This is a genomic window from Mycobacterium sp. 1274761.0, assembly GCF_001668615.1.
Taxonomy (GTDB): domain Bacteria; phylum Actinomycetota; class Actinomycetes; order Mycobacteriales; family Mycobacteriaceae; genus Mycobacterium.
Genome location: NZ_LZMC01000057.1, coordinates 113,913 through 208,996 on the forward strand (window position 1 = coordinate 113,913; position 95,084 = coordinate 208,996).

General features: G+C 66.7%; 95 protein-coding genes, 1 tRNA gene and 1 pseudogene (1 of these 97 only partly in view). 42 read left to right on the forward strand and 55 right to left on the reverse strand.

What is annotated here, in order from left to right:
* From A5651_RS11145 to A5651_RS11170, 7 genes are all read right to left on the reverse strand, one after another.
* A protein-coding gene (locus tag A5651_RS11145; protein ID WP_082943699.1) for an acyltransferase family protein crosses the window boundary here: on the reverse strand, nucleotides 1-565 show its start. 1,646 nt of this gene lie to the left of the window's left edge; the window shows 565 of its 2,211 coding nt (coding positions 1-565); its start codon is at nucleotides 563-565; its stop codon lies beyond the left edge, outside the window.
* Nucleotides 566-765: 200 nt separating this feature from the next.
* On the reverse strand, nucleotides 766-2,811 hold the full coding sequence (locus A5651_RS11150; RefSeq protein ID WP_231988652.1) for a glycosyltransferase: 2,046 nt from the start codon (nucleotides 2,809-2,811) through the stop codon (nucleotides 766-768).
* 226 nt (nucleotides 2,812-3,037) lie between these two features.
* Entirely contained in the window at nucleotides 3,038-3,304 is a 267-nt protein-coding gene (locus tag A5651_RS11155; protein WP_066979725.1) for a hypothetical protein, read from the reverse strand.
* A 358-nt stretch (nucleotides 3,305-3,662) separates the two neighbouring features.
* Nucleotides 3,663-5,384: a serine/threonine-protein kinase gene (locus A5651_RS11160; protein WP_369803936.1), complete on the reverse strand. Its 1,722-nt coding sequence runs from the start codon at nucleotides 5,382-5,384 to the stop codon at nucleotides 3,663-3,665.
* Nucleotides 5,385-5,677: 293 nt separating this feature from the next.
* On the reverse strand, nucleotides 5,678-5,908 hold the full coding sequence (locus tag A5651_RS24910; protein WP_082943701.1) for a hypothetical protein: 231 nt from the start codon (nucleotides 5,906-5,908) through the stop codon (nucleotides 5,678-5,680).
* 15 nt (nucleotides 5,909-5,923) lie between these two features.
* A tRNA-Thr gene (locus A5651_RS11165) sits at nucleotides 5,924-5,998 on the reverse strand.
* Between the two features lie 23 nt (nucleotides 5,999-6,021).
* Complete coding sequence (locus tag A5651_RS11170) at nucleotides 6,022-6,759, reverse strand: hypothetical protein (protein WP_066979731.1); 738 nt, start codon at nucleotides 6,757-6,759, stop codon at nucleotides 6,022-6,024.
* Nucleotides 6,760-6,885: 126 nt separating this feature from the next.
* Here A5651_RS11170 and A5651_RS11175 point away from each other — a divergent pair, with 126 nt between their 5' ends.
* Both A5651_RS11175 and A5651_RS11180 read left to right on the forward strand, forming a co-directional pair.
* On the forward strand, nucleotides 6,886-7,605 hold the full coding sequence (locus A5651_RS11175) for a response regulator transcription factor (protein WP_066979734.1): 720 nt from the start codon (nucleotides 6,886-6,888) through the stop codon (nucleotides 7,603-7,605).
* Between the two features lie 53 nt (nucleotides 7,606-7,658).
* Nucleotides 7,659-9,086 (forward strand): cell wall metabolism sensor histidine kinase WalK, encoded by a 1,428-nt coding sequence (locus tag A5651_RS11180; RefSeq protein WP_066979737.1) that lies wholly within the window; start codon nucleotides 7,659-7,661, stop codon nucleotides 9,084-9,086.
* Between the two features lie 4 nt (nucleotides 9,087-9,090).
* Here A5651_RS11180 and A5651_RS11185 read toward each other — a convergent pair whose 3' ends face one another.
* From A5651_RS11185 to A5651_RS11280, 20 genes are all read right to left on the reverse strand, one after another.
* Nucleotides 9,091-10,347, reverse strand: a complete 1,257-nt coding sequence (locus tag A5651_RS11185) for an ATP-grasp domain-containing protein (protein ID WP_066979991.1) — start codon at nucleotides 10,345-10,347, stop codon at nucleotides 9,091-9,093.
* Complete coding sequence (locus tag A5651_RS11190; protein WP_082943702.1) at nucleotides 10,347-11,639, reverse strand: MFS transporter; 1,293 nt, start codon at nucleotides 11,637-11,639, stop codon at nucleotides 10,347-10,349. The genes A5651_RS11185 and A5651_RS11190 overlap by 1 nt, the downstream gene beginning before the upstream one ends.
* A complete protein-coding gene (locus tag A5651_RS25975) occupies nucleotides 11,636-13,267 on the reverse strand; it encodes a branched-chain amino acid transaminase (RefSeq protein WP_231988653.1) in 1,632 nt (543 codons plus the stop codon). Before A5651_RS25975 ends, A5651_RS11190 begins: the two co-directional genes overlap by 4 nt.
* A 2-nt stretch (nucleotides 13,268-13,269) precedes the next feature.
* Nucleotides 13,270-14,499: a GNAT family N-acetyltransferase gene (locus A5651_RS11200; RefSeq protein WP_066979739.1), complete on the reverse strand. Its 1,230-nt coding sequence runs from the start codon at nucleotides 14,497-14,499 to the stop codon at nucleotides 13,270-13,272.
* Nucleotides 14,499-15,722, reverse strand: coding sequence for an acetyl-CoA carboxylase biotin carboxylase subunit family protein (locus A5651_RS11205; protein WP_066979742.1), 1,224 nt, complete (start codon nucleotides 15,720-15,722; stop codon nucleotides 14,499-14,501). Before A5651_RS11205 ends, A5651_RS11200 begins: the two co-directional genes overlap by 1 nt.
* Nucleotides 15,719-16,816 carry an Ldh family oxidoreductase gene (locus tag A5651_RS11210; RefSeq protein ID WP_082943703.1) on the reverse strand — a complete coding sequence of 366 codons (1,098 nt, stop codon included), beginning with the start codon at nucleotides 16,814-16,816 and terminating at the stop codon, nucleotides 15,719-15,721. The genes A5651_RS11205 and A5651_RS11210 overlap by 4 nt, the downstream gene beginning before the upstream one ends.
* Nucleotides 16,813-18,399 carry a GNAT family N-acetyltransferase gene (locus A5651_RS11215; protein ID WP_082943704.1) on the reverse strand — a complete coding sequence of 529 codons (1,587 nt, stop codon included), beginning with the start codon at nucleotides 18,397-18,399 and terminating at the stop codon, nucleotides 16,813-16,815. The genes A5651_RS11210 and A5651_RS11215 overlap by 4 nt, the downstream gene beginning before the upstream one ends.
* Nucleotides 18,396-19,730 carry a KamA family radical SAM protein gene (locus A5651_RS11220; protein ID WP_066979745.1) on the reverse strand — a complete coding sequence of 445 codons (1,335 nt, stop codon included), beginning with the start codon at nucleotides 19,728-19,730 and terminating at the stop codon, nucleotides 18,396-18,398. Before A5651_RS11220 ends, A5651_RS11215 begins: the two co-directional genes overlap by 4 nt.
* Nucleotides 19,727-20,728, reverse strand: coding sequence for a diiron oxygenase (locus A5651_RS11225; RefSeq protein WP_231988654.1), 1,002 nt, complete (start codon nucleotides 20,726-20,728; stop codon nucleotides 19,727-19,729). Before A5651_RS11225 ends, A5651_RS11220 begins: the two co-directional genes overlap by 4 nt.
* Before the next feature lie 2 nt (nucleotides 20,729-20,730).
* Nucleotides 20,731-21,513 carry a TauD/TfdA family dioxygenase gene (locus A5651_RS11230; protein ID WP_082943711.1) on the reverse strand — a complete coding sequence of 261 codons (783 nt, stop codon included), beginning with the start codon at nucleotides 21,511-21,513 and terminating at the stop codon, nucleotides 20,731-20,733.
* 111 nt (nucleotides 21,514-21,624) lie between these two features.
* Nucleotides 21,625-22,029: an HIT family protein gene (locus A5651_RS11235; protein WP_066980003.1), complete on the reverse strand. Its 405-nt coding sequence runs from the start codon at nucleotides 22,027-22,029 to the stop codon at nucleotides 21,625-21,627.
* A 10-nt stretch (nucleotides 22,030-22,039) separates the two neighbouring features.
* Nucleotides 22,040-22,897: an SDR family NAD(P)-dependent oxidoreductase gene (locus tag A5651_RS11240; protein WP_082943705.1), complete on the reverse strand. Its 858-nt coding sequence runs from the start codon at nucleotides 22,895-22,897 to the stop codon at nucleotides 22,040-22,042.
* Nucleotides 22,893-23,327, reverse strand: a complete 435-nt coding sequence (locus A5651_RS11245) for a nuclear transport factor 2 family protein (RefSeq protein WP_066979751.1) — start codon at nucleotides 23,325-23,327, stop codon at nucleotides 22,893-22,895. The genes A5651_RS11240 and A5651_RS11245 overlap by 5 nt, the downstream gene beginning before the upstream one ends.
* 8 nt (nucleotides 23,328-23,335) lie before the next feature.
* A complete protein-coding gene (locus A5651_RS11250) occupies nucleotides 23,336-24,466 on the reverse strand; it encodes an NDMA-dependent alcohol dehydrogenase (protein ID WP_066979752.1) in 1,131 nt (376 codons plus the stop codon).
* 91 nt (nucleotides 24,467-24,557) lie between these two features.
* Nucleotides 24,558-25,103: a nuclear transport factor 2 family protein gene (locus A5651_RS11255; protein WP_066979755.1), complete on the reverse strand. Its 546-nt coding sequence runs from the start codon at nucleotides 25,101-25,103 to the stop codon at nucleotides 24,558-24,560.
* A 13-nt stretch (nucleotides 25,104-25,116) separates the two neighbouring features.
* Nucleotides 25,117-25,320, reverse strand: a complete 204-nt coding sequence (locus tag A5651_RS11260) for a ferredoxin (protein WP_082943706.1) — start codon at nucleotides 25,318-25,320, stop codon at nucleotides 25,117-25,119.
* 5 nt (nucleotides 25,321-25,325) lie between these two features.
* Complete coding sequence (locus tag A5651_RS11265; RefSeq protein ID WP_066979758.1) at nucleotides 25,326-26,678, reverse strand: cytochrome P450; 1,353 nt, start codon at nucleotides 26,676-26,678, stop codon at nucleotides 25,326-25,328.
* A 22-nt stretch (nucleotides 26,679-26,700) separates the two neighbouring features.
* Nucleotides 26,701-27,525: an SDR family oxidoreductase gene (locus tag A5651_RS11270; protein ID WP_066979761.1), complete on the reverse strand. Its 825-nt coding sequence runs from the start codon at nucleotides 27,523-27,525 to the stop codon at nucleotides 26,701-26,703.
* A gap of 8 nt (nucleotides 27,526-27,533) precedes the next feature.
* Nucleotides 27,534-28,745 (reverse strand): cytochrome P450, encoded by a 1,212-nt coding sequence (locus tag A5651_RS11275; protein ID WP_066979764.1) that lies wholly within the window; start codon nucleotides 28,743-28,745, stop codon nucleotides 27,534-27,536.
* Complete coding sequence (locus tag A5651_RS11280) at nucleotides 28,742-29,338, reverse strand: TetR/AcrR family transcriptional regulator (protein ID WP_066979767.1); 597 nt, start codon at nucleotides 29,336-29,338, stop codon at nucleotides 28,742-28,744. The genes A5651_RS11275 and A5651_RS11280 overlap by 4 nt, the downstream gene beginning before the upstream one ends.
* A 185-nt stretch (nucleotides 29,339-29,523) precedes the next feature.
* On the opposite strand from A5651_RS11280, the gene A5651_RS11285 reads away from it, so the two are divergent.
* Genes A5651_RS11285 through A5651_RS11305 form a run of 5 tightly spaced genes read left to right on the forward strand, consistent with a single transcriptional unit; the run spans nucleotide 29,524 to nucleotide 34,318 of the window.
* Nucleotides 29,524-30,990 carry an aldehyde dehydrogenase gene (locus A5651_RS11285; RefSeq protein WP_066980009.1) on the forward strand — a complete coding sequence of 489 codons (1,467 nt, stop codon included), beginning with the start codon at nucleotides 29,524-29,526 and terminating at the stop codon, nucleotides 30,988-30,990.
* A 34-nt stretch (nucleotides 30,991-31,024) separates the two neighbouring features.
* Nucleotides 31,025-31,777 carry an SDR family oxidoreductase gene (locus tag A5651_RS11290; protein WP_066979770.1) on the forward strand — a complete coding sequence of 251 codons (753 nt, stop codon included), beginning with the start codon at nucleotides 31,025-31,027 and terminating at the stop codon, nucleotides 31,775-31,777.
* A gap of 12 nt (nucleotides 31,778-31,789) precedes the next feature.
* Nucleotides 31,790-32,656 (forward strand): NAD(P)-dependent oxidoreductase, encoded by an 867-nt coding sequence (locus A5651_RS11295; protein WP_066979773.1) that lies wholly within the window; start codon nucleotides 31,790-31,792, stop codon nucleotides 32,654-32,656.
* A gap of 2 nt (nucleotides 32,657-32,658) precedes the next feature.
* A complete protein-coding gene (locus A5651_RS11300) occupies nucleotides 32,659-33,102 on the forward strand; it encodes a carboxymuconolactone decarboxylase family protein (RefSeq protein WP_066979775.1) in 444 nt (147 codons plus the stop codon).
* A complete protein-coding gene (locus A5651_RS11305) occupies nucleotides 33,092-34,318 on the forward strand; it encodes a hypothetical protein (RefSeq protein WP_066979777.1) in 1,227 nt (408 codons plus the stop codon). Before A5651_RS11300 ends, A5651_RS11305 begins: the two co-directional genes overlap by 11 nt.
* Here the strand turns inward: A5651_RS11305 and A5651_RS11310 are convergent.
* Both A5651_RS11310 and A5651_RS11315 read right to left on the reverse strand, forming a co-directional pair.
* On the reverse strand, nucleotides 34,257-34,961 hold the full coding sequence (locus A5651_RS11310) for a TetR/AcrR family transcriptional regulator (protein WP_082943707.1): 705 nt from the start codon (nucleotides 34,959-34,961) through the stop codon (nucleotides 34,257-34,259). The genes A5651_RS11305 and A5651_RS11310 overlap by 62 nt on opposite strands.
* A 10-nt stretch (nucleotides 34,962-34,971) precedes the next feature.
* Complete coding sequence (locus tag A5651_RS11315) at nucleotides 34,972-36,210, reverse strand: cytochrome P450 (RefSeq protein WP_066979781.1); 1,239 nt, start codon at nucleotides 36,208-36,210, stop codon at nucleotides 34,972-34,974.
* Nucleotides 36,211-36,292: 82 nt separating this feature from the next.
* Between A5651_RS11315 and purD the strand changes: the two genes are divergently transcribed.
* Nucleotides 36,293-37,561 carry a phosphoribosylamine--glycine ligase gene (gene purD, locus A5651_RS11320; RefSeq protein WP_066979784.1) on the forward strand — a complete coding sequence of 423 codons (1,269 nt, stop codon included), beginning with the start codon at nucleotides 36,293-36,295 and terminating at the stop codon, nucleotides 37,559-37,561.
* Here the strand turns inward: purD and A5651_RS11325 are convergent.
* Nucleotides 37,558-38,457, reverse strand: coding sequence for an alpha/beta hydrolase family protein (locus A5651_RS11325; RefSeq protein ID WP_066979787.1), 900 nt, complete (start codon nucleotides 38,455-38,457; stop codon nucleotides 37,558-37,560). The genes purD and A5651_RS11325 overlap by 4 nt on opposite strands.
* Before the next feature lie 116 nt (nucleotides 38,458-38,573).
* Between A5651_RS11325 and A5651_RS11330 the strand changes: the two genes are divergently transcribed.
* Nucleotides 38,574-39,242: a TetR/AcrR family transcriptional regulator gene (locus A5651_RS11330; protein WP_066979790.1), complete on the forward strand. Its 669-nt coding sequence runs from the start codon at nucleotides 38,574-38,576 to the stop codon at nucleotides 39,240-39,242.
* A gap of 6 nt (nucleotides 39,243-39,248) precedes the next feature.
* A complete protein-coding gene (locus A5651_RS11335; RefSeq protein ID WP_066979793.1) occupies nucleotides 39,249-40,676 on the forward strand; it encodes an APC family permease in 1,428 nt (475 codons plus the stop codon).
* 2 nt (nucleotides 40,677-40,678) lie between these two features.
* Here A5651_RS11335 and A5651_RS11340 read toward each other — a convergent pair whose 3' ends face one another.
* Complete coding sequence (locus A5651_RS11340) at nucleotides 40,679-41,536, reverse strand: DUF429 domain-containing protein (protein WP_066979796.1); 858 nt, start codon at nucleotides 41,534-41,536, stop codon at nucleotides 40,679-40,681.
* A gap of 40 nt (nucleotides 41,537-41,576) precedes the next feature.
* Between A5651_RS11340 and purB the strand changes: the two genes are divergently transcribed.
* Genes purB through A5651_RS11355 form a run of 3 tightly spaced genes read left to right on the forward strand, consistent with a single transcriptional unit; the run spans nucleotide 41,577 to nucleotide 45,144 of the window.
* Complete coding sequence (gene purB, locus A5651_RS11345) at nucleotides 41,577-42,995, forward strand: adenylosuccinate lyase (RefSeq protein WP_066979799.1); 1,419 nt, start codon at nucleotides 41,577-41,579, stop codon at nucleotides 42,993-42,995.
* Nucleotides 42,992-44,224, forward strand: coding sequence for a cytochrome P450 (locus A5651_RS11350; RefSeq protein ID WP_066979802.1), 1,233 nt, complete (start codon nucleotides 42,992-42,994; stop codon nucleotides 44,222-44,224). Before purB ends, A5651_RS11350 begins: the two co-directional genes overlap by 4 nt.
* Before the next feature lie 23 nt (nucleotides 44,225-44,247).
* Nucleotides 44,248-45,144 (forward strand): tellurite resistance/C4-dicarboxylate transporter family protein, encoded by an 897-nt coding sequence (locus tag A5651_RS11355; RefSeq protein WP_231988655.1) that lies wholly within the window; start codon nucleotides 44,248-44,250, stop codon nucleotides 45,142-45,144.
* On the opposite strand, the pseudogene A5651_RS11360 reads toward A5651_RS11355, so the two are convergent.
* Together A5651_RS11360 and A5651_RS11365 are read right to left on the reverse strand one after the other, a co-directional pair.
* Nucleotides 45,122-45,978: pseudogene (locus tag A5651_RS11360) on the reverse strand (DUF559 domain-containing protein). The gene A5651_RS11355 and the pseudogene A5651_RS11360 sit on opposite strands and share 23 nt — an antisense overlap.
* Before the next feature lie 99 nt (nucleotides 45,979-46,077).
* A complete protein-coding gene (locus A5651_RS11365) occupies nucleotides 46,078-46,701 on the reverse strand; it encodes a hypothetical protein (RefSeq protein ID WP_066979808.1) in 624 nt (207 codons plus the stop codon).
* Nucleotides 46,702-46,741: 40 nt separating this feature from the next.
* Here A5651_RS11365 and A5651_RS11370 point away from each other — a divergent pair, with 40 nt between their 5' ends.
* Both A5651_RS11370 and A5651_RS11375 read left to right on the forward strand, forming a co-directional pair.
* Entirely contained in the window at nucleotides 46,742-47,635 is an 894-nt protein-coding gene (locus tag A5651_RS11370) for a phosphoribosylaminoimidazolesuccinocarboxamide synthase (protein ID WP_066979811.1), read from the forward strand.
* Nucleotides 47,632-49,776, forward strand: coding sequence for a S9 family peptidase (locus tag A5651_RS11375; protein WP_066979814.1), 2,145 nt, complete (start codon nucleotides 47,632-47,634; stop codon nucleotides 49,774-49,776). The genes A5651_RS11370 and A5651_RS11375 overlap by 4 nt, the downstream gene beginning before the upstream one ends.
* Here the strand turns inward: A5651_RS11375 and A5651_RS11380 are convergent.
* On the reverse strand, nucleotides 49,708-50,157 hold the full coding sequence (locus tag A5651_RS11380; protein WP_066980013.1) for a DoxX family protein: 450 nt from the start codon (nucleotides 50,155-50,157) through the stop codon (nucleotides 49,708-49,710). The two genes, A5651_RS11375 and A5651_RS11380, sit on opposite strands and share 69 nt — an antisense overlap.
* Before the next feature lie 92 nt (nucleotides 50,158-50,249).
* Here A5651_RS11380 and A5651_RS11385 point away from each other — a divergent pair, with 92 nt between their 5' ends.
* The 4 genes from A5651_RS11385 to A5651_RS11400 all read left to right on the forward strand — a co-directional run bounded on the left by A5651_RS11385 (nucleotide 50,250) and on the right by A5651_RS11400 (nucleotide 53,772).
* On the forward strand, nucleotides 50,250-50,819 hold the full coding sequence (locus A5651_RS11385) for a TetR/AcrR family transcriptional regulator (RefSeq protein WP_066979817.1): 570 nt from the start codon (nucleotides 50,250-50,252) through the stop codon (nucleotides 50,817-50,819).
* An 18-nt stretch (nucleotides 50,820-50,837) separates the two neighbouring features.
* The gene (locus A5651_RS11390; protein WP_066979820.1) at nucleotides 50,838-51,335 is read left to right on the forward strand and encodes a glutathione peroxidase; all 498 of its coding nucleotides are present in this window, start codon (nucleotides 50,838-50,840) and stop codon (nucleotides 51,333-51,335) included.
* A gap of 67 nt (nucleotides 51,336-51,402) precedes the next feature.
* On the forward strand, nucleotides 51,403-52,107 hold the full coding sequence (locus tag A5651_RS11395; protein ID WP_066979821.1) for a DUF2334 domain-containing protein: 705 nt from the start codon (nucleotides 51,403-51,405) through the stop codon (nucleotides 52,105-52,107).
* Between the two features lie 21 nt (nucleotides 52,108-52,128).
* Nucleotides 52,129-53,772, forward strand: a complete 1,644-nt coding sequence (locus A5651_RS11400; protein ID WP_066979824.1) for an FAD-binding dehydrogenase — start codon at nucleotides 52,129-52,131, stop codon at nucleotides 53,770-53,772.
* Between the two features lie 6 nt (nucleotides 53,773-53,778).
* Here A5651_RS11400 and A5651_RS11405 read toward each other — a convergent pair whose 3' ends face one another.
* Nucleotides 53,779-54,429, reverse strand: coding sequence for an MBL fold metallo-hydrolase (locus A5651_RS11405; RefSeq protein ID WP_066979826.1), 651 nt, complete (start codon nucleotides 54,427-54,429; stop codon nucleotides 53,779-53,781).
* A gap of 31 nt (nucleotides 54,430-54,460) precedes the next feature.
* On the opposite strand from A5651_RS11405, the gene A5651_RS11410 reads away from it, so the two are divergent.
* Genes A5651_RS11410 through purQ form a run of 3 tightly spaced genes read left to right on the forward strand, consistent with a single transcriptional unit; the run spans nucleotide 54,461 to nucleotide 56,087 of the window.
* Nucleotides 54,461-55,138 (forward strand): ATPase, encoded by a 678-nt coding sequence (locus tag A5651_RS11410; protein WP_066979830.1) that lies wholly within the window; start codon nucleotides 54,461-54,463, stop codon nucleotides 55,136-55,138.
* A gap of 35 nt (nucleotides 55,139-55,173) precedes the next feature.
* On the forward strand, nucleotides 55,174-55,413 hold the full coding sequence (gene purS, locus A5651_RS11415) for a phosphoribosylformylglycinamidine synthase subunit PurS (RefSeq protein WP_066979834.1): 240 nt from the start codon (nucleotides 55,174-55,176) through the stop codon (nucleotides 55,411-55,413).
* A complete protein-coding gene (purQ, locus tag A5651_RS11420) occupies nucleotides 55,410-56,087 on the forward strand; it encodes a phosphoribosylformylglycinamidine synthase subunit PurQ (protein ID WP_066979837.1) in 678 nt (225 codons plus the stop codon). Before purS ends, purQ begins: the two co-directional genes overlap by 4 nt.
* Before the next feature lie 4 nt (nucleotides 56,088-56,091).
* Here the strand turns inward: purQ and A5651_RS11425 are convergent, their stop codons facing one another.
* Nucleotides 56,092-56,889, reverse strand: coding sequence for a family 1 encapsulin nanocompartment shell protein (locus tag A5651_RS11425; RefSeq protein ID WP_066979840.1), 798 nt, complete (start codon nucleotides 56,887-56,889; stop codon nucleotides 56,092-56,094).
* Nucleotides 56,890-56,893: 4 nt separating this feature from the next.
* Nucleotides 56,894-57,922 carry a Dyp-type peroxidase gene (locus A5651_RS11430; RefSeq protein ID WP_066979843.1) on the reverse strand — a complete coding sequence of 343 codons (1,029 nt, stop codon included), beginning with the start codon at nucleotides 57,920-57,922 and terminating at the stop codon, nucleotides 56,894-56,896.
* 42 nt (nucleotides 57,923-57,964) lie between these two features.
* On the opposite strand from A5651_RS11430, the gene A5651_RS11435 reads away from it, so the two are divergent.
* From A5651_RS11435 to A5651_RS11455, 5 genes are read left to right on the forward strand one after another with little or no spacing between them, the layout of a single operon-like run.
* On the forward strand, nucleotides 57,965-59,233 hold the full coding sequence (locus A5651_RS11435) for a M18 family aminopeptidase (protein WP_066979846.1): 1,269 nt from the start codon (nucleotides 57,965-57,967) through the stop codon (nucleotides 59,231-59,233).
* A gap of 3 nt (nucleotides 59,234-59,236) precedes the next feature.
* On the forward strand, nucleotides 59,237-60,445 hold the full coding sequence (locus A5651_RS11440; RefSeq protein ID WP_066979850.1) for a sodium:proton antiporter: 1,209 nt from the start codon (nucleotides 59,237-59,239) through the stop codon (nucleotides 60,443-60,445).
* Complete coding sequence (gene purL / locus A5651_RS11445; protein ID WP_066979853.1) at nucleotides 60,442-62,748, forward strand: phosphoribosylformylglycinamidine synthase subunit PurL; 2,307 nt, start codon at nucleotides 60,442-60,444, stop codon at nucleotides 62,746-62,748. The genes A5651_RS11440 and purL overlap by 4 nt, the downstream gene beginning before the upstream one ends.
* A 17-nt stretch (nucleotides 62,749-62,765) precedes the next feature.
* Complete coding sequence (locus tag A5651_RS11450; protein ID WP_369803940.1) at nucleotides 62,766-64,511, forward strand: alpha/beta hydrolase; 1,746 nt, start codon at nucleotides 62,766-62,768, stop codon at nucleotides 64,509-64,511.
* Complete coding sequence (locus A5651_RS11455) at nucleotides 64,511-65,128, forward strand: CPBP family intramembrane glutamic endopeptidase (RefSeq protein ID WP_156662834.1); 618 nt, start codon at nucleotides 64,511-64,513, stop codon at nucleotides 65,126-65,128. Before A5651_RS11450 ends, A5651_RS11455 begins: the two co-directional genes overlap by 1 nt.
* A gap of 75 nt (nucleotides 65,129-65,203) precedes the next feature.
* Here A5651_RS11455 and A5651_RS11460 read toward each other — a convergent pair whose 3' ends face one another.
* Nucleotides 65,204-66,403: an MCE family protein gene (locus A5651_RS11460; protein WP_066979855.1), complete on the reverse strand. Its 1,200-nt coding sequence runs from the start codon at nucleotides 66,401-66,403 to the stop codon at nucleotides 65,204-65,206.
* 16 nt (nucleotides 66,404-66,419) lie between these two features.
* Here A5651_RS11460 and A5651_RS11465 point away from each other — a divergent pair, with 16 nt between their 5' ends.
* Nucleotides 66,420-66,812 carry a sterol carrier family protein gene (locus tag A5651_RS11465; RefSeq protein WP_066979859.1) on the forward strand — a complete coding sequence of 131 codons (393 nt, stop codon included), beginning with the start codon at nucleotides 66,420-66,422 and terminating at the stop codon, nucleotides 66,810-66,812.
* Between the two features lie 135 nt (nucleotides 66,813-66,947).
* Entirely contained in the window at nucleotides 66,948-68,477 is a 1,530-nt protein-coding gene (gene purF / locus A5651_RS11470; RefSeq protein WP_066979862.1) for an amidophosphoribosyltransferase, read from the forward strand.
* A 15-nt stretch (nucleotides 68,478-68,492) separates the two neighbouring features.
* Here purF and A5651_RS11475 read toward each other — a convergent pair whose 3' ends face one another.
* Complete coding sequence (locus tag A5651_RS11475; protein WP_066979866.1) at nucleotides 68,493-69,470, reverse strand: NAD(P)H-binding protein; 978 nt, start codon at nucleotides 69,468-69,470, stop codon at nucleotides 68,493-68,495.
* 25 nt (nucleotides 69,471-69,495) lie between these two features.
* Entirely contained in the window at nucleotides 69,496-69,930 is a 435-nt protein-coding gene (locus A5651_RS11480) for a cupin domain-containing protein (RefSeq protein ID WP_066979870.1), read from the reverse strand.
* A gap of 109 nt (nucleotides 69,931-70,039) precedes the next feature.
* Here A5651_RS11480 and purM point away from each other — a divergent pair, with 109 nt between their 5' ends.
* Nucleotides 70,040-71,113, forward strand: a complete 1,074-nt coding sequence (gene purM, locus A5651_RS11485) for a phosphoribosylformylglycinamidine cyclo-ligase (RefSeq protein WP_066979873.1) — start codon at nucleotides 70,040-70,042, stop codon at nucleotides 71,111-71,113.
* Between the two features lie 24 nt (nucleotides 71,114-71,137).
* Here purM and A5651_RS11490 read toward each other — a convergent pair whose 3' ends face one another.
* Both A5651_RS11490 and A5651_RS11495 read right to left on the reverse strand, forming a co-directional pair.
* Nucleotides 71,138-71,320 (reverse strand): DUF3073 domain-containing protein, encoded by a 183-nt coding sequence (locus A5651_RS11490; RefSeq protein ID WP_066979876.1) that lies wholly within the window; start codon nucleotides 71,318-71,320, stop codon nucleotides 71,138-71,140.
* 135 nt (nucleotides 71,321-71,455) lie between these two features.
* Nucleotides 71,456-72,529, reverse strand: coding sequence for a folate-binding protein YgfZ (locus tag A5651_RS11495; protein ID WP_066979879.1), 1,074 nt, complete (start codon nucleotides 72,527-72,529; stop codon nucleotides 71,456-71,458).
* Nucleotides 72,530-72,594: 65 nt separating this feature from the next.
* Between A5651_RS11495 and A5651_RS11500 the strand changes: the two genes are divergently transcribed.
* Complete coding sequence (locus A5651_RS11500) at nucleotides 72,595-73,482, forward strand: aminodeoxychorismate lyase (protein ID WP_066979882.1); 888 nt, start codon at nucleotides 72,595-72,597, stop codon at nucleotides 73,480-73,482.
* Nucleotides 73,483-73,856: 374 nt separating this feature from the next.
* On the opposite strand, the gene A5651_RS11505 is transcribed toward A5651_RS11500, so the two are convergent.
* From A5651_RS11505 to lmeA, 8 genes are all read right to left on the reverse strand, one after another.
* Nucleotides 73,857-74,120, reverse strand: coding sequence for a hypothetical protein (locus A5651_RS11505; RefSeq protein ID WP_066979885.1), 264 nt, complete (start codon nucleotides 74,118-74,120; stop codon nucleotides 73,857-73,859).
* Entirely contained in the window at nucleotides 74,120-74,749 is a 630-nt protein-coding gene (locus tag A5651_RS11510; RefSeq protein ID WP_066979886.1) for an FABP family protein, read from the reverse strand. The genes A5651_RS11505 and A5651_RS11510 overlap by 1 nt, the downstream gene beginning before the upstream one ends.
* A gap of 206 nt (nucleotides 74,750-74,955) precedes the next feature.
* Nucleotides 74,956-75,258, reverse strand: coding sequence for a DUF1416 domain-containing protein (locus A5651_RS11515; RefSeq protein WP_066979887.1), 303 nt, complete (start codon nucleotides 75,256-75,258; stop codon nucleotides 74,956-74,958).
* A gap of 1 nt (nucleotide 75,259) precedes the next feature.
* Entirely contained in the window at nucleotides 75,260-76,093 is an 834-nt protein-coding gene (locus tag A5651_RS11520) for a sulfurtransferase (protein ID WP_066979889.1), read from the reverse strand.
* Nucleotides 76,094-76,129: 36 nt separating this feature from the next.
* Nucleotides 76,130-76,615 carry a DUF4395 domain-containing protein gene (locus A5651_RS11525; protein WP_066979892.1) on the reverse strand — a complete coding sequence of 162 codons (486 nt, stop codon included), beginning with the start codon at nucleotides 76,613-76,615 and terminating at the stop codon, nucleotides 76,130-76,132.
* 90 nt (nucleotides 76,616-76,705) lie between these two features.
* Nucleotides 76,706-76,798, reverse strand: a complete 93-nt coding sequence (locus A5651_RS26415) for an Ms5788A family Cys-rich leader peptide (protein WP_369803937.1) — start codon at nucleotides 76,796-76,798, stop codon at nucleotides 76,706-76,708.
* A gap of 29 nt (nucleotides 76,799-76,827) precedes the next feature.
* On the reverse strand, nucleotides 76,828-77,256 hold the full coding sequence (locus tag A5651_RS11530; protein ID WP_066979895.1) for a thioredoxin family protein: 429 nt from the start codon (nucleotides 77,254-77,256) through the stop codon (nucleotides 76,828-76,830).
* Nucleotides 77,253-78,068 carry a mannan chain length control protein LmeA gene (gene lmeA, locus A5651_RS11535; RefSeq protein WP_066979898.1) on the reverse strand — a complete coding sequence of 272 codons (816 nt, stop codon included), beginning with the start codon at nucleotides 78,066-78,068 and terminating at the stop codon, nucleotides 77,253-77,255. Before lmeA ends, A5651_RS11530 begins: the two co-directional genes overlap by 4 nt.
* 135 nt (nucleotides 78,069-78,203) lie before the next feature.
* Here lmeA and A5651_RS11540 point away from each other — a divergent pair, with 135 nt between their 5' ends.
* From A5651_RS11540 to pstB, 6 genes are all read left to right on the forward strand, one after another.
* Nucleotides 78,204-79,019, forward strand: a complete 816-nt coding sequence (locus A5651_RS11540) for a response regulator transcription factor (protein WP_231988658.1) — start codon at nucleotides 78,204-78,206, stop codon at nucleotides 79,017-79,019.
* 11 nt (nucleotides 79,020-79,030) lie between these two features.
* Nucleotides 79,031-79,915, forward strand: coding sequence for a mycothiol synthase (gene mshD, locus A5651_RS11545; protein WP_082943712.1), 885 nt, complete (start codon nucleotides 79,031-79,033; stop codon nucleotides 79,913-79,915).
* Between the two features lie 132 nt (nucleotides 79,916-80,047).
* Entirely contained in the window at nucleotides 80,048-81,169 is a 1,122-nt protein-coding gene (pstS, locus tag A5651_RS11550; RefSeq protein ID WP_066979904.1) for a phosphate ABC transporter substrate-binding protein PstS, read from the forward strand.
* A gap of 77 nt (nucleotides 81,170-81,246) precedes the next feature.
* The gene (gene pstC / locus A5651_RS11555) at nucleotides 81,247-82,302 is read left to right on the forward strand and encodes a phosphate ABC transporter permease subunit PstC (protein ID WP_066979907.1); all 1,056 of its coding nucleotides are present in this window, start codon (nucleotides 81,247-81,249) and stop codon (nucleotides 82,300-82,302) included.
* A complete protein-coding gene (gene pstA / locus A5651_RS11560; RefSeq protein WP_066979910.1) occupies nucleotides 82,299-83,213 on the forward strand; it encodes a phosphate ABC transporter permease PstA in 915 nt (304 codons plus the stop codon). The genes pstC and pstA overlap by 4 nt, the downstream gene beginning before the upstream one ends.
* A gap of 13 nt (nucleotides 83,214-83,226) precedes the next feature.
* Nucleotides 83,227-84,003, forward strand: coding sequence for a phosphate ABC transporter ATP-binding protein PstB (gene pstB, locus A5651_RS11565; protein WP_066979913.1), 777 nt, complete (start codon nucleotides 83,227-83,229; stop codon nucleotides 84,001-84,003).
* A 7-nt stretch (nucleotides 84,004-84,010) separates the two neighbouring features.
* Here the strand turns inward: pstB and phoU are convergent, their stop codons facing one another.
* From phoU to A5651_RS11585, 4 genes are all read right to left on the reverse strand, one after another.
* Nucleotides 84,011-84,679, reverse strand: a complete 669-nt coding sequence (phoU, locus tag A5651_RS11570; protein WP_066979916.1) for a phosphate signaling complex protein PhoU — start codon at nucleotides 84,677-84,679, stop codon at nucleotides 84,011-84,013.
* A 77-nt stretch (nucleotides 84,680-84,756) separates the two neighbouring features.
* Nucleotides 84,757-86,859, reverse strand: coding sequence for an LCP family protein (locus A5651_RS11575; RefSeq protein WP_066979919.1), 2,103 nt, complete (start codon nucleotides 86,857-86,859; stop codon nucleotides 84,757-84,759).
* 178 nt (nucleotides 86,860-87,037) lie between these two features.
* The gene (gene dusB, locus A5651_RS11580; RefSeq protein WP_066979921.1) at nucleotides 87,038-88,171 is read right to left on the reverse strand and encodes a tRNA dihydrouridine synthase DusB; all 1,134 of its coding nucleotides are present in this window, start codon (nucleotides 88,169-88,171) and stop codon (nucleotides 87,038-87,040) included.
* A 17-nt stretch (nucleotides 88,172-88,188) separates the two neighbouring features.
* Complete coding sequence (locus A5651_RS11585) at nucleotides 88,189-89,187, reverse strand: acyl-ACP desaturase (protein WP_066979925.1); 999 nt, start codon at nucleotides 89,185-89,187, stop codon at nucleotides 88,189-88,191.
* Between the two features lie 296 nt (nucleotides 89,188-89,483).
* Here A5651_RS11585 and A5651_RS11590 point away from each other — a divergent pair, with 296 nt between their 5' ends.
* The gene (locus A5651_RS11590; protein ID WP_156662840.1) at nucleotides 89,484-89,954 is read left to right on the forward strand and encodes a hypothetical protein; all 471 of its coding nucleotides are present in this window, start codon (nucleotides 89,484-89,486) and stop codon (nucleotides 89,952-89,954) included.
* Nucleotides 89,955-89,972: 18 nt separating this feature from the next.
* Here the strand turns inward: A5651_RS11590 and A5651_RS11595 are convergent, their stop codons facing one another.
* Nucleotides 89,973-90,566: a TetR/AcrR family transcriptional regulator gene (locus tag A5651_RS11595; protein ID WP_066979931.1), complete on the reverse strand. Its 594-nt coding sequence runs from the start codon at nucleotides 90,564-90,566 to the stop codon at nucleotides 89,973-89,975.
* A gap of 69 nt (nucleotides 90,567-90,635) precedes the next feature.
* Here A5651_RS11595 and A5651_RS11600 point away from each other — a divergent pair, with 69 nt between their 5' ends.
* The 4 genes from A5651_RS11600 to A5651_RS11615 are packed head-to-tail and all read left to right on the forward strand — an operon-like array spanning nucleotide 90,636 to nucleotide 95,084.
* Complete coding sequence (locus A5651_RS11600) at nucleotides 90,636-91,643, forward strand: oxygenase MpaB family protein (protein ID WP_066979934.1); 1,008 nt, start codon at nucleotides 90,636-90,638, stop codon at nucleotides 91,641-91,643.
* A 54-nt stretch (nucleotides 91,644-91,697) separates the two neighbouring features.
* A complete protein-coding gene (locus A5651_RS11605; RefSeq protein ID WP_066979936.1) occupies nucleotides 91,698-92,564 on the forward strand; it encodes an SPFH domain-containing protein in 867 nt (288 codons plus the stop codon).
* Nucleotides 92,565-92,587: 23 nt separating this feature from the next.
* Entirely contained in the window at nucleotides 92,588-93,742 is a 1,155-nt protein-coding gene (locus A5651_RS11610) for a serine/threonine-protein kinase (protein ID WP_082943709.1), read from the forward strand.
* 43 nt (nucleotides 93,743-93,785) lie between these two features.
* On the forward strand, nucleotides 93,786-95,084 hold the full coding sequence (locus tag A5651_RS11615) for an HNH endonuclease signature motif containing protein (protein WP_066979939.1): 1,299 nt from the start codon (nucleotides 93,786-93,788) through the stop codon (nucleotides 95,082-95,084).

Here is a 95,084-nt window from a genome sequence, read left to right on the forward strand (position 1 = left end):
CGAGGTAGTCCTTGCCCGCGGCAATGAAGCGCCAGTTGGCGAAGTTCATCGTGGCCGCCAGCAGGTCGAGTGCCTGGCGGAACACTGACAGCAGCGGCATGAGGAACCACACGGCGATCGACGTCGCGACGATGGTCACCGCTGCCGGCGGGATGATGCGGCGCGCGCGACGCGCATAGAAGCCCCTGAACGACACTCGCCCGTTGCGCTCGAACTCGCGCAGCAGAAGGCCCGTGATCAGGAAGCCCGAAATGACGAAAAACACGTCGACGCCCACAAAACCGCCAGCCATGTGCGGCACACCGGCGTGAAACAGCACGACCAGCGCGACGGCAATGCCTCGCAGACCTTCGACGTCATTGAAGAAGTGGTTTTCCTTCTTCTTCGTCTCGGCCTTGGGCTTGGGTTCGGTTCTGCGCGCCGACGGCTGTGTCGGGGCAACGACGGTGGGTGGACGGCGGTCTACGTGGCGACGCGCGGGTATCTGCAGGCGCTCGGTCTGGGCCGTTGCGGTGCTCAGGGCAGGGCGATGCCTGACGGTCGGTTCTTCCCAGTACGTAGTCATGACGAAAATCGTCGCGCTTGCGCAGTACAGGCGTAATCGCCGACGAGCCAGAATCCGCTGCCGCGCGGGAAGGGTTTTCTATCCCGCTGGTAAGGGTCCTGCCAGTCGGCGCTGGGACGACGACGAAGTACCGATCGCATGGTTTCACCCGAACCCGGCCGTGCACGAAGGGTTCGGGTGAAAAGCAGGGATCGTCTGACTCAGGAGCTCCACGGAATCATCAGGTCGAACCACCCGGATGCGACGGCCGCGGCCAATGCCAGCGCCAGCGTGTAGCACACCGCCTCATAGGCAGAGATCCGATGCGGATTGCGGCGCTTCGGTCCGGGGCCGTCAGTTGCTGCTGGTGTGGCGGAGCGGTCGGTCCGCGATCCAAGAGCCTTGCCGAGGGATGGAAACAGGATCTTGACGAACTCGACGAGCAACGGCAGGGCGAGGTAGGTGTAAAGGCCGACGAACATCGCCATCAGCCAGTACTGGCGCACTCCGTATGCGTGAATGTCGTAGAGTACCACTGCCCAGAATGGCACCAGCGACAGCACGATCGCGGCGGCACCAACGCGGCTAATGCTGCGCGCCAATGGATTCGGGCGGTTCATCGCACCGGTGGGAACCCATCCCGCCGATCGACCCCGCAGTTTGTGAACGATCGCAATGAGGTGGGCGTAGCTATAGGCCATCTGCAGCCGCAGGACCTCGAACCGCCAGCGGCTCTTCGACACTGCCGGCAGCACCACCAGGTACACCCACAGTCCGACGAGGAAGGGAATGAATTGGGCGGGCTGGACTTGGGTCGGGAAGAACGCGGCCATGATCATGCCGGGCAGATAGAGAGCGACGACGTTGACAGCGGTGGTGATGTAGTAGAACAGCCCCGCCCAGAAGCAAAGTCGTTGCCGCAGAGTCATTTTCACCCGCGAGCCGTCGAGCTTGGCGTTGTGCAGCTTGACCAGCGATCCGTTGCACCACCGGTATTGCTGGTTGAGGAAGCCGGCCATGTCACCCGGGCACAGGCCGCGTGAGACGACGATGGGTACGTAGCGGGTCTGGAAGCCGGCCTGCATCAAGTGGAGCCCGGTGTGAATGTCTTCACTGTGTTCAATCTGGGCGAATCCACCGGTGGCTTCGAGGGCCTTGCGCCGGTACAGCGCGCAGGTGCCGACGCAGATCGCAGCGTTGAACCGGTCCCGCGACGGCAGAATCCAACGGTAGAACAACTCCTGGGTAGAGCCGGCCGTGCGCTGAATCCAGTTCAGATTCTCGCCGCTGTCGAAGTACTGCGGGCTCTGCACGATGCCGACGGACGGGTCGTCCATGTACGGCACCAGGTGCTTCAGGAAATCGGGCCGCGGGCAGAAGTCGGCGTCCAGGATCACGATGTGGTCACCCGACGTGCGCGAGAACGTGTACTGGAGGTTGCCGGCCTTCTTCAGATGCCCACGATTCGGGCGGACGACGTAGTGGAACCCGAATCGTGCCGCCAGGTCCCGGACTTCGGCGCGATCGCCGTCGTCGAGAACGTGAACCTCAACCCGGCCCGCCCACTCCATCGCCTTGACGTGTGTGTAGGTGTTGCGCAACACCGCAACCTCTTCCCCGTAGGTGGGAAGAAAGACATCGATGCTCGGGGCTGGGCCAGAAGGAACCCAGCTCTCCACGAGCGCACGGTGCGCCTTCGCCGACACGCGCCTGCTGTTGAAGCTGGTAAGCGACGAAAGTAGGGTGCCGATGACGTTGAGCCCCAACACGATCAGCATGGGCCATAAGACGGTGATCGAGGCGAGTGCGAAATGCAGCAGGCTCCATCCTGCGAGCACGTACGCGCCCATCAGCAAGAGCTGCACCCATCGCATCTGCGCTCCGAAGTAGGAGTAGACCTCGTTGTCGCCCGGTGGGGCGACCAGGCCTTCCGAGTCGACTTCGATGTCTTCTACGGGTTGGGAGGCGACCCGCGTCGTCAGCTCGCTGCGCACAAGCCGCTCTGTGACCGGTTGATGTGGCGCTAGGCGCTCGGTGACCGGCTCGGGCAACACCATGGTGCGACCGGGCCACAACTCGCCGGTGCCGCTGTGGTCGGGGCGCCTGTCGCCTCGACGAGGGTCGGGTCCATGAGAGTCGTAGCGCGGGTGTGGCCGGTGAGTACGGAACGAACGTGGCCTCGACGGCAGCGGCATGGCGCCGGCCGGGACCGTGTCGTGGGTCAGGCCGGGGCGAAGGCTCGTCGTCTCTTCGCAGTACGTAGTCATGGAAACATCGTCACGATCGGGGAAAACTTCCGTAATCGCCGTGAAGTCAGAGTCCTCTCGTGCGGGGGAAGAGTTTCCTATCCGTCTAGTAAGGAGTGCATGAAAGCGGCAGGCGACCTCAGGATTCAGATGTTGTGGGTGAAAACGCCGCCACTCGTGCGCAAAGCGATCACCCGGCCTCTCGCATCGAGGCCGGGTGATGATCCGCGAACATCCGCGGCGGGTGTCATCGATCGATGGTGCTCTTGAACAGGTTCGGGAAGTCGCGTGCGTAAGCGTCGATCGCGGTCGCCTTCGCGGTACCCCGCAGCCGTGCGGCATCGGCGGTCATCCTGCCGATCCGGTGATCCTGGGTAGCGATTGTTCGGCGTGCCGTGCCGAGTTGGCGGTCGCGATCGGCGAGCTTGAGTTCGGCGGCCTGCCGGCGCTGCTCCGACTCGCGTAATAGACGGCGCAATTCGTCGATTTGTGCGCCCGGTGTCTGCGGCATCATGACGTCGTCACTCCCTTGCTCTGTTGTGGTGCCATGCTTTCTGCAGCGGCTCGGCGAGCACGCTCAGGAACGTGTGGGTTCGCATCGAAGTCGGAGGACCGGTAGCGGCCGGGCTGCCACGCGCTTCCTCGGATGCTCCGCTGCCGGCGCCTGCGGCTCTGTTGCATCAGCTCAACGTTCATTTCGGCTACTCCTTTCCTCTTCGGTCGGTGGCTCAATGGTCGTGAATCAGCAGCGTCTCCGAAATCGCTGCGAAGCCACATTCCGGTCGTAGGAGAGGAGGTTTTCCTATCCGCGCGGTAAGCCGGCGGATTTGGCGTCCAAAAGGGACGTTGGGGTCGTCGGGTTCAAGCCAGAGCTAGTGCTGCGCTCGGTGGCGGATCACCCTCTCGAGCGCCTGAATGTCGGATTCAATCTGACGTGCCAGCCAGTAGGCGAGCACGAACGCGGCAATCCCCCCGATACAAAGCACCCTGATCGGCACGATGACTTCGGCGATCTCGGAGGCGGTCAGAAATGTCACGGCCACAATGCCCAGCAACGGCACCGAGGCCGCGATCGCCAAATAGCGTGAAAGTCGACGGCTGAGCGCTCGTAGCTGCTCGGCTTCCTGCGGATGGGTCTGCCCCTGCGCCACCAGTTCCGGATAAACACTGCGCACAATGTAGAAGGTCAGAAGAAAGAACGGATACGCGATCGCGATGGCACCGCATACCGTGATCGACCCGAAGAAGTGAACCGCCGAGCGACCCGGAAGTCCGCCCGCGACGAATTGCATGGTGAGCGGAAACGTCAGCCCGGCCAGCAGCCACAGGCCAAACACCACCAGCACCACACGATCCGGTGTGACGAGGCAGTCGTGGCGCGCCTGAGCCAACACTTCTGCCGGTGGTGCCGGACCGCGTCGCAGGCGCCGGGGAACCATGAGGACACGACGACACCAAATTCCCAGCACCGCAGCACCGACCGGAAAGAAGATCAAGTTGACCAAAGTGGTCACCAACATGAACCGACTCTGAGCCTGCTCGGAGAGCCGACTGACGATCAGCAGTTGATTGTGTTGGATGTTGTACGCGCTGGCCAGCAGATTGGGAATCATGATGGCCGCCAGAGCGACCGGCGCCACAAACGGCCGCAGCCGTAACCGCCAGCTTCCTACTGGGGGATCCACTAGATCGCGTGCCTGCGGATCAAGGCACAGCTGGAGTTGCTCGGCGAATTCGGCGCCGGAGGCCCAGCGCTGGTCAGGGTCGGCGTTTAGTGCCTTCAAGAGAACCCGCAGCAGGGCGGCAGGACAGTTTGCAGGTAGCGCGGCAAGTGCCGCCGCTGAGAGTCCTTGCGCGCGGGTGGTCAACATCAGCTCGAGCGCGGTGGCATCGCCCACCAGTCCGGCCGAGTCCGCCCGAGCAGCGTGCGCCGCGGAATCATCGAACGGTTTTACACCGGTCAGCAGTTCCCACAGCAGGACCGCCAGCGAGTAGATATCGCTGCGGGTATCGAGGTTTGCCATATCTTGCGTGTGGCCGGGCTGACAGGCTTTGAGCTGCTCAGGCGACATATAAGAAAGTGAGCCGCCGAAATACTGAAACGGGCTCGCGCCGGAAACGTTGCGGGCGAAGCTGATGTTGAAGTCCGCCAATTTAGGAGTGCCGTTCGGGGCGAGTAGTACGTTCGCCGGCTTGATGTCGCGGTGCAGGACGCCCCGTGAATTCGCGTAGTCCAATGCTTCAGCCAGTCGCTTCCCCTGCCAGGCAACGGTCTCAGGCCACGGAAGCGTCGCAAGCTCGGTGCGGGTGGACGATTCGGAGGGCCGAATCTCGCCGCGTGATTCCAATGCGTTGTCCACCGCGTCGAGCAACGCTTGGCCCGACTGAGGTGGCTCTCCGTGTTGGTGCACCGCTTGAACCAGGTCGAACAGCGTTCCGCCGGGCAGATACTGCATGTAGAGCAGCCGCCAGTTCCGATCGGAGAGAATCCGCTGATCGAAGACCCGGACGATGTAGTCGTGGTCAAGCTGGGCGAGGGTTTGTGGTTCGTGGCCGCGGTTCGCAGAGATCTTGACTGCGACCAGCCGTTGCATCGACCGTTGGCGGGCGAGAAAGACTCGGGCGAATGCGCCGCTGCCGAGTTCGACCAGCAGATCGAAGTCGTCGAGCCGTTGGCCGACCTCGATTTCGCCCAAGAGGGCGGACTGGCTGATTTTGGCAAACGCCGATTGGGGTGTTCCGGTTCCGTCCCATGTGAATCCCGCAGTGCCTGCCGGCGCGTGAGTCTGGGTGAACTCGACAGGGGAATCGGCAGTCGGATCGGTCATGAAAACCTCGTATGTGATTGCCCTGAGCTTAGCTGGTGCGGTCGGCGGCCATGCGTTTCTCAGTACGACTGCCCGTTCGCGTTTCGCTGCCGTCGGAAGTGGCCGCCACGCCCCCGGTTCCGGCTCTTGGACGTGGGCTGCTGCGAGTCGCAGTTCGGACAGAACAGCCGTAGGTTCTCGCGCCGGGCTGAGCCCTGACACGCGTCACCGCAGTACACCTTCTGGCTACGCTTCGAGAGTTCAGCTCCACAGCCTCGGCATTGCCTCGCGCCGACTAGGCGCGGCCGCAGACAAGGAGGCCGGAGTGGAGCCTCCTATCGGGATTGAACCGATGACATCCTGTTTACAAGACAGGTGCTCTACCACTGAGCTAAGGAGGCCTGCGGGGGGCGAGTCTATCGGGTCACTCGTCGGCTTCGATGACGCGCTGCGAGGTCACCGACCGCGTCGACGACCGACTGCCGCGTGGCCGACGGCCGGGGAAGGGGATGCGGTCGGCGATATTGCTCAGCGGGTTGACCACCTGGCTCAGCAATATGACCGCCTCACGCAGTGCCTCGATCGTCGGCTCGAGCGCCTCCAGTCCTGGCGCCAGCCGGTTCAAGGTGTCGGCGACGTCGGCCAACTGCTCGAGCGGACCGTTTCTGGCAGTCAGCTTGTCGACCAGCCCGCCCTCGGCGAGCAGCCGATCCGCGAGCCCATCCTGTGCCAGCACCCGCTCTACGAGACCCTCTTCGTCCAGCAGCTGGTCCACCAGGCCGCCGGGCTCGATGGCCCGCATCAGCCCGCCGTTCTCCTGCGTCAGCCGGTCGAGCACCCCGCCGGGCATCGTGAGTTTGTCCACCACTCCACCGGGCTGCAGCAGCCGGTCGATCGGGCCGTCCGGCGCCAGCGCGCGACCCAGCGGCTGGTCCTCGTCCATGAGCCTGGCCAGCCGGTTCGCCCGTTCCACCGCTTCGTCGATACCGAGCATGTGCGCTACCGAGCCGGTGCTCGCCCTGGCCCCCGCGTTCGCCTGGCCGACGGCCCGCTGCGCGAGTCCCACCGCACCGGTGGCGACGTCGAGGCCGACCTCGGCGGCCGCAAGCCCGATCCGGGCCGGCGCGACGGCGAGGTCGACCAGGTTCTTGGCCAGGTTCATCACCTCAGTGTATGGGTGCAGCGGCGAGCTATCCGTCGTGTCGCGCAGGAGAGCACAATGGGACTCACAGGAAGCTGACAGCGAGCCCGCAGCTTCATTGCCAGGAAATGGGGAGACATTGAGACGATGGCCATGGCTGCACTCCCAGAATCTGTCCCAGAGGCCCGCGTTCTCGTCGTCGACGACGAGACCAACATCGTCGAACTTCTGTCGGTAAGCCTCAAGTTCCAGGGCTTCGAGGTTCACACGGCCTCCAACGGCCCCGCGGCCCTCGACAAGGCCCGCGAGGTGCGGCCCGATGCCGTCATCCTCGACGTCATGATGCCCGGCATGGACGGCTTCGGGGTTCTGCGCCGGCTCCGTGCCGACGGCATCGACGCCCCGGCTCTGTTCCTCACCGCCCGCGACAGCCTGCAGGACAAGATCGCCGGGCTGACGCTCGGCGGGGACGACTACGTCACCAAACCGTTCAGCCTCGAAGAGGTGGTCGCGCGGCTGAGGGTGATCCTGCGCCGCTCGGGGAAGGGCGGCGAGGAGCCGCGCAGCGCCCGGCTGACCTTCGCCGACATCGAACTCGACGAGGACACCCACGAGGTGTGGAAGGCAGGCGAGCCTGTCTCGCTTTCGCCGACCGAGTTCACGCTGCTGCGTTACTTCATCATCAATGCGGGCACGGTGCTGAGTAAGCCGAAGATCCTCGACCACGTGTGGCGTTACGACTTCGGCGGCGACGTCAACGTCGTCGAGTCCTATGTGTCCTACCTGCGCCGCAAGATCGACACCGGCGAGAAGCGGCTTCTGCACACGCTGCGCGGCGTCGGCTACGTTCTGCGCGAGCCGCGGTGAGCGCTTGCACGAAGAGCCGACAGCGCCGGTGATTTCTGGCGAACAATAGAGGTATGGCAGGTTTGGGCACCCGAGGCGTGCCGCTGCGGGTGGGGCTGGTCGCTGCCACCCTGGTGCTGGTGGCGTGCGGCTTGCTGGCGTCCGGCATTGCCGTCACCTCGATCCTCCGGCACAGCCTGACCAACCGCGTCGACGAGACGCTGCTCGACGCCTCGCGCAGCTGGGCGCAGGCCCCGCGGCGGATTCCGGTGCCGCTGATGGAGCCCAACCCGGCCCGGCCGCCGACCGACTTCTATGTGCGCGGGGTGGACGCGGACGGCCACATCTGGATGGCCGTCAACGACCGAGCCGCCGAACCGGCGCTGCCGGCCGACAACGACGTCGGTCCGACACCGGTGACCGTCGGGTCGATCGACAACTCGCATGTGCAGTGGCGGGCGATGTCGGTGCACGGGCCGAAGGACGAGATCACCACGGTGGCCATCGACCTGTCCGATGTTCAATCGACGGTGCGCGCTCTGATCTGGTCGCAGGCCGGCATCGGCGCCGCTGTCCTTCTGGTGCTCGGCGTCGCCGGTTTCTGGGTGGTGCACCGCAGCCTCCGCCCGTTGGCCGAAGTCGAACAGACCGCTGCTGACATCGCCGCCGGACAGCTGGATCGTCGTATCCCGCAACGTGATCCGCGCACCGAGGTGGGCCGGTTGTCGCTCGCCCTCAACGGCATGCTGGCGCAGATCCAGCGGGCCGTTGCGTCATCGGAGTCCTCGGCTGAACAGGCCCGCAGATCCGAGGAGCGGATGCGGCGCTTCATCACCGACGCCAGCCACGAACTGCGCACGCCGCTGACCACCATCCGCGGTTTCGCCGAGCTGTACCGCCAGGGCGCGGCCCGGGATGTCGAGATGTTGATGTCGCGCATCGAAAGCGAATCGCGCCGGATGGGGCTTCTGGTCGAGGACCTTCTGCTGCTGGCGCGCCTCGACGCTCAGCGGCCGCTGGACCGGCACCGCGTCGACCTGCTGGCGCTGGCCACCGACGCGGTGCACGATGCGCAGTCGATCGCTCCGAAACGGGCCATCACCATGGAGGTCATCGACGGTCCCGGCACACCCGAGGTGCTCGGTGACGAGGCGCGGCTGCGTCAGGTGCTGGGCAACCTGGTAGCCAACGCGCTGCAGCACACCCCGGAAACCGCACGCATAACGGTCCGGGTCGGTACCGACGACGACAATGCCGTGCTCGAGGTCGCCGACGAGGGGCCCGGCATGAGCGCCGAGGACGCCCACCGTGTCTTCGAGCGGTTCTACCGAACCGATTCGTCGCGCGACCGAGCCAGCGGCGGAACGGGTCTGGGGCTGTCGATCGTCGACTCGCTGGTCTACGCCCACGGCGGCACGGTCACCGTCACCACCGCGCCGGGGGAGGGTTCGCGGTTCACGGTGACGCTGCCGCGCATCGCCGACGTCGCCGCGGTGCATTGACGGCTTAGACGACCGAATCGCTCGTCGCGTGCATTTCAAACTGGAACACCAGCTGCGACACCCCATTCCGAGCGGCGGCAACCGCCTGTTCCGGTGTCTGTCCGAGCGCGCGGACATACGCCACCCGCGAGTCTGAGGACTCGAGCGCACCGACGGGGCTGCCCGGCCCGACCAGCACCTCGACCTCGGTGACGCCTTCGGTGCTTCGCGCAGCGTCGAGCCCGCGAATGTCGGCGAGCACGCCGCTGGCCGGCGCCGCGACGAACCAGATCGCCGAGGCGCAGGCCGGGCGGTCTGCGGCGAGTGCGGCGCGTAGATCCGGAAGTACCTTCTCGCCTACGGTCTGCCGCGCGACGAACTCAGCCAGGTCGACACCGGTAGCGTCGAAGGTGAGCGCGGGTATCTCATCACCACCCATGCGGACGTGGGTTTCGATCACTCGTGGACCGGCCGTGGTCAGAACGATTTCGGTATGCGTGGCGCCGAATTCCACGCCGAGGACGGTCAGCACCCGTTCGACGTGGTCGCGCACATCGTCTAGTTGCTCCGGGCTCAGTTCCGCCGACGCCACATGGCCGATTTCGACGAACGAAGCGGGATCGGAGAACTTCCGGGTGACGGACACGATCTGGTGCTCTCCGAGTTCGGAGAACGCCTCGACACTGAACTGAGGGCCGTCGTGGAATTGCTCGACCAGTACCCCGGCGTCCGGCAGCTCATCGAAGCGGGTGCTCGCGCGCTCGAACGCCGCGGTCAGCTCAGCGCTGTGCCGCACGACGGCTACGCCTGCGCTGCCCGCTCCGGCCGCCGGCTTGACCACGCAGGGGAATCCGTACTCGTCGACGAAGGCAGTCAGGTCGGAAAGATCGGTGACGACCGCCGAAGCCGTTGTGTCGACCCCCGTTTCGCGAAGGACGGCACGCATGGCGTCTTTGTTGTGAACGAGTTCGACAGTGCGGGGCGAGTGGGTGGCGATGCCTAGCGCCTCGCCGATCACCGCGCACCGATCCTGGTCGGTTTCGCCGAAGGTGGCGATCCGGGTGAACGGATGCACCTCGTGTGCGGCTCGCGCCAGCGCCACCCATTCCTCGTGGGGCGCGTCGTTCCGCACGGCGATGACGCGCGTGTGTTCGGTCACGGCCCGCAGCTTGGCGAGGAACTCCAGTCGGCAGATCACCGACGTCTCGGTGCCTGCGAGCGCGCGGCGAACCCGCGCCGGAAGGTCGCGGCCGCTGCCGACGACGAGGACATGTTCGGTCATCATTTCACCTCTAGTGGTTGGGTTGGGGTGACCGCGGCCGCGGCATCTCGCCGTTCGGCAAGGCAGCGGCGTGCGGCCGTTCGGGACATCAGGGCCGCCGCGCCGAACGCACCGGCAAGCACGGGCCAGGCCACCAGGCCGGCCGGCATCAGCGCGACGACGAGAAGCGTTGGGCCGACCACCTTCTGGCCGCTGAAGCCGAGGCTGAAGGCGCCGAGGTACCGGGCTCTCGAGTCCGCCGGTGACAGTTCGGTCGACAGCTCCCAGGCGGCCACCTCTTGAAGGTTCTCCGCAAGCGAGAGCACCACGACGGCAACGAGTACCGCCGCGATTGCGATGCCCGCCGAGGCGGCCTGAGCCAACGCGAAGAACCCACAGCAGACGGCCATCAGCGCCCCGGCGATCAGCAGCAGCCGGATGGCTGCGGCCGCGCTCTCGGCGAACCTGGCGACGTAGACCTGCAGCATCACAGTCAGCACCGTGTTGACCGCCATCAGCACAGGCACCATTGCGGCCGGTACCGCCGTGTGGGCGATGACCCAGATCGGCAGGAGCACGATCAGCACTGTGTCGTAGAGCGACAGCACGCCGTTGCCGACGGTGAACACCATGAACCACCGATCGCGGAAGGGGGAACGGACATCTGCCGGCCCTTGGGCAGCGGAAGTTTCATTGCGCTGCAGCGTCTCCCGGGTTGTGCCCAGCACCCGTCGGACCAGGGTCGCCACCACGACGAACGACAGCCCGTTGCCGATGAAGATCGCGGTGAACAATGACGGCTCGGCGGCCGCGAAAGCTGCACCGGCCAGCAGAAAGCCGACGGTAAGGCCGATGTTGCGGATAGCCCGGATGGAAGCCATCGTGCGGATGCGGTCGCCGTCTCCGATCAACGCTGTCACGACGGCCTGCTGAATGGGCGAACTGGCCCGGTCCGCGGCGGTGAGTATCACCGTGAGCACCAGAAAACCTTTGAAATCCGAGACCAGCGCAAAGCAGCCGTAGCCCAGACCACGGACCAGCAGCAGAGCGACGTAGAACCGGCCGGTTCCCAGCCGGTCGGCGAGACGTCCCAACGGCACCGGCGCGAGTAGCGCCACCGCTCCGGCGATAGTGGCCGAGAGGGCAACCTGGTTGGCGCCGATCCCGACGACGCCGACGAAGTAAAGCGCGAACGAGGCGAAGAACATCCCCGTGCCGAGAGAGTCAATGCCCGCACCGATGGCCAGTGTGCGGCCAGCGGCAGCGCTGGGTAGCAGGAGGCGGCTCAGCCGCTGCGAAATGCCTGTTGTCACAGCAGGTCTCCGCTAGCCACCGCGGCCACCAGATTGGCCGACCGTTGCACATGCGTCGGCGTCGCCGCCTCGGGAGCGGGACGGCGAAGGTGGTTCCATGCGTACCGCCGGGCGGCGTTGATCAACACATCTGTGTCGGTCGCGGGGCCACCCGCGGCGGCCTTGTCCACCAGGGCGGCGGCGACGAGCAGTCTGCCCATCCGGTCGACGAGCACCCATCCGGCAGCCGCGGCGACCGCCGGCTCGGCGCCGACCCATTCGTGGCGGGTGGTCTCCAGGGCCGTGATCGCGTCATCGACGATCCGCCACGCCATCGACAGCCGCCCCTCCGGTGTCGGGCCGAGCAGGTCTCTGGTCCGATCCACCACGGCGTCGAAATGTCCCGCTTGGATGAGCATCCGCAGTGCCGCCTCGGACAAGGCCGCTCTGTCGGGTGCGCTGGCGGGCGCTCCCGCAGCGGCCTCATCGACGGCGAGAACATAAGCCAGGCAACGCTCTGCCGCGAGCTGCGCCGGACCGTGCGACGATGCAGGCAGTCCGTGCCACGCACGTGCCGCGATCAGGTCGACCGCGCGATCGGCGGCCTCCTCGCGCCGCGCGACGTCGGCCGGTCCGTCGGCTTCGGTCGACCGGCCGACGTGAGCTGCCATCGCGGTGACGCGCCTTTCGAGTTCGGCGATCGGGTGAGCGAAGGGTGGCTGTCGCGTCCCGACGTGTTGCAGCCAATGCCGATACGCCGAATTGCGGCCGCGCACAACCTCGTTGAAGGCATCACGGAGTCGGGCGGTGACCGGACCGCAGCCGGCCGCGCCAGTCGGGCGATCGTCGACCGAGGCGATTGGGACGATCTCGGCCGCGGTTCCGGTGAGAAACGCTTCGTCGGCGACGTACAGTTCGCTGCGGGTCATGCTCTGCTCACGCACCGTGAATCCCATGTCGCGGGCCAGCGTGATGATCGTGTCCCTGGTCACGCCGGCCAAGATGTTGTCGCTGATGGGCGGGGTCACCAATTCGCCGTCTCGCACCGCGAAGATGTTCGCCGCGGACGCCTCGGAGACGTGGCCGGTCGGGGTGAGCATGAGGGCGTCGTCGTAGCCTGCGCGGATCGCGGCGACCTTGGCCAACGCCGAGTTGACGTATGCGCCGGTCGCTTTTGCGAGCGGGGGCACCGAATGAATCCCGTTGCGCTGCCAGCTGCTGACCATCAGTCGGCATCCGTCGTGCTCGGCCTTCTCGCCGAGGTAGGAACCCCACGGCCATGCCGCGATGGCCACCCTCGCGGTCTCCAGGGCCGGTGCGACACCCATGGCGCCGTAGCCCAGGTAGACGATCGGACGCAGATACCCCAACTCAAGACCGGTGCGGTGCAACAACTCCAGCGAGGCCTCGGTCAGCTCGTCGACGGTGAATCCCGGATCCATGTGGTAGACCTTCGCCGAGTCGTGCAGGCGCTTGAGATGGTCGCGCAACCGGAACACGGCCGGGCCGTCGGTGGTCGGGTACGCCCGGACGCCTTCGTAAACACCCCAGCCGTAATGCAGGCTGGGCGTCAGCACGTGGACGTGGGCCTCGTCCCATGGGACGAATTCACCGTCCATCCAGATGGTTTTCGTCGGGGTGAGTTTCATCGTCAGGCCTCCGAACTTGTGGCGAGGGTGAATTGGGAGGGCAGGGGTGGCGCGGGATAACCGACGAGCTCGAGCTGGCGTTCCATGGTCTTCGACTGCAGCGCAAGCACTTCGCGGAATGTGTCGGCTTGTGCACCGCCGAACGAGAACCAGCCCCACCGGGGCCGCAGTTCGCAGCCGCGGGTGATCTTGGCCTCGTAGGCCGCCATGCCGTAGTGGATCCGCCGGACGCCGTTCTGCAGCGCCCACCGCACCGTCTCGTGGTAGTCGACGGCGAAATAGCAACCCCGGGCGTCCGGGAGGGTGCCGCCGGTGCGGGCGAACAGCGCGTCGCGGCCCCGCAGGTAGACACTGAAGCTGGCCACTTCGTCACCGCGCTCAGCGGTGAGGACGACGCAGTCCTCACCCAGGTCGTCGCGAAGGGCGTCGAGGTCTCGTCGGACCCGGTCGGCGCCGCCGGGTAAGCCGTACTTCGCTCGGTGGGCGACTTGCAGGCCGACCAGGTCCTCGCTGAAGGCCTCCGGCCCCGTACGAACGACGGTGCGGTATCCGTCAGAGTCGTAGGCGCGCAGCTCCTTTCGAGCCTGGTATCGACGTCGCTTGGACAGGGCCGCCAGATAGCCGTCCCAGTCGGCGACCGGAAGATCGTGCACCGCTTCGGCGCCCAGCAGCGTGGGCTGGTAGCCGAGGCGAGTTGCAGCCTCGTCGACGTCGTGCGCCTCGGGCTCACCGACGTACAACATCGCGACACTGCGGCAGCCCAAGTCCTCGGCTGCCGACAGCAGCAACTCGGGGAGTGCGGCCATGACGGCGGTGCGTGCCTCAAGGTTGCGACCGGGTGCGTGCACGATCCCGTGGTGGTTGCCGAAGGTGCCCAGCGTCAACGAGGGATACTGGTCCGAACGGGCAAGACCCACCGTGAGTTCGGTCCAGCGGTGCTGATCACACGGATCGAGCAGATCGGGCTCGGCCATCGCTCCGGCCGAACCGGCGAGCTTCGGCGGGTCGTAGAAGAGAAGGCCGCCGGGGGCGTTCGTGATCAGCAGCGGTGCGAGGGCGACGGCCTGCTCGTGGTGACGCACTTCGAGATAGCGGACCTCATGCAGGTCTGTGCGTTCGGTGTAGCGCCACCAGCGGGCGTCTTCCCAGATGACCTGCGGTTCGGCAAGCCCGGCGAAGTGCTGTGCGGTCGGGCGCGTGCCGGGCGGCAGCAGACGGGCCGAGTAGGTCATCACACACCCTCCGACAATTCGTTGTCCCACCTGAACCCGGCGATCACCGCCGCGGCGGTCGTGCTGATCTTCTGGGTGAGCGACATGCCATCGGTGGCGGTGAGTACCCAGCTGGCCAGGAAGTCGGCGGACTTACGCTGCTGGTAGCGGTCGTTGTCCCAGTCGTCGCCGACAAAGCTGTTCAGGACAAAGTCGGCTGCGCCCGAGGGCTTTTCGGGAAGGGCCGACACCCGGCCCCGGCGTGGCGGAACGCCGTAGAAGGCAGCGAGGGGCGCCGTCTGCGCATGCGTGGCGATAGCGTGGAGATCGGTGGGCAGTCCACATTCCACGCGCGCCCACATCTCGCGCGGGTCGACGCCGAGAATCTGGTGGAGCATGCGGGGAATCGGACCGCCGCCGATGCGTGCGGCGACTTCGCACAACACGATCTCGCCGTGGCCGGTGACGAAGAACTCGGCATGCACGCAGATGGTTCGCGGTGACGGCAGAGCATCGACCAACCGCCATGTTTCGGATATCAACAGCTTGCTCACCGGATCGTCGGGGGACAGCGTGCGGGAGCCGAACGGCGCGTCTGTCCAGTGCTCGAGGCAGCCTTGTCCGGTGTAGTGGGAGGCGACGGCGGCGATGGGCACGCCCATGACCCGGAACGCGTCGACGTGGTGGAGAACGCCGTCGACGAACTCCTCCACCTGATAGGGCTCGCTCGCCACGACCTCGGCGAGATCGGCGGCCTGCTGCGGGGTTTCGAGCACATGGACCCCGGTGGAGCCCGAGCCGCCGCGAGGTTTGACGACGACGCGCCCCGGATGGGAGGCCATGAAATCGGTGATCTCGCCGGCCTCGGTCACCTCCGCGAATTCCGGGACGCGGATACCCGCCGCTTGGGCGTACTTCTTCATCAGGATCTTGTCGCGGTAGGCGACTGCGGCGATGCTGTCGAGTCCGGGCAGCTTGAATTCGTTGCGCAGCACCGCTGCGCGTTCGACGTCGACTTCGGCCAACGCCAGGATTGCCTGGGGTCGGTGGCGCCTGGCTGCCACCTGTGCCGCGGCAAGTACCGCGTCGTCGTCGGTGTAGTCAGCGACATGGACGACGTCGGCGAATCCTTCGCCTACTGCGACGCCCTCGGCAGTGATCGCGACCAGGCGTCCGTTGAGTTCCGGCAGCCAATCAGCAAGTGGCAGAGCCGCATTGCGGGGGCTGATCAAGACGAGGATCACGATGCGGCCGCCTTCGTGGTTGAGGTGACGACTGGACCCGCCAGGTTGTGACGGGCGGCCACGTCGGCGAGAATCTTCCCGGTCCGCGCGTCCAGCGTGATGCCGTCGCGCCGGCGGCCGCGCTCGTGTGCGCGTTGCGGGTCGCCGGGGCACAACACCGGCTCATCGGGTTCGGCGGGGGCGGCTGCCCGCACCGTGCTCAGCATGCCCGCCAGGCCTGTCGCGAAGTCGGCGCTGCCGGCGAATGCGATTGGATCGAGTGCCAGCACCAGGTGGCCGACCCCCCGGCTCCGGCCCGGCGTGCCCTCGCCGACCTGCGCGAGCTGCCAGTCCGGCGGTGTTCCGGTCAGCACACTGCCAAGCAGCGTGACCGCCATTGCCAGACCCTGGCCCTTGTAACCGCCGAGCGGGGACAGCGCGTAGGCCTCGTCGGGGTCGGTGGTGACGCTACCGGCATCGTCGGTGACCCACCCGGTCTCCAGCGGAATCCCCTGCGACCGGCGATGTTTGACCTGCCCGAAGCAGACTTGGCTGGTCGCCATGTCGAGGGCGAACTCGTCGTCGTCGGTGGCGGCGGCCACACTGATGGGGTTGGTGCCGAACAGCGGCTCCACACCGCCGAAGGGTGCCACCCGCGATGCCGCCGATGTGACGGCGATGCCGACCAGCCCGTGGCGGGCGAGCCTGCGGGTGTACACCGAGGCCGCACCGAAGTGGTTCGAGTTGCGCACGCCGACCGCTGCGACGCCGTACGCGCGGGCGCGCGATTCGGCATGTCGCGCGGCAGTCAGTCCGGCGTGCACGCCGAGCGCGCCGTCGGCATCGAGCATGATCCCCGCCCCGCGGTCACGAACCACCTGAATCTCGGGCTTGGCGTTGGCAACTCCGGTCGCCAATTCGTCGAGGTACTGCGGAAGCAGCCGCAGCCCGTGCGTGTCGATGCCGCGCAGCGAGGTGTCGACGAGGGCGTCGGCGACGTCAGCGGCCTGGCGCGGGTGCATTCCGGCATCGGTGAGCGCCAGGCGTGTGAGCGAGCGGGCCACCTGGTCGACAATCACAACACCGTGCAACTGCGGGATGGGGGAGGAAGTCATGGTTCGAATCGTCGCGGGTTGCGGCCGGTTACGTAATCAGCGCGAAGCCAGATTCGGCTGACGAAAGGGCAGGGTTTCGTGTCCTCAGGTAAGGTCGTGCGGCACCAGTACATGAAGACGTGTGCCCCGATGCCCGGCATGTCGAATTCCTCCCCGAGCGTTTGGAATCCGTGCTTGCGGTAGAAGGCTGCGACCGAGGTTCGGGCATTGCACCAGACGACGTCGGCGCCCGACAGCGCGGCATGGGTGACGGCCGTGCGCAACAGCGCGCTGCCCGCGCCGGTGCCGCGGATCTCGTCGACGGTCGCCATGCCGCGCAGCCGCCAGCCGCGGCCCCGGGCCAGTCCCGGCACCGTGACCTCAGCGGGCGGATCTTCGCGATAGATCGACGCCGCGCCCGCGGGACGCCCGCGGTGAAGCGCGGCGAAATGCCGCGCATCGGGCTGGTTGTCCTCGGCGTACGAGCAGAGTTCCGGTGGCTGACCGGGGCGCAGCACTTGTCTACGAATCGGCCACAGGTCGGCGGCCGGCACCGGACGCACGCGCCAGCCCAATGCAGCCGGATCGGGGAGATAGCCCGATCCAGGCCGGTTGGGCACCGTGATGGCGCCGTGGTCGTCGAGCATCAGACCGTCGCCGGTGTTCACCGCGAGCAGGTCGACGACGTCGACGTCCAGATGGTCGGCCAGAGCACCGAGGTGGGCGGTGGCCGATACGCCGGCCGCGGATTCGGGCATGCAGCCGAGCATCGTCACCAGCCCTCGCCTTCGCGCCGCGCGCAGCAGCGTCAACGACGGTGTGATACCGCCGGCTTTCATCGGTTTGACGTTGATGCCGTGAAACGCATCGGTACAGGCGTCGAGATCCGCAGGCGAGGTGATGCTTTCGTCGGCTATCACCGGAATCGGGCTCGACTCCTTGAGAATTCGGGCGTGGCCCCATGCCGCGCGGGGAAAAGGCTGCTCGATCAGCGTCACGCCGAGCGCCTGAAGTCCGGGCAAGGCCGGAATCACCCGCGACAGCGTCCACCCGCAGTTGCCGTCGATGTAGAACGGCGCGTCGGTGTGGGCACGGAGGCTGCGCAACACGGTGAGATCCGCCGGATCGGCGAGTTTGACCTTGTACGCCGACCAGCCCAGTCGCTCGCGCAGCTTGGCGACCATCACGTCGGGGTCGGCGAGGCCGATGCTGAAGCTCGATCGAAGGCCGCACGGCCGGTCAAGCCCCAGCGCCTTCCACATCGGCACACCCAGCAGCCGTGCATGCAGGTCGTGCACGGCGGTATCGATGGCTGCCAGCGCGAACGTCGACTGTGGTAGTTCGGCGGCCAGCGCCTCCCACACCGCGAACGGCTGGTCCGCGCTCAGTCTCGCAAGCAATGGCGCGACGCGCCGAAAGTCGTTGTGGAGCTGCGGCAGAGCCGAGTTGTAATGGTCGGTCATGAACGCGGACGCCTCACCGAAACCACTGACGCCGTCTTGGCTTACCTCGACGACGACCGCGTGTTGAACGGGGATCGCTTCCCGCGTCGAGCGCCAGAGGTGGCGTTGGGTCAAGCTGATCTCGTGTGTGGTGACCTTCACGACGCCGCAGCTTCGACGGGTGTGCCGAACTCGAAGAACTCGCGGTCACGTGCACTGTACGGGCGGAGGTCGTCCCACCACTCGGCGTGCGGATCGTAGACGGCATGGAAGGGTCTGCCGACCAATTCCGGCCGGCGCGCCTGAAGCATGCGCAGCGCGAAGGCCGGCCCCTGCTCGAGGTCGACCACTCCGTCGACCACCACTTTGCCGGGCGTTGCGGACATCACCGGGCCACGTGCCGTCCGGCCGAGACCCGAAACCCGTTGCAGTGCCTGACGATAAATGTCCACCGCCCGAGTGAGCGGCAGGCCATAGTAGCGGCGGGCGCCGGTGTCGCGTTCGACGAACATGTAGTAGGGCACGATCCGGTTGCGTACCTGGGCCTGCCACAGCTGGGCCCAGGTGTGCGGGTCGTCGTTGACATGCCGCACCACGGGCGCTTGGGCGCGCATCACGGCGCCGGTCGACGACAGCCGCGACAACGCCGCCCGGACCGCATCTGTCTGCAACTCCGCCGCGTGCGACAGGTGCAGCATCATCGCGACATTTTTGCCTGCGGCAGTGAGTCTTTCGAGCAGCCGGAGCAGGTCGTCTGCCTCCGGACCGGCCAGCAGCCGGTACGGCCAGAAAGACAGCGCCTTGGTGCCGATCCGGATTGTCTCGACGTGTTCACGGCCGGGTTCCAGCAAAGGCTCGAGGTAACCGGCGAGGAGATCGGTGCGCATGACCAACGGATCACCGCCGGTGAGCAGCACGTCGGTGACCTCAGGGTGCGCGTTCAGGTACCGCGTCATCGTCTCTGGGCCCGGTACGGCCTGTTTGAGCTCGGGCCGGTCGACGAACTGAGCCCACCGAAAGCAGTACCCGCAGTAGCTGTGACAGGTCTGTCCTTGCCGCGGGAACACCAAAAGCGTTTCGGGGTATTTGTGCTGTAGACCCCAGGCGTCGAGATCGTCGTCCTGAGGCACGTTCATGCTGAGCTGGTTGCTCGGATGGGGGTTCAGCGCGTACTGCACCTTTGTCACGGCCTGGCGGATCGTTTCCTTGTCGCCTGCCCGCACCGCTTCCTCGACCAACTCGAAATGCTCGCCGTCGAGCATGTCGCGGTGTGGAAACGTCAGCCGGTAGATCGGGTCGTCGGGTGCTTTGGTCCAGTCGATCAGCTCGTCGATCACATAGCTGCTGACCTTGAAGGGCAGCACCGCCGAGACCACCCGCGCATCGTGCGCGAGGTGTGGATCACCGGTGCGCTCCGCGATCAGGCGGCAGAGCCGATCTCCGCTGAGTGACCTCGGCGCAAGGGCGGCACGGTCATTCGACAGCTTGATCATTTCTTCACCTCGGCAAGTTCCCAGTCGAAGTCGATGTCGGCTATCACGTCGAGTTCAGACATCAGCGAGTACAGGCCGCTGTAGTCGCGGACGAGCCGTGAGCTGGATTTGTCGGCCTGCACGTCGGCGATCATGGCCTGCCAGCCGGGCACGTTCTCGAACTGCAGGATGGCAGCCCAAGTGGTGTAGTCGGTTGCGACGAAGGCTTCGAGACCGGCGACGAGCATGTCGAGGAAGAAGCGCCGCTTGTCGGCATCGAGCACTCGGTATACGAGCTTGGCCATCTCGTCGCTGATGGAAGCGTGGCAGTATTCGTCGCGGTTGTGCAGCCGCGCTGTGGTGGAGTTCACCACCTGGATGTCCGGATCGTCGGCGAGCAGATCCAGGTACGCGTTGATCGAGATCTCCGAAACCGTCGCGAACGCCAACGTGGTCAGGCTGCGCTGCCACCGCTCGGCGCACTGCGCGCGACGCCGCTGATGCGCACGCGCCGTGTGTGATTCGGGCAGCATCGTGTCGGCGAAGGGGTAGCCCCGCTTGCGCCGGGTCAGCGCGCTGGCGGTGATGTGCATCAGGCTGTGGTACTGCTCGTCGACCATCGCCTGGGCCAGTGCGATCTCCATCTCCTGGCCACCGAGGCCGGGAAACTCGCCCTCCATCACCAGCGCGAAGGCCGGATTGGCGACCCGCTGCTCGGCGAGCACCGTGTGCCGGTTGTAGGCGATCCATGCCCAGCTCAGCAGCCGTGAGCGTAGGTCGCCGGGCAGCTTCTGCCAGGTCGGGTGGTCGCGGAACGGGATGATGCGTTCCGGATAGTCGGGTCGGGCGGCGTCGAACAAGTCGTCGATGTCGGGCTCGGGGCGCTTGACGGTCGCGCGCCGGTGCCAGTTGCCGGCGAGTCGGCGGATGACAGCGCTCTCGGCGGCGTCCTGCGGATCGAATGACGGCAGCCCCGGCAGGTTCACGAAACCGCTTCCGGCTGTGTGCAGTTCACTCATGATCAGGCCCGCCTCCAGTCACCGAACCAGAACCGGGTCAGGTGACGATCGCGGTCGGCGTACTCCGACCTGGCGTGCAGCATGCGCTGGTTGTCCCAGATCAGCAACGCCCCGTCGGGGATCAGCACGCTGGTGCGCAGCTCGCGGAACAGGTCGCTGACCCTGTGGGCCAGGCGACGGCCGGCCTGGCCGAGTGGCAGCTGGGAAGCGTCCACGGTGTTGGAGAGCGCCGGGTCGTAGTCGCCGGTGGTCAGCAGGTTGTAGCTGAATCGGGCAACCGTTTTGCCGGCGTCGTCGGTGCTCAGCATCGTCGTGTGAATGCCGCCCTCGGGCCCGGGGAAGTGCAGTGCCTGCTCGGTCATCAGCGCCAGCTCGTGGGAGTCGAGGGCGGAGCTCAGGCGGCGCACGTCCAGCAGATCGGTGTGGCCACCGCCGCAGCGCGCCTGGCGGTGGCAGAACAGCCCGAGGTAGGCGGGGCTGGGATGCCACCCGGGAGCCTCGGTGTGCGCGAGGATGGTGTTCGCGCTCTGCGAGTACGAGCGGTGGTCGTTTCCGGGGCGGTAGGTCACCTCGTGAGTCAGCCCCCCGTGGTACTGGGGGATCAGGTCGCCGACGGATCGCACGATGTCCTCTGCGGCCTGCAGGGTGCCGACGTCAGGTACGACGACGTAGCCCCACTGGTCCAGGCGGCGCTGGTTCGCATGGCTCAGGGCGATCGTTGCGGTGTGTCCGGCGAACCCGGTGGCAGCCGGGATCGGTTGCGGATCTTGCCAACTCGTAGTCATGACAAAGATCGTCACGGGTCCGCCGTCGGCGGGTAATCGCCACCAGGACACATTCGGTGGCGAACGGGTAAGGTTTTCCTACCTGTCCGGCTAGTAGCCGCTGAGCCGACGTCAGGTCAGGTCGGCCAGTGCCGCCTTGATCTTGGCTTGGGCCTCGTCGAGCGACTCCTTCGACGGGTTCTGATCGGCGTTGGCAAAACCGAAGTCAGCGAGGTCGTTGGTCGGGAAGACGTGCACGTGCAGGTGTGGCACCTCGAGGCCGGCGATGATCACCCCGGCCCGGTCGGCGGGGAACGCTTTGACCACGGCCTTGCCGATCAACTGCGCCACCTCCATTACCCGTCCGAAGACCGCAGGGGCGACGTCCTGCCACTGGTCGATCTCCGCGCGCGGCACCACCAGCGTGTGCCCCTGCGTGATCGGCGCGATCGTCAGGAAAGCGACGATGTCGTCGTCTTCGTAGACGAACCGGCCGGGCAGCTCTCCATTGATGATCTTGGTGAAGACGGTAGCCATGGCCACGAGGCTACTTGGCGATCATCTCGTGGAGCTCGTCGATCGACCACGGCGGCGAATCCGCATGGTCGCGGTACCCGATGAGCGCCGGCGTCTGCCGCTTGAACTCGCCGACGAAACCGCCTGCTGCGATGAAGATGCGCCCGGTGACGTCCTTGGCGCGGTCGTCGGCGAGGTAGGCGTAGATGGGCGCCGCGTACTCCGGAGGTGGCGCGTCGAGCGCGGCCTGTGCGCTCACGTCGTCGAGCAGGCCCCTGCGGTTCAGCGCGGCGATGTGCTGCTCGTACTCCGAACCGGTCGACAGACGCGTCTTCGCCCCTGGACAGACGACGTTCGCACGGACGCCGTGTTCGGCGAGTTCGGCGGCCAGCGCGAGGGTCAATCCGTTCACCCCGCCCTTGCCCGCCGGGTAACCCGTCCCGCCGTAGTCGCCGAGGAATGCGAACGAACTTGTGTTGACGATCGCGCCCCCACCTTGGTTGACCATCTTCGGTGCCGCGGCGCGGCAGGTCTCGAACGTCGTGACAAGGTGTGCGTCGAGCAAGTCACGGAACAGCTCGCTGGTGACGCTCAGGATCGATTCGGCGGCAAGGCCCGGGGTGCCCGCGCAGTTCACCAGGATGTCGATGCGGCCGAATTCACTGATACACCGCTCGATGACTGCGTCCGCTGTGGCGGGATCGGCCGGTGATCCCGGATGGGCGACGGCGCCGTCTATCCGGCTCGCCGCTTCGGCCGCGACGGTACCGTCGCGCCCGTTCACCACGACCCCTGCGCCCTGTTCGGCGAGAAGGGAAGCGACCTCAAAGCCGATTCCGCGTGTTCCGCCGACGACGACGGCACCGCGGCCGGAGAGTGAGCCGCTAATCGCCCTCGCCGTCCGTGACCGGCTTCATCATGTCCATGTTCCAGTAGCCGCGCAGATTGGTCAGCAGACCGGCGTCGTTGACCTTGTAGGTGAACACGCCGCGCACCGCGCTCGACACGCCGTTGTCGAACGTGAAGCGCAGATTCAAGATGTGGGCGATCTCGTGCGGACTGCTCGACGGGAACGTCTCTTCACAGGTGATTCTGATGGTCGCCAACCCAATGCTGTTGTCCCAGAACGATGAGACGCCGTCTTTGCCGCGGACCCCGGTGCCGTCGGGGTTCGTGTAGGCAGGGCCGATGGGGTCCTCGACGGCGACGTCGTCGGCCATCAGCGCCAGCCAGCCGGCCTTGTCTTTGTCGTGCACACAGCGCCACGATCCCTGCGATGCCGCCAGCGCTGGGGTCTGCTCGACCGTTTCCCGCGACATCGGCGGCGTTACCGGTCTTCGTCGGTGTACCGGATGACGCCGCGGATGTTGCGGCCCTCAAGCATGTCCTGGTAGCCCTCGTTGATCTGCTCCAGCTTGTACTGCCGGGTGACCATATCGTCGAGGTTCAGCTTGCCCGCCTTGTACATCGACAGCAGCTGCGGGATGTCGAAGTGCGGGTTGCCGCCACCGAAGATGGTGCCCTGCAGGTTCTTCTGCATCAGCGTGAGCAGCGAAAGGTTGAGCGTCACTTCGGAGCTCGCCATGTTCGCGACTGCGGTGACGACACATGTGCCGCCCTTGGACGTGCAGTTGAGGTAGTTGTCGATGTCCTCGCCTTTGAGTTCGCCGACGGTGATGATCGTCTTGCGTGCCATTCCGCCGGCGGTGACCTCAGCGATCCCGGCCATCGCGGAGAAGACGTCCGGATAGACATGTGTGGCACCGAATTTCAGCGCCTGATCACGCTTCCATTCGATCGGGTCGATCGCGAAGATGTTGCGCGCGCCGGCGTTCACGGCGCCTTGCAGTGCGCCCATGCCGACGCCGCCGATACCGAAGATCGCGACGTCCTCCCCGGGCCGGATGTCGGCGCTGCGCACCGCCGAACCGTAACCGGTGGTGACACCGCAGCCGACGAGGCAGGCGACCTCGAACGGGATCGACGGATCGATCTTCACCACCGAACTCTTGTGCACCACCATGTATGGGCTGAACGTGCCGAGCAGCGTCATCGGGATGACCGGCTTGCCGTCGGCGGTGTGGACGCGGTTGGTGCCGTCGGACACGGCCGTTCCGGTGAGCAGCAGCGCGCCGAGATCGCAGAGGTTGCGCTGACCGCTCTGACAGGTCGGACATTCGCCGCACGACGGGATGAACGACAGCACGACGTGATCGCCGGGGGCGACGTTCTCCACGCCGGGACCGACCTCGAGCACGACGCCTGCGCCCTCATGTCCGCCGAGCACGGGAAACCCGGCCATCGGGATGTCGCCGGTGACCAGATGATGGTCGGAGTGGCACATGCCCGACGCTTCCATCTGGATCTTGACCTCGTCCTTGACGGGGTCGCCGATCTCTATCTCCTCGATCTGCCACGGCTGGTTGAACTCATAGATGAGAGCGCCTTTTGTCTTCATCCCGTGCCTTCCGTTAGAGCCTGTCAGGCCAGACTAGAACCATTAGTTAAGTGGGTCACACGCACCCCCAAGCAACCGCTTGGCCGGGAGCTCACCAGATCGGTACCGGCGCCTCGCCCAGCGGGTAGTAACCGGGCAGCTTCTCGCCCACCACCGAACGCTCGATGCGCTTCTGCATGCCCTCGCTGAGGTCGCCCGATTCGATGAGCTTGCCGAACATGTGGGCCACGTGGCCGAAGTCGAAGAAGTCCCGCTGCCACTCGATTTTCAAGTTTCCGTCGAGCCGGAACCAGCTGCCGCCGATGCCGTAGATCTCGTCGCGGCTACCGTCGGATTTGTTGACGATCTGCTTCCAGAAGCCAACGATCTCGCCCTGTCTATCGTCGACGAGCACCTTCTGATACTCGTAGTTCCAGTTCTCCAGGCCTTCCATCTCCAGACCCAGCGCGACGTCACGGATCTCGTCTTTGCCGACGCACATCACGTCTTCCTTCGGGCCGATGTTCCAGCCGTAGGTGGCGTCATCGGTGTAGAAGTCCGCCAGCGGCTTCCAGTCACCGTTGCGTTCGCAGGCGCGGTTGGCTTCCAGCCATTCCTCGACCCATTCGTCGAGATCCTCGCGGGGCAGTGACGGCATTGGCGTGACCTTTCTAGTCCTCTTCTTTGATGGAGAGTGCTTGTGTGGGGCACGCCCACACTGCGTGTTCGACTTCGGCCCGGTCGTCCTCCGGCGCGGTGTCTTTGAGGATTTCGACCTTGCCGCGCTTGGGCACCCTGAAGTAGTCAGGGGATTCGAGTTCGCACATGGCGTGGCCCTGGCACAGGTCCAGATCGACCTCGATCCTGATGCCCACGGTGCCTACTTCGTCCGGCGGCAGTAGCGGGCCTTCGCCGGGCGGGCCAACTGCACCACCATCTTCGAGTGGTCGTTGCGGTAGCTCTCGGGCGGCTGCCCCATCTCGAACTCGTACTCGCGCAACAGAACCGAGAAGATCGCCTTGATCTGCATTTGCGCGAACGCCGCGCCGACGCACCGGTGCCGCCCCGCCCCGAAGGGTATCCAGGTCCAGCGGTTGACGATGTCGGCCTGTTCGGGCTTGTTGTAGCGGTCCGGCTTGAACGCGTCGGGCTCAGGGAAGTCCTCGGGGATCCTGTTGCTGATCGCCGGTGAGGCCGCGACGAAATCACCCTTGTGGATCGGGAAGCCGGCCACCTCGAATTCGCCCTGGGCCACCCGCATCAAGATGATCAGCGGCGGGTGCAGCCGCAGGGTTTCCTTGACGACATTGTCGAGCTTCGGGATCTGTCGCAGCGCATGGAAGCTGACCTCTTGGCCGTCGGCGTAGAGCTCGTCGAGCTCGTCCTGCACCTCGGCGTACACGTCGGGGTGGCGGATCAACTCGATCAGCGTCCACGCCGATGTCCCCGAGCTGGTGTGGTGGCCGGCGAACATCAGCGAGATGAACATGCCGGTGACCTCGTCGGCGGAGAACCGCGGATTGCCGTCGTCGTCGTTGATCGACACCAGCACGTCGAGCATGTCGCGGTCGGCCTTGTCCTTCGGCGGGTTGGCCAGCCGCTGATTCATGATGTCCTGAACAAGCGCAACGAGTTTCACGCGTGCCTCGTCGCGGCGCTTGAAGCTCTCAATCGGCAGGTACGGATCGACGTAGCACAGCGGATCGGTGCCGCGTTCGAGCTCGTGGTAGTACTCGGCGAACCGGTGGTCGAGCTGTTCGCGGAACTTCAGCCCGATCAGGCACGCCGTCGAGGTGTAGATGGTCAGCTCGGCGAAGAAGTCGAGGAGCTCGACCTCGCCTTCGTCACCCCAGTCGGCGATCATCTTCTTGACTTCGCCTTCGATGGTGGCGGCATGGCCCTTCATCTGCTCGCCGCGCAGCGCTGAATTGTGCAGCATCTCTTTACGGCGTTCGGGGCTGGCGTCGAACACCACACCCTTGCCGAAGATCGGCGTCATGAACGGGTAGGCCTCGGCCTGATCGAGATCCTCATCGGCCGAACGGAAGAAGAACTCGTTGGCTTCGGCGCCGGACAGCAGGATGACATGCTTGTCGACCAGTTGGAACCAGCCCACGTCGCCGCATTCGTCGCGGAGTCGCTTCATCAAACCGATCGGGTCGGTGCGGAACTCTTCGAGGTGGCCGTGCTCTTCTTCGCCGCCCGACACCCGGGGCACGATCGCTGTCGTCATACCGCTCCTCGCGTGCGCATGGTCATTTCAGGTTCTCCTCGTTCAGCTTCAGCTGCTGGCGGTCCTTGGGCGCCGACGCCAACGGGGCTTCGGGTTGGAGCTCCATGTTGGCGATGTAGCCCCCCCGCGGTGTCTCGGCGACGAACACGATGGCGCGCGCGAGATCCGATGCCCGCAGGAAGTAGTCGTGGCGGGCCTGCCCCCACTTGGCCCAGTCCGCCAGCGCCGGACCGATTTTCTCGGCAGGCAGGCTCCAGCCCATGCCCGTCTTCGTCGGACCGGGATGCACGATCGACGCCCGCACACCGCTGCCCTCCAGTTCCATCTGGAAGTTGTTCACCATCGCGACGAGGCCGGCCTTGGCCGCGCCGTAAGCGCCCATGTGCGGACGCTGGCGCAGCGACACGTCGGAGCCGACGAAGATCAGGTCTCCGCGTTGCCGCTCGATCATGCCCGGCAGCACCGCCGACGCCAGCCGGTTGGCCCCCACCAGATGGATCTGCAGCTGGGAGTTGAATTCGTCGGGCGTGATCTCGTCGAGCTTGCCGAAAAAGGTGTCACCGGCGCCGGCCACCAGCACCTCGATATCGCCGAGCGCGTCGACCGCCTGCGACACAAAGGATTTCACCGAGTTCGGATCGGTGACGTCGAGATGGAACCCGACGGCCTCGCCGCCGTCGGCCTGGATCTTGCCGACCAGCTCGGTGAGCTTCTCGACACGGCGCGCGCCGAGCGCCACAGGGAATCCGCGGGCGGCGAATTCGATGGCGGCGGCTTCACCGATGCCCGACGATGCGCCCGCGACGATCACGGGCCTGCGGTCGGGAAGGGGTTCGAAGCGGGGCATATCTGCCTTCAGTGGGTTTGGACGGTGATCGGAAGGTGAGCGAACCCGCGGACATTGCTGGAGTGGACGCGGACGGCGTTGGCCTCGTCGACCTCATATCCGCGGATTCGCTTGAACAACTCGGTCAGCGCCACCCTGGCCTCCATGCGGGCCAGGTGGGCCCCGAGGCAGAAGTGGGCACCGCTGCCGAAACTCAGGAGCTTCGAGCCGATTTCGCGGCCGATGACAAAGTCGTCGGGGCGGTCGAACACCCGCTCGTCGCGGTGCCCGGAACCCGGTAACAGCAGCAGGGCGTCGCCGTCGGGAATGGTGGTGTCGTAGAGCGTCAACTCCCCGGCGACCGTGCGCGCCAGAATCTGGCTCGACGTGTCGTAGCGAAGCGTCTCTTCGACCCACAACGGGATCCGGTCGAGGTTCTCATACAGCGGTGCCAGCTGGTCGGGATTGCGGTAACCCCAGAACGCCGCGTTGGCAAGCAGTTTCGTGGTCGTCTCGTTGCCGGCGATCACCATCAGGAACATGAATCCCAGGATTTCGTCGTCGGTCAGTCGGTCGCCGTCGATCTCGGCTTCCAACAGCGCCGAGGTCAGGTCATCGGTCAGCTTCTTGCGGCGCTGGGCGACCATCTCCTGGTAGTAGACGATCAGGTTGATCGACGCCTCGACGGCGGCCGGTGGCACATCGGTCACACCCTCGTCGCGATGCATGACGCCGTCCGCCCAGGCGCGCACCTGGGTGCGGTCGTTCTCGGGCACACCCATCAGCTCGGAGATGACGTCCATCGGCAGCTTTCCCGCGAATTCGTCGACGTAGTCGACCGTTCCGCCCGCGGCCTTCTCCAACATGATGTCCAGATGGTTCGTCGCGATCTCGGTGACGCGGGGCTCCAACTCACGAATCCGGCGCGGCGTGAACCCTTTCGACACCAGGGTGCGCAATCGCAGGTGTGCGGGGTCGTCCATCGCCAGAAAGGACATTGTCTTGGACGCATGCGGGCCGCGTGAGGCGGGGTCCAGCGACACCCCGAACTTGTTGGACAGCGTCGTGCTGTTGCGGAAGCCGTGCAGAACGTCCTGATGACGCGACAGCGCCCAGAACCCCAGTTCCTCGTTGTGATAGAGCGGTGCCTCGTAGCGCAACCGCTTATAGTACGGGTACGGATCCTCGTGGAAGTCGTAGTCGTACGGGTCGAGGATCGCGTCGCTGGTGTATGCGGTCATTGCACCTCTCCGAGGATGAGCCCTACCACGTAGCTGAGCCGGTCGGCGATCTCGCGGTAACTGACATAGCCGCTGCCCGCGTGGACCAGCGCGCCGAAGTAGGTCATCTCGAGGGCTGAGATCGTCCGCGGGTCGGCGTCGGGGCCCATCGCCGAGCGGATGCGGCGGTGGATCTCGGCGCCGATCCGGTCGCGCACGCCGATCACCGCCGAGTCGTTGCTGCTGAGCAAGGCGGTGGTGCAGGCGGCGGCGACCTCGGGTTCGTCGGCGATCATCAGAGTCATTGCGCGCAGGGCCTTCTCGACGCGCGTCGGGGTGCTGTCGTTGACGTCGGTGAAGTAGGGCACCTGGCGCATCAAATCCAGATAGACCTCGGCGATCAGGTGGTTCTTCGACGAGAAGTAGGTGTAGGCCGTCGCGGGCGCCACCTTGGCGCGAGCGGCGACCGCACGCACGGTCAGGTCGGCATACGAGGACTCCCGCAGCATCTCCACACCCGCGGCGAGGACCTTGCGGAACGTCTCTTCCTGCCGCCGGTTGCGAGGTGTTGCCCCACTCTGGTCGGTGACAGTGACCACGGCATCGCTGGACACATGTCCAAGTTATCGGACCGATACGGCGGCTAGCAAGTGGGTGCGGTAAAAGCCCTGCATATCGCCTATTTCTCCGGCGGTGCCTGAGGACTTCAGCGGTCCAACCTTGCTTCTGACGCCCCGAGGCGGCTATCGTGCGATTGACGTTAGTCGGACAGTTGTCCAGCAATCAAATGGGAGTCGGTATGGGGATGCTGGCCGATCGCCAGAGTCAATTGCTCATCGACGGGAAGCTGGTGGCAGGCAACGCTGGCACCTTCCCGACGGTCAACCCGGCCACCGAGGAAGTCCTGGGTGTGGCCGCCGACGCGAGCGCCGAGGACATGGAGCGCGCGATCGAGACCGCCCGCCGCGCGTTCGACGAAACCGACTGGTCCACCAACACCGAACTGCGAGTGCGCTCCGTCCGGCAGCTGCAGCAAGCGATGCGAGACCACATCGAAGAGCTGCGCGAGCTGACCATCTCCGAGGTGGGGGCGCCGCGGATGCTGACGTCGGCCGCCCAGCTCGAAGGGCCCGTCGAAGACCTCAGCTTCGGCGCCGACACCGCCGAATCCTACGAATGGTCAACCGATTTCGGGATCGCCTCACCGATGGGAATCAAGACCCATAGGACCATCGCCCGTGAAGCGGTCGGTGTGGTCGGCGCCATCACGCCGTGGAACTTCCCCCATCAGATCAACCTCGCCAAGCTCGGACCGGCGCTGGCGGCGGGCAACACCGTCGTCCTCAAGCCCGCACCCGACACACCATGGTGCGCAGCGATTTTGGGTGAGCTGATCACCGAGCACACCGATATTCCACCCGGCGTCGTCAACATCGTCACCGCCAGTGACCACAGCGTCGGCGCGCTGCTGTCGAAGGATCCGCGCGTCGACATGGTGTCGTTCACCGGCTCGACGAACACCGGCCGCGCCGTGATGTCCGACGGGTCGGCGACGCTGAAGAAGGTGTTCCTGGAGCTCGGTGGCAAGTCGGCGTTTCTAGTCCTCGACGACGCCGATCTCGCCGGCGCCTGCTCGATGTCGGCGTTCACCGCGGCGATGCACGCGGGGCAGGGCTGTGCGATCACCACCCGGCTGGTGGTGCCGCGCGCCCGCTACGACGAGGCGGTCGAGGCCGCGGCGGCCACCATGGGCGGGCTCAAGCCTGGCGACCCGAGCGACGCGGGAACCGTTTGCGGACCGGTGATCTCGGCCCGGCAGCGCGATCGGGTTCAGGGCTATCTGGATTCAGCCGTCCAAGAGGGCGGCACGTTCGCGTGCGGCGGCGGACGTCCCGCCGACCGCGACACCGGTTTCTTCATCGAACCGACGGTCATCGCGGGCCTCGACAACAACGCCAAGGTAGCGCGGGAGGAGATCTTCGGTCCGGTGCTGACGGTGATCGCCCACGACGGTGACGACGACGCCGTGCGCATCGCCAACGATTCGCCCTACGGGTTGTCGGGCACCGTGTTCAGCTCTGACCCGGCGCGTGCATTGGGTGTGGCCGCACGACTGCGCGTCGGCACGGTCAACATCAACGGCGGCGTCTGGTATTCGGCCGACATGCCGTTCGGCGGCTACAAGCAGTCTGGCATCGGCCGGGAGATGGGGCTGGCGGGCTTTGAGGAGTACCTCGAGATCAAGGCCATTGCCACAGCGGTGTAACGCCGACAACCGGCCAGTCGGGAGAAAGGGAAACATGGGACAGTTCGACGAGAAGGTGGCGATCGTCACCGGTGCAGGCGGCGGTATCGGGCAGGCGTACGCGGAGGCGCTCGCCCGCGAGGGCGCCGCCGTCGTCGTCGCCGACATCAACACCGAGGGCGCGCAGAAGGTCGCCGACGGCATCAAGGCCGAGGGTGGAAACGCGCTCGCCGTGCACGTCGACGTCTCCGATCCCGACTCAGCCAAGGAGATGGCCGCCCAGACGCTCTCGGAGTTCGGCGGCATCGACTACCTGGTCAACAATGCGGCGATCTTCGGCGGCATGAAGCTCGACTTCTTGATCACCGTCGACTGGGATTACTACAAGAAGTTCATGAGCGTGAACCTCGACGGCGCGCTGGTGTGCACAAGGGCGGTCTACCGCAAGATGGCCAAGCGCGGCGGCGGTGCGATCGTCAACCAGTCGTCGACCGCGGCGTGGCTGTACTCGAATTACTACGGCCTGGCCAAGGTAGGCATCAACGGGCTGACGCAGCAGCTGGCGACCGAACTCGGCGGCCAGAACATCCGTGTGAACGCGATCGCGCCGGGGCCCATCGACACCGAGGCCAACCGGTCGACGACGCCCAAGGAGATGGTCGACGACATCGTGAAGCGAATCCCGTTGTCGCGCATGGGTGAACCGGAGGATCTGGTCGGCATGTGCCTGTTTTTGCTGTCGGATCAGGCGAAGTGGATCACCGGGCAGATCTTCAACGTCGACGGCGGTCAGATCATCAGGTCCTGAGAGGTTTCCGATATGAGCGACGAACACGTCAAGCTCGGATACATCGGCCTCGGCAACATGGGAGCGCCGATGGCCAAGCGGTTGGTCGACTGGCCCGGCGGGCTCACAGTCTTCGACGTCCGCCTCGAGGCGATGACACCACTGGCCGAGGCTGGCGCGAAACTCGCCGACAGTGTCGCCGACGTCGCGGCCGCCGACCTCATCAGCGTCACGGTGCTCAATGACGAGCAGGTCCGCGATGTGGTCGCCGAGCTGGCCGCCCGCGCCAAGCCGGGCACGACGATCGCGATTCACTCCACGATCAGCCCGCAGACCGCACCGGATCTTGCTGAGTCGTTGCGACCCAAGGGCATTCACATCGTCGACGCTCCGGTGTCCGGCGGCGGTGCGGGGGCCGAAAAGGGTGAGCTCGCCGTGATGGTCGGCGCCGACCGTGAGGTTTACGAGCGGATCAAGCCGGCATTCAAGCGGTTCGCTTCGGTGGTGATCCATGCCGGGCCACCAGGGGCGGGGACGCGGATGAAGTTGGCCCGCAACATGTTGACCTTCGTCGGATACGCGGCGGCGTGCGAGGCGATGAAGCTGGCCGAGGCGTGCGGCATCAGCTTGCAGCAGCTGGGCCGCGTCGTCCGCCACACGGATGCGCTGACGAGCGGTCCCGGGGCGATCATGGTGCGCGAGGACATGTCGACCATCGAACCCGACAACTTCCTCTACGAGTCGTTCGTCCACGCGCGCGGGCTCGGCGAAAAGGATCTCAGCCTGGCGCTGGCCCTGGGCGAGGAGACCGGCGTCGACCTACCCTTGGCGCAGATAGCGCTGAAGAATCTGGCCGCGGGGCTCGGGGTGCCGCACAACGCGTCCACTGCGAAGGAGTAGGCATGAACGAGCAGCGCAAGAAGGGCCTCGCGAAGATGAATGAGGTCTACGGCTGGGAAATGCCCGACGTCGAAGGTGACCCGTACTTCGACCTTACTGTCGACCATCTGTTCGGTGATATCTGGAGCCGGCCCGGACTGTCCATGCGCGAGAAGCGGATCATGACGCTGTCCATCGTCACCGCGCTCGGGGAGCAGGACCTGGCCGAGATTCAAGTGAACGCCGCGCTGCAGAACGGCGAGCTCACCGCTGAGGAGCTCAAGGAGATGGCCATCTTCCTCACGCAGTACGTCGGCTTCCCGCGGGGCTCGGGTCTCAACGGCGTCGTCGGACGCGTCGTCGCCAAACACAAGAAGGCGGCGGAACGTGGGGAGGGCGTCGACAAGAAGGCCAACGTCAACGACGCGATCCGCATGCACACCGGGAAGAACCTCGATGACAAGTAGGTACGCCAGCCTGACCCGTGAGCAACTTGCGGTCCTTGTCCCCGAGCTGCTGCTGATCGGCCAGTTGATCGACCGGTCCGGAATGGCGTGGTGCATCAGCAATTTCGGTCGACCCGAGATGCTGCAGATCGCGATCGAAGAGTGGATGGGCGCCAGCCCGATCTACACAAAGCGGATGCAGAAGGCGCTCAGATACGAGGGCGTCGACGTCATCACCATCTTCAAGGGCCTGCAGCTCGACATCGGCGCCCCACCGCAGTTCATGGACTTCCGCTACGACGTCCACGATCGCTGGCACGGCGAATTCCACCTCGACCACTGCGGCGCCTTGCTCGACGTGGAACCGATGGGCGAGGAGTATGTCCGCGGGATGTGCCACGACATCGAGGATCCGACCTTCGACGCGACCGCCGTCGCCACCAACCGCAGAGCCCAGATCCGTCCCATCCACCGTCCGCCGCGCAAGCCTGCCGATCGCCATCCGCATTGCGCCTGGACGGTGACCATCGACGACTCCCACCCCGAGGTCGAGGACCATCCGGTGCTGGATGTCGTGCGCCGGACTAACGCCGCGACAACGGAACTCGACCCGATCGATGTCGACGACGATGGACAGTCGGACTATTCGGGCCAGTTGCTCTCCGACTTCGACTTCGCCGCGTTCTCGCATTCGGCACTGGTGCGCATTGCCGACGAGGTGTGTCTGCAGATGCACCTGCTGAACCTGTCGTTCGTCATCGCCGTGGGCAAACGCGCGGGCACCAACACCGAATTGGCGACGGAGATCTGCACCAAACAGCTCATCGGAGTCGCGGGCATCGCCGCCGAGCGCATCCACCGCGCACTCGGTCTGCCCGGCGGCATCGAGGGCGCGATACGGATGCTCGAACTGCACCCGATGTTCAACCCGGCGGCCTACGTGTCGGCCGAATTCGGACCGGACACCGTGCATGTACACCGGTCGCCGGCACACGAAGACGGCGCGTGGGTGTCGCTGGTCGGCCCGGCCGAGAAACGCCCGCTGCAGGCCGCCGTCGCGGCGATCGATGCGCACTTCGACATCGAGGTGGAGGGCAGCCACGCCGATTGGACGGCTCGGATCGTCGAAACCGAAACGGCGGCAAAGGAAATGTCAGAAGTGAAGGTGGCCCGGGTCAGCGGTGGTTCGACGTTCGTGTTCGAGCCGAGGAAGTCGCTTCCTCTGACGGTGGTTTGATTGTCGGCTCAGCCGACGGTGGTTTGATTGTCGGCTCAGCCGACGGTGGTTTCGGCCGTATAGCCGCGCCCACCCACCGCCGTAGGTAGGCCCGCAGTTCCACCCCGCGCCGCGGAGGCCGACCCGGGTCGATGACGAACGACTGGATGATCCGCAGCAGGTGCTCGGCGAGCTCGTCGAGGTCGGTGTCGGTGAAGCCCAACCCTGCCCAGTCCACATCGAACCGCCGGACCATCGAGTGCGCGAAGTCCAGCGCGACATCGGACGTCACGTCCTCGGTGTGCGGGTTCGGGCGCCCGGGTTCGATCAGCAGGCCGAGGTGCTTGTCCTTCGGCAGCCATTCCAGCGCCGCCGCCACGGCCTCGGCAACCGCCTCCGCCGGGTCGGTGATGCCCTGCAGATGCGCCGCCAAGCGGTCCAGGAACGCGCTCGCGTTGTGCACGGCGGCGGCCACCAGCAGGGCGTCGGTGCTGGGGAAGTAGCGGTAGACGGTCTGCCGGGTGACGCCGAGGCTGCGGGCGACGTCGGTGATCGAAAAGTCCGCGCCCCTGACGTCGATCACCTTTGCCGCCGCGTCGAGGATTCGCTCGACCGCTTCGTTGTCGCTGGCGGGTGCGGCGCCAGACCAACCGTGGGTGCGCACGCGGCGAATACTACTGTGAGCCGGTGTAGGAGACCTGCAGATCCTTCACGCCGTTCAACCAGCCTGAGCGAAGCCGTTGAGGCTCAGCGACTTTCGAAATATCCGGGATCTGGTCGGCGATCTCGTTGAAGATCAGCTTGATCTCCATGCGCGCCAGGTTGGCCCCGATGCAGTAGTGCGCCCCGTTGCCGCCGAACCCGAGATGCGGGTTGGGGTCGCGCAGGATGTCGAAACGGAACGGGTCGGTAAAGACCGTCTCGTCGTAGTTGGCCGAGCTGTAGAACAGGCCGACGCGCTGCCCCTCGCCGATCGTCACGCCGCCGATCTCGGTATCCGCCTGGGCGGTGCGCTGGAAGCAGTGCACCGGCGTGGCCCAGCGCACGATCTCGTCCGCGGTGGTCTCGGGGCGCTCGCGTTTGAACAGATCCCACTGCTGTGGGTTGTCGAAGAACGCATTCATGCCGTGGGTCATGGCGTTGCGGGTGGTCTCGTTGCCTGCGACCGCCAGCAGGATCACAAAGAACGCGAACTCGACGTCTTCCATCCATTCGCCGTCGATGTCGGCCTGCACGAGCCTGGTCACGATGTCGTCGGCCGGACAGCGGCGGCGCTCCTCGGCCATGTTGTACGCGTAGCCCATCAGCTCAGCGTTGGCCGCGACGTAATCCGAGGCGAAGTCGGGGTCGTCGGTGTTCATGATCGAGTTGGTCCATTCGAACAGCTTTTCGCGGTCCGCCTCGGGCACGCCGAGCATGTCCGCGATCGCCAGCAGCGGCAGCCGCATCGCGATGTCGTCGACGAAGTTGCCGCTGCCCTTTTCCTTTGCTGCGGCGACGATGTCGCGCGCTGCGTGGGCGAGCTTCTCTTCCAGCGTGGCCACGGCGCGCGGCGTGAACAACCGTGACACCAGCTTGCGCAGCCGCGTGTGTTCGGGTGCGTCGTGATTGATCAGCATCGCCTTGGTCAGTTCGAGCTGATCAGGGGTGGTGCCGTCGGGCATCCGCATCACCACGCCCTTGCGGTTGGTGGACCACAGGTCGCCGTCGCGGGAGATGGCCTTGATGTCCTCGTGGCGGCTGATCACCCAGTAGCCGCCGTCGTCGAAGATCGATTCCGGCTGCTCGTTCCACCACACCGGCGCCGTCTTGCGCAGCTGGGCGAATTCGGTGACGGGGATGCCGTGTTGGAGGACGTCGGGATCGGTGAAGTCGAATCCCGACCCGAAGGGACAGGTCTGCATCGTTGCCATGCGTCGACCATACATCGGACTGTCAAGTGTATGGCCAAACTCATTGCCCGGTCGTTCGACGCTGCCGTTAGGGTTGGCAACCGTGCGCGTCCTCGTGATCGGCTCCGGTGCCCGCGAACATGCCTTGCTGCTGGCACTGCGCCGAGATCCCCAGGTGGAAGGCCTCGCCATCGCGCCGGGCAACGCGGGCACCGCCGCCATCGCCGAGCAGCACGACGTCGACATCACCTCCGGGGACGCGGTCGCCGCCCTGGCCCGCAAGCTCGGCGTCGACCTGGTCGTGATCGGCCCTGAAGTGCCCCTGGTCGTCGGCGTCGCCGACGCGGTGCGCGCCGCGGGCATCGCCTGCTTCGGGCCCACCAAGGAGGCCGCCCGCATCGAGGGATCGAAGTCGTTCGCCAAGGACGTGATGGCGGCGGCGGGCGTTCGCACCGCTAGAAGCGAGATCGTCGACAATCCCGCTCGGCTCGACGCGGCGCTGGATCGGTTCGGTCCCTGCGGCGGCGAAGCGGCGTGGGTGGTCAAGGACGACGGCCTCGCCGCGGGCAAGGGTGTGGTGGTGACCGCCGACCGGGATGCGGCCCGGTCGCATGCCGCTGGCCTGCTCGACGCGGGCCACCCGGTGCTGCTCGAATCGTTCCTCGACGGCCCTGAGGTGTCGCTGTTCTGTGTGGTCGACGGGGAAACGGTGGTACCGCTGCTGCCCGCGCAAGATTTCAAGCGGGTCGGCGACGGCGACACCGGTCCCAACACCGGCGGCATGGGCGCCTATGCGCCGCTGGCATGGCTGCCCGCCGACGTGACGGACCGGATCGTCGGCGAGATCGTCAAACCTGTTGCGGCAGAACTGGTCAAGCGCGGCAGCTCGTTTTCCGGCCTGTTGTACGCGGGACTGGCGATCACGTCGCAGGGGCCGGCAGTCGTCGAATTCAATTGCCGCTTCGGCGATCCCGAGACCCAGTCGGTGCTTGCCCTGCTGGAGTCACCGCTGGGCCAGTTGCTGAACGCCGCTGCCACCGCGAGCCTGGCCGACCATCCGCCGCTGCACTGGCGCGACGGTGCAGCGGTGGCGGTGGTACTGGCCGCCGAGAACTATCCGGGCCGGCCACGCGTCGGTGACGTCATCGTCGGCGCGGAGGCCGAGGGAGTGCTGCACGCGGGCACGGCGCGACGCGACGACGGAGCGATCGTCTCGTCGGGCGGACGGGTGCTGTCCGTGGTCGGCTCTGGGCCCGATCTGGCCGCCGCCCGGGATTCCGCGTACACGCTGATCAAGTCGATTCGGTTGCCCGGCAGTCATTTTCGCAGCGACATCGGTCTGGCCGCGGCCGAAGGCAAGATCTCGGTTTAGTCGACGAGGAGCGGCGCCATCCACTCCAGCTCCGCGGGCAGCTGCGAGCTCCAGAACCCGCCGTCATGTCCGCCAGGGGAGAAGCCGCCCGCGGGCCGGTTCGGCAGCTGCGCGATGAACTGCTGCGTCGCCGAGTAAAAGGGATCGCTGTTGCCACAGTCGATGCGGATCGGGATCGAGGCGAGCGCAGGCAGCCCCCACACGCTGTTGGCCGCGTAGTCGTCGGCGCCGTCGAACGCGCCCGGGGCGGCGGCGCCCGACGACGTCCACAACGCCGGGCTGACCGCACAGATCGCGGCCGTGCGCGCCGCCCCGAGGCGCGCGCCCAACAGCAGCGCGCCGTAGCCGCCCATCGACCAGCCGAGAAACGCCACCCGTGAGGTGTCCAGGCCCTGATTGCCGAGCATCGGTATCAGTTCGTTGAGCACCATCGCGCCGGAGTCCTCGCCCGAGGCGCGCTTGTGCCAGTAGCCACCGCCGCCGTCGACCGCCACCACTGCAAACGGCGGCAGGCCCGCGGCGACCGCCTGAGCCAGCCCCTGCTCGACGCCGCCGGCCATCACCTGGGCCGCGTCACCGCCCTTGCCGTGCAACGCGATGACGGGTCGCAGCGGCTGGGTCTGGCCGGGCGGGCGTGCGATCGCCCAGTTGGTGTCGACGCCACCGCGGGCGGCCGAATTGAACGATCCCGAAACGTACGTCTGTGCCGCGGTTGCAACGGGCTCCAACGGGGCCGGCGGCGCCAACGGTGCCAGCGGTGCGCCGGCGCTCGTCATCTGGACGGGTGCCGGTGACGGCGCTGGATCGCGCAGGGAGCCGAGCGCGAAGGCGCCGACGGCCCCTGCGGCCGCGCTGGCACCGAGGCGCAACATCGCGCGTCGGGTCAGGTCTGGCATGCGGCCATCATGCCATCGGCGGTAGCGATGTATCCAAATCGATTGGTGGACCGCATTCCTGAGTAATGCCTTAGCTTTGGGCGAAAGTGCCATGTCATACGCGGCCGACTGGCAGCATGCTTACCGTGACGGCAGCGTTGACTCCGAAGGGAGTGCGCAGGCAGTACGCGCTTGTGACCGCGGCTGCCGAGTTGCTGTGCGAAGGGGGATTCGAGGCCGTCCGGCACCGCGCGGTGGCCAAGCGGGCGGGGCTGCCGCTGGCGGCGACGACGTACTACTTCTCATCGCTGGACGATCTGATCGTCAAGGCTGTCGAACACATCGGTGCGCTGGAGGCCCAGCAGTTGCGCGAGCGCGTCGCCGGGTTGTCGCGGCGGCGTCGCGGTGCGGAGGCGACCGTCGACGTGCTGGTCGATCTGCTCGTTGGTGACGACCCCTGCGTCGGCGACGATCCCGACACTCAGGTCAGCGAAGAGCTGATCTCGCGGTACGAGCGTTACATCGCCTGCGCGCGTCAACCGGCGCTGCGTGAGGTGCAACGGCGCGTCTTGCAGCAACGCACCGACGCGGTGGCCAAGGTCGTCGAGCGCTGCGGCCGCACGCTGCGCGGCGAGCTGGTGCCCGCACTGGTGTGCGCCGTCGACGGCGCGGTGGTGGCGGCGCTGGTCGACGACGGCGAGGGCCCCCGCAGCGCCGCGCGCGCCACCTTGATCGACGTCATCGACGTGCTCGCCCCGATCACGGCGCCGATCTCGGCGCCCGTGCTCACCGCCGCTTCCGGCTGACAGGCGATGAGATCCGACACGAGGACCGCCGAACAGCAGCCCGAACTGAAACGGGTGATGGGCCCCGGCCTGCTGCTCCTGTTCGTCGTCGGCGATATCCTCGGCACCGGGGTTTACGCCCTGACCGGTGACGTGGCCGCCGAAGTCGGTGGCGCAGCGTGGATTCCCTTCCTGGTGGCCTTCCTCATCGCCACCGTCACGGCATTCAGCTACCTGGAGCTGGTCACAAAATACCCGCAGGCGGCCGGCGCGGCGTTGTATGCGCACAAGGCGTTCGGCATTCAGTTCGTCACGTTCCTGATCGCGTTCGTCGTAATGTGCTCGGGTATCACCTCGGCGTCGACGGCCTCGCGGTTCTTCGCGGCCAATTTCTTCGAGGCGTTCCACTTCAGCTGGGGCCCCGGCGGAATCGTCTGCGTCGCACTGCTTTTCATGGCTCTGCTGGCCGCGGTCAATCTGCGCGGGGTAGGGGAGAGCGTCAAACTCAACGTCGTGCTTACCATCATCGAGATCACGGGCCTGATGCTGGTGATCGTGGTGGGGCTCTTCGCGTTCACCGGGGGCGGCGACGTCGACTTCTCGCGCGTCGTCGCATTCGAAACCGCCAGCGACAAGAACTGGTTCATGGCAGTCACGACCGCCACGTCGCTCGCGTTCTTCGCGATGGTCGGCTTCGAGGACTCGGTGAACATGGCCGAAGAGACGAAAGATCCGGTAAAGACGTTCCCGAAGGTGTTGTTGAGCGGGTTGTCGATCGCTGGCCTGGTCTATGTAGTGGTCGCCATTGTCGCGGTTGCCCTCGTGCCGATCGGGACGCTGGAGGAAAGCGAGACACCGCTGGTCGAGGTGGTCAAGGCCGGTGCGCCGGGGCTGCCGATCGAGGACATCCTGCCGTTCATCTCGATGTTCGCCGTCTCCAACACCGCGCTGATCAACATGCTGATGGCCAGCCGGCTGATCTACGGGATGTCGCGCCAGCACGTACTGCCGCCGGTGCTGGGCCGCGTACACCCGCGCAGGTTCACGCCGCATGTCGCGATCACATTCACCACCCTGATCGCGTTCGGTCTCATCCTGTATGTGACCGCGTTCGCCAACAGCAAGGCGATCTCGCTGTTGGGCGGAACGACGTCGCTGCTGCTACTTGCCGTGTTCGCCGTCGTCAACGTCTCGGTGTTGGTGCTGCGGCGCGATGTGATGGCCGAGGGCGGACACTTCAAGACACCGACCGCGTTACCGGTCATCGGGTTTCTCGCATCGGTGTATCTCGTCACGCCGCTGTCGGGTCGGCCCGGGCAGCAGTACGTGCTGGCGACGATCCTCATCGCGATCGGCATCGGGCTGTTCCTGCTGACCCGGCTGATCAACCGTCAGCTCGGAATTCGCGGGGCGGCCATCACCGACCCGACGCATCTGGCCGACGCACCCGATTAGGTCTACATCCGGTACAGCCGCTCGCGGATCGTGCGCGCCTCGGCCTGCGCTTGGGCCAGCAGTTCTTCCAGGCGCGAAAGACGTTGATGCAGTTCGTCGGTTGGCGGCGGCACCACGCGTCGGCGGGGGGTGGCCGACAGGTCCCGCGGAAGGCTGGGGGTGAGGATGTAACCCGTCTCGACGTCGCCGTAGATCGTGACGTCGTCGGGCCGCTGATCCCAGTACAGCGCGATGTAGGCGCACAGCACCGCGTCGACGGGATCCTCGTCACGGTCGAGCTGCCCCGGTTTGGTGGCGGCCTCCACGCGCCTGCGCAGCTCAACCCAGGAAACGCTGCGGTTGGCGCGCAGCCGCGGTGTGGCGTCGTCGAGTCCTTCGATGAGCGTCATCAGCTTTAGCAGCTCGCGCTGGCGGTCACCGAACGGCCCCCGCTTGTACTTCAATATCTTGTCGAGCTCGAACAGCACCACGGTCGCCGGATGCGGATACACCTCGATCGCCCGCCGGCCCGCGCCCGAGGCGGGATCGATATCGAGGTCCATGGCGGCGGCCAGTCGGGCGGCGCGCGGATTCACAAGTTCGGGCCTCTCGGCGAAGGCCGGCCGAGCCCCGGCGTCGAACTTCGCGAAGTCGCGGTTGAGGGCCGTCTCGGCCGGGCGGTGCCCGGTCTGATTGTTCACGATCAGCGGAGCGTCGAACGCGACCACGCAATCGCCGCCGGTGAACGGGGCGATAGCCGCGACGATCTCGTCGTCGTCCCGAGCGGCGCCCACGTGCAGCAGGCGACCGTCGGAGTCGATGGCCGCCACACCGGTCTGGTTCTTCTCGCCCCACGCCAGGTCCAATCCAACGAAGTGCATACGGCTACCCTGCCCCATCAGGGTCGTAAGCTGTGAGGTTGTGACGATCCCCAACGTGCTGGCCAGCAGGTATGCCAGCGACGAGATGGTGGCGATCTGGTCGCGGGAGGCCAAGATCGTCGGCGAGCGTCGGTTGTGGCTGGCGGTGCTGCGTGCGCAGGCGTCATTGGGCGTCGACGTCCCCGACGGCGTCATCGACGACTACGAGCGGGTGATCGAGGACGTCGACCTTGCCTCGATCGCCGAGCGCGAACGGGTGCTGCGCCATGACGTCAAGGCGCGCATCGAAGAGTTCAACGCGCTCGCGGGTCACGAGCACATCCACAAGGGCATGACGAGCCGCGACCTCACCGAAAACGTTGAGCAGCTGCAGATTCGGCGCTCGCTGGAACTGGTGTTTTCGCACGGGGTGGCCGTGGTGGCGCGGCTGGCCGAGCGCGCGGTCAGCTACCGCGACCTGGTGATGGCGGGCCGCAGCCACAACGTTGCGGCGCAGGCGACCACGCTGGGCAAGCGGTTCGCGTCGGCGGCCGAGGAAATGCTGGTTGCGCTGTCGAGGCTGCGTGACCTGATCGACCGGTATCCCCTGCGCGGTATCAAGGGACCGATGGGCACGGCGCAGGACATGCTCGACCTGTTCTCCGGGGACACCGCGCGGCTAGCGGAACTGGAGCGGCGGGTCGCGGAGTTCCTCGGCTTCACCGAGATATTCACCAGCGTGGGACAGGTCTATCCGCGCTCGCTCGACCACGACGTCATCTCGGCGCTGGTACAGGTCGGCGCGGGGCCGTCGTCGCTGGCCCACACGATCCGGCTGATGGCCGGCCACGAGCTGGTGACCGAGGGCTTCGCGCCCGGACAGGTCGGATCGTCGGCGATGCCGCACAAGATGAACACGCGATCGTGCGAGCGCGTCAACGGCTTGCAGGTAGTGCTGCGCGGCTACGCGTCGATGGCCGCCGAACTCGCTGGGGCGCAATGGAACGAGGGCGACGTGTTCTGCTCGGTGGTACGCCGCGTCGCGCTGCCCGACGCGTTCTTCGCGATCGACGGGCAGACCGAAACCTTCCTGACAGTCCTCGACGAGTTCGGCGCCTATCCGGCCGTGATCCAGCGTGAACTCGACCGTTACCTGCCGTTCCTGGCGACGACCCGCATTCTGATCGCGGCGGTGCGCGCCGGCATGGGCCGCGAGGCGGCGCACGAAGTCATAAAGGAGAACGCGGTCGCGGTGGCTCTGGCGATGCGCGAAAAGGGTGCCGAGCCCGACCTTCTGGACCGGTTGGCCGCCGACCGCCGTCTGCCGCTGGACCGGGCTGCTTTGGATGCGGCGCTGGCCGACAGGCAGGCGTTCACCGGTGCGGCGGGCAGCCAGCTCGACGCGGTCGTCGCGGCGGTGGACGAACTGGTCAGCCGCTATCCCGAGGCGGCCAAGTACACTTCGGGCGCGATCCTGTGACGGTGGCGGCGTCCCTGGCCCGGATCGACTTGACCGATCTGGACAATTTCGCCGCAGGCTTTCCGCATCACCTGTTCGAGGTACACCGCCGCGAGGCGCCGGTGTACTGGCACTCGGCTACCGAGAACACGCCTGACGGCGAGGGCTTCTGGTCGGTGGCCACCTACGCGGAAACGCTTGCGGTGCTGCGTGATCCTGAAACATACTCGTCGGTGACGGGCGGGACGCGGCCGTACGGTGGCACGCTGCTGCAGGACCTTTCCATCGCGGGCCAGGTGCTCAACATGATGGACGACCCGCGGCATTCACAGATCCGGCGGCTGGTGAGTTCCGGGCTGACGCCGCGGATGATCCGGCGCGTCGAAGACGATCTGCGCTCGCGTGCGCGTCGCCTGCTGGACGATGTGACGCCGGGTGTGCCGTTCGATTTCCTGGTGGAGGTCGCCGCCGAGTTGCCGATGCAGATGATCTGCATCCTGCTGGGAGTCCCTGAATCCGAACGGCATTGGCTGTTCGAGGCCATCGAGCCCCAGTTCGATTTCGGTAGGGCCCGTAGAGCGTCGGTCGGTCAGCTGACCCCCGAGGAGGCCGGCACCCGGATGTACACCTACGGCCAGTCGCTGATCGCCGCGAAGAGGGCGTCACCGACCGACGACATGCTGTCGGTGGTTGCGAATGCCGAACTGGATTCCGAGGGACTATCGGATCTCGAGCTTTACCTGTTCTTCAGCCTCTTGTTCAGCGCGGGTGCGGAGACGACGCGAAATGCCGTGGCGGGCGGGCTACTTGCGCTGGCCGAGCATCCATACCAATTCGAGTTGTTGCGGGCGAATATGTCGCTGTTGCCGACGGCCGTCGAGGAAATGGTGCGCTGGACGTCGCCGTCTCCGTCGAAGCGCCGCACCGCAACCCGCGACGTCGAGCTGGGCGGCCGTGTCATCGAGGCGGGTCAGAAGGTGCAGATCTGGGAGGGTTCGGCGAACCGGGATCCGCTGGCGTTCGACCGGCCTGACGAGTTCGACATCACCCGCAAGCCGAATCCTCACTTGGGTTTTGGGCAGGGCATTCACTACTGCCTCGGCGCCAACCTCGCCCGGCTGGAACTTCGGGTGCTCTTCGAAGAGCTGCTCGGCAGGTTCTCGTCGGTGCGGGTGACCAAACCGGTGGAATGGACACGCAGCAACCGGCACACCGGAATTCGTCACCTCGTCGTCGAACTGGACGCGTGAGACCAGACGGCTTCGCAGCGGTCATGGCGACCGGCATCGTGTCGATTGCTGCGGCAGATCATGGTTTCGGCCGGTTGAGCTTCGCGCTGGCGGTGATTGGCGTCGTCGGGTTGGCGGTGCTGGTGGTGCTGTGCGCAGGGACATGGCGGCGCGAGTCGTGGAGCTTGCGCGATGTAGACACTGCCGTCGGACTGCTGACGTACGTGGCGGCGTGCTGCGTGCTGGCAGCGCGCTTCAGTGAGTACCGCTGGATCGTTCTGGTGCTGGGAGGCCTGGCGCTGCAGGGATGGGTGTCGTTGCTGCCGTTCGTGGTTCGCGGATTGTGGCGGCTGCGCTGGGTCGGCCTGCGGAATCATGCTCGCGGCGCGTGGCAGCTGGTCAGCGTGTCGACGTCGGGATTGGTGATCGTGTTCGTCGCGGGCGGCAACGTGTTCTGGCCGTTCGTATTGTGGCCGCTGGCGCTGTGTTGCTACGTGGCGGTGGCTGCGCTGGTGGGCTGGCGGGCGGCGGCCGATCCGTCGGCTCGGCGAAATGTGCCCGCCGACCACTGGATCCTGATGGGTGGAACGGCAATCGCGGCGCTGGCGGGCGAGCATCTCCATGCCGCGCTGTATCCGGGACCGATCGCCGACGCGGTGCGCGCGGTGACGATCGTGACGTGGGTGGCCGCGACCGTGCAGATCGTGCCGTTGGTGATCGTGGGATGGCGTGCAGTGATCGCGTGGCCCGCGGTGTTCCCGCTGGGCATGTACGGCGCTGCGACGCATGCGATCGCTCAGGAGACGGGTTGGCGCGTGCTGCCGCAGGTGTCGTTGGCCTTCACGTGGATCGCTCTGGCGCTCTGGACCGTCACCCTCTTGCGATTTGGGCGTGAAAACCCGCGCCGGCCGCGGGAAATCACGCCCCAATCGCACGCTTGATCTCGGCGATGACGCGCTCGCGGTACTCCATGAGGTCAAGCCAGGTGAACCGCAGCACTTGCCAGCCGGCCAAGGCGATCGCGTTCTGGCGCTGGCGGTCGTGGTGGAAGTCCTCGCTGTCGCTGTGGAAGGCGAAGCCGTCGACCTCAATGGCGACCTTGTGTTCCGGGAAGCCGATGTCGACGCGGTAACCGGCGACCGGATAGTTGGCTTTCCAACCGGTGATCTTGTTCGCTCTGAGCAGCCTGAGCAGTAATCGCTCGGCTTCGGAGTGGGCGTTGTCCTGTGCGGCGTGCAGAAGTCGGCGCGCGGCCGGCGAGCCATGACGTCCCGTGTTTCGCAGATGTGCACTCCACAGCGCCCGCAATTCCACGTGGTGCTGCAAGGCAGCGTCCATGATCTTCGCGCCGCCGCGCTGTCGCACCGCCGCCTCGACGACCGTCAGGGCGAGCTTCGTGACGCGCAGACCCGATCGCTCTTCGACGTCAACCGGTTTGAGATCTCGTCGTCTGACTCTGGAGCCTTGATGGCATCGCCCGTTGCTTGCTCTCGGCACAGTGACCTCGACGATCCGCGGTGCGAACTTCGTCAGGTTATGCCACCACGCTGCCGTCAGACCGCTGGCAGCCGCTCGAACGCCGTAACTCCAGACCGCGACGCGAACACGAGCGGCATCGGCATACGGCCGGTCGTTGACGAAGTACACGCCGGCCCATATCGGACCCAGTATCCGGAGTGCACCCGCCGCGATACGGCGTCTTCGCTGAGACCTGCAGTCCGGGCCTGGGCGAGGGTGATGACACCGTCGTGCCGGCGCAAATAGTAGTCGAGCATGCCGGAATTGACGCGTCGCGGCCCGTCACGGGTTCCAACGCGCGTGAATTGGGCGTGAAAACCCGCGATCAGCGCGGGAAATCACGCCGAAATCGCCTGTTAGGGGCTGTGGCGGCGTGCGACGCCTGCGGCCCGCAGCTCCAACGCTGCCAGGCCGCTGATCGCGGCGGCATCCTCGCGGCGCCACGCTCCGACGGGGTCAGCGTTGATCGCCGCCAGCTTGGCCAGCGGCCGGTTGGCCAGCGCCCGCAGCGCCAGCAGCTGTTCGCCCGCGGGTGTCCTCGCCAGCGTCAGCGCCACCCACTTGCGCCGGAAGAAGCGCCACCGCAGCACCAGCCAGGGCATCGCGATCGCCAGAATCGGCGGCGCCGCGACCGCGAGCGCCAGCAGCCACGCCAACCACGTCGCGGTCGTGTTCAGCTGGTGGCCGGCGCCGGCGATGTCGTGGGCGAAACCGCCCGCCGCGGTCAGCGGGCTGCTCAGCGCGTCGCCGATCAGCGGCACCTTGCCCGCGTTGTCGCCGGCGTGGTCGAGGTTGCCTGCGATGCCGTTGGCGCCGTTCTCCACGTCGCTGCCGAAATCGGCGATGGCCGCGACGGCCGAGTGCACCGCCGCCCCGACCACCACCCAGATGGCGGTCCACAGCGCGATCACGATGTCGCTGACCAGTTGTCCCAGCAGCCGCGCGGGCGTGGTGGCATACGGCACGTACCTCGATGTCATGCGATCGATCCCAGCACAGATCGACCGTTAGGCTGGCCCGATGCGCCCAGCTCTATCCGACTACGAGCATCTGGCCAGCGGCAAGGTGCGCGAGCTCTACCGCATCGACGACGAGCACCTGCTCTTCGTCGCCAGCGACCGCATCTCGGCGTTCGACTACATCCTCGACAACGAGATCGGTGACAAGGGCCGCATCCTGACCGCGATGAGCGTGTTCTTCTTCGACTACGTCAAGACGCCCAACCATCTTGCGGGTCCACCCGACGACCCGCGTATTCCCGACGAGGTGCTCGGCCGCGCGCTGGTAGTGCGCAAGCTCGAGATGATTCCGGTCGAATGTGTGGCCCGCGGCTACCTGACCGGTTCCGGGCTGCTGGACTACCAGAAAACCGGAGAGGTCAGCGGCATCGCGCTGCCGCCCGGACTGACCGAAGCCAGCAAGTTCGACTTCCCGCTGTTCACGCCCGCCACCAAGGCCGAACTCGGCGAGCACGACGAGAACATTTCGTTCGCCGACGTGATCGAGGCCGTCGGGGCCGAACGCGCCAACCAGTTGCGCGATCTCACCCTGCAGACCTACACACGTGCCGCCGACCACGCGCTGACGAAGGGAATCATCATCGCCGACACCAAGTTCGAGTTCGGCATCGACGACCGCGGCGAACTGGTCCTCGCCGACGAGGTGTTCACGCCCGACTCGTCGCGCTACTGGGCCGTCGACACATACCAAGAAGGCGTCGTGCAGCCCAGCTTCGACAAGCAGTTCGTCCGTAATTGGCTGCTGAGCCCCGAATCGGGCTGGGACCGCGACGGCGACGCCCCGCCACCTCCGCTGCCGCCGACCATCGTGGACGCCACCCGCGAGCGTTACATCGATGCCTACGAGCGCATTTCGGGACTGAGCTTCGCCGACTGGATCGGACCCACCGCATGAGCCAGACTCCGGTTCCTCCCGTCGCGAAACGGGTTGAGCACCGCCGCGAGCATCACGGCGACGTCTTCGTCGACCACTACGAGTGGCTGCGCGACAAATCCGATCCCGAGGTAATCGAATACCTGAAAGCGGAGAACACCTACACCGAACAGGTCACCGAGCACCTGGCCCCGTTGCGCCAGAAGATCTTCGACGAGATCAAGGCCCGCACCAAGGAAACCGATCTGTCGGTACCGATCCGCCGCAACGAGTGGTGGTACTACACCCGCAGCTTCGAGGGCAAGCAGTACAGCGTGCACTGCCGTTGTCCGATAACGCACCCCGACGACTGGATGCCGCCGCAGTTCGACGAGCACACCGACATCCCAGGCGAGCAGGTGCTGCTCGACGAGAACGTGCTGGCCGAGGGCCACGACTACTTCGCTCTGGGCGCTGCCACGGTAAGCGTCGACGCCCACACCCTGGCATATTCCGTGGACACCCGCGGCGATGAGCGATACACGTTGCGGTTCAAGGACCTACGGACCGGGCAGCTCTACGACGACGAGATCGTCGGGATCGGCGCAGGGGCGACCTGGGCCGCCGACAACCGGACCGTCTACTACACAACCGTCGACGACGCGTGGCGCCCGGACACAGTCTGGCGGCACCGGGTCGGCGCCGGCCTGCCCGCCGAGAAGGTCTATCACGAGCCCGACGAGAAGTTCTGGCTCGCGATCGGACGCACCCGCAGCGACAAGTACATCATCATCGCCGCGGGCAGCGCGGTGACCTCAGAGATCCGCTACGCCGACGCCACCGACGGCTCAGCCGAGTTCGTGCCGGTGTGGCCGCGCCGCGACCTCGTCGAGTACTCCGTCGAGCACGCCGTCGTCGGTGGCGAAGACCGTTTCCTCATCCTGCACAACGATGGCGCCGAGAACTTCACCCTTGTCGAGGCGCCGGTGTCCGATCCGACATCGACGCGCACGCTGATCGAGCATCGCGACGACGTCCGGCTCGACGCCGTCGACGCGTTTGCCGGCCACATCGTGGTCAGCTACCGCAGCGAGGCGCTGCCGCGCATCCAGCTGTGGCCGCTGTACCCCGATGGGCAGTACGGCCGCCCGGAGGATTTCACCTTCGAGTCCGAGCTGATGTCGGCGGGGCTGAGCGGAAACCCGAACTGGGATTCGCCCAAACTGCGCATCGGCGCAACGTCTTTCGTGATCCCCGTCCGCATCTACGACGTCGACTTGGCCACCGGTGAGCGCACACTGTTGCGCGAACAGCCGGTGCTCGGCGACTACCGCCCTGAGGACTACGTCGAGCGGCGCGACTGGGCAACGGCAGCCGACGGCGCGCGGGTTCCGGTGTCGATCATCCATCGCGTCGGACTGCAATATCCCGCCCCGACCCTGCTCTACGGCTACGGCGCCTACGAGTCCTGCGAGGACCCACGGTTTTCGATCGCGCGGCTGTCGCTGCTCGACCGCGGCATGGTGTTCGCCATCGCTCACGTCCGCGGCGGCGGCGAACTCGGCAGGCCGTGGTACGAGCACGGCAAGATGCTGGAGAAGAAGAACACCTTCACCGACTTCATCGCCGTCGCAGCGCATCTCATCAACACCGACATCACCCGACCCGAAAATCTCGTCGCGCTTGGCGGCAGCGCGGGGGGTCTGTTGATCGGCGCCGTGGCCAACATGGCCCCCCATCTGTTCGCGGGTTTCCTGGCCCAGGTGCCGTTCGTCGATGCGTTGACGACGATCCTCGACCCGTCGCTTCCCCTCACGGTCACCGAGTGGGACGAGTGGGGAAACCCACTGGCCGACGAGGAGGTCTACCACTACATGAAGTCCTATTCGCCGTATGAGAACGTCACCGCCCAGGACTATCCGCCGATACTGGCGATGACGTCTCTCAATGACACCCGGGTGTACTACGTGGAGCCGGCGAAATGGGTTGCCGCACTGCGGCATACCAAGACCGACGCCCACCCGTTGCTGTTGAAGACCGAGATGAGCGCCGGCCATGGCGGCATCAGCGGTCGATACGAGCGCTGGAAAGAGGCGGCGTTCCAGTACGCCTGGCTACTGCATACCGCCAAGGCCAACCACGAGGGCGGCGCCTACGAAGACGACCTGCTCGACCGTGCGTAGCGGCAGCTTGGTGGTCATCGACTTCGGCGGGTCGGGCATCCGCGACGCGTAGACGTTGGCGGGAAACATCGCCAGCATCAGCAGGGCGAGCGCGACGGCGGCGATCGGCCGCGTCGGCGGGTACAGCAGCCCGGCCGCGCCCAGCAACTCCAGCACCCCTGTGACCGTGAGCAGTATTGCCGGCGCGGGCAGTCGCGGCGGCACGATCGCGATCAGGTCACACCGCAGCGGGTTCACGAAGTGGGCGATGCCGGTGACCACGAACATCACGGCCAGCCCGACCGCGACCGCCGCAGGCCAGGTGCCGACGTAGTCGACTCCCCACCAGCCGACCAGCCGGGCCAGCAGCGTGCCCAGCACGAGTGCGATAAGAGGGGCCATCTCGATCTCCAATCTAGACAGTGACAAGATGTACCGAATCACGATAAGCAACGCATCTAGGCACTGTCAAGATTCCGCGCTATGCTCGCGACATGACCAGCAAGGCCGGCTATCACCACGGCGATCTGAAGGCCACCATCCTCGGTGAGGCGGCGGCGCTGGTCGCCGAGCGCGGCGCCGACGGCCTATCCCTGCGCGAGCTGGCCCGCGCGGCGGGCGTTTCTCACGCCGCGCCCGCCCATCACTTCACCGACCGCCGCGGGCTGTTCACCGCGCTGGCGACTGAAGGCTTCGACATGCTCGCCGCCGCGCTCGCCGGTGCACGCCCCGACTTTCTCGCCGCTGCGCTGGCGTATGTGCGGTTCGCCATCGACCATCCCGGCCACTACGCGGTGATGTTCGACAAATCGCTCTACGAGGCCACCGATCCCGCGCTCGTGGCGGCCGAGACGGCCGCCGGCTCCGAGCTCGCCGCGGGGGTAGGCACCCTCGACGATCCGCGCGCGAAGAACGATCCGCAAGCCGCCGCGCTCGCGGCTTGGTCTCTGGTGCACGGCTTTTCGCTGCTATGGCTCAACGGCGCTATCGAGGGCGCTATCGATAAGGCCGCTGACCCGGTTGCGACAGTGCAGCGGGTGGCCGGAATGCTGTTCGCGACGTAACGGGTAGCCTGCGATGGCATGACGGACACGCAGCTCACCGACATCGCGCTGACCACCCTCGACGGCAAGCCCACCACGCTGGGCGAACTCGCCGACGGCGCGGCCCTGATCGTCAACGTCGCCTCCAAATGCGGTCTGACACCCCAGTACAGCGCCCTGGAAAAGCTCGCCAAGGACTACGGCGATCGCGGCCTCACCGTCATCGGTGTGCCCTGCAACCAGTTCATGGGCCAGGAGCCCGGCACCGCCGAGGAGATCCAGACGTTCTGTTCCACTACCTATGGGGTCACCTTCCCGCTGTTGGAAAAGACCGACGTCAACGGCCCGGACCGGCATCCGCTGTTCGCCGAGCTGACGAAGACCGCCGATGCCGGCGGCGAGGCCGGCGACGTGCAGTGGAACTTCGAAAAGTTCCTGCTCGCACCGGGCGGCGCGGTGGTCAAGCGGTTCCGCCCGCGCACCGAACCGGACGCCCCCGAGGTGATCGAGGCCATCGAGTCGGTTCTGCCGCGATAGCTGAATCTACAACTCCTGTAAGAGTGTCGGAAACCCTTGCGACACCTGGCGTTGCGACAATGCCGGTGTGGCTGGACAACTGATCGTCTCGATTTCCGGCATCCGCGACGAGACGCTGCCCGATGTCGAGGCATTCTGCGCGCTACTGGATGAGCGCGCCGTGCCGTCGTCGTTTCTCGTCGCACCGCGGCTGAAGAGCGGTTACCGGCTGGACCATGACCCGACGACCGTGGAGTGGCTTTCTGCGCGCCGCGGCCGCGGCGACGCCATCGTCCTGCACGGCTTCGACGAGGCGGCGACCAAGAAGCGGCGCGGCGAGTTCGCCACGCTGCAAGCGCACGAGGCGAACCTGCGGCTGATGGGCGCCGACCGCATCCTCGAACACCTCGGCCTGCGTACCCGGTTGTTCGCCGCACCCGGCTGGACGGTGTCGCAGGGAACAGTGAATGCGTTGCCGCGCAACGGCTTCCGACTGCTAGCCGGGCTGGGCGGTATCACCGATATCGTTCGCAAGTCCACGGTCCGCTCGCGGGTGCTCGGCATCGGCGAGGGGTTCCTGTCCGAGCCGTGGTGGTGCCGCACGTTGGTGCTGTCGGCCGACCGCACCGCGCGGCGGGCCGGAGTGGTGCGTGTCGCGGTCGCGGCGCGGCACCTGCGCACACCGGGGCCGCGCCAGGCCATGCTCGACGCCGTCGACCTGGCGCTGATGCATCAGTGCGTGCCCGCGGTGTACGAGTGGCGGCCCTATCCCGCGCTGACCGACGCCGCCTGACCGACCGCTACATTGGCGGCCATGGCAGATGATGACGTCATCGTCGTCGGAGCGGGCCTGGCGGGCCTGGTCGCCGCCTGTGAACTGGTGGAGCGGGGCCGCCGCGTCCTGATCGTCGACCAGGAGAACGACAACAACATCGGCGGGCAGGCGTTCTGGTCGTTCGGTGGCCTGTTCTTCGTCAACAGCCCCGAGCAACGCCGGCTGGGCATCCGCGACAGCCACGAGCTGGCCCTGCAGGACTGGTTGGGCGCGGCGGGATTCGACCGCCCCGAGGACCACTGGCCGCGTCAGTGGGCCCACGCCTACGTCGACTTCGCCGCCGGCGAGAAGCGCAGCTGGCTGCGGGAGCGCGGCCTGAGCACCTTCCCGTTGGTGGGCTGGGCCGAGCGCGGCGGCTACGACGCGCGCGGGCACGGGAATTCGGTGCCGCGCTTCCACATCACGTGGGGCACCGGCCCGGCGATCGTCGACGTTTTCGCTTGCCGGTTGGTGGACAACGATGCAGTGACGTTCGCCCACCGCCACCGCGTCGACGAGTTGATCGTCGAGGACGGTGCCGTCGTGGGCGTGCGCGGCACGGTGCTGGAACCGACCGATGTAGCCCGCGGTGTGGCCTCGTCGCGAATTACCGTTGGCGAGTTCGAGTTCCGCGCTCAGTCGGTGGTCGTGGCCAGCGGCGGCATCGGCGGCAACCACGACCTGGTGCGGCAGAACTGGCCCAAGCGGATGGGCCGGGTGCCCGAACAGCTGCTCAGCGGTGTGCCGGCGCACGTCGACGGCCGGATGATCGGCATCAGCGAGTCGGCAGGAGCCAACGTCGTCAACAGCGACCGGATGTGGCACTACACCGAGGGCATCACAAACTACGACCCGATCTGGCCCATGCACGGCATCCGCATCCTGCCTGCACCGTCGTCGCTGTGGCTCGACGCCAGCGGAAAACGGCTGCCCGCACCGCTATACCCGGGCTTCGACACCCTCGGCACGCTGGAATACATCGCCCGCACCGGTCAGGATTACACGTGGTTCGTGCTGAACGCCCGGATCATCGCCAAGGAGTTCGCGTTGTCAGGGCAGGAACAGAACCCCGACCTCACCGGCCGCAGCGTGCGCGACGTGCTCGCGCGGGTGCGGCCGGGCGCGCCCGCGCCGGTGCAGGCGTTCGTCGACAAGGGGGTCGACTTCGTCAGTGCGAAAACATTGCCGGAACTGGTCTCGGCGATGAACTCCGTGCCCGACGTGCTGCCCCTCGACTACGCCACGGTGGAGGCGGAGGTCACCGCGCGCGACCGCGAGGTCGCCAACCGGTTCACCAAGGACGCCCAGGTGACGGCGATCCGCGCGGCGCGCGGCTATCTCGGCGACCGCTTCACCCGCGTCGTCGCCCCGCACCGGCTTACCGACCCGAAGGCAGGCCCGCTGATCGCGGTGAAGCTACACATCCTCACCCGGAAGTCGTTGGGAGGCTTGGAAACCGACCTCGACTCGCGCGCGCTGCGGGCCGACGGCACGCCGCTGCCGGGGCTGTATGCCGCCGGGGAGGCTGCGGGCTTCGGCGGCGGCGGTGTGCACGGCTACCGCTCGCTGGAAGGCACCTTCCTCGGGGGCTGCATCTTCTCCGGCCGGGCGGCGGGCCGCGCGGCTGCGCGCGACACCGCGTGAGCCCTCCTAGAACTGCGTGCTGTTCTCCTCGTCGAGGACACAGAAGTCGGTGTCAGTCATCTCCGAGAGCCTGCCGTAGTAGATCCCGCGGGCGCCCGGATCGATGATCCCCTGGTGGATCGGCACTGCGCGCGTCGGCGCCACCGCTCGCAAAAAGTCAACGGCCTCAGAGATTTTCATCCACGGCGCGGCGGCCGGTGCGGCAAGCACGTCCACCGGCTCGCCCGGCGTGAACAGCGCATCGCCCGGATGCATCAACCGCGCCGGGTGATCGCCGTCGCCGATCAGGTAGGAGATGTTGTCGATCACCGGGAGATCCGGATGGATCACCGCGTGCTTGCCCCCGACACCGCGCACCGTCAACCCGCCGACGGTGAACTCGTCACCGACGTGCACGGCCTTCCACGGCCCGCCAAGCTGCGACGCCGTCTGCGGGTCGGCATACAGCGCCGCCTGCGGATTGGCCTCCACCAGCGCGGGCAGCCGTTCGGTGTCAGCATGGTCGGGGTGCTGATGGGTGATCAGGATCGCGTCCAGCCCCGTGATTCCCTCGAAGCCGTGCGAGAAGTTCCCCGGGTCGAACAGCACCGTGGTCGTGGCCGAATCAATGTTGAACTCGGCGAGAAGGCACGAATGGCCAAAATGGGTCAGCTGCATGTCTATATTCTGCGCTCAGGGGTGGTGCGCGATGCGACTGATGCTTGCGGCAGTGCTGGCGTCGTGCGGGCTGGCGCTTGCGCCCGGCGGCATCGGCCCTGCGTCGGGGACGCCGATGAATTGCCCGCCGAACTGCGACCGCATCCCGAACTCGGCGTGGATTGATTCGACGGCGATCCCGCTCTACCCGGTCTACCGCTGGCCGGGGCTGGCGGGCGTGGCCGTCACCGCGACCAACCCCCGCTTCCGGTTCGAGGAGGCGTGCAGCACGCCGGTCGTCCCCGACGACCCCCGCAGCTACGCGGTCGCCGCGCGGGCCACGGTGCCGCAGCCCGACGGGCAATGGCAGCTTCAAGTGCAGGTGCTGCATTGGCGCGGAGAGACGTGGCGCGGCGCGCAGCTCGCGTCGAGCGTGTTCGACAAGGCCGTGTCGGCGCTGCGGTCGTGTCAGCTGACCTCTCCGCTGACGTCGCCGTCGCTGACCACCGCCACCGGAGACCGGATCGCGGCCGTGGTCAGCGGGGTGCTGCCCGGCCAGGCCGTGCTGCACACGTACCTGCTGGTGAACCCGCTGAACAGCACCGTTGTCGAGCTGGCGATGTGGGCAAACAGCCCACCGCGCGTCGATTGGCCTGTGGTGGCCGATGCCCAGGTGCTCGAGGCGATGAACGCCCCGCTGTGCACGGCGTACATCGACTCGTGCCGGTGAGGCGGTGCGCCCGTGCCCGCCGGTAGAGTGAGCGCGTGGCAAAGGTGGTTGTGCACGTGATGCCGAAGGCCGAAATTCTCGACCCGCAGGGGCAGGCGATCGTCGGCGCACTCGGCCGCCTCGGCTACAACGGGATATCAGATGTGCGGCAGGGCAAGCGGTTTGAGCTGGAGGTCGACGACAGCGTCGCCGACGAGACGGTCGCCGAGATCGCCGAATCGCTGCTGGCGAACATCGTGATCGAGGACTGGTCAGTCAGTAGGGAGCCATCATGACCGCACGTGTGGGGGTTATCACATTTCCCGGCACGCTCGACGACATCGACGCCGCGCGGGCGGTCCGGCTGTCCGGCGCCGAGTCGGTCAGCCTCTGGCATGCCGATGCCGACCTCAAAGGTGTCGACGCCGTCATCGTGCCCGGTGGGTTCTCCTACGGTGACTACCTGCGGGCCGGCGCGATCGCCAAGTTCGCGCCGGTGATGACGTCGGTCGTCGACGCGGCGAACCGCGGAATGCCGGTGTTGGGTATCTGCAACGGCTTTCAGGTGCTGTGCGAGGCGGGCCTGCTGCCCGGCGCGTTGACCCGCAATGCCGGATTGCACTTCGTGTGCCGCGACCTGTGGCTCGAGGTGGTGTCCAACATGTCGGCGTGGACCAGCCGCTTTGAGCTCGGAGCTGATCTGTTGATCCCGTTGAAGTCCGGCGAGGGCCGCTACGTCGCCTCCGACGCCGTGCTCGACGAGCTGGAGGGCGACGGCCGCGTGGTGTTCCGCTACCGCGACAACCCCAACGGCTCGATGCGCGATATCGCCGGGATTTCATCGGCCGACGGCCGCGTGGTCGGGTTGATGCCGCACCCGGAGCACGCCACCGAGGCCCTCACCGGGCCTTCCGATGACGGGCTGGGGCTTTTCTACTCCGCGCTCGATTCGGTGCTCGCCAGCGTCTAGGCCGCTAGGGCGTCAGCGCCACCGAAGCCTCGGCGGTGTAGCACAGGAACGTCATCGTCTCCTCCAGGTAGAGCTGAACCGTGTCGGCGTCGTGCGACAGGTAGCCGATGCACACGTCGGTGCCGAGCTGAAGGTCGAAATCGCCGCCCCGAGTGGACAGTACGAATGCGCCGTCGATTGCCGGCGCCCAGATGATGTCCCCGTCGACGAGCCGGTTGAGGTGTTCGCGGATCGGATAGCCGTGTTCGGTGGTCTCGCTGACCGCGGTGTACACATCGGCTGACAGCAGCACCGAATAGGGCCCGTCGACGCCGGCCAGCCGCAGCTCCGACAGCGCCTGGGCGATCACATCGGGGATCTCGCGCGCATCGGTGGGCAGCGTCAGCGCCGGGTTCGAGCTGCAGGCACGGATGCCGCTGATCGACGCGGCCTCGTAGCCCTCGAAGATCGCCCGGTCCTCGACGAACGCCAGCTTCTTCGCGGCGTCCTTGACCGGGTCCCAGTCGGAGTCCTGCGATCCGCGCTCGACATCGTCAATATCGGTGCGCGACAACGTAAATGGCACCCGCAGCCGGACCAGCGGCCTGTTGTCGCGCAGGTGCGCGACCACTCCGTCCCCGGGGGCGGCCACGTCGAGCAGGTGCCCGGTGCTCACCGCCGCCGCCGTCGGCCCACCCGGCTCGCTCACATCCACGACGCGACGACCCGCGATGTGTCGCTTGAACGTGCGCGTCGCCTCCATTTCGATTTCAGCCCAAGCCTTTTCGGTGATCGGAGCCAGATCGCGGTACAGGTTGTTCATCTACTCAACTTCCTTTCAGGCTGCCGATGCGCAGTGATCCGTCACGGGGGGCAGGGGACACTTCCGGAGGGACCGGCTGGTCCTCGTCGGACGCCGAATCAGCTTGCGGCGGTGGGTCGTCGAGGAAGTCGACGGTGGGTGTGAAGAACATGCTCCCGGTCAACGCCGTGGAAAAGTCCAGTATCCGGTCGGTGTTACCCGGTGGGTCACCGATGAACATGTTGTCCAGCATGCGTTCGGTGACCGCCGGGGTGCGTGAATACCCGATGAAATACGTGCCGAATTCGCCCTTGCCGATCTCCCCGAACGGCATGTTGTGCCGCACGATCTTCAGCTCGGTGCCGTCGTCGTCGGTGATGACGTTCAGCGCCACATGGGAATTGGGCGGCTTGACCGCATCGTCGAGCTCGATGTCGTCGAGCTTGGTACGACCGATCACCCGTTCCTGCTCCTCGGTGGACAGCGCATTCCACGACCCCATATCGTGCACGTACTTCTGCACGTGGACATAGCAGCCGCCCGCGAAATCGGGGTCCTCGTCACCGATCTGGGTGGCCGACACCGCCAGCGGCCCGTCTGGGTTCTCGGTGCCGTCCACGAACCCCATCAGGTCCCGGTTGTCGAAGAACTTGAAGCCGTGCACCTCGTCGACGACGGTGACCGCGCCGGCCATCGCCTCGACGAGCTTGGTGGCCAGCTCGAAACACACATCCATCGACTCGGCGCGGATGTGAAACAGAAGATCGCCAGGCGTCGACGGGGCGTGGTGGCGCCCGCCGCGGATCTCGGCGAACGGATGCAGTTCGGCCGGACGCGGCCCGGAAAACAGCCGGCCCCAGGCGTCGGACCCGATCGAGGTCACCACCGACAGCCGCTTCGTCGGATCGCGGAAACCGATCGCCCGCACGAGACCCGAGATGTCTGCCAACGCGTCATGGACGGTCGATTCGCCGCCCTCGTCGATGGTCACCACCAAGAAAACAGCGGCCGGCGTCAGCGGAGCCAGAACCGGTTGCGGCAGAACAGCGGGCACCGTTGAACCTTAATTCAAGATCGTCGGTGAAAATGGTGAACCATGTCGCAAGCAAGCGCCCAGGGGTTGTGCGAGTTCATCGACGCGTCGCCATCACCGTTTCATGCGTGCGCCACCGCCGCGGCGCGGCTGCGCGACGCGGGCTTTCGTGAACTCGCCGAAGACGCTGCCTGGCCCGAGGACGGCGACTTCTTCATCGTGCGCGCCGGATCGCTGGTCGCCTGGCGCGCCGGTGCCGAAGACGACCGTCCCTTCCGCGTCGTCGGGGCGCACACCGACAGCCCCAACCTGCGGGTCAAGCAGCATCCCGACCGGTTCGTCTCGGGGTGGCGGGTGGTGGCGCTACAGCCGTACGGCGGGGCGTGGCTGAATTCGTGGCTCGACCGCGACCTCGGCCTCAGCGGGCGGTTGTCGGTACGCACCGGCTTCGGTGCTGAAGCGATCGAGCACCGATTGATCCGGATCGACGAGCCGATCCTGCGGGTGCCGCAGCTGGCCATCCACCTCGCCGAGGACCGCAAGGCCGTGACGCTGGACCCCCAACGGCACGTCAACGCGGTCTGGGGCGTCGGCGACGGGCCCCGGTCTTTCCTGGGCTACGTCGCCGGGCTGGCCGGGGTGGACGCCGACGAGGTGCTCGGTTTCGATCTGATGACCCACGACCTCACCCCGTCGACGGTGGCAGGCGTGGACGGCGACCTGGTCAGCGCCCCGCGACTGGACAATCAGTGCACGTGTTACGCGGGCCTCGAAGCGTTTCTCGCCGCCGAGCCGACCGGTTACCTGCCGGTGCTCGCGTTGTTCGACCACGAGGAGGTCGGCAGCCAATCCGGCCACGGGGCGCAATCCGAGCTGCTGCCCACGGTGCTCGAGCGCATCGTGCTGGCCGCCGGCGGCGGGCGCGAGGACTTCCTGCGCCGGCTGCCGGGCTCGATGGTCGCGTCGGGCGACATGGCACACGCCACCCACCCGAACTATCCGGAGCGGCACGAGCCGTACCACCTGATCGAGGTGAATGCGGGCCCGGTGCTGAAGGTGCAGCCGAACCTGCGCTACGCCACCGACGGCCGCACGGCCGCGGCGTTCGAGCTGGCCTGCCGCCAGGCCGGTGTTCCGCTGCAACGCTACGAGCACCGCGCCGACTTGCCGTGCGGGTCGACGATCGGGCCGATGACCTCGGCCCGCACCGGGATTCCGACTGTGGACGTCGGCGCCGCGCAGCTGGCCATGCACTCGGCGCGTGAGGTGATGGGTGCCCGCGATGTGGCCGCGTATTCCGCGGCGCTGCAAGCATTTTTGTCACCGGCCTGACCTATGTTGGCGTCGCTCATCGCGGTTGCGCTGGTCCTGGTCGCGTGGTCGCTGTCGGCGCGCCGGCTCGAGCGCTGGCGGATCACGGCGCCGATGTTCCTCGTTCTGGCGGGAATCGCGGTGGGCCTGTGGACCCAGGACGCGCTGGCCGAGTCGCTGAACACCGACACCGCGCAACACGTCGCCGAAATCATCGTCGCCGTGCTGCTGTTCATCGACGCCACCGACATCCGCGGCGGGCTGTTCGGTAGTCAACCGCGCGCCGCCGTGCGGGTGCTCTTCATTGCGATGCCGCTGAGCCTGCTGCTGTCGGTCGCGGCGGGCCTCTGGCTGCTGCCCAGCCTGGGCTGGGCGGTACTGCTGGTGGTCGCCTGCGTGGTGGTGCCCACCGATTTCGCCCCCGCCGCCTCGGTGCTGCGCGACGGGCGCGTGCCCGCACGGGTTCGCAACGTGCTCAACGTGGAAGCGGGCTACAACGACGGCGTCGTTTCGCCGGTCTTCATCTTCGCCCTCACCCTCGCCGGGGACCGCACGCACGCGTCGACGCCGGTGGAGGCGCTGGGCTCGGCCATGCCCCAGGCGATCAAGGCGATCGTTGTCGGTGTCGCCGTCGGAGCCGCGCTGGCCCTGCTCACCAACTTCGCCGAACGGCGCGGGGCGATGACCGACCAGAGCAAGCGAATGGTCCTGGCGGCAGCGCCCATGCTGGCCTACGGGCTGGGCCTGGCCGTCGGCGGCAACGGCTTCGTCTCGGCCTTCGTCTGCGGGATCGCCTTCAACTATCTGCGTCGCTCCGATGCAATCCGCGAGGAGCTGGAACTGCTCGACGACATCGGCTTTCTGCTGTCGGCCGTGATGTGGTACGTGTTCGGCGCCACCGCCGTGCTGGCTCTGACCTTGGGGGTGTCCTGGGGGATGGTGGCCTTCTGCCTGCTGGCGTTGACGGTCGTGCGGCTGGTGCCGGTGCTGGCCGCGATGCTCGGATCGCCCTACTCGTGGCAGGAGCGGTTGCTGCTCGGCTGGCTGGGCCCGCGCGGCACCACCTCGATCGTGTTCGGGTTGCTGGCGTTCAACGTGTTGACCGGCGACGACGAGCGTTCAGCCCTCTTGGCCATGGTGATCGTGGTGCTGGGCAGCGTGGTGCTGCACGGGGTCGGCGCGCCCGCGGCCGCCCGCGCATATCGCAGGTCGCAAACTAGACTGGCCGGGTGACCTCGGAGCCCAGTCATTCGGTCGACACCGTAGAGCACGCGGCATCCACTCCCGATCAGCCGCAGCCGTTCCGAGAACTCGGCCTCAAAGACGACGAGTACGAGCGCATCCGGCAGATCCTCGGCCGCAGACCCACCGACGCCGAGCTGGCGATGTATTCGGTGATGTGGAGCGAGCACTGCAGCTACAAATCGTCGAAGGTGCACCTGCGGTACTTCGGCGAAACCACTACCGAGGCGATGCGATCGGCCATGCTCGCGGGCATCGGCGAAAACGCCGGCGTCGTGGACATCGGTGACGGCTGGGCCGTCACCTTCAAGGTCGAATCGCACAACCACCCGTCGTACGTGGAGCCGTACCAGGGCGCCGCGACCGGCGTCGGCGGAATCGTCCGCGACATCATGGCGATGGGCGCCCGCCCAGTCGCCGTCATGGACCAGTTGCGGTTCGGCGCCGCCGACGCGCCTGACACCCGCCGCGTCGTCGACGGTGTGGTCCGCGGCATCGGGGGATACGGAAACTCGTTGGGCCTGCCCAACATCGGCGGTGAAACCGTCTTCGACGCCTCCTACGGCGGCAACCCGTTGGTGAACGCGATGTGCGTCGGTGTGCTGCGCAAAGAGGACCTGCACCTGGCATTCGCGTCGGGCACCGGCAACAAGATCATCCTGTTCGGGGCGCGCACCGGGCTGGACGGTATCGGCGGGGTGTCGGTGCTGGCGTCGGAGACGTTCGGCGGGGACGAAGACGGGGCCGGCCGAAAGAAGCTGCCCAGCGTGCAGGTGGGTGACCCCTTCATGGAGAAGGTCCTCATCGAATGCTGCCTGGAGTTGTACGCGGCCGGCCTGGTGATCGGCATTCAGGACCTCGGTGGCGCCGGATTGTCTTGTGCCACATCGGAACTCGCCTCTGCCGGCGACGGCGGTATGACCGTCGAGCTGGACACGGTGCCGCTGCGGGCGGCCACCATGACGCCGGCGGAGATCCTGTCCAGCGAATCACAGGAACGGATGTGCGCCGTCGTCGCACCCGACAACGTCGACGCGTTCATGGCGGTATGCCGCAAGTGGGAGGTAGTCGCCACGGTCATCGGCGAAGTCACCGACGGTGATCGGCTGAAGGTCACCTGGCACGGTGAGACGGTCGTCGACGTGCCGCCCCGAACGGTGGCGCACGAGGGCCCCGTCTACGAGCGGCCGGTGCAGCGACCGGACAGCCAGGACGCCCTCAACGCCGACACCTCCGACCGGCTGCCGCGTCCGAAAACCGGTGAGGAATTGCGGGCGACTTTGCTTGCGCTGGTGGGCAGCCCGCATCTGTGCAGCCGGGCGTTCATCACCGAGCAGTACGACCGCTATGTGCGCGGCAACACCGTGTTGGCCGAGAACGCCGACGGCGGTGTGTTGCGCGTCGATGAGTCCACCGGCCGCGGCATCGCGGTGTCCACCGATGCGTCGGGCCGCTACACCCAGCTGGACCCCTACACCGGCGCGCAGCTGGCGCTGGCCGAGGCGTACCGCAACGTCGCGGTCACCGGCGCCACTCCGATCGCGGTCACCAACTGCCTGAACTTCGGTTCACCGGAAGACCCCGGGGTCATGTGGCAGTTCTCCGAAGCGGTCCGCGGCTTAGCGGACGGCTGTGCGGCCCTTGGTATCCCGGTCACCGGCGGCAATGTGAGCTTCTACAACCAGACCGGCACCACCGCGATTCTGCCCACCCCGGTCGTAGGGGTGCTCGGTGTGATCGACGACGTCGCCCGCCGCATCCCGACCGGGTTCGGCACCGAACCCGGCGAGACGCTGTTGCTGCTCGGCGACACCCGTGACGAGTTCGACGGCTCCATCTGGGCGCAGGTCACCGCCGACCATCTGGGCGGGCGGCCGCCACAGGTGGATCTGGGCAGGGAGCAGTTGCTCGCCGAGGTGCTTTCCGCGGCGTCGCAGGACGGGCTGGTATCGGCCGCCCACGACCTGTCCGAGGGCGGCCTGATCCAAGCCACTGTGGAATCGGCGCTGACCGGCGAAACCGGTTGCCGCATCATCCTTCCCGAAGGGGCCGATCCCTTCGTCACGCTCTTCTCAGAGTCGGCGGGCAGGGTGCTGGTCGCCGTCCCCCGCACCGAGGAAAGCAGGTTCCGGTCCATGTGCGAGGCTCGCGGTCTGCCGGTCACCCGCATCGGGGTGGTGGACCCGGGACCACAGGGTGAAGCGGCCGCCGTCGAAGTGCAGGGTCAGTTCACGGTGTCGCTGGAGGAGTTGCGCAGCACGTCGGAGGCCGTGCTGCCCGGGTTGTTCGGGTGAGTGTTCCGACAGAGAACATCACCGGCGAAGGGGTCGCCGCCAACCACGAGCGTCGGCAACGACATCCGCTGCTGGTGTGGGCGTGGAGCCTGGTCCGGTTGGACTTCGTCGGCATCGTCTTCGGCGCGGGATTCTTCTGTCTGTCGCTGACGCCCTCACTGCTGCCGCGTGACTGGCTGTTTCAGGGACTCATCGGGGGACTCAACGCCGCCATCGGCTACGGCATCGGTGTGTTCATCGGAAGGATATTGCGGCGCTTCGTGTTACACCGCCGACAGTGGTGGCCACCACCGAAGCGGGTGGTCTACTGGGCCAAGACCGCCGCAGTGACCTTCTCGACCGCCGCGAGCCTGCTGATGCTGATTCCAGCCGCCGCCTGGCAGCGACAGGTCTCGGCGGAGATGGGCATGGAAGGCCCCGCGACGGCGGGATATCTGCGCACCCTGGTTCTGGCGATGCTCGTCACCGGCCTGTGCGTCTCCGGGTCGCGGGTCATCATCGACCTGATCAAGACGATGGCCCGGTACTTCATTCGGCGCTGGCGGTTGCACGACGAGGTGGCGTTGTTCATCGGCACGGCCATCGTCGTGGTGCTGGCGATCACGTTGATCAACGGCGTGCTGATCCGCGGCTTCCTCGCCGGCGCCAACAGGGTGTTCCAGCCGCAGAACGCTACCACGAGAGAGGCCATCACTCAGCCGCTGCAGCCCGAACGCTCCGGCAGCCCAACGTCTCTGGCGCCGTGGGAGACGCTGGGCTACCAAGGCCGCAATTTCGTCGCCACCGGCCCGCACCTCGAGGAGCTCACCCGCCTCAACCGCGCCCCGGCCAAGGAGCCGATCCGGGTGTATGCCGGCCTGCAGACCGCCGACACAGATCGGGGGCGCGCCGACATCTTGGTCCGCGAGTTGGACCGCACCCGAGCCGCCGACCGCAAGGTGCTCGTGATCGTCCCCACGACGGGCACCGGCTGGATCAACCCCGTCGCCGCCAGGGCGCTGGAACTCATGTACAACGGCGACACCGCGATCGTCGGGTCACAGTATTCCTATCTGCCGAGCTGGATCTCGTTTCTCGGCGATCAGCAGAAATCCATGGAGTCGGGCCGGGCGATGATCGACACCGTCCACAGCTGGTGGATGCGGCTGCCGCCCGACCACCGGCCCAAGCTGCTGCTCTACGGCGAGAGTTTGGGCTCGATGGCCGGACAGGGCGCCTTCGACTGGCTGCCCGACATCTCCCGGATGGGGTTCTCATCGGTGTTGTGGGTGGGCCCGCCGAACGCCAGCCCGCTGTGGAAGGCCATCACCGTGCGGCGCGACCCCGGAACACCGGAGGTGCAACCTCGTTACGACAACGGGCGCACGGTGCGGTTCTCCCAGGGCAACGGCGCCGCCGAGATCGCCGCCGACACCGAAGGCGAATGGGAGGGCACGCGTGTGCTGTTCCTTCAGCACGCGTCGGACCCGATCGTGTGGTGGTCGGCGGACCTGTTGTTCAACCGGCCGGACTGGCTGAGAGAACCACCCGGCCGCGACCGTTCGCCGGTCATGCGGTGGTATCCGATCATCACCTTCTGGCAGGTCGCCGCGGACATGACGAACGCGAGCTCCGTTCCCGGCGGCCACGGCCACAACTACGGCGAGTACGTGCTCGACGGCTGGGCGGCCGTCGCGCCGCCCGACGGTTGGACCCACCAGGACACTGATCGCGTCCGCTCTGTCCTGGAGGACTCCGTCGCCAAATATGGGCCTGAATACTAGTGCGTGGCAAGCGGTTTCGTGCAGGCGCCCTTGCGGTCGGGTTGGTGGCCTGGAGCGGACTGGCCGATCCGCGGATACCGGCGCGCGTGCAGCCCGCGGTTCGTGCGGGGTTGGGGACAGTGCTGGTTGCGGTGACCCGCGCACCGCTGGGTCTACGCCCCCCGCAGCTGTGGACGGGGCTGCGGCTCGGGTGCGCCATGGCCGTACCGATTATCGTCGGCGTCGCCGCGTCGACGGCTGTGGCGCCGGTGCGCTCGGCGATGGCCGACCGCGACCTGCCTGCGCAGGGCTGGCTGGCGGTGCGCATTCCCATCGGCACGGTGTGGCCGGAGGAGGCGATGTTTCGGGCGGCGCTCGGCACCGCGGCCGCTGAGGCGTTCGGTCCGACCCGCGGCCGGCTGCTGCAGGCCGCCGCGTTCGGGCTGTCCCACATCGCCGACGCCCGAGGCACCGGCGAACCGCTGGCCGCCACGGTGGCAGCAACGGGCTTCGCGGGCTGGTGGTTCGCGCTTCTCTACGAACGGTCCGCCAGCCTCGCCGCACCGATGCTGGCGCACCTCGCGATCAACGAAGCGGGTGCGCTCGCCGCGGTCGGCGTGCAGCGACGGAGGGCGTAGCCGCCGCGAAACGATATTCCGGCACACCTCTTCTCGCACTTTCGGTGCTGGAATATCGTTTCGCGGAAAGTGGGGCTACGGGTTGATCGTGTTCTCGCCGACCTGCCTACCCCAGATGTAATCCGACACCAGCGGGCTCGCGAGCTCGAAATGGTTGTAGGGCGCGATGCTGTAGCCGGTGTCCATCACCAGGTACGGGAACGGCCACAGATCTTTGGTGACCTTCTGCCAGCACCCCGGACGGCCCTCCGGTCCGCCGCGCGCGTTGACCCGTGGCAGGTTGTCCGGATAGATGAACGGGTTGCCGGGCAGCAGGATGGTGCCGTACGACTTCAGTGCATATCCGTTGTCGCCACCGAGCACCTTGGACAGCCGCGGCCGCACCTCATCGTAATTGCGGACGGTGCAGAAGATCATGGCCCGGTAATCGTCGAGCAGCTGCGTGGTGGGCAGCAGATCCTCGGCGGCCCGCACGAAGTACGGTCCACCGCGTTCGAAGCTGTCGGCCGTCTCGCCGAAGCCGATGGTGGCCATCAGCGCGGCGTCGATGCTCGCGCTTTGATCGTCGAGGGTGCGCGCGGTCGTCGCCGCATTGTCCAGACCGTCCCATAGGTCGGCAGCGTTGGCGTACACGTCCGAAAGGTCGGCGACGACCCTTGTGTCGGCGCGGAGTTGCGGCATCCGCGGAATCAGGTCGGCCATGATCTGGTTGCCGTCGATCAGCGAGTCGCCGAACTTCTGACCCAGCCCCGTCAGCGCCTGCGCGGTGGTGGTCAGCGTGGTGTTGAGCTTCACCGGGTCGACCTGCTCGGCGAGCCTTAGCGCGTTCTCGAACAGCGTGTTGAACTCCGTCGTCACCGACGACGCGTCGATAACGTCGTTGCTCGTAATGCGTTGCACATCAGGGCTTTCCGGTGAGCGCAACGATACGTACTTGTTGCCGAACACCGTCGTCGCCCTGATATCGGCGACCACATTACGCGGAATCAACGCCAGGTAGCGTGGGTCGACGCTCAGCGTCAGCTTGGCCCGCACCGCACCGTCGACGTCGAGATAGTCGACGGCCGCGACCTTTCCGATCTCCACGCCGTTGTAGGTCACCTTTGAGCCGGGGTCGACGACCAGGCCTGCACGCGGCGACAGCACCGTAAGCCGAGTCGTCGTCGCGAGCTCGCCGCGGAACTGGAGATACAGCAGGCTCGTCGCCACCGCGGCGAACACCAGCAGGAGCGCCCCGGCCGCCTTGTACGGCGGCGCGTGTCGGTCGACGGGCACCTTGAGACACTAAGTTATGCCCGCTCGCCGCACCGCTGATCCGGCGAAGACGCGTGCCGCCGTGCTCGCGGTCGCCGACTGGTTGCGTGACGAGAACCGGCCCGCCCCTGCGCGATCCGAGGTCGCCGACGCGGTCCGGCTCACCGCCCGCACGCTCGCCGCAACGGCGCCCGGCGCGAGCGTGGAGGTGCGCGTGCCGCCGTTCATCGCCGTCCAATGCATTCCGGGGCCGAAACACACCCGCGGCAACCCCCCCAACGTCGTCGAGACGGATGCGCGCACCTGGCTGCTGGTGGCCACGGGTCTGCTCAGCGTCCCCGCCGCGGCCTCCGCCGGTCGGCTGCAGCTGTCGGGCTCACGCGCCGGCGAGATCGCGACGCTGTTGCCGGTGGTACCGCTCGACAACTGACCGCCCTCGGGGAATCCGAGGGCGGCTGCAACCGTTGTTGTCGAGGACGACATGAGCGCACACGACTTTCGTGATTGACCTGTTGTCCCCGTAGACTGACCACGTCACCCACCGCCCCATGGGAGCAGCCCTATCGTGACCGGCGAGCAAACCGAGCCCGAACCAAGAGAAGAGTGCGGCGTCTTCGGCGTCTGGGCCCCCGGCGAAGAGGTCGCCAAACTCACCTACTACGGCCTGTACGCCCTGCAACACCGGGGTCAGGAGGCCGCAGGCATCGCCGTCGCCGACGGTTCCCAGGTGCTGGTCTTCAAGGACCTTGGCCTGGTCAGTCAGGTCTTCGACGAGCAAACACTCGCTGCGATGGACGGCCACGTCGCCATCGGCCACTGCCGCTACTCCACGACCGGCTCGACCACGTGGGAGAACGCCCAGCCTGTGTTTCGCAACACAGCCGCGGGCACCGGCGTCGCGCTCGGCCACAACGGAAACCTGGTCAACGCCACCGAGCTGGCCGCCCGCGCCCGCGAGGCCGGACTGCTCAACACGCGCGGCGGCTCGGTGGCCACCACCGACTCCGACATCCTCGGTGCGCTGCTGGCACACGGGGCCGCCGACTCCTCGCTCGAGCAGGCCGCGCTCGAGTTGCTACCGACCGTGCGCGGGGCGTTCTGCCTGACGTTCATGGACGAAAACACCCTGTATGCCGCCCGCGACCCCTACGGTGTGCGGCCGCTGTCGCTGGGCCGTCTCGACCGCGGCTGGGTGGTCGCCTCGGAGACCGCGGCTCTCGACATCGTCGGCGCGTCCTTCGTCCGCGACATCGAGCCAGGTGAACTGCTGGCCATCGACGCCGACGGGGTGCGCTCCAGCCGGTTCGCGCCGCCGTCACCCAAGGGCTGTGTCTTCGAATACGTGTATTTGGCGCGGCCCGACAGCACCATCGGCGGCCGGTCGGTGCACAAGACCCGTGTCGACATCGGCCGCAGGCTGGCCCAGGAGCGGCCGGTCGAGGCCGACCTCGTCATCGGCGTCCCGGAATCGGGCACCCCGGCCGCGGTTGGCTACGCCCAGGAGTCGGGCATCCCGTTCGGCCAGGGCCTGACCAAGAACGCCTATGTCGGGCGGACGTTCATCCAGCCCTCGCAGACGATTCGCCAACTCGGCATCCGGCTCAAGCTCAACCCGCTCAAAGAGGTCATCCGCGGCAAGCGATTGATCGTCGTCGACGACTCGATCGTGCGCGGCAACACCCAGCGCGCGCTGGTCCGGATGCTGCGCGAGGCCGGCGCCGTCGAGGTGCACGTCCGCATCGCTTCCCCGCCGGTGAAGTGGCCGTGCTTCTACGGCATCGATTTCGCGACACCCGCCGAGCTCATCGCCAACGCGTCGAGCACCCAGGGCGACGAAGAAGAGATGGTGGAGGCCGTCCGCCACGGCATCGGCGCCGACTCGCTGGGCTACATCTCCCAGCACGGCATGATCGCCGCCACCGAGCAGCCCACTTCGCGACTGTGCTCGGCGTGCTTCGACGGCAAGTACCCGATCGAGCTGCCCGGCGAGACGGCGCTGGGCAAGAACGTCATCGAGCACATGCTCGCGACCGCCGCCCGCACCGGCGTGCCGTTGGTCGAGAACGACAACGCCTCGGCGCTGCGTCGCCCCTGACTGCTCCTCACAAACCTATTGCGGCGCAGTGGAACTGAACTTCCACAGCCGACGCTTGCCGCCGCCCGACGCGGTACCGTCGTCGCGCAGCGCCTTGGCGACGGCATCGCGGTAACTCGTCAGGCCGCCTTCCGGGCGGTCGATGACCGTATCGACGTCGTGGTTGAGCATCACCGCGTTACATTCCAGCGACTCCACCAGCGGGCGGGCGATTCCCGACGCGATAGGCGTCACCAATCCCACCCACAGACTGGCGATCGTGGGCGTCAGGAACGGAATGACGACGATGAGTCTGCGTCGCAGGCCTGCGACGTCGGCGTAGACCTGCATCGCGTCGCCGTACTCCATCACGTCGGGACCGCCGATGTCCCAGGTTCGTGACCTCGGGACCTCGACGGTGGCGGCGGCCGTCAGATAGTGAAGCGCATCGTCGATCGCGATTGGCTGGATCTTGTTGCGCACCCACTTCGGCGTCGTCATCGCCGGAAGTCGGTCGGTCAGGTGGCGGATCATCTCGAATGACGCCGACCCGCTGCCGATCACAACGCCTGCCTGCAGCACCACGGTCTCGATGCCCGAGTCGATCAGGATCTCGCCGACCTCGGTGCGCGACGCCAGATGTCGCGACAACTCGGTGTCGTCCGGGTGAAGTCCGCTCAGATAGACCAGCCGGCGCACGCCCGTGCGGCGCGCCGCTTCCACGACGTTGCCGGCCGATTGCCTCTCCTCGGCGACGAAGTCCTTGGCCGTGCCCATCGAGTGGACCAGGTAGTAGACGACGTCGACGCCGTCGAAAGCCGCCTCGAGCGAATCGGGTTCGGTGAGATCGCCTTGGACCACCTCGACGTGCTCGCGCCACGGCGCCGTCGCGAGCTTGTCGGGGTTGCGCGCCATGGCGCGCACCTGCAGCCCAGCCTCGACCAGCCGCGGCACCAATCGACCCCCGATGTAACCGGTCGCACCGGTCACCAGACAGCGAACGTCTTCACCCACGCCGACAGATGACCCCGTCTGGTCGTCAGTCAAACCCGCAACCCGGATCGGGCGCGTCGTCGGACAGCGGTGCCCCCGAGGGATCGACGTAGAGCACCTGTAGGACCAACGGCTCGGGACCGAGGTTACGGCCGATGTGCACGTAGTCCGGCCCGCCCTTCTCCGCGAGGCTCTGGCCGGCCACATATACCCCGTCCACCGAGCAGTCGGCCCGGTTATGGGTCAGCACGCCCTCTTTGACGACGGCGAAAAGCTGACCGTCATGCGAGTGCCAGCCGGTGCTGCCTCCCGGGGCGATGGTGATCTCGCGGAAGATGTAGTCCTTGCCGTCGTCGGACATTTGCCACAGCACGGTGCCGTCGGTGTCTCGCGGCGCAGTGGCCGAGGCGGTGCCGGCGGCGGCTGGCGACATTGCCGTGATCGCGGCGGCGGCCAGCGCAAACCAGGCAACGGTCTTCATGGACGGCCACGTTTTCACACCGAAGCTCGTTCGCGCTTCATCTCGGCCAGAAAACGTACAGCGACCGGCGCATACCGTGCGGTCCTTGCGACCGGTAGATTTGGCGGCGATGACGGATCGCGCCGCACAACACGGCATCTCCTATGCATCGGCCGGGGTGGACATCGAAGCTGGTGACCGCGCCGTCGAACTGTTCAAACCGCTGGCGAGCAAGGCGACCAGACCCGAGGTACGAGGCGGGCTGGGCGGCTTCGCGGGCCTGTTCGCGCTGCGCGGCGGCTACCGTGAGCCGGTGCTGGCGGCGTCGACCGACGGGGTCGGCACCAAGCTGGCCGTCGCGCAGGCGATGGACAAGCACGACACCGTCGGCCTCGACCTCGTCGCGATGGTCGTCGACGACCTCGTGGTGTGCGGTGCCGAGCCGCTGTTCCTGCAGGACTACATCGCCGTCGGCCGTACCGTTCCCGAGCGGGTGAGCGAGCTGGTGTCCGGCATCGCCAACGGTTGCGTGATCGCCGGCTGTGCGCTGCTGGGCGGGGAGACCGCCGAACACCCCGGGCTGATGGCTCCCGATCACTACGACATCTCCGCGACCGGGGTTGGCATCGTTGAAGCCGACGATGTGCTGGGCCCTGAGCGGGTCAAGCCGGGCGACGTTGTGATCGCCATGGCGTCCACCGGTTTGCACTCCAACGGCTACTCGCTGGCGCGCCACGTGCTGCTGGAGATCGATCACATGAACCTGGCCGGCCACGTCGAAGAGTTCGGCCGGACGCTCGGGGAGGAGCTGCTCGAGCCAACCCGCATCTACGCCAAGGACTGCCTGGCGCTGACCGCCGAAACCCAGGTGCGCACGTTCTGCCACGTCACCGGCGGCGGGTTGGCAGGCAACCTTGAGCGCGTCATCCCGCCGGGGCTGGTGGCCGAGGTGGATCGCGGGACATGGACGCCTGCGCCGGTGTTCGGGATGATCGGCCAGCGCGGCCGGATCGAACGTGCCGAGATGGAGAGGACGTTCAACATGGGTGTCGGCATGGTCGCCGTCGTCGCGCCCGAGGACACCGACCGGGCGCTGGCGATCCTGACCGCACGCCACCTGGACTGCTGGATTCTCGGCACCGTCAAGAAGGGCGCCAAGGGCGGACCGCGCGCTGAACTCGTGGGTCAGCACCCACGTTTCTAACGAGAGATCCGCGCAGTGTCGCGGCTAGCGGCGCCAGTCGTCCTCGCCCCAACCGCCGCCGTCGGCGCCGTTGAGGTCGTCGTCGGTGTTGGTCGCTTCCGAACCCGCCAGCTCGCGCTGGAGCCGCTCGAAATCGGTCTGCGGTGAGCTGTATTTGAGCTCACGAGCAACCTTGGTCTGCTTTGCCTTCGCCCGGCCGCGGCCCATGGGGGGACCCCCTCGCGCAATAACGGAGCGGCCCGATGAGAAGGCGGCTCCGATCTGTGTGTCTTTATTGTCCTGCCAACACTTTACCGTGCCCGGCTGCGCTCCGCTGGCAGGCCCGTTTCTGCGCGTATCGGCTCACCGCGCTCCGCCCCGCAGCCGCTCGACCGCTAACCGCCCGGCTCCGGCCACATCGGTGGCCGGCAGCGAATCGGCGTCGATCACCGCGGGCACCTCGATGTCACCGCCGGTGGTCAGCGCCGTATCCGCGGGCAGGCCGCGCTTGAGCAAGGCCAGGGCCACGGGACCGAGGTCGACGTGATCGACGACGGTGCCGAGGCGGCCGACGGTCCGGCCGCCGGCGAGCACAGGATCGCCCGTCGCGGGCCGGTCGGTAGACCCGTCGAGATGAAGCAGCACCAGCATCCGCGGCGGTTTGCCCAGGTTATGGACCCGAGCGACGGTTTCCTGACCGCGGTAACAGCCCTTGTCCAGGTGCACCGCGCTGCCGATCCAGCCGACCTCGTGGGGGATCGTCCGCTCGTCGGTGTCCACGCCCAGCCGCGGCCGCAGCGCGACGACGCGGTACGCCTCGTAGGCCCACACGCCGGCTCGCCGCACGCCTGCCACAGTCAACCGATCAAGCCAGCCGGCGGCCTGCCCGCGCGCTACGACGAGGTCGATCTCGATGTCCGGTCCGCTCATCCGCCGCACGAAGCCGCCGTCGGCGAGCGGGGTCGCGGTGTTTTCAGCCGGTAGCGAACCCAGCCCGAGCACGCCGAGGACTTCGGCGTCGGCTAGCCGTCGCCCCAGCAGCGACAGCACGGCCAGATCGGCCGGCTCGATCGCGACGTCGGCCCAGAACACCATCTTGCGCAGATAGGCCAGCAGCGGCTCGCCGCGCCACGGCTCGGTGTCGAGGTAGGTCGCGCCGCCGACTTCGGTCTGGATCCAGTGATCTTCGACACGGCCCTGCCCGTCGAGGCTCAGGTTCTGGGTGACCGCGCCGTCGGGCTGTTCGCTGACGTGCTGGCTGGAGATGCTGTGCAACCAACTCTTGCGGTCGCCGCCGGTCAGCTCGAGCACGGCGCGATGGGAGCGGTCCACCACCACAGCCTCGTCGGCGGCGGCGCGTTGCTCGCCGAGCGGGTCGCCGTAGTGCCAGACGGCGCCTGCGTCGGGTCCCGAATCCGGGGCGGGAACTGCTGACATGGCTTCAACTCTACGTACGTGGCTCCTCGCACCGATGCTCGTCGGCGGCGCTACGCTTCTTGGCCATGGCGAGCGAACCGGGCGTGGTGGTCACGCTCGACGGGCAGTTGCGGGACCCGCGCACACCTCTGTTGCACGCCGATGATCTGGCCGTCGTACGCGGCGACGGCATCTTTGAGTCGCTGCTGGTCCGCGATGGGCGCCCCTGCCTGCTGGAGTCTCATCTGGGGCGGTTGACGCAGTCGGCGCGGCTGATGGATCTGCCCGAGCCCGACTTGGCGCGCTGGCGGGCCGCGGTGGCCGCCGCAGTGTCTCGCTGGGCCGAGCAGGGCGGCGGCGAAGGTGTGCTGCGGCTCATCTACAGCCGGGGACGCGAAAGCGGATCCGGACCGACCGCGTTCGCGATGATCGGCGCGGTGCCCGACCGGGTGGCCGCGGTGCGCGCCGACGGTCTGGCGGCCGTGACACTGGACCGCGGGCTGCCGGCCGACGGTGCCGCCGAAATGCCGTGGCTGCTGGCGGGCGCCAAGACGCTGTCCTACGCGGTGAACATGGCGGCGCTGCGCCACGCCGAGCGCCACGGCGCCGGCGACGTGATCTTCGTCAGCCCCGAGGGTCAGGTGCTGGAGGGGCCGCGGTCGACCGTGGTCATCGCCGCCGACGCCGAGGGGGGCGCCGGGCGTCCTTGCTTTTTCACCCCGCCGCCCTGGTATCCGATCTTGCGCGGCACCACACAGCAGGCGCTGTTCGAGGTGGCCCGCAACAAGGGTTACGACTGCGACTACCGAGCCCTGCGTCCGGCGGATCTTCTTGCCGCACAGGGTGTTTGGCTGGTGTCGAGCATTACCCTCGCCGCTCGGGTGCACACGTTGGACGGCAAACCGCTGCGCCCTTCGCCGATGGCGGCCGAATTCAGCGGGCTCATCGACGCCGCGATCCTCAGCGATCGCTGAGCGCGTAACGGCCGATAATCGCTTGTCGCAGTAGGGCAGTGCGAGTACGGTCGGCCGTACACAGGGAAGGAGGTGGTCCGTCAAATTGAGTGACTTATGGACATGTGAGGTGGCTGCGAGCTAGCAGCGCCGGGGAGTCACCTGCAGCGCGCTGGCGAATTCCCCGCAGCCACCCGGCCCCCGAGCCCCTCGGTTTTCGTCCGACCAGGAACAGCGGCTCGGGGGCCGCTCCATTTCCGCGTATGGCCTGGTGGGCTAGCGCCACAGCGCACGGGTGCGCGATGATGCGGCCCATGCCTGCGCAGTGGCGACGTTCTCGGCGCTGACCGCTGCGCGGATCAGCTGCGCTCCGGTGGCTGACCCCTTTTTCTGCGTTAGCCGCCGTCAGGGCCGGGCGCCAGCGATGCGCACGCCTGCGTCGCCTTGTGCCAGGTCGCCTCGTCAGTACCCGGCGGTGGCCCGGCGACCGGTCCAGGCGGAGTCGAAACGCCATGTTCGTGAAGACAATTCGCCCATGCGCCATGCCCGCCGGTGGCGGGCGGCTGCGTCGTCGACTCCTGCGACGGCGTCTCGTTCGACGAGCAGCCCGCGACCACAATGACCGCAGCGAACACCGTGGCCAACCCGATCCTGCGCATCAGCCGACGAACCTCGACAGCCGCGCGGACAGATGCGGCACCAAGCCGCCGTCGGCGTCCACGCGTTCCTCTACGTAAGCCAAATCGCCCCCTTCGACGATGCCGTACAACCGTTTCGCGCCACCAACCAACATGCCAGACTTGCTGCGTGCCAGGGCATCGGTGACCAATTCCCATGACGACTGATTGCGCGGCTGACCGTAGAACAACTCCACGTAGCCCGCGGAGTGGGCCAGCAGCAGTTCGATCGCCTGAGACTCGGTCGGGTCGTTGGGATCACTGACGAAGCGCCAGAAGCCCGACTCGCGCAGGCCGCGCTGTTCGTATTCCCCAGAGTCGGTGAGCCGCCAGGAGCGTGCTTCCCAGATCAGATAGTCCCCGCCGTCGTGCGAGACGACGATCTGCTGACCGAACCGGTAGTCACCATGGGTTCCCCGGCCTTCTCCCTCGCCGCGCCACACCCCGACCAGCGGCAGCAGCGCCAGCAGCGCATCGTTGAGGTCTGCGCCTTCGCGCAGGTTCGCGGTATCGGCCGGTGCCGGCAGGTCGGAGAAGACCGGGATGTTGCGCGCCGCGGTTGTTTTCGCGCGCTCGGCCGCTGCCCGGACGGCGTCGTCGCCGGAGGTCACGACTCGTCGGTGATCAGCCGGTACAGCGCATAAAGCGCGAACCACGTGATGACCACGACGGCCGTCACCAGCAGGATTTCGAACAGCAGCACCACGGCGTCGAGTCTAGTCGTCGGCCCGGAAGCTCACCTGCCCGGGCCGAACGTGAACTTGTGCCCGAGATTTCGCAACTTCTTCGAACACAAGCTCACGTTGGAGCTCAAGATCTAGGCGACCTTGACATCGACCTCGTGGATGCCCGCGCCCGACGGCGCGATGCTGGCGTCGCCGTTGCCCGCGGGGGACAGCGCGCGCAGCGTCCACGTGCCGGGTGCGGCGAAGAACCGGAAGTCACCGGTGGCCGAGGCGACCACTTCGGCGGTGAACTCGTCGGAGGCATCCAACAGACGCACGAACGCGCCACCGACGGTCTGACCGGAGCCGTCGACGACGCGACCGGTGATCACCGTTTCCTTTTCCAGGTCAACGCCGGCCGGCAGCGTTTGTCCTTGTTTGGGTGCAGAGCACATATCAACTTCCCAACTCGATCGGGGCCCCCACCAGGGAGCCGTATTCCGTCCAACTGCCGTCGTAATTCTTGACGTTCTTGTGTCCCAACAACTCCTGCAGCACGAACCAGGTGTGCGAGCTGCGCTCACCGATCCGGCAGTACGCGATGGTCTCCTTCTCACCATCCAGCCCGGCCTCGGCGTACAACTTGGCCAGGTCTTCGTCGGACTTGAATGTGCCGTCCTCGTTGGCCGCCTTGCTCCAAGGAACATTGATGGCGCCCGGGATATGCCCAGGCCGCTGGCTCTGCTCCTGCGGCAGATGCGCGGGGGCGAGGATCTTGCCGGAGAATTCGTCGGGCGAGCGCACGTCGACGAGGTTCTTCTCGCCGATCGCGTTGATCACCTCGTCGCGGAACGCCCGGATGCTGTTGTCGGGTGCCTTGGCGGTGTAACTGGTCGACGGGCGGTTGGGCACGTCGGTGACCAGGGGGCGGCCGTCCAGCTCCCACTTCTTGCGACCGCCGTCGAGAAGCTTGACGTTCTCGTGGCCGTAGAGCTTGAAGTACCAGTAGGCGTAGGCGGCGAACCAGTTGTTGTTGCCGCCGTAGAGGATCACCGTGTCGTCGTTGCTGATACCGCGGTCGGACAGCAGCTTCGAAAACTGCTGTGCGTCAACGAAGTCGCGCCGCACCGGATCCTGCAGGTCGGTCTTCCAGTCCAGCTTGACCGCGCCGGCGATGTGTCCGCCGTCGTAGGCGGAGGTGTCTTCGTCGACCTCGACGAAGACGGTGTTCGGCGCATCGAGATTGCTCTCGGCCCAGTCAACTGAGACCAGGACGTCTGAGCGAGCCATTGAGGGGATCCTTTCGATTGCTTGATATTCGAGTTTTTACGCAGGAGAGGTGGTGCGACGGAATCGCGTCACCAAGGGATAGAGCTGGCAGCCGAGGCAGATGGCGAACGCTGCGTTGAGGAACGCGGCGACCAACGCGAAGCCGGTGGCGATCAGCCCCAGCGTGCCCAGCCCGGTCGCGAAGCCGGCGGTGCCGACGACGGCGAACACGAACCCGACCAGCTGGGCGAACTTCAGCGGCGGCACCGGCTCCTTCTCTGAGACAGGGGCGAGCCGGGGCGCGACGACATTAGCGAAGATCAGGCCGTACGGGTGTTTTCGCGGGCCGCGGACCGCGCCGATCGCGAAGACGCCGGCCTGCAGCCCGAGGATCACCGCTGCCACGGTAAGGCTGACCGTCGAGACCAGCAGTGTGGCGACCAGAACCACCGTGGTGACCCAGGCGGCGAAGCGGGGTCCGCGCACGTCCACCTGGTCGACGGCGGCAACGGTTCTGGGTGGCGATCCGGTTTCGGATGTCATGGAAAATCACTCCTGTTGTGCTGATAGGGCTGGGTACGAGCAGGCCACATGGGCTGCTCAGAGCGAGCGCGCGTGACGGCGCGGCTGCGCTCAGCAGCTACAACAACAACAACAAGAACCCGCGACGCGGCACAGATCGACTGCGCGGCGCTTGGTGAGGCTCACCACTAGGCGGGTTGACACGCCGGACAGCTTACCTAATGACAGGGTGATCAAGCCAACAGCGGGCCCAGCGCCGACCGCAGGTCAGCGGCGGTCGGAACGCCGGTGGCCCGGTACCGCTGGCGGCCGTCTGCGTCGAAAATGAATGTGGTCGGCAAAGACAGCACCGAAAGACGCCGTGCCGCGTCGGGATTCGCGTCCATGTCGATCTCCACGTGCGCCACTGCAGGCAGTTCAGCGCATACCTGATCGACCACCCGCCGCACCCCGGCGCAAGGACCACACCATATGGCGCTGAAGTGCACGACGGTTGGTCCGGTTCGCGACAGGCCGAGGCCGGAAATGTCGACGACCGAGGCCCCCGCGGTCTCGGTCGTGTCCTGCAGACCGGCGCGCAGCGCCAGCATCCTGTTGATCACGTACGCCATGCCGAAAGCAGCGATCAGCACGGCGACGACGGCGACAACGGAAGTGCTCATGGCTGTGTGAACTCGTTCAGCGTCACGGTTACTCCCTCGGCGATGCCCTCGATGATGACGTCGGAGCCACGGGCGCCCTCGCTGGTCGGGGGGATTCCGAAAGGCAGTGTCAGCCCAGGCAGCCTGGTGGTGAACTCGGCCAGCACAGCGGCCGTCTTGTCATCCGGGACCGCCTCGTCGGCGGTGCCGGCGCCGGTTAGCACATCTGTGGGAGTGAACACCAGCGTGGTGCGGTCCGGGCCCGCGACCGACAGGTCGACGGACACGCTCACCTTCTTGTCGAAGCCCGCCGCCTTCGGGGTACCGGTGAACACCAGACCCTTGTTTCCCGAGATTCCCGACTCGGTGGTGCCGCCGGTGGCGTTGTTGGCCTCCTTGAGCGGCTGTTCCACCAACAGATCCGGGATGCCCATGAAGCGGCCGAGGTGGGTGGAGTCGATGATGATGCGGCTTTCCACCTTGCCGACGGGCAGCTTGGTATCGGCGCCGATGAGCCAGGAATCGGTCGGCACGTCGACCGAATACAAGGTGGCCTCATAGGACGCCTTGCCCGCGACGGGGTGATCTACGCCATTGGCCCGAATTTCGATCTGTTCGTAGCGCCGGTCTCTGGCCTGGGTCACGAACGGGAAGCCGATGATGCCCACCCAAGGATCGAACGACAGCTTCGACTCCTCCCGTATGGCTCTGGCCAGGCGATATTCGGCGTAAATGGCCGCGACGAAGTCGGCGCCGACGGCCGCGACCGCCACCGCGGCCACCACGGATACCAGCCCGATAACCAGCTTGCGCACAGCCACATTCTTGCCCAACGGACCCGTCCCGCCCTGTTCGGCGCCGCTAATCGCCAGGTGTCGGGTTATCGTTATTGCACCGGTAACGTCCAGATGTCGGTTACGAATCTGGGAGGTATCCCGGACAGCGATGTCCGTCAACATCTGTCCGGCATGCTGGAGGGCCAGTTGGATCTACTGCTATTAACCGCCGATCCGCATCCGGAAACGGTGCTGCCCTCGTTGTCGCTGCTCGCTCACAATGTACGAACAGCGCCCACCGAGGTGTCTTCGTTGCTGGAGGCCGGCAGCGCCGACATCGCGATTGTCGATGCCCGGACCGATCTCGCCGCCGCGCGTGGCCTCTGCCGTCTGCTCGGCACGACGGGCACGTCGGTTCCCGTCGTGGCCGTGGTCACCGAGGGCGGGCTCGTCGCGGTCAACGTGGAGTGGGGGCTCGACGACATCCTGTTGCCGTCCACCGGCCCGGCCGAGATCGATGCGCGGCTGCGGTTGCTCGTCGGGCGCCGCGGGGGCGCGGCGAGCCAGGAGAACGCCGGCAAGATCAGTTTGGGGGAGCTGGTCATCGACGAGGGCACCTATACCGCTCGGCTACGCGGCCGGCCGCTCGACCTGACCTACAAGGAATTCGAGCTGCTGAAGTATCTGGCCCAGCACGCGGGCCGGGTCTTCACCCGCGCTCAGCTGCTGCAGGAGGTGTGGGGCTATGACTTTTTCGGGGGCACCCGCACCGTCGACGTCCACGTGCGGCGCCTGCGCGCCAAGCTCGGCACCGAGTACGAGTCGCTGATCGGCACGGTGCGCAACGTCGGTTACAAGGCGGTGCGCCCGGCCAGGGGACGCGCTCCCGCGCCCGGCGCGGATGCGCCCGACGACTTCGACCAGGGCTACGACCAGAACTATGACGAAGCCTATGACGCCCCTCTCGGACTGCCCGACGAGCTGGCTGATCCGCTACGCGCTCAGTGAGCCACCCGACGCTGCGCTGGCGTACCGGTCTCAGCGATGAGGAACAGCGCGCCGTTCGCGCGTTGATCGCCGCAGCTACGACCGAAGACGGCATCGCGCCCGTCGGGGACCAGGTGCTGCGCCAGCTGGCGCACGACCGCACTCGCCATCTGCTGGCGCTCGACGGTGACACCGTCGTCGGCTTTCTCGATCTCGCGCCGGCCACCGATGACGCGCCGCCGATGGCCGAACTGGTCGTGCACCCCGAATCGCGAAGGCGCGGCATCGGTTCGGCGATGGCCCGTGCTGCGCTGACCGAGGGCGACAGTGGCACGCGCATCTGGGCGCACGGCAATCTCGCACCGGCGCGGGCGACGGCAGCGGCGCTCGGCCTATCGGCCGTGCGTGAGCTGCTGCAGATGCGCCGCCCGCTCGCATCGGGGTTGCCGCCCGTATCGATTCCTTCCGGGGTGCGCATCGACACCTATCGCGGGCCGCAGGACGATGCCGAACTGCTGCGGGTCAACAACGCCGCATTCTCGTGGCATCCCGAGCAGGGCGGCTGGACGCAGGCCGATATCGACGAGCGTCGCGGCGAAGCGTGGTTCGATCCGCAGGGCTTGTTCCTGGCCTACGACCAGCAGAGCGGCCGGCTGCTCGGATTCCACTGGACGAAGGTGCACGACGAAAGCCTCGGCGAGGTGTACGTGGTGGGCGTCGACCCGGCCGCTCAGGGCCGCGGCCTCGGAGCGACGCTGACGCTGGTCGGGCTGCACCACCTCGACGAGCGGCTTTCGCGCGCCGCCGAACCGGCGGTGATGCTTTACGTCGAGGCAGATAACTCCGCGGCGGTGAACACCTATCGACGGCTGGGTTTCGACGTGAGCAACGCCGACGTGGCCTACGCCGCGAACTAGCACCGCAAGCTGGAAATCAGCTGGACCTGTTCACCGTTCGTTCACCTTCAATCCCTCGCGTGTCAACCGCGGCCGCATACGTTGCCGGGGAGTTCGCAAGTCGTCGGAATTCCTGAAAGAAAGCGGGATTAAGTGAAGCTCAACGGCATTGGCAAGGCCTTTGGTACGACCGTCTCTGTCGCGGCGCTCGCCGCGCTGACGTTGTCGGGGTGCGGCAGTGACAACAATTCGGGTACCGGCTCAGGCGCATCCGGGACAGCCGCATCATCGGAGGACTGCGGCGGCAAGAACTCGCTCACCGCAGAGGGTTCGACGGCTCAGCAGAACGCGATCGCGGAGTTCAACAAGGTCTGGGGCCAGGTCTGCCCGGGCAAGAACTTGTCCTACAACCCCACCGGCTCCGGCGCGGGCGTCGAGCAGTTCCTGGCCAAGCAGGTCGACTTCGCCGGCTCGGACTCGGCACTGAAGGACGATCAGGTGGCCAAGGGCACCGAACGCTGCGGCGGCAATCCGGCGTGGAACCTGCCGCTGGTGTTCGGCCCGGTGGCCATGGCCTACAACGTCGAGGGCGTCGACAAGCTCGTCGTCAGTGGGGATGTGCTGGCCAAGATCTTCCAGGGCCAGATCAAGAAGTGGAACGACCCGGCCATCGCGTCGCTGAACTCCGGCGCGACGCTGCCGGACGTGGACATCAAGCCGATCTACCGATCGGACTCCTCCGGCACCACCGACAACTTCCAGAAATACCTGGCGGCCGCCGCTCCGCAGGCGTGGACCAAGGGCGCGGGCAAGGAGTTCCAGGGCGGCGCAGGCGAAGGCGCGCAGAAGTCGTCGGGTGTCGTGCAGGCCATCCAGGCCACGCCGGGCGCCATCGGCTACGTCGAGAAGGGCTTCGCGCAGCAGGGCGGCCTGAAGGTCGCCCAGATCGACAGCGGAGGCGGAGCCGTCGAGCTCACCGACGAGTCGGCCCAAAAGGCCGTCGACAGCGCCAAGTTCAAGTCCGAGGGACAGGACCTCGTTCTCGACCTGAATGCGCTGTACGCGACGAAGGAAGCCGGTGTCTATCCGCTGATGCTGGCGACCTACGAGATCGTGTGCTCGAAGGGCTACGACCCGGACACCGCCGCGGCCGTAAAGTCGTTTCTGACCGTGGCCGCCAACCAGGGCCAGGCCAACCTCTCCGGGGCAGGCTACGTTCCGCTGCCCAGTGCGTTCAAGGAGCGGTTGCTGAAATCCGTCGACGCAATCGCTTAGATACGTAGCGCGGCGGCTCGCATGCGGGTGAGGATGGGCGCTGACGAGCGCTTGCGAGGAGCAAAGGGCTCTGACACATGACCGATAGGCTCGAGGTGACCGAATCTAGCGGACTGCCCAATCCGGCTGAAGCGGGTTCGGGTGAGGCTCTGGCGGTGCCTCACCCAGACCTGCCGATTATCTCGACGAACCCGTCGAAGAACGCCAAAGTTCGTCCGGGAGACCGGATCTTCGGCGGCCTCGCCGAAGGGTCCGGTGTCTTCATCGTCGTCATCATCGCGGCGATCGGGGCGTTTCTGCTGTGGCGTGCCGTTCCCGCGCTGAGCCGCAACGAGGAGAACTTCTTCCTCTACAGCGGAAACTGGGTCACCACCGACACGTCGGCGATGAAGTTCGGCATCCTCGACCTCCTGCAGGTCACCGTCTTCGTGTCGGTCTTCGCGCTGATCCTGGCCATGCCGGTGGCGCTGGGCATCGCGATCTTTTTGACGCAGTACGCACCACGGCGGGTGGCCGGTCCATTGGCCTACATGGTCGATCTGCTCGCGGCAGTGCCATCGATCATCTACGGCGTCTGGGGCCTGTATGTACTGGCGCCGGTGCTCAAGCCGTTTGCGACGTGGCTGAACGAGAACCTGAGCTGGCTGTTCCTGTTCGACACCGGCAACGCGTCGGTGGCCGGCGGCGGAACGATCTTCACCGCAGGCATCGTGCTGGCGGTGATGATCCTGCCGATCATCACCGCGGTCACCCGGGAGGTGTTCGTCCAGACTCCGCGCGGCCAGATCGAGGCGGCGCTGGCGCTGGGCGCCACCCGCTGGGAGGTGGTGAAGACCACCGTGCTGCCGTTCGGATTGTCGGGCTACATCAGCGGCGCGATGCTCGGCCTCGGCCGCGCGCTCGGTGAGACCATCGCGCTGCTGATCATTCTGCGTGGCACGCAGCAGGCGTTCGGCTGGTCGCTATTCGACGCCGGCTACACGTTCGCGAGCAAGATCGCAGCTGCCGCCTCGGAATTCAACGATCAGTACAAGGCGGGCGCCTACATTGCGGCCGGCCTCGTGCTGTTCATCTTGACGTTCATCGTCAACTCTCTGGCTCGCGCGGCCGTGGGCGGAAGGGGGAAGTCATGACCGCAACGCTGGACAAGCCGGTCAAGGCGCCCGCTTTCCAGAAGCTGAGCCTGCGCCGCAAGGTGGCCGACAATGTGGCGACGGTTCTGGTGACGCTGTCAGTTGTGATCGCCGTGGTGCCACTGTTGTGGGTGCTCTACACCGTGATCGCCAGGGGCTTTCACGCTGTCACATCGAGCACGTGGTGGTTCAACTCGCAGGCAGGCATGACCGCCTTCCAGGCGGGCGGCGGCGCTTACCACGCGATCGCCGGAACCCTGTTGCAGGGCTTGGTATGTGCGCTGATCTCGATCCCGATCGGGGTGTTCGTCGGCATCTATCTCGTCGAGTACGGCGGGGGCACCAGGCTCGGGAAGGTGACCACGTTCATGGTGGACATCCTCACCGGGGTGCCGTCGATCGTGGCGGCGCTGTTCATCTACGCACTCTGGGTCGCGACGCTGGGTTTTCAGCGTTCGGGCTTCGCGGTGTCACTTGCCTTGGTGCTGTTGATGATTCCGGTCATCGTGCGGTCCACCGAGGAGATGCTGCGCATCGTCCCGATGGACCTCCGCGAGGCGAGTTACGCGCTCGGCGTGCCGAAGTGGCGAACGATCACGTCGATCGTGATCCCCACCGCGCTGTCGGGCATCGTCACCGGCATCCTGCTCGCGCTGGCCCGCGTCATGGGCGAGACGGCACCGCTGCTGATCTTGGTGGGTTACGCACAGGCGATCAACTTCGATATGTTCAACGGGTTCATGGGATCGCTGCCCGGCATGATGTACGACCAGACCTCGGCTGGCGCAGGTGCGAATCCTGTTCCGACTGACCGCCTTTGGGGCGCCGCGCTGACCCTCATAGTGCTGATCGCGTTGCTCAACGTCGGCGCGCGGTTCATCGCCAAGTTCTTCGCCCCCAAGAAAGTTTAGGAGCACCAGAGAGATGGCCAAGCGCCTCGATCTCAAGGAAGTAAACATCTACTACGGCTCGTTTCATGCCGTGGCCGACGTGTCGATGGCCGTCCCGCCGCGCAGCGTGACGGCGTTCATCGGGCCGTCCGGGTGCGGCAAGTCGACGGTGCTGCGGACCCTGAACCGGATGCACGAAGTCATTCCCGGCGCGCGGGTCGAGGGTTCGGTCCTGCTGGACGGGGAAGACGTCTACGGCGCAGGCGTCGACCCGGTCGGCGTCCGCAAGACCATCGGTATGGTGTTTCAGCGGCCAAACCCGTTTCCCACCATGTCGATTCGCGACAACGTCGTGGCCGGCCTCAAGCTTCAGGGGGTGCGTAACAAGAAAACGCTCGACGAGGTGGCGGAAAAGTCGCTGAAGGGCGCCAACCTGTGGAACGAGGTCAAAGATCGACTGGACAGGCCGGGCGGTGGCCTGTCCGGTGGCCAGCAGCAGCGGCTGTGCATCGCACGTGCCATCGCGGTGCAGCCCGATGTCCTGCTGATGGACGAACCGTGTTCGGCGCTCGACCCCATCTCCACGCTGGCGATCGAGGATCTGATCGCCGAGCTCAAGCAGCAGTACACGATCGTGATCGTCACGCACAACATGCAGCAGGCCGCCCGGGTCAGCGATCAGACCGCCTTCTTCAACCTGGAGGCGACGGGCAAGCCGGGCAGGCTGATCGAGATCGACGACACCGAGAAGATCTTCTCCAACCCGACGCAGAAGGCCACCGAGGATTACATCTCGGGCCGGTTCGGCTGACGACAGCTCAACGCGGAGCTGGAATTTCGCTTTCGTCGGGCAACTTGCCGGTGGCCTGGAAGATGACGCGGCGGGCTACTTCGACGGCGTGGTCGGCGAACCGCTCGTAGAAGCGGCTCAGCAGCGTCACGTCAACGGCCGCAGTGACGCCGTGCTTCCACTCTTTGTCCATCAGCACGCTGAACAGATGGCGATGGAGGTCGTCCATGGCATCGTCTTCCTCGCCGATGCGCGCGGCCTTCTCGGGATCCTTGGTCAACAGCACCTCCTGGGCGCTGTTGCCGAGTTCCACTGCGACGCGGCCCATTTCGGCGAAGTAGCCGTTGACCTCTTCGGGCAGCGCATGCTGGGGATGACGGCGGCGGGCGATCTTGGCGACGTGCAGCGCCAGGGCACCCATCCGGTCGACGTCGGCGACGATCTGGATCGAGCTGACGATCGCACGCAGATCGCCCGCGACCGGCGCCTGCAGGGCCAGCAGCACGAACGCCGCCTCTTCGGCCCTGGCGCTCATCGAGGCAATCTGTTCGTGGTCGGTGATCACCTGCTCGGCAAGCAGCAGGTCGGCTTGCAGCAGGGCCTGGGTGGCGCGCTCCATTGCAACGCCTGCCAGCCCGCACATCTCGCCGAGCTGGTTGGTGAGCGCGTCTAGCTGCTCGTGGTACGCAGTTCGCATATGCCCAGCCTACGGGCATATCCGACGAATCGTCGCGATGTGGGCGGTGAACGAACGGTGAATGCCGCCCGTGAGCGCTACTCGCAGCGGGTATCGGCGGCGTTGGTGACCGTCAGGTCCTCCGGCAGCTGCGTGGGCGTGCTCCCGGTTCCGTGCAGCACGTGGACCTGCACCGACGATCCGCTCGGTTTCGGTGCGCCGACGGCTGAAAAGTCAGAGCCGAGCACCACCTGCACGGTTTTGCCCTTGCCGTTCACCCGCTCGATCGTCGGCGCGGTAAAGGCCGATGCCACCGTTGCCGCGGCCTCTTCGTTACCGGGTGAGAAGAACACCGTCGTCGAGGGCAGCGAACCCGGATAGTCGTCGGGTGTGATGACGTTGAAGCCGTGCTGCTGCAATTCCGTTGCGGCAGTTGCGCCTAGGCCGTCCTGGCCGGTCGAGTTCGATACCTGCACTGTGACAGATGCAGGCTCGGTGGTGATGGCATTGACCACCTCGCCGGCGTTCGCGGACACCTTCGACGTCGCGGTCTCGCTCGGGGTCGATTCGGTCGTCTGGTTCGTCAGCGACTCGGGCGTGCCCGGCACCGGTGTGTTGTCGGCGTTCTTCTCTTTCGGCAGCGGGTCGTCGTTGATGATCGCGTCGAAGATCGCGCGGGTGTCATCCTCGCGCAGATGCTCGTTGCCCCACTCGTCCATGTATCCCGTTGTCGGGACGGTGAGGAAGGTTATGCGTCCGGCGGCGACATTCTGCAGCGACTGGCCAAGCTCCACCAGGTCCTTGGTGTCGATGTTGTCGACGTAGCTATCGTTGATGAACTGGTTGACGACGTTGTTGAGCTTGTTCAGCGAGAAGAAGACCTCCTTGGAAATCAGGGAGCGCAGCAGCGATGACAGGAACAACTGCTGACGTTTGATGCGGCCGTAGTCACCGTTGGTCTCGGTGGTCACCTGCCGCGCCCGCACGTAGTTAAGCGCGGTGTGCCCGTCGACCATCTGGCGGCCCGCGCTGGCGAGCACAGTGCCGAGCTCGTAGTCCTCCAGCGGAGTGGTGCTGCAGACCTCCACACCGCCGAGCGCGTCGACCATCTTCGAGAACCCGGCGAAGTCGACGGCCATGAACCGGTTGATGGACAGGCCCGACATCTTCTGGATCACCTTCACCAGACATTTGGGGCCACCGAAGGAGAACGCGGAGTTCAGCTTGGTCTCGGTGTAGATCTGGTCGGGGCCGTAGCTGCCGGTCTGCTCGTCATACAGCGGACCGTATTCACCGGTCTCGGCGTTCCAGGCCTCGCACTTCATCGGTTCGATGTTCAGGTCGCGCGGAAACGACACCGCGACTACGCGTTCCCGGTTGGCCGGGATGTTGACCAGCATGATCGTGTCGGAGCGCGCGCCGCCTGCGTCCTCGGTGTCACCGGCACCCATCTCGGCGTTCTCACCGAAGCGGCTGTCGATGCCGACGATGAGGAAGTTCTCATCGCCGAATTGGGCGTTGGGGTCGAGGATGTCGCGCGAACCCGGATCGAGCGCCGACACCCGGTTCAACATGCTGTTCTTCGACGATTGCCACTGCCAGGCGCCTCCGGTCAAAGCCAGCGCCAGCACGGCGAAGACGGCGGCCAGGGCACGGCCGGCCACCATGACCCGCCGCCCGGACGTGCGCTTCTTCGGACGGTCGACGGTGTTATCGGGGAATCCCGCGGGGCGCTGCGGCACCACCCGCTCGAACCGGCGCAGCACGCCCAGGTCGGGGAGGTCGTCGGTGTGCGAGAGGGCGGGGATGATCTCGGTGTCCGGGTCGGACGGCTCGGCGGGCTTGCGTCGAAGCGGGCGCGGCTGCCGACGTGGCCGCTCGGCGGCGGGCGGGGTGGGCTCGCGCGTGACTGGAGGCTCCGGTTCGCCGTCGGTCGAGGAGCGCTTGCTGGGGAAATCGGCGGCCGAGGCGCCGGTGACCTTGGCGATCAGGTCGGCCACTGTCACACCGTCGGTATGGCTACCCGTAGAGCCCGTCGAGAATGAAACCGGCGACTCGGTGCTCTCGGAATCGACCCTCGTTTGGCGTTCCCACGGCGCGGCGGCTCGCGGTAGCCGAGGCGACCGGGTAAGCCACTCGTTGTCACCGGACGCGTCGGATGCGCGCGGGCGGCCAGGAGTGGCGTTTTCGCCGTCACTCATGTCCCTACTGGCCTCCGACCGTTTGAGCTGGCGTGCGCGTCGCTGCGCATCAGTCGCTGCGCTGCCGCCACCTGATTTGAAGCGGCACTATCCGTGGCCCCGAGTGCGGAGCCAATAACGACAAGACTCATATCGTACTGAGAGATCCTGTGAGACGTAATGTCGAGAGGGTCTCGGTTCACCCACCGGAATGCATCAGATCGGCGCCTGCGGGCACCGTGCAATCGTCGGGGTCGGCCAGCCAGCCCTCGGGCAGCGCCACCGATGCCGGTGAGCCCTGACGCCCACGCGGTCCGGTCGCGGCCTCGGGGAAGGGTACGTGCCCGTCCAACTTCGCCAGCAGTTCGTCGAGTTCAGCCCGCGTTTTGACGAGCGCCAAGGCGCGACGGAGCTCGGCGCCGGCGGGATAGCCGTGCAGATACCAGGCGATGTGCTTGCGGATGTCGCGCATGCCTTTGTCCTCGCCGAAGTGGGCGCTCAGCAGCTCGCCGTGCCTGCGGATGATCTCCGCGACCTCGCCGAGTGTGGGCGGTCTCACACTCGGGCGGCCGGCGAACGCGTCGGACAGTTCGGCGAACAGCCAGGGCCTGCCGAGACAGCCGCGTCCGATCACGACGCCGTCGCAGCCGGTGGCGGCCATCATGGCCAGCGCGTCATCGGCGTTGAAGATGTCCCCGTTGCCCAGCACCGGGATGCCGGTGACGTGCGACTTCAGGGCGGCGATCTGCTCCCAGTCGGCGGTCCCGGAGTAGCGCTGCGCGGCCGTGCGGGCATGCAGCGCGACGGCGGCTGCGCCTTCCTCGGCGGCGATCCGGCCGGCGTCGAGGTGGGTGTGGTGGGCGTCGTCGATGCCGATGCGGAACTTCACCGTCACCGGGACGTTCGACCCTTCGGTCGCACGGACTGCGGCGGCCACGATCTGACCGAACAGCCTGCGCTTATAGGGCAGCGCGGCGCCACCGCCGCGGCGCGTGACCTTCGGGACAGGGCAGCCGAAGTTCATGTCGATGTGGTCGGCGAGGTCCTCGTCGACAATCATCTTGGCCGCGGCGTAGGTGTTCTCCGGGTCCACCGCGTAAAGCTGCAGCGAGCGCGGCGACTCGTCGGGTGCGAACGTCGTCATGTGCATGGTCACTGGATGACGCTCGACGAGCGCGCGGGCGGTGACCATCTCGCAGACGTAAAGCCCGCTGACCGTGCCGGCCCGGGCCAATTCGAGTTCGCGGCACAGGGTGCGGAACGCGACGTTCGTGACGCCTGCCATCGGCGCCAGCACCACGGGGCTGGCCAGCCGAAGAGGACCGATCCGCAGCCGTGCGCGGGATTCGGTCAGGACGCTGATGACGCCAGAACCTTCTTCGATTCCAGTCGCTCGGCCTTCTTCGCCTCGCGCTCGAGACGCTTCTGCTTGGCGACCTCGAATTTCTCGCAGGCCTCCTCGAGCTCCTCGACGAGCACGCCGAGATCGTCCCGCATTCGGGCGGCCTCACCGGTGAAGTCCTCGCGTTCGAAGATGCGCCACTTCTTGAGCACCGGCATCACGACGTCGTCGAGGTGGATGCGCGGGTCATACACTCCGCCGACGGCGATGATCACGGCCTTGCGCCGGAACTCCGGAACGGTGAACCCGGGCATCTTGAAATTGCGCAACACGCGGTGCAGCGAGTGCATGGCCTGATCCGGCGCGATTTCGAAGCCTGCCTCGCTGACATCGCGGTAGAAGATCATGTGCAGGTTCTCGTCGGCCGAAACGCGTTGCAGCAGTTGGTCGGCGATGGTTTCCTCGCACGCCTTGCCGGTGTTGCGGTGCGAGACGCGGGTGGCCAGCTCCTGGAACGTCACGTAGATGACCGAGTCGAACAGGCTCTCGGCGAACAGGTCGCCCTGCTGGTTCTGGCCCGGGCTGAAGCCGCGGGTCACCTGCTCGAGACGCAGGGTCTCCAGCGCGACGGGATCGACGGCGCGCGTGACGACCAGGTAGTCGCGCAGCGCGATGCCGTGCCGGTTTTCCTCCGCGGTCCAGCGGTTCACCCACTGGCCCCACGCGCCGTCCATGCCGAAGTTCATCGCGATCTCGCGGTGATAGGACGGCAGGTTGTCCTCGGTGAGAAGGTTCTGCACCATCGCCGTCTGGGCGACCTCGGACAGCTGCGACTGACCGGGCTCCCAGTCCTGGCCGCCGAGCGCGTAGTAGTTCTTGCCGTCCGACCACGGGATGTAGTCGTGCGGGTTCCAGTCCTTGCGCATCGAGAGATGCCGGTTGAGATTCTTCTCAACGACAGGCTCGAGTTCGTGCAGCAGATGCAGGTCGGTCAGGTTCTCGTGCATCAGCCCTGCGTCCTCCTAGCGGGTGGACCCTCCGTCGATACTCAGACGGGGTCCTCGGGTTTATCTGTACCTCTTGGTTGCAGTGAATATATCTGTGTAACCCGGTGACATCAAGTTCCGTGGACCGTGTTGCGGCGTCGGATCGGTCACGATTTCCGACGCGCTCACCTCGGGTACCCAGATCGGCCGCGGCTGCCGTCTTGGTCGCGGGATTGGCTGGTCAGAGGTATGGTCTGCGCAGGCAGACAACGGCGCCTAGGTTCCTCGCAACGTAGGCCTCAGACATAGGTGGGCACGTGAAGAAGATCATCATTTCGGCCGGCGTCGGCGCCACAGGCCTTGCCATCGGCGCGCTGGGATTGTCGGGCGCGGGCATCGCCTCCGCCGCTCCGGACGTGGTGGGAATGACCTACGGTGACGCCGTTTCGAAGATCGAAGAGGGCGGCGGCACGGCGAAGATCGCCGTCACCGTGGGCGATCGCCAGGACGCGATGGGTGACTGTCTGGTCACCAATGCCGCCGATGCACCGTTTGTCCGCGACCTCGTGGGCTCGTTCGGGCATGCCGACAACGAGGTGCTGTTGACGCTGAACTGCAACCGTGGAGCCGCGACGGCGACGACGCCGGGAGCGTCGGCGGCCAGCCCGGAGGGTCGCGCGTTCACGGCCAAGGCCGAAGAGGCGGCCGCGGCCCAACAGAGCCAGCAAGAAGAGCTCGCGCAGGCCGGCGAAACGCCGGGCGCCACGGAGAACATCCCCGCCGGCTAGTTCTCGCCTCTTGAGGCGTCAGGACGTCGACACCCGGTTGAGAACCATATCGACGCAATGGTCGATGAACTGTTCGCGGGTGGCTGTCAGCCTGCCATCCAGATAGGCGATGAACAGCGCCGTCAGCGCGCCCAACAACCCCGTGGCCGCCATGGCCTGCTTGGCAGGTTCGGTGATCTCGGTGATGCGGGTGACCTTGCGTTGCAGCAACTCGATGAAACTGGGCATCCAGCTCGCCCCAGACCTGGTCAACACCGGTTCGACCGTCGGCGCGAGCAGCAGCACCCTACCGCGGGTCGGGTCGTCGACCATCAGGGCGACGAACCGTTCGACGGCGTCATGGGCACTGGTGGATGACGCAAGCGTGGTCATCGCCTTCGCGCATACGTCGTCGTAGACGGCGCGAACAAACTCGTCCCTGTCGGCAAAACTTTCGTAGAAGTAGCGTTCGGTGAGCCCGGTCGCCCTGCACACCGCGCGCACGGTCAGCGCTGGCCCACCCTCGCCGCCGAGCAATTCGACGCCCGCTGCGATCAGCTCGTCGCGACGCAGCGCCTGACGGTCCTCGAGCGGAACGCCGGACCATCGGCCTCGTCGTTGACCCTCAGGCACATCACTCCTAGACTCGCGGTGACAACGCACGTAGTCAAAACGACTCCAACGCCGATCGGAAGCACACCAGTGACCCAAGATACGTCTGAGGCATGCCCGGCGACCAGGGAAACGACACCGGTTGCCGCAGGATGCCCGGTGTCGGGCGGCGGCTATGACGCGGTGCCGGCGCCGTTGGGCCCGGACTCGCTGACGTGGAGATACTTCGGTCAGTGGACCGGCCTGCTTCAGGGCACCTGGGCCGGGTCGATGCAGAACATGCACCCGCAACTCGGCGCAGCGGTGAAAGACCACTCGATCTTCTTCATGGAGCGGATCCCCCGGCTGCTTCGGTCGGTCTATCCCATCGGCGGCGTCGTCTTCGACGGCGATCGCGCACCCAAGACCGGCGCAGAGGTCCGCGACTACCACATCGGCATCAAGGGGGTCGACGAGCAGGGCCGCCGCTACAGCGCACTGAACCCCGACGTCTTCTACTGGGCCCACGCCACGTTCTTCAAGTCGACCCTGCTGGCCGCCGAGAAGTTCGGCGGCGGCCTGACCGACGAACAGCGCCGACAGCTGTTCGACGAACACATCACGTGGTACCGGATGTACGGAATGAGCATGCGTCCGGTGCCGAAGTCCTGGGAGGAATTCCAGAAGTACTGGGATCACATGTGCCGCAACGTGTTGGAGAACAACTGGGCGGCCCGCGAGGTGATGGACCTGTCGACCATGCCGAAACACCCGTCGCTGGAATGGGTGCCGGATCCGCTGTGGCGACTGAATCTGAAAGTCATGCAACGCTTCCTGACATTCATGACCGTTGCCCTCTACGACCCGCCGGTTAGGGAGCTGATGGGCTACACCTGGTCGCCTCGCCAGGAGTGGTTGCATCGGCGGTTCTGTGAGGTCGTCACCCTCGCCACCAAGGTGCTGCCCAAACGCATGCTGATGCATCCGCGCAAGCGCAGCGCCTATGACCGTGCGACCGGCCGACTGCCCGTCGACGCGCCGCTCGTCGAGACGCCGGCGCGCAATCTGCCGCCCGTCGAGCATCGGGGAAACCCGATGCATTACTGCCCGGCTGTGTAAGCCGGGTAGCCGGTATCGACCGACTAAACCCGTTATCCCCGATACCATTTGCCGATGCCATGGCAATTGATTGTCGCGTTGCTGTTTCACATCGTCTCTGTCGTAGCCCTGCTTGTCCGGGCCACCTCGAGCAGCGCACCCGGTAAGGCGCGCGCGTTGCGAGTTGCGGCCATCGCCGGTGGCCTCACCGTCATCATGTTGATTCTCGGCTCGACCACCATCGTGTCGACCCGCAACATCGGCGTGGTCACGACGTTCGGCCGGCCGAGCGGCACGCTGTCGAACGGCCTTCACCTCAAGGCGCCGTGGCAGAACGTCACCGAGATGAACGGCACCATCCAGATCGACAACCACGCCGGGGAGTCGGCAACCACTGTGCGGCTCGGCAACAACTCCACCGCCAATGTCGACAACAGCGTGCGGTGGCGCATTCAGCCCGCTGCCGCCGACGAATTGTTCCTCGACTACCGGGAATTCGACAATGTCCGGGACAACCTGGTCACCCGTGAGCTCAGGGCGGCGCTCAACGAGGTGTTCGCGGATTTCGATCCGCTGGCTCCGGAGAACGCCGAGGGCGCCAACGTTCAGGCCCTCGGCGACAAGGTCGCTGCCAAGCTCCGCGCCAAGGTCGGCGACCAGGTCGAGATACTCAATGTGATTGTCCCGCTCGTGAATTACGACGAGGCGACGCAGAGCCGGATCAACGCGCTCAACGTCGAGAAAGCGAACACCCGCGTAGCCGAACAGCGGGCCAAGACCGCGGCGGCCGAGGCGAGGGCCAACGAGATCCTGGCCGCGTCGGTGTCGGACAACCCGAACGTGTTGGTGAGCAAGTGTCTGGACAACGCGCGGGAGGGCAAGATCAGCCCGCTTGGCTGCTGGCCGGGCACGTCGGCGGTGCCCACGGTTCCCGCCCGCTGATCGGGTCGCGCTAGCGTAGGGGTGTGCGAGCGCCAGAGATTCTCGGCGGCCGCTACGAATTGCGGGGGATTCTTGGCCGCGGCGGCATGGCCGAGGTTCGCGACGGGTGGGACCGGCGATTGGATCGGCCCGTCGCGGTCAAACTTCTGCATCCCGCCTTCAGCGTGCAGCCCGACAGCCGGGCGCGGTTCGAGTCGGAGGCCCGGGCCGCCGCGGGGTTGAACCACCCGCACATCGTGGCGGTACACGACAGCGGCGAGCATGACGGAACGCCCTACATCGTGATGGAAAGGCTGTCGGGCCGAACGCTGGCCGACGAGTTGATGCGGGGACCGATGCCGCAGGCGCGGGTTCGCGCCCTCCTCGACGATGTGCTCTCGGCGCTGGCCGCTGCGCATGCGGCGGGCATCCTGCACCGGGACGTTAAGCCGGGCAACGTGTTGCTGACCGCGTCGGGCGACGTGAAGGTTGCCGACTTCGGCATCGCCAAGAGCGCCGAGTCACCCGCGACGATGACCGGGCAGGTCGTCGGAACGATGGCCTATCTCAGCGCCGACCGGGTGGCGGGCCGTCCCGCGACCGTCGCCGACGATCTCTACGCGGTCGGGGTCATCGGCTACGAGGCACTGACGGGTCACAAACCGTTCCCGCAGGACAACCTGGTGGCGTTGGCGCGGGCCATCGCCGACGACACCCCACCGCCGCTGTCGATGGTGCGCCCGGACGTCGACCCCGCGTTGGTGTCGGTGATCGAACGGGCGATGGCTCGGGACCCGCAGTGGCGCTTTCCCTCTGCTGATGCCATGCGCGCCGCGTTATTCGCTGTGCCGCACCCTATTTCAGGCCGCCCGCCGACCATGGTGATGGCCGAGCCGTTGCCGCCGCCGGCCACCGTGGCCGTCGCACCGGTGACGGCGCCCAATCGCAACCGCAGGATCTTGTTCGCCGCCGCCGGCTTGTTCGCAATCGCGCTGGCCGCCGTGCTGATTCTCTTCGAGACGACGTCGCCGTCGTCCACACCGAAGCCGGCGACCACCAACACGTCGTTGCCTACCACGCCAACGTCGTCTGCTCTGCCGCCGCCGACATCCGAGCCACCCCCGCCACCGCCGCCGGAGCAAGTCGAGCCGGCAGGGCCGCCCGGCAAGAAAAAGGGCCACGGCAAAAAAGGCGACTAGTTCTGCTGCCGTCTTGTCGGTGGGTTGTGGCAGTATCGAATGTATGTTCGATGTCGAGGGCGCGGTGACGGTGCGCCCGTGTGATCGTTTGGAGGTGTTGTTCGAGGAGTTGTCGCAGTTGTGCGGTCAGCGCAACGCGATCGATGGCCGCATTGTGGAGATCGTCGCCGAGATCGACCGCGACGGGTTGTGGAGCATCACCGGGACGCGGTCGGTGGCGGCGCTGGTGGCCTGGAAGCTGGGCGCCTCGACGGCCAACGCCACCACCATCGCCACCCTGGCGCAGCGCTGTGAGGAGTTCCCCCAGTGTGTGGCGGGGTTGCGCGAGGGCCGGTTGTCGCTGGATCAGGTCGGGGTGATCGCCGCGCGCGCCGGTGCAGGCTCGGATGAGCACTACGCACAGCTGGCCAGCGTGGCCACGGTCAACCAGCTGCGCACCGCGCTGAAGCTGGAATCACCGCCGGCACCCCCACCCGCCACGCCGCACGACACCACCGACGACGACGACGATGAGGACGCGGACGAGGCGCCGGAGCCGGTGGTGGAGGCGGCGCGCTCGATCAGCACGACCAGCGATGAGGTGTCCACCACGTGGCGCATCACCCTGCCCCATCCGGAGGCGGCGACGTTCGACGCGGCGCTGGGGTCACATCTGGACGCGTTGATCACCGAGTGGAACCACGACCACGACACCGGTGCCTCCACGAACGCGCCGCCGCGGCCCTCGACGGTGGATGCGTTGCTGCGGCTGATCGAGACCGGCTGGGACGCCGAGGTGGTGCGGCGCCCGCACGCCCACCGCACCACCGTGGTGGTGCACCTCGACGTCAACGACCGCATCGGCGCGCTGCATCGGGGCCCGCTGCTCTCTGATGCCGACCGCCGCTACCTGAGCTGTGATGCCACCTGCGAAGTCTGGTTCCAACGAAACGGCCAACCGATCGGAGCGGGCCGCTCCACGCGGGTGATCAACCGCCGGCTGCGCCGCGCACTGGAGTACCGCTATCCCACGTGTGCGGTGCCCGGCTGCGGGGCCACCCGCGGGCTGCACGCCCATCACATCCGGCACTGGGAAGACGGCGGGGCCACCGAGCTGGACAACCTGGTGCTGCTGTGTCCCTATCACCACCGGCTACACCACCGCGGCGGCATCACCATCACCGGACCCGCCGACCACCTCGTCGTCACCGACGCCACCGGCGCGGTGATGACCAACAGCACACTGGCCCGCCCACCCACCACACCCCCACCCGAGGTGCCGCCCTATGCCGGACCTCTCGGCGAACGCGCCGACTGGTGGTGGTACGACCCCTACCAACCCCCACCACCCCCCCCCAACTAG

Excerpts from the sequence above, each read along its gene's own strand:
- A5651_RS11150 (WP_231988652.1), bottom strand. The coding sequence starts at position 2,811 with ATGACTACGTACTGCGAAGAGACGACGAGCCTTCGCCCCGGCCTGACC.
- A5651_RS11155 (WP_066979725.1), bottom strand. The coding sequence starts at position 3,304 with ATGATGCCGCAGACACCGGGCGCACAAATCGACGAATTGCGCCGTCTA.
- A5651_RS11160 (WP_369803936.1), bottom strand. The coding sequence starts at position 5,384 with ATGCAACGGCTGGTCGCAGTCAAGATCTCTGCGAACCGCGGCCACGAA.
- A5651_RS11170 (WP_066979731.1), bottom strand. The coding sequence starts at position 6,759 with ATGAACCTGGCCAAGAACCTGGTCGACCTCGCCGTCGCGCCGGCCCGG.
- A5651_RS11175 (WP_066979734.1), top strand. The coding sequence starts at position 6,886 with ATGGCCATGGCTGCACTCCCAGAATCTGTCCCAGAGGCCCGCGTTCTC.
- A5651_RS11180 (WP_066979737.1), top strand. The coding sequence starts at position 7,659 with ATGGCAGGTTTGGGCACCCGAGGCGTGCCGCTGCGGGTGGGGCTGGTC.
- A5651_RS11185 (WP_066979991.1), bottom strand. The coding sequence starts at position 10,347 with ATGACCGAACATGTCCTCGTCGTCGGCAGCGGCCGCGACCTTCCGGCG.
- A5651_RS25975 (WP_231988653.1), bottom strand. The coding sequence starts at position 13,267 with ATGAAACTCACCCCGACGAAAACCATCTGGATGGACGGTGAATTCGTC.
- A5651_RS11200 (WP_066979739.1), bottom strand. The coding sequence starts at position 14,499 with ATGACCTACTCGGCCCGTCTGCTGCCGCCCGGCACGCGCCCGACCGCA.
- A5651_RS11210 (WP_082943703.1), bottom strand. The coding sequence starts at position 16,816 with ATGACTTCCTCCCCCATCCCGCAGTTGCACGGTGTTGTGATTGTCGAC.
- A5651_RS11220 (WP_066979745.1), bottom strand. The coding sequence starts at position 19,730 with ATGATCAAGCTGTCGAATGACCGTGCCGCCCTTGCGCCGAGGTCACTC.
- A5651_RS11225 (WP_231988654.1), bottom strand. The coding sequence starts at position 20,728 with ATGAGTGAACTGCACACAGCCGGAAGCGGTTTCGTGAACCTGCCGGGG.
- A5651_RS11230 (WP_082943711.1), bottom strand. The coding sequence starts at position 21,513 with ATGACTACGAGTTGGCAAGATCCGCAACCGATCCCGGCTGCCACCGGG.
- A5651_RS11235 (WP_066980003.1), bottom strand. The coding sequence starts at position 22,029 with ATGGCTACCGTCTTCACCAAGATCATCAATGGAGAGCTGCCCGGCCGG.
- A5651_RS11245 (WP_066979751.1), bottom strand. The coding sequence starts at position 23,327 with ATGTCGCGGGAAACGGTCGAGCAGACCCCAGCGCTGGCGGCATCGCAG.
- A5651_RS11250 (WP_066979752.1), bottom strand. The coding sequence starts at position 24,466 with ATGAAGACAAAAGGCGCTCTCATCTATGAGTTCAACCAGCCGTGGCAG.
- A5651_RS11255 (WP_066979755.1), bottom strand. The coding sequence starts at position 25,103 with ATGCCGTCACTGCCCCGCGAGGATCTCGACGAATGGGTCGAGGAATGG.
- A5651_RS11265 (WP_066979758.1), bottom strand. The coding sequence starts at position 26,678 with ATGACGACAGCGATCGTGCCCCGGGTGTCGGGCGGCGAAGAAGAGCAC.
- A5651_RS11270 (WP_066979761.1), bottom strand. The coding sequence starts at position 27,525 with ATGCCCCGCTTCGAACCCCTTCCCGACCGCAGGCCCGTGATCGTCGCG.
- A5651_RS11275 (WP_066979764.1), bottom strand. The coding sequence starts at position 28,745 with ATGACCGCATACACCAGCGACGCGATCCTCGACCCGTACGACTACGAC.
- A5651_RS11285 (WP_066980009.1), top strand. The coding sequence starts at position 29,524 with ATGGGGATGCTGGCCGATCGCCAGAGTCAATTGCTCATCGACGGGAAG.
- A5651_RS11290 (WP_066979770.1), top strand. The coding sequence starts at position 31,025 with ATGGGACAGTTCGACGAGAAGGTGGCGATCGTCACCGGTGCAGGCGGC.
- A5651_RS11295 (WP_066979773.1), top strand. The coding sequence starts at position 31,790 with ATGAGCGACGAACACGTCAAGCTCGGATACATCGGCCTCGGCAACATG.
- A5651_RS11300 (WP_066979775.1), top strand. The coding sequence starts at position 32,659 with ATGAACGAGCAGCGCAAGAAGGGCCTCGCGAAGATGAATGAGGTCTAC.
- A5651_RS11305 (WP_066979777.1), top strand. The coding sequence starts at position 33,092 with ATGACAAGTAGGTACGCCAGCCTGACCCGTGAGCAACTTGCGGTCCTT.
- A5651_RS11315 (WP_066979781.1), bottom strand. The coding sequence starts at position 36,210 with ATGGCAACGATGCAGACCTGTCCCTTCGGGTCGGGATTCGACTTCACC.
- A5651_RS11325 (WP_066979787.1), bottom strand. The coding sequence starts at position 38,457 with ATGCCAGACCTGACCCGACGCGCGATGTTGCGCCTCGGTGCCAGCGCG.
- A5651_RS11330 (WP_066979790.1), top strand. The coding sequence starts at position 38,574 with ATGCTTACCGTGACGGCAGCGTTGACTCCGAAGGGAGTGCGCAGGCAG.
- A5651_RS11335 (WP_066979793.1), top strand. The coding sequence starts at position 39,249 with ATGAGATCCGACACGAGGACCGCCGAACAGCAGCCCGAACTGAAACGG.
- A5651_RS11340 (WP_066979796.1), bottom strand. The coding sequence starts at position 41,536 with ATGCACTTCGTTGGATTGGACCTGGCGTGGGGCGAGAAGAACCAGACC.
- A5651_RS11355 (WP_231988655.1), top strand. The coding sequence starts at position 44,248 with ATGGCGACCGGCATCGTGTCGATTGCTGCGGCAGATCATGGTTTCGGC.
- A5651_RS11365 (WP_066979808.1), bottom strand. The coding sequence starts at position 46,701 with ATGACATCGAGGTACGTGCCGTATGCCACCACGCCCGCGCGGCTGCTG.
- A5651_RS11370 (WP_066979811.1), top strand. The coding sequence starts at position 46,742 with ATGCGCCCAGCTCTATCCGACTACGAGCATCTGGCCAGCGGCAAGGTG.
- A5651_RS11375 (WP_066979814.1), top strand. The coding sequence starts at position 47,632 with ATGAGCCAGACTCCGGTTCCTCCCGTCGCGAAACGGGTTGAGCACCGC.
- A5651_RS11380 (WP_066980013.1), bottom strand. The coding sequence starts at position 50,157 with ATGGCCCCTCTTATCGCACTCGTGCTGGGCACGCTGCTGGCCCGGCTG.
- A5651_RS11385 (WP_066979817.1), top strand. The coding sequence starts at position 50,250 with ATGACCAGCAAGGCCGGCTATCACCACGGCGATCTGAAGGCCACCATC.
- A5651_RS11390 (WP_066979820.1), top strand. The coding sequence starts at position 50,838 with ATGACGGACACGCAGCTCACCGACATCGCGCTGACCACCCTCGACGGC.
- A5651_RS11400 (WP_066979824.1), top strand. The coding sequence starts at position 52,129 with ATGGCAGATGATGACGTCATCGTCGTCGGAGCGGGCCTGGCGGGCCTG.
- A5651_RS11405 (WP_066979826.1), bottom strand. The coding sequence starts at position 54,429 with ATGCAGCTGACCCATTTTGGCCATTCGTGCCTTCTCGCCGAGTTCAAC.
- A5651_RS11410 (WP_066979830.1), top strand. The coding sequence starts at position 54,461 with ATGCGACTGATGCTTGCGGCAGTGCTGGCGTCGTGCGGGCTGGCGCTT.
- purQ (WP_066979837.1), top strand. The coding sequence starts at position 55,410 with ATGACCGCACGTGTGGGGGTTATCACATTTCCCGGCACGCTCGACGAC.
- A5651_RS11425 (WP_066979840.1), bottom strand. The coding sequence starts at position 56,889 with ATGAACAACCTGTACCGCGATCTGGCTCCGATCACCGAAAAGGCTTGG.
- A5651_RS11435 (WP_066979846.1), top strand. The coding sequence starts at position 57,965 with ATGTCGCAAGCAAGCGCCCAGGGGTTGTGCGAGTTCATCGACGCGTCG.
- A5651_RS11440 (WP_066979850.1), top strand. The coding sequence starts at position 59,237 with ATGTTGGCGTCGCTCATCGCGGTTGCGCTGGTCCTGGTCGCGTGGTCG.
- A5651_RS11465 (WP_066979859.1), top strand. The coding sequence starts at position 66,420 with ATGCCCGCTCGCCGCACCGCTGATCCGGCGAAGACGCGTGCCGCCGTG.
- A5651_RS11480 (WP_066979870.1), bottom strand. The coding sequence starts at position 69,930 with ATGAAGACCGTTGCCTGGTTTGCGCTGGCCGCCGCCGCGATCACGGCA.
- purM (WP_066979873.1), top strand. The coding sequence starts at position 70,040 with ATGACGGATCGCGCCGCACAACACGGCATCTCCTATGCATCGGCCGGG.
- A5651_RS11490 (WP_066979876.1), bottom strand. The coding sequence starts at position 71,320 with ATGGGCCGCGGCCGGGCGAAGGCAAAGCAGACCAAGGTTGCTCGTGAG.
- A5651_RS11495 (WP_066979879.1), bottom strand. The coding sequence starts at position 72,529 with ATGTCAGCAGTTCCCGCCCCGGATTCGGGACCCGACGCAGGCGCCGTC.
- A5651_RS11500 (WP_066979882.1), top strand. The coding sequence starts at position 72,595 with ATGGCGAGCGAACCGGGCGTGGTGGTCACGCTCGACGGGCAGTTGCGG.
- A5651_RS11505 (WP_066979885.1), bottom strand. The coding sequence starts at position 74,120 with ATGCGCAGGATCGGGTTGGCCACGGTGTTCGCTGCGGTCATTGTGGTC.
- A5651_RS11515 (WP_066979887.1), bottom strand. The coding sequence starts at position 75,258 with ATGTGCTCTGCACCCAAACAAGGACAAACGCTGCCGGCCGGCGTTGAC.
- A5651_RS11520 (WP_066979889.1), bottom strand. The coding sequence starts at position 76,093 with ATGGCTCGCTCAGACGTCCTGGTCTCAGTTGACTGGGCCGAGAGCAAT.
- A5651_RS11525 (WP_066979892.1), bottom strand. The coding sequence starts at position 76,615 with ATGACATCCGAAACCGGATCGCCACCCAGAACCGTTGCCGCCGTCGAC.
- A5651_RS11530 (WP_066979895.1), bottom strand. The coding sequence starts at position 77,256 with ATGAGCACTTCCGTTGTCGCCGTCGTCGCCGTGCTGATCGCTGCTTTC.
- A5651_RS11540 (WP_231988658.1), top strand. The coding sequence starts at position 78,204 with ATGCTGGAGGGCCAGTTGGATCTACTGCTATTAACCGCCGATCCGCAT.
- pstC (WP_066979907.1), top strand. The coding sequence starts at position 81,247 with ATGACCGATAGGCTCGAGGTGACCGAATCTAGCGGACTGCCCAATCCG.
- pstA (WP_066979910.1), top strand. The coding sequence starts at position 82,299 with ATGACCGCAACGCTGGACAAGCCGGTCAAGGCGCCCGCTTTCCAGAAG.
- pstB (WP_066979913.1), top strand. The coding sequence starts at position 83,227 with ATGGCCAAGCGCCTCGATCTCAAGGAAGTAAACATCTACTACGGCTCG.
- phoU (WP_066979916.1), bottom strand. The coding sequence starts at position 84,679 with ATGCGAACTGCGTACCACGAGCAGCTAGACGCGCTCACCAACCAGCTC.
- A5651_RS11575 (WP_066979919.1), bottom strand. The coding sequence starts at position 86,859 with ATGAGTGACGGCGAAAACGCCACTCCTGGCCGCCCGCGCGCATCCGAC.
- A5651_RS11585 (WP_066979925.1), bottom strand. The coding sequence starts at position 89,187 with ATGCACGAGAACCTGACCGACCTGCATCTGCTGCACGAACTCGAGCCT.
- A5651_RS11605 (WP_066979936.1), top strand. The coding sequence starts at position 91,698 with ATGCCATGGCAATTGATTGTCGCGTTGCTGTTTCACATCGTCTCTGTC.
- A5651_RS11615 (WP_066979939.1), top strand. The coding sequence starts at position 93,786 with ATGTTCGATGTCGAGGGCGCGGTGACGGTGCGCCCGTGTGATCGTTTG.